Origin of the sequence: Halorubrum sp. Ea8, assembly GCF_002252925.1 — an archaeon.
Classification (GTDB): Archaea; Halobacteriota; Halobacteria; order Halobacteriales; family Haloferacaceae; genus Halorubrum.
Genome location: NZ_NHPF01000121.1, coordinates 1 through 114653 on the forward strand (window position 1 = coordinate 1; position 114653 = coordinate 114653).

At 69.6% G+C, this 114653-nt stretch carries 104 protein-coding genes, 2 tRNA genes and 1 pseudogene (1 of these 107 running past the window's edge); 68 read left to right on the plus strand and 39 right to left on the minus strand.

Translation table 11 applies throughout. The features are described 5' to 3' along the window. Positions 1-63: 63 nt before the first annotated feature. On the minus strand, positions 64-237 hold the full coding sequence (locus tag DJ74_RS19290) for a hypothetical protein (RefSeq protein ID WP_170938283.1): 174 nt from the start codon (positions 235-237) through the stop codon (positions 64-66). 185 nt (positions 238-422) lie between these two features. On the opposite strand from DJ74_RS19290, the gene DJ74_RS14410 reads away from it, so the two are divergent. The 4 genes from DJ74_RS14410 (at position 423) to DJ74_RS19450 (ending at position 3871) form a co-directional block, all read left to right on the plus strand. Continuing rightward, entirely contained in the window at positions 423-794 is a 372-nt protein-coding gene (locus DJ74_RS14410; protein WP_094527690.1) for a hypothetical protein, read from the plus strand. A gap of 131 nt (positions 795-925) precedes the next feature. Then, entirely contained in the window at positions 926-2656 is a 1731-nt protein-coding gene (locus tag DJ74_RS14415) for a formate--tetrahydrofolate ligase (RefSeq protein WP_094523127.1), read from the plus strand. 28 nt (positions 2657-2684) lie between these two features. Then, positions 2685-3287 carry an FAD-binding oxidoreductase gene (locus DJ74_RS19445; protein WP_212589837.1) on the plus strand — a complete coding sequence of 201 codons (603 nt, stop codon included), beginning with the start codon at positions 2685-2687 and terminating at the stop codon, positions 3285-3287. Beyond that, entirely contained in the window at positions 3269-3871 is a 603-nt protein-coding gene (locus DJ74_RS19450; protein ID WP_212589836.1) for a BBE domain-containing protein, read from the plus strand. The genes DJ74_RS19445 and DJ74_RS19450 overlap by 19 nt, the downstream gene beginning before the upstream one ends. Positions 3872-3934: 63 nt before the next feature. Here DJ74_RS19450 and fdhF read toward each other — a convergent pair whose 3' ends face one another. Beyond that, a complete protein-coding gene (gene fdhF / locus DJ74_RS14425) occupies positions 3935-7219 on the minus strand; it encodes a formate dehydrogenase subunit alpha (RefSeq protein WP_094523121.1) in 3285 nt (1094 codons plus the stop codon). Continuing rightward, positions 7216-8727 carry an NADH-ubiquinone oxidoreductase-F iron-sulfur binding region domain-containing protein gene (locus DJ74_RS14430; protein ID WP_094527691.1) on the minus strand — a complete coding sequence of 504 codons (1512 nt, stop codon included), beginning with the start codon at positions 8725-8727 and terminating at the stop codon, positions 7216-7218. The genes fdhF and DJ74_RS14430 overlap by 4 nt, the downstream gene beginning before the upstream one ends. Before the next feature lie 143 nt (positions 8728-8870). Between DJ74_RS14430 and DJ74_RS14435 the strand changes: the two genes are divergently transcribed. Next, on the plus strand, positions 8871-9146 hold the full coding sequence (locus DJ74_RS14435) for a hypothetical protein (RefSeq protein WP_170938286.1): 276 nt from the start codon (positions 8871-8873) through the stop codon (positions 9144-9146). A gap of 211 nt (positions 9147-9357) precedes the next feature. Here the strand turns inward: DJ74_RS14435 and DJ74_RS14440 are convergent, their stop codons facing one another. Then, positions 9358-9738 (minus strand): Rid family detoxifying hydrolase, encoded by a 381-nt coding sequence (locus DJ74_RS14440; RefSeq protein WP_094523115.1) that lies wholly within the window; start codon positions 9736-9738, stop codon positions 9358-9360. Positions 9739-9946: 208 nt separating this feature from the next. Between DJ74_RS14440 and DJ74_RS14445 the strand changes: the two genes are divergently transcribed. Then, positions 9947-11182, plus strand: coding sequence for an NAD-binding protein (locus DJ74_RS14445; protein WP_094523113.1), 1236 nt, complete (start codon positions 9947-9949; stop codon positions 11180-11182). Between the two features lie 71 nt (positions 11183-11253). Then, entirely contained in the window at positions 11254-13104 is a 1851-nt protein-coding gene (locus tag DJ74_RS14450; protein WP_094523111.1) for a BCCT family transporter, read from the plus strand. Between the two features lie 16 nt (positions 13105-13120). Here the strand turns inward: DJ74_RS14450 and DJ74_RS14455 are convergent, their stop codons facing one another. Beyond that, positions 13121-13756 (minus strand): aminodeoxychorismate/anthranilate synthase component II, encoded by a 636-nt coding sequence (locus tag DJ74_RS14455; protein WP_094523109.1) that lies wholly within the window; start codon positions 13754-13756, stop codon positions 13121-13123. After that, entirely contained in the window at positions 13753-15264 is a 1512-nt protein-coding gene (locus DJ74_RS14460; RefSeq protein WP_094523107.1) for an anthranilate synthase component I family protein, read from the minus strand. The genes DJ74_RS14455 and DJ74_RS14460 overlap by 4 nt, the downstream gene beginning before the upstream one ends. Before the next feature lie 429 nt (positions 15265-15693). Here DJ74_RS14460 and DJ74_RS14465 point away from each other — a divergent pair, with 429 nt between their 5' ends. Beyond that, the gene (locus tag DJ74_RS14465; RefSeq protein WP_094527692.1) at positions 15694-16359 is read left to right on the plus strand and encodes a tetrahydrofolate dehydrogenase/cyclohydrolase catalytic domain-containing protein; all 666 of its coding nucleotides are present in this window, start codon (positions 15694-15696) and stop codon (positions 16357-16359) included. 115 nt (positions 16360-16474) lie between these two features. On the opposite strand, the gene DJ74_RS14470 is transcribed toward DJ74_RS14465, so the two are convergent. Next, positions 16475-16909 carry an ester cyclase gene (locus tag DJ74_RS14470; protein ID WP_094527693.1) on the minus strand — a complete coding sequence of 145 codons (435 nt, stop codon included), beginning with the start codon at positions 16907-16909 and terminating at the stop codon, positions 16475-16477. Between the two features lie 570 nt (positions 16910-17479). Here DJ74_RS14470 and folP point away from each other — a divergent pair. From folP to DJ74_RS14500, 6 genes are all read left to right on the plus strand, one after another. Next, on the plus strand, positions 17480-19924 hold the full coding sequence (folP, locus tag DJ74_RS14475; RefSeq protein WP_094523101.1) for a dihydropteroate synthase: 2445 nt from the start codon (positions 17480-17482) through the stop codon (positions 19922-19924). 241 nt (positions 19925-20165) lie between these two features. After that, positions 20166-21578, plus strand: coding sequence for an aspartate aminotransferase family protein (locus DJ74_RS14480; protein WP_094527694.1), 1413 nt, complete (start codon positions 20166-20168; stop codon positions 21576-21578). A gap of 734 nt (positions 21579-22312) precedes the next feature. Beyond that, positions 22313-23701, plus strand: coding sequence for a heme o synthase (locus DJ74_RS14485; protein ID WP_094527695.1), 1389 nt, complete (start codon positions 22313-22315; stop codon positions 23699-23701). A 233-nt stretch (positions 23702-23934) separates the two neighbouring features. Continuing rightward, positions 23935-24477, plus strand: a complete 543-nt coding sequence (locus DJ74_RS14490; RefSeq protein WP_094527763.1) for a cytochrome C oxidase subunit II — start codon at positions 23935-23937, stop codon at positions 24475-24477. A gap of 1 nt (position 24478) precedes the next feature. Beyond that, positions 24479-26203 carry a cbb3-type cytochrome c oxidase subunit I gene (locus DJ74_RS14495; protein WP_094527696.1) on the plus strand — a complete coding sequence of 575 codons (1725 nt, stop codon included), beginning with the start codon at positions 24479-24481 and terminating at the stop codon, positions 26201-26203. A gap of 140 nt (positions 26204-26343) precedes the next feature. After that, on the plus strand, positions 26344-27003 hold the full coding sequence (locus tag DJ74_RS14500; protein WP_212589835.1) for a hypothetical protein: 660 nt from the start codon (positions 26344-26346) through the stop codon (positions 27001-27003). 11 nt (positions 27004-27014) lie between these two features. On the opposite strand, the gene DJ74_RS14505 is transcribed toward DJ74_RS14500, so the two are convergent. After that, a complete protein-coding gene (locus DJ74_RS14505; protein WP_094527764.1) occupies positions 27015-29528 on the minus strand; it encodes a cation-translocating P-type ATPase in 2514 nt (837 codons plus the stop codon). Between the two features lie 417 nt (positions 29529-29945). On the opposite strand from DJ74_RS14505, the gene DJ74_RS14510 reads away from it, so the two are divergent. From DJ74_RS14510 to DJ74_RS14520, 3 genes are all read left to right on the plus strand, one after another. Then, positions 29946-30608: a helix-turn-helix domain-containing protein gene (locus tag DJ74_RS14510; protein WP_094527698.1), complete on the plus strand. Its 663-nt coding sequence runs from the start codon at positions 29946-29948 to the stop codon at positions 30606-30608. Between the two features lie 252 nt (positions 30609-30860). After that, positions 30861-31970 carry a copper-containing nitrite reductase gene (gene nirK, locus DJ74_RS14515; RefSeq protein ID WP_094527699.1) on the plus strand — a complete coding sequence of 370 codons (1110 nt, stop codon included), beginning with the start codon at positions 30861-30863 and terminating at the stop codon, positions 31968-31970. 98 nt (positions 31971-32068) lie between these two features. Next, entirely contained in the window at positions 32069-32500 is a 432-nt protein-coding gene (locus DJ74_RS14520; RefSeq protein ID WP_094527700.1) for a universal stress protein, read from the plus strand. 9 nt (positions 32501-32509) lie between these two features. Here DJ74_RS14520 and DJ74_RS14525 read toward each other — a convergent pair whose 3' ends face one another. The 4 genes from DJ74_RS14525 to DJ74_RS14540 form a co-directional block, all read right to left on the minus strand. After that, positions 32510-33715: an inorganic phosphate transporter gene (locus DJ74_RS14525; RefSeq protein ID WP_094527701.1), complete on the minus strand. Its 1206-nt coding sequence runs from the start codon at positions 33713-33715 to the stop codon at positions 32510-32512. A gap of 490 nt (positions 33716-34205) precedes the next feature. Next, a tRNA-Trp gene (locus DJ74_RS14530) sits at positions 34206-34380 on the minus strand. A 188-nt stretch (positions 34381-34568) separates the two neighbouring features. After that, positions 34569-34790 (minus strand): DUF5795 family protein, encoded by a 222-nt coding sequence (locus DJ74_RS14535; protein WP_094523093.1) that lies wholly within the window; start codon positions 34788-34790, stop codon positions 34569-34571. Between the two features lie 75 nt (positions 34791-34865). Then, positions 34866-35900, minus strand: a complete 1035-nt coding sequence (locus DJ74_RS14540) for a DUF5794 domain-containing protein (RefSeq protein WP_094527702.1) — start codon at positions 35898-35900, stop codon at positions 34866-34868. A gap of 672 nt (positions 35901-36572) precedes the next feature. On the opposite strand from DJ74_RS14540, the gene guaB reads away from it, so the two are divergent. The 4 genes from guaB to DJ74_RS14565 all read left to right on the plus strand — a co-directional run bounded on the left by guaB (position 36573) and on the right by DJ74_RS14565 (position 41331). Further along, positions 36573-38060 (plus strand): IMP dehydrogenase, encoded by a 1488-nt coding sequence (gene guaB / locus DJ74_RS14550; RefSeq protein WP_094523087.1) that lies wholly within the window; start codon positions 36573-36575, stop codon positions 38058-38060. A gap of 138 nt (positions 38061-38198) precedes the next feature. After that, positions 38199-38786 carry a HalX domain-containing protein gene (locus DJ74_RS14555; RefSeq protein ID WP_094523085.1) on the plus strand — a complete coding sequence of 196 codons (588 nt, stop codon included), beginning with the start codon at positions 38199-38201 and terminating at the stop codon, positions 38784-38786. Positions 38787-38895: 109 nt separating this feature from the next. Then, the gene (locus DJ74_RS14560; RefSeq protein ID WP_094527703.1) at positions 38896-40845 is read left to right on the plus strand and encodes a DEAD/DEAH box helicase; all 1950 of its coding nucleotides are present in this window, start codon (positions 38896-38898) and stop codon (positions 40843-40845) included. Between the two features lie 249 nt (positions 40846-41094). Then, the gene (locus tag DJ74_RS14565; protein ID WP_141212720.1) at positions 41095-41331 is read left to right on the plus strand and encodes a hypothetical protein; all 237 of its coding nucleotides are present in this window, start codon (positions 41095-41097) and stop codon (positions 41329-41331) included. 164 nt (positions 41332-41495) lie between these two features. Here DJ74_RS14565 and DJ74_RS14570 read toward each other — a convergent pair whose 3' ends face one another. Continuing rightward, on the minus strand, positions 41496-42563 hold the full coding sequence (locus DJ74_RS14570; protein WP_094527705.1) for a phytoene/squalene synthase family protein: 1068 nt from the start codon (positions 42561-42563) through the stop codon (positions 41496-41498). 198 nt (positions 42564-42761) lie between these two features. Between DJ74_RS14570 and DJ74_RS14575 the strand changes: the two genes are divergently transcribed. After that, complete coding sequence (locus DJ74_RS14575; protein WP_094527706.1) at positions 42762-43907, plus strand: acyl-CoA dehydrogenase family protein; 1146 nt, start codon at positions 42762-42764, stop codon at positions 43905-43907. A gap of 18 nt (positions 43908-43925) precedes the next feature. On the opposite strand, the gene DJ74_RS14580 is transcribed toward DJ74_RS14575, so the two are convergent. Together DJ74_RS14580 and DJ74_RS14585 are read right to left on the minus strand one after the other, a co-directional pair. Next, a complete protein-coding gene (locus DJ74_RS14580) occupies positions 43926-46025 on the minus strand; it encodes a PH domain-containing protein (protein WP_094527707.1) in 2100 nt (699 codons plus the stop codon). Continuing rightward, positions 46022-46486: a PH domain-containing protein gene (locus DJ74_RS14585; protein ID WP_094527708.1), complete on the minus strand. Its 465-nt coding sequence runs from the start codon at positions 46484-46486 to the stop codon at positions 46022-46024. The genes DJ74_RS14580 and DJ74_RS14585 overlap by 4 nt, the downstream gene beginning before the upstream one ends. A 209-nt stretch (positions 46487-46695) precedes the next feature. On the opposite strand from DJ74_RS14585, the gene DJ74_RS14590 reads away from it, so the two are divergent. Then, positions 46696-48006 carry a Glu/Leu/Phe/Val dehydrogenase gene (locus DJ74_RS14590; protein ID WP_094523073.1) on the plus strand — a complete coding sequence of 437 codons (1311 nt, stop codon included), beginning with the start codon at positions 46696-46698 and terminating at the stop codon, positions 48004-48006. Positions 48007-48111: 105 nt separating this feature from the next. Here DJ74_RS14590 and DJ74_RS14595 read toward each other — a convergent pair whose 3' ends face one another. Together DJ74_RS14595 and DJ74_RS14600 are read right to left on the minus strand one after the other, a co-directional pair. Then, a complete protein-coding gene (locus DJ74_RS14595) occupies positions 48112-48798 on the minus strand; it encodes a YqjF family protein (RefSeq protein WP_094523071.1) in 687 nt (228 codons plus the stop codon). Between the two features lie 295 nt (positions 48799-49093). Continuing rightward, positions 49094-50026: a cation diffusion facilitator family transporter gene (locus tag DJ74_RS14600; RefSeq protein WP_094527709.1), complete on the minus strand. Its 933-nt coding sequence runs from the start codon at positions 50024-50026 to the stop codon at positions 49094-49096. Between the two features lie 246 nt (positions 50027-50272). Here DJ74_RS14600 and DJ74_RS14605 point away from each other — a divergent pair, with 246 nt between their 5' ends. After that, positions 50273-50974 (plus strand): HD domain-containing protein, encoded by a 702-nt coding sequence (locus DJ74_RS14605; RefSeq protein ID WP_094523067.1) that lies wholly within the window; start codon positions 50273-50275, stop codon positions 50972-50974. A 75-nt stretch (positions 50975-51049) separates the two neighbouring features. On the opposite strand, the gene DJ74_RS14610 is transcribed toward DJ74_RS14605, so the two are convergent. Beyond that, positions 51050-51736 carry a TetR/AcrR family transcriptional regulator gene (locus DJ74_RS14610; protein WP_094523065.1) on the minus strand — a complete coding sequence of 229 codons (687 nt, stop codon included), beginning with the start codon at positions 51734-51736 and terminating at the stop codon, positions 51050-51052. A gap of 169 nt (positions 51737-51905) precedes the next feature. Here DJ74_RS14610 and DJ74_RS14615 point away from each other — a divergent pair, with 169 nt between their 5' ends. Together DJ74_RS14615 and DJ74_RS14620 are read left to right on the plus strand one after the other, a co-directional pair. Beyond that, positions 51906-53612, plus strand: a complete 1707-nt coding sequence (locus DJ74_RS14615; RefSeq protein WP_094527710.1) for a COG1361 S-layer family protein — start codon at positions 51906-51908, stop codon at positions 53610-53612. Positions 53613-53681: 69 nt separating this feature from the next. After that, a complete protein-coding gene (locus DJ74_RS14620) occupies positions 53682-56180 on the plus strand; it encodes an RND family transporter (protein WP_094527711.1) in 2499 nt (832 codons plus the stop codon). Here the strand turns inward: DJ74_RS14620 and DJ74_RS14625 are convergent. The 3 genes from DJ74_RS14625 to DJ74_RS14635 are packed head-to-tail and all read right to left on the minus strand — an operon-like array spanning position 56177 to position 59060. Next, the gene (locus tag DJ74_RS14625; protein WP_094527712.1) at positions 56177-57250 is read right to left on the minus strand and encodes a metal ABC transporter permease; all 1074 of its coding nucleotides are present in this window, start codon (positions 57248-57250) and stop codon (positions 56177-56179) included. The two genes, DJ74_RS14620 and DJ74_RS14625, sit on opposite strands and share 4 nt — an antisense overlap. Next, on the minus strand, positions 57247-58002 hold the full coding sequence (locus tag DJ74_RS14630; RefSeq protein WP_094523057.1) for a metal ABC transporter ATP-binding protein: 756 nt from the start codon (positions 58000-58002) through the stop codon (positions 57247-57249). The genes DJ74_RS14625 and DJ74_RS14630 overlap by 4 nt, the downstream gene beginning before the upstream one ends. After that, the gene (locus DJ74_RS14635) at positions 57999-59060 is read right to left on the minus strand and encodes a metal ABC transporter substrate-binding protein (protein WP_094527713.1); all 1062 of its coding nucleotides are present in this window, start codon (positions 59058-59060) and stop codon (positions 57999-58001) included. Before DJ74_RS14635 ends, DJ74_RS14630 begins: the two co-directional genes overlap by 4 nt. 151 nt (positions 59061-59211) lie before the next feature. Here DJ74_RS14635 and DJ74_RS14640 point away from each other — a divergent pair, with 151 nt between their 5' ends. From DJ74_RS14640 to DJ74_RS14690, 11 genes and pseudogenes are all read left to right on the plus strand, one after another. Then, positions 59212-59640, plus strand: coding sequence for an SHOCT domain-containing protein (locus DJ74_RS14640; RefSeq protein ID WP_094527714.1), 429 nt, complete (start codon positions 59212-59214; stop codon positions 59638-59640). A gap of 101 nt (positions 59641-59741) precedes the next feature. Then, positions 59742-59987 carry a YhbY family RNA-binding protein gene (locus tag DJ74_RS14645; protein ID WP_094527715.1) on the plus strand — a complete coding sequence of 82 codons (246 nt, stop codon included), beginning with the start codon at positions 59742-59744 and terminating at the stop codon, positions 59985-59987. After that, positions 59987-60904, plus strand: a complete 918-nt coding sequence (locus DJ74_RS14650; RefSeq protein ID WP_094527716.1) for a mechanosensitive ion channel family protein — start codon at positions 59987-59989, stop codon at positions 60902-60904. Before DJ74_RS14645 ends, DJ74_RS14650 begins: the two co-directional genes overlap by 1 nt. Positions 60905-60974: 70 nt before the next feature. Further along, on the plus strand, positions 60975-62312 hold the full coding sequence (gene trkA / locus DJ74_RS14655) for a Trk system potassium transporter TrkA (protein ID WP_094527717.1): 1338 nt from the start codon (positions 60975-60977) through the stop codon (positions 62310-62312). Positions 62313-62319: 7 nt separating this feature from the next. Continuing rightward, a complete protein-coding gene (locus DJ74_RS14660; protein ID WP_094527718.1) occupies positions 62320-63822 on the plus strand; it encodes a TrkH family potassium uptake protein in 1503 nt (500 codons plus the stop codon). Between the two features lie 106 nt (positions 63823-63928). After that, entirely contained in the window at positions 63929-65497 is a 1569-nt protein-coding gene (locus DJ74_RS14665; RefSeq protein WP_094527719.1) for a TrkH family potassium uptake protein, read from the plus strand. A 118-nt stretch (positions 65498-65615) separates the two neighbouring features. Then, positions 65616-66056, plus strand: coding sequence for a universal stress protein (locus tag DJ74_RS14670; RefSeq protein ID WP_094527720.1), 441 nt, complete (start codon positions 65616-65618; stop codon positions 66054-66056). Then, entirely contained in the window at positions 66053-68428 is a 2376-nt protein-coding gene (locus tag DJ74_RS14675; protein WP_094527721.1) for an amino acid permease, read from the plus strand. Before DJ74_RS14670 ends, DJ74_RS14675 begins: the two co-directional genes overlap by 4 nt. 89 nt (positions 68429-68517) lie before the next feature. Beyond that, positions 68518-69357 (plus strand): annotated as a pseudogene (locus tag DJ74_RS14680) (universal stress protein); the annotation flags it as partial. A 68-nt stretch (positions 69358-69425) separates the two neighbouring features. Beyond that, positions 69426-70109: a TrkA family potassium uptake protein gene (locus tag DJ74_RS14685; RefSeq protein WP_094523037.1), complete on the plus strand. Its 684-nt coding sequence runs from the start codon at positions 69426-69428 to the stop codon at positions 70107-70109. A 1-nt stretch (position 70110) separates the two neighbouring features. After that, positions 70111-71805: a potassium transporter TrkG gene (locus tag DJ74_RS14690; RefSeq protein ID WP_094527722.1), complete on the plus strand. Its 1695-nt coding sequence runs from the start codon at positions 70111-70113 to the stop codon at positions 71803-71805. Between the two features lie 58 nt (positions 71806-71863). On the opposite strand, the gene DJ74_RS14695 is transcribed toward DJ74_RS14690, so the two are convergent. Beyond that, positions 71864-72220 (minus strand): hypothetical protein, encoded by a 357-nt coding sequence (locus DJ74_RS14695; RefSeq protein WP_094523033.1) that lies wholly within the window; start codon positions 72218-72220, stop codon positions 71864-71866. Positions 72221-72342: 122 nt separating this feature from the next. On the opposite strand from DJ74_RS14695, the gene DJ74_RS14700 reads away from it, so the two are divergent. Continuing rightward, positions 72343-74043, plus strand: coding sequence for a methylmalonyl-CoA mutase (locus DJ74_RS14700; protein WP_094527723.1), 1701 nt, complete (start codon positions 72343-72345; stop codon positions 74041-74043). A gap of 68 nt (positions 74044-74111) precedes the next feature. Here the strand turns inward: DJ74_RS14700 and DJ74_RS14705 are convergent, their stop codons facing one another. Continuing rightward, positions 74112-74348: a hypothetical protein gene (locus tag DJ74_RS14705; protein WP_094523029.1), complete on the minus strand. Its 237-nt coding sequence runs from the start codon at positions 74346-74348 to the stop codon at positions 74112-74114. Positions 74349-74458: 110 nt separating this feature from the next. On the opposite strand from DJ74_RS14705, the gene DJ74_RS14710 reads away from it, so the two are divergent. The 4 genes from DJ74_RS14710 (at position 74459) to DJ74_RS14725 (ending at position 78922) form a co-directional block, all read left to right on the plus strand. Beyond that, complete coding sequence (locus DJ74_RS14710) at positions 74459-75223, plus strand: phosphopantothenate/pantothenate synthetase (protein ID WP_094527724.1); 765 nt, start codon at positions 74459-74461, stop codon at positions 75221-75223. 150 nt (positions 75224-75373) lie between these two features. After that, on the plus strand, positions 75374-75823 hold the full coding sequence (locus DJ74_RS14715) for an Lrp/AsnC family transcriptional regulator (protein WP_094523025.1): 450 nt from the start codon (positions 75374-75376) through the stop codon (positions 75821-75823). 103 nt (positions 75824-75926) lie between these two features. Continuing rightward, a complete protein-coding gene (locus DJ74_RS14720; protein ID WP_094523023.1) occupies positions 75927-77081 on the plus strand; it encodes a DUF63 family protein in 1155 nt (384 codons plus the stop codon). 164 nt (positions 77082-77245) lie between these two features. Then, entirely contained in the window at positions 77246-78922 is a 1677-nt protein-coding gene (locus tag DJ74_RS14725) for a methylmalonyl-CoA mutase (protein ID WP_094523021.1), read from the plus strand. Between the two features lie 9 nt (positions 78923-78931). Here the strand turns inward: DJ74_RS14725 and DJ74_RS14730 are convergent, their stop codons facing one another. Together DJ74_RS14730 and DJ74_RS14735 are read right to left on the minus strand one after the other, a co-directional pair. Then, positions 78932-79246, minus strand: coding sequence for a YbjQ family protein (locus DJ74_RS14730; protein ID WP_094527725.1), 315 nt, complete (start codon positions 79244-79246; stop codon positions 78932-78934). Positions 79247-79323: 77 nt separating this feature from the next. Beyond that, on the minus strand, positions 79324-80127 hold the full coding sequence (locus DJ74_RS14735; RefSeq protein ID WP_094527726.1) for a formate/nitrite transporter family protein: 804 nt from the start codon (positions 80125-80127) through the stop codon (positions 79324-79326). A gap of 120 nt (positions 80128-80247) precedes the next feature. Here DJ74_RS14735 and mce point away from each other — a divergent pair, with 120 nt between their 5' ends. Beyond that, the gene (gene mce, locus DJ74_RS14740; protein ID WP_094527727.1) at positions 80248-80634 is read left to right on the plus strand and encodes a methylmalonyl-CoA epimerase; all 387 of its coding nucleotides are present in this window, start codon (positions 80248-80250) and stop codon (positions 80632-80634) included. 36 nt (positions 80635-80670) lie between these two features. Here the strand turns inward: mce and DJ74_RS14745 are convergent, their stop codons facing one another. Next, the gene (locus tag DJ74_RS14745; RefSeq protein ID WP_094523014.1) at positions 80671-82842 is read right to left on the minus strand and encodes a S9 family peptidase; all 2172 of its coding nucleotides are present in this window, start codon (positions 82840-82842) and stop codon (positions 80671-80673) included. Between the two features lie 203 nt (positions 82843-83045). Between DJ74_RS14745 and DJ74_RS14750 the strand changes: the two genes are divergently transcribed. The 9 genes from DJ74_RS14750 (at position 83046) to DJ74_RS14790 (ending at position 90722) form a co-directional block, all read left to right on the plus strand. After that, on the plus strand, positions 83046-83741 hold the full coding sequence (locus tag DJ74_RS14750; protein ID WP_094527728.1) for a cyclase family protein: 696 nt from the start codon (positions 83046-83048) through the stop codon (positions 83739-83741). Between the two features lie 115 nt (positions 83742-83856). Next, positions 83857-84138, plus strand: a complete 282-nt coding sequence (locus DJ74_RS14755; RefSeq protein WP_053771189.1) for a 50S ribosomal protein L44e — start codon at positions 83857-83859, stop codon at positions 84136-84138. Between the two features lie 2 nt (positions 84139-84140). Then, positions 84141-84314, plus strand: a complete 174-nt coding sequence (locus DJ74_RS14760) for a 30S ribosomal protein S27e (RefSeq protein WP_008004084.1) — start codon at positions 84141-84143, stop codon at positions 84312-84314. 18 nt (positions 84315-84332) lie between these two features. Next, positions 84333-85133, plus strand: a complete 801-nt coding sequence (locus tag DJ74_RS14765) for a translation initiation factor IF-2 subunit alpha (RefSeq protein WP_094527729.1) — start codon at positions 84333-84335, stop codon at positions 85131-85133. Between the two features lie 25 nt (positions 85134-85158). After that, positions 85159-85341, plus strand: coding sequence for an RNA-protein complex protein Nop10 (locus tag DJ74_RS14770; protein ID WP_094523008.1), 183 nt, complete (start codon positions 85159-85161; stop codon positions 85339-85341). A 76-nt stretch (positions 85342-85417) separates the two neighbouring features. Continuing rightward, positions 85418-86170, plus strand: a complete 753-nt coding sequence (locus DJ74_RS14775; protein ID WP_094527730.1) for a proteasome assembly chaperone family protein — start codon at positions 85418-85420, stop codon at positions 86168-86170. 80 nt (positions 86171-86250) lie between these two features. After that, positions 86251-87417 (plus strand): thiolase domain-containing protein, encoded by a 1167-nt coding sequence (locus tag DJ74_RS14780; RefSeq protein WP_094527731.1) that lies wholly within the window; start codon positions 86251-86253, stop codon positions 87415-87417. Beyond that, positions 87414-87887 carry a Zn-ribbon domain-containing OB-fold protein gene (locus DJ74_RS14785; RefSeq protein WP_094527732.1) on the plus strand — a complete coding sequence of 158 codons (474 nt, stop codon included), beginning with the start codon at positions 87414-87416 and terminating at the stop codon, positions 87885-87887. Before DJ74_RS14780 ends, DJ74_RS14785 begins: the two co-directional genes overlap by 4 nt. 87 nt (positions 87888-87974) lie before the next feature. After that, positions 87975-90722 carry a PAS domain S-box protein gene (locus DJ74_RS14790; protein ID WP_094527733.1) on the plus strand — a complete coding sequence of 916 codons (2748 nt, stop codon included), beginning with the start codon at positions 87975-87977 and terminating at the stop codon, positions 90720-90722. Positions 90723-90725: 3 nt separating this feature from the next. Here DJ74_RS14790 and DJ74_RS14795 read toward each other — a convergent pair whose 3' ends face one another. After that, complete coding sequence (locus DJ74_RS14795) at positions 90726-91496, minus strand: VOC family protein (protein ID WP_094522998.1); 771 nt, start codon at positions 91494-91496, stop codon at positions 90726-90728. Between the two features lie 229 nt (positions 91497-91725). On the opposite strand from DJ74_RS14795, the gene DJ74_RS14800 reads away from it, so the two are divergent. The 8 genes from DJ74_RS14800 (at position 91726) to DJ74_RS14835 (ending at position 99315) form a co-directional block, all read left to right on the plus strand. After that, a complete protein-coding gene (locus DJ74_RS14800) occupies positions 91726-92844 on the plus strand; it encodes a UbiA family prenyltransferase (RefSeq protein WP_094527734.1) in 1119 nt (372 codons plus the stop codon). Positions 92845-92930: 86 nt separating this feature from the next. After that, positions 92931-94679 carry a histidine kinase N-terminal 7TM domain-containing protein gene (locus tag DJ74_RS14805; protein WP_094527735.1) on the plus strand — a complete coding sequence of 583 codons (1749 nt, stop codon included), beginning with the start codon at positions 92931-92933 and terminating at the stop codon, positions 94677-94679. 114 nt (positions 94680-94793) lie between these two features. Then, the gene (locus DJ74_RS14810; protein ID WP_094522992.1) at positions 94794-95225 is read left to right on the plus strand and encodes an EamA family transporter; all 432 of its coding nucleotides are present in this window, start codon (positions 94794-94796) and stop codon (positions 95223-95225) included. 104 nt (positions 95226-95329) lie between these two features. Continuing rightward, a complete protein-coding gene (locus DJ74_RS14815; RefSeq protein ID WP_094522990.1) occupies positions 95330-96832 on the plus strand; it encodes an MATE family efflux transporter in 1503 nt (500 codons plus the stop codon). Positions 96833-96925: 93 nt separating this feature from the next. Further along, positions 96926-97915, plus strand: a complete 990-nt coding sequence (locus DJ74_RS14820; protein WP_094527736.1) for a class I SAM-dependent methyltransferase family protein — start codon at positions 96926-96928, stop codon at positions 97913-97915. Positions 97916-98046: 131 nt separating this feature from the next. Then, positions 98047-98268 carry a hypothetical protein gene (locus DJ74_RS14825; RefSeq protein WP_094522986.1) on the plus strand — a complete coding sequence of 74 codons (222 nt, stop codon included), beginning with the start codon at positions 98047-98049 and terminating at the stop codon, positions 98266-98268. Further along, complete coding sequence (locus DJ74_RS14830; RefSeq protein ID WP_094522984.1) at positions 98255-98644, plus strand: peptide ABC transporter ATP-binding protein; 390 nt, start codon at positions 98255-98257, stop codon at positions 98642-98644. Before DJ74_RS14825 ends, DJ74_RS14830 begins: the two co-directional genes overlap by 14 nt. A gap of 598 nt (positions 98645-99242) precedes the next feature. Beyond that, a tRNA-Thr gene (locus DJ74_RS14835) sits at positions 99243-99315 on the plus strand. 83 nt (positions 99316-99398) lie between these two features. Here DJ74_RS14835 and DJ74_RS14840 read toward each other — a convergent pair. Then, positions 99399-99602, minus strand: coding sequence for a hypothetical protein (locus DJ74_RS14840; protein WP_094522978.1), 204 nt, complete (start codon positions 99600-99602; stop codon positions 99399-99401). Positions 99603-99827: 225 nt separating this feature from the next. Here DJ74_RS14840 and DJ74_RS18830 point away from each other — a divergent pair, with 225 nt between their 5' ends. After that, positions 99828-99959, plus strand: a complete 132-nt coding sequence (locus DJ74_RS18830) for a rubrerythrin-like domain-containing protein (protein WP_141211975.1) — start codon at positions 99828-99830, stop codon at positions 99957-99959. A gap of 74 nt (positions 99960-100033) precedes the next feature. Here DJ74_RS18830 and DJ74_RS14845 read toward each other — a convergent pair whose 3' ends face one another. The 3 genes from DJ74_RS14845 to proS all read right to left on the minus strand — a co-directional run bounded on the left by DJ74_RS14845 (position 100034) and on the right by proS (position 104131). Beyond that, positions 100034-101230, minus strand: a complete 1197-nt coding sequence (locus DJ74_RS14845; protein WP_094527737.1) for a hypothetical protein — start codon at positions 101228-101230, stop codon at positions 100034-100036. 143 nt (positions 101231-101373) lie between these two features. Beyond that, positions 101374-102498: a hypothetical protein gene (locus DJ74_RS14850; protein ID WP_094527738.1), complete on the minus strand. Its 1125-nt coding sequence runs from the start codon at positions 102496-102498 to the stop codon at positions 101374-101376. Positions 102499-102655: 157 nt separating this feature from the next. After that, entirely contained in the window at positions 102656-104131 is a 1476-nt protein-coding gene (gene proS, locus DJ74_RS14855; RefSeq protein WP_094527739.1) for a proline--tRNA ligase, read from the minus strand. A 173-nt stretch (positions 104132-104304) separates the two neighbouring features. On the opposite strand from proS, the gene DJ74_RS14860 reads away from it, so the two are divergent. Together DJ74_RS14860 and DJ74_RS14865 are read left to right on the plus strand one after the other, a co-directional pair. After that, complete coding sequence (locus DJ74_RS14860; RefSeq protein WP_094524065.1) at positions 104305-104907, plus strand: CoA pyrophosphatase; 603 nt, start codon at positions 104305-104307, stop codon at positions 104905-104907. Between the two features lie 50 nt (positions 104908-104957). Beyond that, complete coding sequence (locus DJ74_RS14865) at positions 104958-105305, plus strand: hypothetical protein (RefSeq protein ID WP_094524064.1); 348 nt, start codon at positions 104958-104960, stop codon at positions 105303-105305. A 102-nt stretch (positions 105306-105407) separates the two neighbouring features. Here DJ74_RS14865 and DJ74_RS14870 read toward each other — a convergent pair whose 3' ends face one another. Continuing rightward, positions 105408-105923 carry a DUF371 domain-containing protein gene (locus DJ74_RS14870; RefSeq protein ID WP_094524063.1) on the minus strand — a complete coding sequence of 172 codons (516 nt, stop codon included), beginning with the start codon at positions 105921-105923 and terminating at the stop codon, positions 105408-105410. Between the two features lie 40 nt (positions 105924-105963). Beyond that, on the minus strand, positions 105964-106794 hold the full coding sequence (locus DJ74_RS14875; RefSeq protein WP_094527740.1) for an amidohydrolase family protein: 831 nt from the start codon (positions 106792-106794) through the stop codon (positions 105964-105966). A 150-nt stretch (positions 106795-106944) separates the two neighbouring features. Between DJ74_RS14875 and DJ74_RS14880 the strand changes: the two genes are divergently transcribed. Next, complete coding sequence (locus tag DJ74_RS14880; protein WP_094527741.1) at positions 106945-107412, plus strand: N-acetyltransferase; 468 nt, start codon at positions 106945-106947, stop codon at positions 107410-107412. 24 nt (positions 107413-107436) lie between these two features. Here the strand turns inward: DJ74_RS14880 and DJ74_RS14885 are convergent, their stop codons facing one another. Next, positions 107437-108618 (minus strand): redox-regulated ATPase YchF, encoded by a 1182-nt coding sequence (locus tag DJ74_RS14885; RefSeq protein WP_094524060.1) that lies wholly within the window; start codon positions 108616-108618, stop codon positions 107437-107439. Positions 108619-108704: 86 nt separating this feature from the next. Beyond that, entirely contained in the window at positions 108705-109295 is a 591-nt protein-coding gene (locus DJ74_RS14890) for a hypothetical protein (protein WP_094527742.1), read from the minus strand. Positions 109296-109443: 148 nt separating this feature from the next. On the opposite strand from DJ74_RS14890, the gene DJ74_RS14895 reads away from it, so the two are divergent. Then, positions 109444-109971: a halocyanin domain-containing protein gene (locus DJ74_RS14895; RefSeq protein WP_094527743.1), complete on the plus strand. Its 528-nt coding sequence runs from the start codon at positions 109444-109446 to the stop codon at positions 109969-109971. A gap of 113 nt (positions 109972-110084) precedes the next feature. Here the strand turns inward: DJ74_RS14895 and DJ74_RS14900 are convergent, their stop codons facing one another. Continuing rightward, the gene (locus DJ74_RS14900) at positions 110085-110603 is read right to left on the minus strand and encodes a hypothetical protein (protein ID WP_094527744.1); all 519 of its coding nucleotides are present in this window, start codon (positions 110601-110603) and stop codon (positions 110085-110087) included. Between the two features lie 140 nt (positions 110604-110743). Between DJ74_RS14900 and DJ74_RS14905 the strand changes: the two genes are divergently transcribed. Together DJ74_RS14905 and DJ74_RS14910 are read left to right on the plus strand one after the other, a co-directional pair. Next, on the plus strand, positions 110744-111019 hold the full coding sequence (locus tag DJ74_RS14905) for a cytochrome C oxidase subunit IV family protein (RefSeq protein WP_094524056.1): 276 nt from the start codon (positions 110744-110746) through the stop codon (positions 111017-111019). Between the two features lie 159 nt (positions 111020-111178). Next, entirely contained in the window at positions 111179-111928 is a 750-nt protein-coding gene (locus DJ74_RS14910) for a GNAT family N-acetyltransferase (RefSeq protein ID WP_094527745.1), read from the plus strand. A gap of 46 nt (positions 111929-111974) precedes the next feature. On the opposite strand, the gene DJ74_RS14915 is transcribed toward DJ74_RS14910, so the two are convergent. Both DJ74_RS14915 and DJ74_RS19295 read right to left on the minus strand, forming a co-directional pair. After that, the gene (locus tag DJ74_RS14915) at positions 111975-112967 is read right to left on the minus strand and encodes an NAD-dependent epimerase/dehydratase family protein (RefSeq protein WP_094524054.1); all 993 of its coding nucleotides are present in this window, start codon (positions 112965-112967) and stop codon (positions 111975-111977) included. A gap of 73 nt (positions 112968-113040) precedes the next feature. Continuing rightward, a complete protein-coding gene (locus tag DJ74_RS19295; protein ID WP_170938263.1) occupies positions 113041-113187 on the minus strand; it encodes a hypothetical protein in 147 nt (48 codons plus the stop codon). A gap of 79 nt (positions 113188-113266) precedes the next feature. Between DJ74_RS19295 and DJ74_RS14920 the strand changes: the two genes are divergently transcribed. After that, a complete protein-coding gene (locus DJ74_RS14920; RefSeq protein WP_094527746.1) occupies positions 113267-113752 on the plus strand; it encodes a zinc ribbon domain-containing protein in 486 nt (161 codons plus the stop codon). Between the two features lie 90 nt (positions 113753-113842). On the opposite strand, the gene DJ74_RS14925 is transcribed toward DJ74_RS14920, so the two are convergent. Further along, positions 113843-114653: the final stretch of a cbb3-type cytochrome c oxidase subunit I gene (locus DJ74_RS14925; protein ID WP_094527747.1), read on the minus strand. Its footprint extends 1688 nt past the window's final position; the window shows 811 of its 2499 coding nt (coding positions 1689-2499); the start codon falls outside the window, past its right edge; it ends in the stop codon at positions 113843-113845.

The window sequence follows — 114653 nt, forward strand, 5'->3', positions numbered from 1 at the left end:
TGCTTAAGTTAACACGACGGACGGGACCGGCGATTCTGTTCTGCGGGCGAGGCGACGGCGGTTCTACTCGTCCCGGTCGCGGAACACGGCGCGAAGCGGGCCACGACGGCGGAACAGACGGGTCACGAACCGTTCGATCCGACCCGGCTCGCTCGACAGCTTCGGCATGCCCGGCATGTAGTTCACGAACTCGTCTTCGGCACCGTTCTTTTGACGTTTGCTTGTTGGCTCCGTCATACTACTATATATGAACCGAGGGGTCTTGAGGATTTTGAAAATATCTTTTCGAAACACGGTAGTATTGTTCTGTTTGTTAATATCAGACACGGGTATGTCACACGTTTACGATGGGTCGTCCGAACGGCACGTCCCACTCGTTGCATGGACAACCTTTTCGCCGCTCTGGGTCTGACCACGACGTAATGGTCGACGTTCCGGGGTCGTCCGACGGATCGGACGCGATGCACGACGACGCACCCGACTCGAACCCACTCGTCTCCTGTGGGTTCCAAGACGGGACGCTACACGTCTACGACGAGCGGATCCACATCGAGCGCCCGGGCCGCTCGAAGTTCGCCGACAAGCAGATCCGGATCGGTGACGTTCGCGACATCACCTACGAGGGGCGACTCGTCATCAGCTACCTCCAGATCGAACAGGCCGGCGTCGAGAACGACGAGGGTGGGTTCCTCTCGACGCCGGTCGACGAGAACACCGTGCACTTCGGGCGCGGCAAGCGGGACTGTGCGAAGCGGGCGCGGGACGCGATCCGTGACGCCGCCGAACTCTGGTGAGCGCCGATTTTCCGGGCAAATCTCATCCCGTCAACGAGGCGTCACTCATTGCGGGACACACCGCGGGGCGTCGCAAACACATCCTATCCGAGTGTTAGCAGATATGCTAACCTTCATACGGCGATGCTGGGATGTACGAAAACGTGACAGATACTAACGAACCGATACCGACGGATTACGACATCGCACAGTCGACCGAGATGGAGCCGATCTGGGAGCTGGTCGAACCGTGGGGCCTCGGCCTCGACGACCTCCAGTACTTCGGCGAGTACACGGCGAAAGTCAAACACCACGCCCTCGATCGGCTTCGGGACGAGGCCGCGGACCGGGAGAACAACCTCGTACTCGTGACCGGGATGACGCCGACCCCCAAGGGAGAGGGGAAGACGGTCACGACCGTCGGACTGGGACAGACGCTGAACCACCTCGGCGAGGAGGCGATGATCGCGATCCGCGAACCGTCGCTCGGGCCAGTGTTCGGTGTCAAGGGCGGCGCCGCCGGCGGGGGCCGCTCGCAGGTGCTTCCGATGGAGGACATCAACCTGCACTTCACCGGCGACCTGCACGCGCTCACCTCGGCGCACAACCTCATCTCGGCGATGTTGGACGCCAAACTGACGGGGGACGAGGACTTCGACGTCGACGTCACCGACGTCCGGTGGCCCCGGGCCATCGACATGAACGATCGGGCGCTCCGGAGCATGGTGATCGGCCTCGGCGGCAAGACCGGCGGAACGCCTCGCGAGGACAGCTTCCTCCTGACCGCCGCCTCGGAGCTCATGGCCGCCCTCTGTATGGCGGACGGGATGGGCGACCTCAAGGAGCGGGTCGGTCGCATCATCCTCGCCTACGACGAGGACGGCGACCCGGTCACGGTCGAGGACATCGAGGCGACCGGTCCGGCCGCGATGCTGCTCCGGGACGCGATCAAACCGAACGTCGTCCAGACCATCGAGGGGACGCCCGCGTTCATCCACGGCGGCCCGTTCGCCAACATCGCGCACGGAACGAACTCGCTCATCGCGGACAAAGCCGCGTACGGGATGGGCGACTACCTCGTCACTGAGGCCGGCTTCGGCTCCGACCTGGGCGCCGAGAAGTTCATGAACATCGTCTGCCGGCTCGGCGACATGACGCCCAACGCGGTCGTCATCGTGTCGTCGGTCCGGGCGCTGAAGTACCACGGCGAGAACATGTGGCCGGCCGACTTCGACGCCATCGACGACGCCGGCACCGAGGCCATCGAGCGCGGGTTCGAAAACCTGGACAAGCACGTCTCGAACCTCCAGCAGTTCGGCGTTCCCGTCGTCGTCGCGGTCAACCGGTTCCCGGACGACACCGACGAGGAGGTCCAGACGGTGGTGGACCACTGCGAGGAGGACCTCGGCGTCCGGGTCGCCGAGTCCGAGGTGTTCGAGAAGGGCAGTGAGGGCGGCGAGGACCTCGGCGAGCACGTCATCGAGGCCGTCGACGAGAGCGACGAGGACGAGTTCGAGTTCCTCTACGACGAGGAAGCGCCGATCAAGGAGAAAATCGACACCGTCGCCACGGAGATCTACGGCGCCGACGGCGTCAAGTTCACCGGCGACGCGCTCGAGGACATCGAGCGCATGGAAGACCTCGGCTTCGGCGACGTGCCGGTCTGTATGTCGAAGACCTTCCACTCGCTCAGCGACGACGCGAGCAGGAAGGGCGCCCCGAGCGGCTGGGAACTCGAGATCAGCGAAGTCTACCCGTCCGCGGGTGCCGGCTTCATCGTCGCGCTCACCGCCGACGCGCTCACGATGCCCGGCCTGCCGGAGCGGCCGGCCGCCGCCGACATGGACATCGACGACGACGGCAACATATCCGGGCTGTTCTAGCACTCTCGGCCGCCCTCCCGCTTCCCGCGTGACCGACCCGGCACACGACCCAGCGGCGACCCTCCGCGAGCGAGCGCGCGGCGACGTCCTCGAGCCGGGTGACGCCGGCTACGAGGACGCCCGCGAGTACGACCTGCAGTTGGGCGTCCGGAGCGGCGGCCACCACGTCTCCGGCTGTGCATTGCCCGACGGGGGGGTACTGCTGGACTGCCGGCCGATGGACGCCGTCCGGGTCGACCCCGGCGAGCGGACCGCGCGAGTCGGCCCCGGCGCGACCTGGGGCGACGTCGACCACGAGACGGAGGCGTTCGGGCCGGCGGTCCTCGGCGGCCAGGACCCGAACATCGGCGTCGCCGGGCTGACGCTCGGCGGCGTCGGCTGGCTCAGCCGCAAGCACGGCCTCACCTGCGACAACCTCCTCGCCGCGGACGTGGTAACCGCCGGCGGCGACCTCGTCCGCGCCAGCGAGGAGGAAAACGAGGACCTCTTCTGGGCGCTCCGGGGCGGCGGCAACGTCGGCGTCGTCACGTCCTTCCAGTTCCGCTGCATGAGCTCGCCCCGGAGATACTCGGCGGGCCGCTCGTCTACCCCGCCGACATCCTCCCGGAGGATGTGCACGGCACGCGCGTGACGATGTGCATCGCGTGCTACGCCGGGCCGCCCACAGAGGGCGAGGACGCGCTGGCGCCGCTCCGGACGGCCGGCGACCCCATCGCCGACAGCATCCGCCCGCGGTCGTACGCGTCGTTCCAGGCCGCCGGCGAGAGCCGGGGCTCGATACGGACGTCCCTGCGGAGCCAGTACCTCGCGTCGCTCTCCGATTCGGCCATCGAGACGATCGGGGAGCACGCGGCCCGGGCGCCGTCGTCGGGCGCGACGGTGTTCGTCTCCCCGCGGAGCGGCGCCGAGACCGCACCGCCGACCGACGCCACCGCCTACCCCCACCGGGACGCGACCCATCACCTGCTCGCGGAGGCCCGCTGGGAGGAGCCGGCCCGCGACGACGACCACGTCGCCTGGGTCCGCGAGTTCCACGACGCCGTCCGGCCGTACACGACCGGCGCGGCGGCGATGAACGTCCTCACCGCCGACGAGGGACGCGACCGCGTCCGTGCGGCCTACGGCGATAACTACGGGCGGCTCGTCGACGTGAAGCGGCGCTGGGACCCACAGAACCGCTTCCGGTCGAACCGGAACGTCCCGCCGGACGGCTGAGTGTCGGAGCGTCCGATCACGCCGCGATTGGCGGCGTCGACGGCGGTCCGAAGACGGTCCGCGTCAGTCGTCGCCGGCGCGACCCCGGCCGGCGCCGGGCGCGCGCAGCACGGTCTCGTCGGTCTCCGGGCCGAGCGGATCGACGCGGACGCTGGAGATCTTGTACTCCGGGATACCGGCCGTCGGGTCGAACGTCTCGCCGGTCAGCTTGTTGACGGCGCCGGCGGCGAAGTGCATCGGGATGAATAGCGTCCCGGGACCGACGCGGGTGGTGACCTGCGTCTCGACGACGATGGAGCCGCGACGGGACTCGACGCGGACGTACTCCGCGTCGCCGATGCCGAGTTGGTCGGCCGTCTCGGGGTTGACCTCGACGAAGCTCTCGCCGACGTGGCTCATCAGCCCCTCGACGCGGCGGGTGATCTGGCCGGTGTGCCAGTGGTAAAGCACGCGGCCCGAGGTGAGCGTGAGCGGGTACTCCTCGTCGGGTATCTCGCCCGGATGGCCGCCGTCGGCGGGCACGAACCGGGCTTTCCCGTCCTCGAAGTTGAAGTTCCCCTCCTCGTGGTCGTAGAGGTACGGCGTGCCGGGGTCGTCGGCGTCGGTGCAGGGCCACTGCAGGCCGTGCACGTCGCCGCCCTCGAGCCGCTCGTAGGAGACGCCGCCGTAGATGGGCGTCAGGTCGCTTATCTCGTCCATCACCTCCCGCGGGTGGTCGTAGTCCCAGTCGTAGCCGAGCCGGCGGGCCAGCGCCTGGGTTATCTCCCAGTCCTGCCGCGCCTCCCCCGGCGGGTCGGCCGTCGGCCGGACCCGCTGGATGCGCCGCTCGGTGTTGGTGAAGGTGCCGTGCTTCTCCGGCGAGGTCGCCGCCGGCAGCACCACGTCGGCGTGGTCGGCCGTCTCGGTCATGAAGATGTCCTGGACGACGAGGAACCCGAGGTCGTCCAGCGCCGCTTCGGCGTGCTGGATGTCCGGCTCCGAGAGGGCCGGGTTCTCGCCGACCACATACATCGCTTTCAGGTTGCCCTCGTGGGCCTCAGCGAGCATCTCGGGCACCTTGAGGCCGGGCTCCTCGGGCGGGCGTTCGCCCCACGCGTCTGCGAACTTCTCGCCGACCTCGTCGTCGACGGGGTCCTGATAGCCCGGCAGGCTGCCCGGTAGCGTCCCCATGTCGCCGCCGCCGCCCTGAACGTTGTTCTGGCCGCGGAAGGGAGAGAGACCGGCACCGGGCTTGCCGAGCTGACCGAGCAGGAGCGCCAGGTCCGCCATCGCCAGCAGGTTCTCGGTGCCGTGGGACTGCTGTGTCATCCCCATCGCCCAGCCGAAAACGACGGTGTCGGCCGCCGCGAGCGTCTCGGCGGCCGAGGCCAGCTCCTCCGGCGGGACGCCCGCCAGCTCCTCGACCTTCTCGGGGGTGAACGCCTGGACCTTCTCTTTCAGCGCATCGAAATTCTTCGTGTTGCGCTCGACGAACGCCTCGTCGTGGAGGCCGTTCTCGACGATGTACCGCATCATCCCGTTGAGCCAAGCGACGTCGTAGCCGGGGTTGGTGCGGGTGTACTGGTCGGCGTGCTCGGCGATGCCGATCCTCCGCGGGTCGAAGACGACCAAGTCGGCGCCGTCCCGGACGTTCTGCTTGATTCGGGTCGCCAGCACCGGGTGGGACTCGGTCGTGTTCGAGCCGCTGATGAGGTAGGCGTCGGCCTCGCCGACGTCCTCGTTGATCCGGTTCGTCATCGCGCCGTAGCCGACGGTCTGCTGGAGCGCCGCCACCGTCGAGGAGTGACAGAGCCGCGCGCAGTTGTCGATGTTCTTCGTCCCGAGCACCTGGCGGGCGAACTTCTGGACGAGGTAGGCCTCCTCGTTGGACCCCTTCGAGGAGGCTAGACAGCCGACCGAGTCGACGCCAGCCTCCGCCTGGATGCTCGACAGCCGGTCGGCGACGTGATCGAGAGCCTCCGCCCAAGAGACGGCCTCGAACTCGCCGTCGTCGTCGCGGACGAGCGGCTCCGTCAGCCGCTTTTCGCTGTTGGCGAACTCGTGGCCGAACTTCCCCTTCACACAGGTCGAGAAGTTGTTCGCCGGCGCGTCGTCGGGGTCGTCCACCGGGACGACGCCCAGCGAGTCGCCGTCCTTGCCCCACATCTCGAACCGGCAGCCGACCGCACAGAAGCCGCAGGTCGTCTCTTGCTTGTCGATTTTGCCGATCCGGTAGTCGCTGACCACGCCGGCGATGTCGAACAACCGGCCCTCCGGGAGGGTGTTTGCGGCGATGCTCTCGGCAGTGTGCTCGCCGGCCAGGAACGCCTTGTGACCGTACTCCGTGGCCACGTCGCCGGCGCGGCGCTTGGCCGCGGACACGAACCCCTCCAGCCCATCGGCCTCGACCTCGGCGGTCCCGCCGAACGTCCGGTTCGGCGCGTCCGTCTCGTCGATTGTCTCGACGTCTTCGTGTTCGATGACCTTGCCGATGGAGTTGCGCTGGGTGAACCCCGGCAGCGGCAGGGTCGCGACGCCGCCGATGCCCTTCTCGGTCAGCGCGCCCGTCGGGCACACCGTCGCACAGTGGCCACAGGAGACGCAGTCGGAGTCGTGCATCGTCTCGGCGTCCGACTGGAAGCCGATGCGGGTGTCCTCACCGTGGCCCTCGATACGGAGGACGCCCTCGACCTGGACGTCGCTACACCCCTCGACGCACCGGTTACAGAGGATGCACTTGTTGCGGTCGATCTGGATGAACGACGAGGTGTCGTCGATGGGCTCGTACGCGTCCCGCTCGTCGAAGACGCCGTACCGGGGGTGGTCGACGCCCTCGCTGATGGCGGCGTCCTGCAGTTCGCAGCGTCCGTTGCCGTTGCAGGTCGTACACCGGAGATTGTGGTTCGACAGCACCAGGTCGAGGTTGACGCTGCGGGCCTCCGCGGCGTCGGGCGTGTCGGTCCGGACCTCGAGGCCGTCCTCGGCCGGGAACGAACACGACGGCACGAGGCCGTGCTCGTCGGTCTCGACCATACAGGTCCGGCACTCGCTACGCGGACCGATCTCCCCGCTGCAGTCCCCGTCGCGGTCGTAGTAGCAGAGTGCGGGCACGTCGGCGTCCTCGGAGACGCCGTCGGCACCGGGGTCGACGCTGACGACGTCGTCGTCCAGCGCCTCCATCGCATCGATGAGCGTCGATCCGCCGGGCAGCGTCACCGGCTCGCCGTCGACGGTCACGGTCGTCGGTCCCTCGTCGGTCCCGACCTCCGGATCGTTGGCGGTGCCGGTGTCGAACTCGGCGGTGACCGGCGTCGAGGGTTGGGGGTCCTCGAAGTCAGGCACGCCGGGGAGCGCGTCGTCGGTGCTCACAGTTCCCCCGTGCAACTCCCGGCCGGACAGCGGCCGTCAGCGTGGGCGCGCACCTCCGGCCCGAAGCTCTCGATGACGGTCGTCACGGGCCGGGGCGCGTGCGCGCCGGTCCGGCAGTTACTCGACCGGCGCATCACCCGCCCCAGCTCGCGTATCTTCTCGTCCTCGAGGTCGCCGTCGTAGACGTCCCGCAGCAGTTCGGCCAGCTGCTTGGTTCCCTCGCGACCGGGGACGCAGCGCCCGCTGTTCTCGCTGGCGGCGAACGTCGCGCGGTCGCCGGCGTCGGCCAGGGCACACCGGCTCTCGTCCAGCAACTCGACGACCCCCCCGGTCCCGAGGTCCGCCGCCCGGAGCGACCCCGCCGTCGCCCTCACATCGAGGTCACGGGTGTAGCCGCCGAGCACGTCGCCGACGCAGGCCATCTTGAACGCCCCCTCGAGGTCGACGGCCTCGCGGACCGCCGCGAGCGAACTCGCGGAGGGCAGTTCGACCGTCGCCGGGGCCGCGACGTCGCCCGTCACGGTGAACAGCCGGGTCCCGGGGTCCGCGGCCCCGGGGTCGAAGGCGTCCGGATCGGCCATCGCGTGCCGAACCTGCGCGTATGTCCGTGGCGTGTGGACGACCGTCGGCCGGCCGTAGAGGCCGTGCTCGGCGGGTGAGGGCGGCTGGAGCCGTGGCTCGATGCGGTCGGCGCCCTCCATCGCCTCCAGCGCCGCCGTCGGCGCCCCCGCGCGGTGCTCGTCCGGTCCCGCGACCAGTTGCACGTCGAGGTCGAGGTGCTCGCTAGCGGCGTCGACGGCCTCGCGGAGGTGTCGCACGAGGGCGACGTCGGACTCGTTCAGGTAGAGGACGGCGTCGTCGGCGCCGACGCGGTCGGCGACCGCGGCCATCCCGTCGAGGACGCACATCGGCACCCCCCACAGGAGCGTCCGGTCGGCGCGCTGCTCGGCATAAGCCTCGTTCGCGTTTGCGACCACGACCGGGTCGCCGTCCGCCTCCCGGGCCGTCGTCCACTCCGTTGCGACCGGGTCGTCGGCCGCCGCGTCACCGCGTCCGCGGCCGAGCAGTCCGGCGTCGGCGGGCGCCTCGGCGGACCGTTCGGCCGAGAGAAACGGCCGGTCGGTCGGGTCCAGCGGGTCGACCCAGCCGCACGGCCCGAGCACCGCCCGCCGGCCGACGGAGAGCGACCCGGCATCCGGAACCGGGAGCGTCTCCGTTCCGGGCTCGTGTTCGATGACGGTGTCCGCTCCGTCGGTCGGCAGTTCGCCGCCGGCCACCGTCGAGACGACGTCCTCGACGCCCGCGTCCGTGGGACCGGCGAAGAACGCCGTCCTGCCGTCGACGGTCGCCATGACCAGCGGGTCGCTCTCGCCGATTCCAGTCGGTCCCGTCCGGACGACCGCGACCGACTCCGACGCCGCACGAGCCGCGGCCACCGCGTCCTCGCCGTCGCTCGTCGCCATGCGGACGACCGGCGACCGACCGACTGCGCCTGTCTGTCGTGACATGTCTTCGCTCGTGGTCGTGAACGGAAAAAACCCGCAACCGCCGCGGCCCCGACGCCCGATACCACAACCGACCAGTCGGCCGACACGTCCGGGGTGCGGCGCCGGCGCGGCGAAGGGGTTAGGTGCCAGCGCCCGCCCCTTCCATCGTGACGAATCCACGCTTCGAGGAGGTCCGGACGGAGGCGGCCGACGCCATCACCGACGGCGAACTGCGCTCGGTGTACGGCGGCCTCGTCCACGACGACGGCCGCCACGAGTACTACTTCGGCAACGACACCGGCGACGCGACCGAACTCCGCGAGACCGCGGCGATACAGCTCGGCATGCTGCTCCGGGTGCTCGCGGACCGCTCCGAGGACGACCTCGAGGCTGTCGCCGAACTGGCCGTCGAGCGGGCCGAGGAGATGCAGCTCCGGTAGCGCTCCGTCGGTCGTCTCCAGCGTCGACGGGTCGGGCCGGCAGCCGAGCGATCGGCGTGTCGTCGTCGACGACGCCGCCCTGGTCGAGCCGCTCTGCGAGCGCCCGGGTCGGAGGCCCCTGGGGCTCCGGCCCTTGACGGCGTAGTAGCGGTGTAGCGGCCGTCGAACCCCCTGGGATCGATGGCCCGCCCGGCGGCCACCGTCCCCGTCGTCACTCGGTGGTCGCTATCGCCTCTATCTCGACCGCCGCGCCTTTCGGCACGGCGCCGGCGCCGACGGCGCTCCTGGCCGGCGGGTCCTCGTCGAAGAACTCGCCGTAGGCCTCGTTGAAAGCGTCGAAATCGTCGATGTCGTCGAGGAAGACCGTCGTCTTGAGCACGTCGTTGAGCGAGAGCCCCTCCGACTCGAGTATCGCCGCGACGTTCTCGAGACACTGCCGGGTCTGCTCCGCGACCGATTCGTCGTCGAGCAGCTCGCCGTCGACGGTGAGCGGGAGCTGGCCCGCGGTGATGAGGAGACTGCCGTTCGTCGTCGCCTGGCTGTACGCCCCGACCGCCGCCGGCGCATCGTCCGTGCTGATAGTGCGCTTCATGGGCGGAGTTACCCGCGGACCCCGTATAAATCCGGCCGTGGCCGCCACCGACGACACGACCTATCGGATTCCGGATCGGTCGTGGAACGGTTCGCTCGACGCGGCGAGGCGGCGGTACCGACTGCGGTCGATCTCCGCCCGCTCAGTTCCGCGGTCCGCCCCTCTGACGGCGAGCGTTTTTTATATGGAGTCTGAGAATTGACCCCCGGTGTCCGACTCATCAGGCGGTCCGGTTCAGCGGGCCATCGAGGAGATCTTCTATCCCGCCGATAGGATACCGCTCGTCGAGTGGCGGGAGTTCTCGGGCGCGCGATCGACCGTGTCACTGACCGCCGCCCTCACGCTGTTGTCGTTTGTGACGGGACTGTCGAACCTCAGTCAGCCGTCGGTGACGCTGGCGGGACCGCTGGCCGGCCTGTTGCCGACGTCGCTCGCGGTGCCGCTGGCGCGGTTCGGGGGCGTCCTGTTCGCGTTCGTCCTCGGCATCCTCGCGGTCGGCCTCCAGCGCCGGAAACGCATCGCCTGGCTCGCCGCCGCCGTCGTCGTCCCGGCGCTGGCCGTGTTACCCTTGACGACGCTCCGGCCGACCGACATCCCGGTGTTGGTGCTCATCGCGATCACCTTCCCGCTCCACGTCCGGAACCGCGACCAGTTCCGCCAGTCGCTCGACCTCTCGTCGCTGCAGATCGCGTCGTTGTCCGCCATCCTCGGCGTGGTTCTCTACGGGACGGTCGGCTCCTACGGGTTACGGGACCAGTTCGGCGGCATCTCCACGTGGGGGGACGCCTTCTACTACGTCATCGTCACGATCGCGACCGTCGGCTACGGCGACATCACCCCGACGACGGGGATCTCGAAGTGGTTCTCGCTGTCCATCATCCTGTTCGGTACCGGCGCCTTCACCGTCGCGGTGGGTGCGCTCATCGGTCCGGCGATCGAATCGCGAATGGCCGCGGCGTTCGGAAACATGACCGCATCTGAACTCACACTCTTAGAGGACCACGTCGTGGTCCTCGGGTACGGCGACGTGACGGAATCGCTCCTGGAGGAACTCGGTGCGGAGACGGAACTGGTGGTGGTGACGCCCGACCAGGAGACCGCCTCCCAGCTCAACACGGAGGGAGTGAACGTCCTCACCGACGACCCGACCGACGAGTCGGTGTTGCGCGACGCTAGGACCGACGCCGCCCGCGGGGTCGTCGTCGGCAGCGACGACGACGCACGGGACGTGCTCGCGGTGCTCGCGACGCGGAACGTCGACCCGGACGTGCGGATCGTCGCGGCCGCCAACGAGGCGCGGAACGTCGAGAAGCTCGAGTCGGTCGGGGCCGACGACGTCATTAACCCCCTCGAGATCGGCGGGCGGCTCCTCGGCCGATCGGTGCTCGGTGGCGACTCCCGATCGCTGTTGAGCGAGATCAGCGGCAACGCCGACGACGAGTAGGCTCCAACCGACGCGCGATCGCTCCCTGCACGGTACACATTTATCAGTGTGATTCGCTAACATGGGTCCGTATGAGTACCGGGAGCCAGCGCGGTGGAGTCGCCGGAAGCGTCCTCGTGCCGCTGTGTGCCGTCTCAGGGGCCATCGTGCTCGCCGGGTTCTTTTTTCCCGGTTTTATCGGTGAAACCGTCTCCGGCGAAGCGTGGCTGACGATCGCCTTGGTGTTCTTCAGCTCCGGCCTCGGCTACCTCGCCGTTCTCCCTCACTCGTCGGACGAGGAGGGGGCGTTGCCGGAGTCGTATCTGTTGCGGGTCCGTCGTCGGGGCGTCCGAGAGATGCTGCGCGGGTTCCTCGCCCGACAGGAGCTGGCGACGCTGGCGCCGGCCGTCGTCCTGTTCGCGCTGTTCTTCCTCCTGCAGGTCGCCCTTCCCGACGCCGTCTCCGGCGTCGTCGGCGGCGTGACCGACGCGATACTCAGCGTCGGCGGTCCGGTGTTCCTCGCCGCCGTCTTCGTGTCCGTGTGTTACTGTCTGTTCCTGCTCCTCGGTCCCTGGGGTGGGATCAAGCTCGGTGGCCCCGACGTCGAGCCGTCGTACACCCTGCCGACGCTCTTTACGCTCGTGTTCACCGCCGGCATCGCGGCGGGAGTGGTGTTCTGGGGACCGGCGGAAGCGCTGTTCCACTACCAGACACCGCCGCCGTACGTCGACGCCGCGCCGGAGTCGAGCGCCGCCATCGGCGGTGCGTTGACGTACGCCCTGTTCCACTGGGGACTGTCGGCGTGGAGCGCCTACGCCGTCATCGGAGTCCCAATCGCGTACTTCGTCTTCAACAGGGGCGCCCCGCTCCGCGTCTCGACGATCCTGGCGCCGTTCCTCGGCGTCGACGGGTTGGATTCCCGGTGGAGCACGCTCGTGGACACGCTCGCAGTGTTCGCGATCATCGGCGGCATCGCGACGTCCGTCGCGCTGGTGAGCGAGCAGTTCCTCACGGGCACGAGCTTCCAGTGGGGCGTCACGGCGGGGCGGCTCGGCCCGGTGCTGTTCGTGGGCGGGCTCACGCTGATATTCTGCCTGTCGGCGGTGAGCGGCGTCCACCGCGGCATCCGGCGCATCTCGGGCGTGACGATGCTGCTCTTCGGTCTCTTTGCCGCGCTCATCGTCGCCGTCGGCCCCCGAACCTTCGTCTTCGAGCGGGGGACGCAGGCGCTGGGGAGCTACGCAGTCAACTTCGTCCCGCTGAGCGTCTACCTCGACGGCCAGTGGGTCGCCGACTGGACCGTCTGGAACTGGTCGTGGTGGTTCTCGTGGGCGCCGTTCGCCGGCCTGTTCATCGCCGCCCTCTCCCGCGGACGCCGCATCAGGACGGTGGTGTTCGTCAGCGTGATCGCCACCTCGGCCGCGACGATGGCCTGGTTCCTGATCTTGGGCGGTACGTCGCTGTTCGTCCAGCATACCGGACGGGCGGACGTGCTCGCGGCCATGTCGTCGTACGGGAGTGCCGAGGCCGTCGCCGGCTTCCCGCTGTTCGAGGCGCTCCCGCTCAGCCAACTGCTGATGTTCCTCTTTCTGGCGCTCATCATCACATTCATGGCCACGTCGGCGGACACGTCGACGCTCGTCGTCGCGACGCTCGCGGCCAAGCGGGGGTTGGCGCCCTCGAGCGCGAGCATCGTCTTCTGGGGAGTCCTACAGGGAAGCGTCGCCGTCGCCGTGCTGCTCGTCGGCGGCGCCGGGACGCTGCAGGCGCTGGCCGTCCTGACCGGCGGGCCGTTCGCCGTCCTGTCGCTCGTGGCGTTGATCGGGCTCACGGGCACGTTCTATCGGCACGAAAGAGGCCACACCTCAGTCATCGGCCACGTCCGGAACCGGCTCCCCGAGATCCAGACCCACCCGGATCTCGATCCACCGGACAACGACTGACCCCGCGGCGGGCGTCTCACCCGCCCGCGATGCTCGTACAGAAGTTCTCGATGATGCGCTTCCCCGGGCTCGTGAGGATGCTCTCCGGGTGGAACTGCATGCCGATGTGCGGCCGTTCTCGATGGCGAACGCCCATCACGATGCCGTCGTCGCCGTCCGTCCCGTCCGCCTCGTTCGACCCGTCGACGCCGTCTGCCCCGTCCGCCCGCCCCTCCGCGATGGTGTGAGCGGTCTCCTCGAGCTCGCCGGGGATGTCGTCGCGCTCGACGGCCAGCGAGTGGTACCGACCCACCTCGAAGGGGTCATCGACGCCGTCGTAGAGCCCCGCCCCGTCGTGGCGGACCAGCGAGGGCTTCCCGTGCACGACCTCGGGGGCGTGGCCGACCGTGGCCCCGTTGGCCGCACACAGCGCCTGGTGACCCAGACAGACGCCGAGCGTCGGGTAGGAGAGTTCCTCGAAGATCGGGATCGAGACGCCGGCCGCCTCGGGCGTGCCGGGCCCGGGCGAGACGACGATCCCGTCGGGATCGAGGGCACGGACGTCCGCGACGTCGACTGCGTCGTTCCGCCTCACGACGACGTCGTCGAACTCGCCGACGTACTGGACCAGGTTGTACGCGAATGAGTCGTAGTTGTCGATAACGAGTATCATCGGCCGCCCTCCAGCGGGTCGCTCGCGGCGTCCACGGCGAGGGCCCCCTGCTCTCCGAGCGCCTCGTCGACGGCCGTCACCAGCGCGCGGGCCTTGTCGAGCGTCTCCCGGTACTCGAGTTCGGGAACGGAGTCGTGGACGATGCCGGCGCCGACTCGCAACCGGTACTCGTCGTCGTACCGGACGAGAGTGCGGATGACGATGTTGAGCGTCGCGCGGTCATCGAAGCCGAACACGCCGATCGAGCCGGTGTAGGGGCCTCGTCGGGTCGTCTCCATCTCGTCGATGATCTCCATCGTCCGGGGTTTCGGCGCGCCGGTGATGGTGCCGCCGGGGAACACCGCGGCGACCGTGTCGGCGATCGAGCAGTCGTCGCGGCGCCGGCCCTCGACGAGGCTGACGAGGTGCATCACCTCCGAGTACCGGTCCACCCGGCGGTACTCCCGCACGTCGACGGTGCCGTACTCGCTGACCTTGCCGAGGTCGTTGCGTTCGAGGTCGACCAGCATCGCGTGTTCGGCACGCTCCTTCTCGTCGGACAGCAGGTCCGCTTCGAGGTCGGCGTCGGTCGTCGCGGTCTCGCCGCGCGGCCGTGTGCCGGCGATCGGCTCGGTCAGCAGACGGTCACCCTCCACGTCGATCAGGAGTTCGGGGCTCGCGCTCACCAGGTCGACCCCGGGGAACTCGACGAGCGCGGAGTAGGGAGCCGGGTTGACCCGCCGCAGCGCCGCGTACGCGTCGACCGGATCGACCGTCACCGGGGCGACCAGCCGGTGGGAGACGTTCGCCTGGAAGGTGTCGCCGTCCCGGACGTGCTCTTTGATCGCCCGCACCCGGTCGGCGAACGCCTCCTGACCGCACTCGCTCTCGAAGGTCGCCCGCCTCTCAGGCGTCGGAGGCGAGGCGGTCCGGCCGTCGCCGTGGAGCGCCGCCTCGACGAGCGCGAGCGCCCGCTCTCGGCCGGCCTTATATGCGTCAGCCGGCGACCCGTCGACGACCGGGCACGCGGTCACGCGAAGCCGGGTCGCGTCGTCGTCGCGGGGCTCCTCCCAGGCGGCGACCCGGTCGAACACGCCGAGCTGGAGCCGGGGCAGTCCGTCCGACGCCGTCGTCGTCGGCAGGTCCTCGAGCTCCCGGGCGACGTCGTACGAGAGCCAGCCGAACGCGCCGCACGGATACGGCACGTCGCAGTCGCCGCGGACGAGGTGCTGGCGGTCGAGCAGCGCGTCGATGGCCTCGACGCTCGGGCTGGCTCCGTCGGCCGATGGCGCCTCCGCGTCCACCTGCACCCGTTCGACCGGATCGGTCGCGAAGTACCCCCAACCCGGCTGTCCCCCCGTGGTTTCCAGGTAGACGCCGTCGCCGTTCGCGTTCCGCGCCCGTCGATACGACTCGAACGGGTCCGAGACGGTGACGCGGACCTCGACCGGGACCCGCGAACCGTCCGGGGCGGCGGCGGCAATCTCGATGAACGATTCCCTCTCCGTGACGACGAGTGGATCTGTCATTTGATACAGTCATCTCCGAACGACCGTCACAGATCGTTCGGAACTGATACCACGGATAACGGACGTTCGGTCAAAAACGTTCTGCGGAGTGACGATCCATCCGACGCAAACTCGAATTGTCACACGAGCGGAACGAAAATCGGTAGGTATTTTAATACCCGTACTATTCCCCGCCCGCGACTTTACGCCCCGACCGAACAGTAGCATGCGAACTGATAACGCTGCATCGGCCGTCGCGTTCCGTCGGCGCGTTCCGGCCGTCGGCGACGGCGAGGAAACCACCATCACCATGACAACGACATCACCACCATGACAACGACATCACCACTATGACGACGACATCATCACCATGACAACGACATCATCACCATGACAACGACATCATCACCATGACAACGACATCATCACCATGACAACGACATCACCACCATGACGACGATAATCGACGGTAACGAGATCGGCGATCGGATCCGAGCCGACGTCGGCGACTGCGTGGGGACGCTCGCGGACGCGGGCGTCACTCCGGGGCTAGCGACGGTACTGATGAGCGACGACGGGGCGAGCGAGACGTACGTCTCGATGAAACGACGGGCCTGCGAGGAGATCGGCATCGAGAGTTACCACCACGAGATCGACGCCGACGCGCCCGCCGATCGGCTCTTCGACCGAGTCGAGGAGCTAAACGAGGACCCCTCGGTGCACGGGATCTTAGTGCAGATGCCGGTTCCCGACCACGTCGACGCCCGGCGGATCCTCCGGAGCATCGACCCGATGAAGGACGTCGACGGCTTCCACCCCGAGAACGTCGGCCGCATGGTCGCCGGAGACGCGCGATACAAGCCGTGTACGCCGCACGGCATCCAGAAGCTCCTCGCGGCCGCCGACGNNGTCGACGTCGGCGTGAATCGGGTCGACGCCGACACGGAGAAGGGGTACGAACTCGTCGGCGACGTCGACTTCGAGAGCGCGAAACAGAAGGCGTCGGCCATCACGCCGGTCCCCGGCGGCGTCGGCCCGCTCACGATCGCGATGCTCATGTACAACACGACGAAGGCCGCCGGCCTCCAGTCGGGCGTCGACGTCGAGTTACCGTAGCCCGATCGGCGGCGGCCGATCCGGGCCGTTCGTCACCTTCCGAGATAAGACGAAATACTTGGAGGGAGAGCGTGGCGGTTCGAGCGGGATGGCGTCACGGGGCGGAGCGGCCGTCTCAGATGCGCAGGTGGGCCGGCGGGTCGACGACCTCGAGTTGTTCGAGCAGGCCGAGCCGGTCCTCTTCGATCCAGATCTCGGCGATCTCGTCGCCTTCGATGCGGTACATCGCGATGCCGGTCCACTCGACGGTGTGGCCGGTCGGTTCGATGTCGCGGTACTGGCCGGTGTGGGTCCCGGCGACGGTGTATCGAACGGTGACGAGGTCGTCCTCCGCCGTCATCGCCTCCGTGGTTCCGCCGTAGTCGGGGAACGTCTCGAAGTGCGCGTCGAGGAAGCCGAGTATCTCCTCGATCCCGTGCAGCTCCTCGACGATCCCGTGCTCGACGACATCCTCGGCGAGCAGCTCGGTCATCCGGTCCCGGTCCTGTTCGTTGAACGCCTTCAGGTAGTCGCGTACCAGTTCTCGGTTTGGGGATTGCGTCTCTGACATAGGTACACCTCGGTCGATTCCGCTCGGATCAGGGCCGCCCGGTCGCTGTGGGCGCCGTTCGAACGATCGGCCGTATTCGTGTTAGATGTTATCATTAATCGTCGCATTCGACGTTCGGAGCGTTGCGGAGGTGCCTCAGTCGGTCGGGTTCTCGTTTCGGCGACCGGTCGGTTCGTCGTCGTCTCCCGATCCCGATCCGAGCCCGGACCCGGGAACCGACCGCCTTCCGGACGCGGTAAACCCGAACTTCCCAGTGAACTGGGACGTAGAGATTCGGATCCACGACCGACCAGTCGGACGACAGGACTCGGGGCGGAGGCGTATCCGGGTGTCCGTCGCTCCCGACGAACGCAACCGGTCAAGACCCCGGAAACTGCCACGACTCGGTCCCCGGCGCCGTCGCTCGCCGTGAGATCTGCCTTCCACCGGCTACCGGCCGACGATCGCTTTCCCGTCTTCCGGACGGAACGGCCCTGAACGCCCGTAATACGCGTCCGCGAACCTCCTCGCCGAGGCGGCTCCGTGCCGGCGGGGAAAAACGGATAAACCGTTCGCCCTACTCCCTTTGATATGGAATACCACGAGGCGGCGAACTTCCTCTTCGACCTCCGCCGGTACCCACCGGCCGAGGGCGTCGAGTCGACGCGACGCCTGCTCGACCACCTCGACGGCCCCGGCGAGGAATTGCAGGTCGTTCAGGTGGCGGGGTCGAACGGGAAGGGGAGCACCGCTCGCATGGTCGAGAGCGTGCTGCGGCAGGCCGGATACGACGTCGGCATCTACACCTCGCCCCACTTGAACGACGTCAGAGAGCGGATACGCCTCGACGGGCGAACGGTCTCGAAGCAGGCCGTCACCGAATTCGTCGAGCGGGTGGAACCCTACGTGAACGATCGGACGGCCGAGGGCGACCCGCCGACGTTCTTCGAGGCGCTCACGGCGCTCGCCGTCTGGTCGTTCGCCCGCGCGAACGTGGACGTCGCCGTATTAGAGGTCGGCATCGGCGGCCGGTACGACGCGACGAGCGCGCTGGATACCGATGCGGCGGCAGTCACGAGCGTCTCGCTCGAGCACACGGACATGCTCGGTGACACCGTCGAGGAGATCGCCCGGGACTTGGCCGCCGTCGCCCCCGCCGACGCGCCCCTCGTGACCGCCGCGACCGGCGCGGCGCTGTCGGCCGTCGAGTCGGTCGCCGACGTCTACCGTGTCGGAACCGCCGCCGACGCCGACCTCCGGGTGACCGACGGCGGCCGCGAGGGCTTAGAACAGGCCGTCGGGATCGAAACCGACGACTGGTCGGCGAGGACGTCCCTCCCGTTGCTGGGCGCGTACCAGGTCCGCAACGCCGGCGTCGCCGCGGCGCTGGCCCGGCAGTTCGACGGCGTCTCCCCGGCCGCCGTCGAGCGCGGGCTCCGGAACGCGCACTGGGCTGGCCGCTTCGAGGTGATGGAACGGAATCCGCTCGTCGTGCTGGACGGCGCGCACAACCCGGCCAGCTGCGAGGGGGTGGCCGAGACGCTCTCGACGTTCGAGTGCGACTCGCTCCACATCGTCTTCGGCGCGATGTGCGATAAGGACATTGCGGAGATGGCGGCGGCGCTGCCGGACGCCGACCGCGTCTACGCCTGCCGGCCGGACCTCGAACGAGCGGAGACGCCAGCGATACTCGCGTCGGCGTTCGACGACGCCGTCGACGCGGGCACACGGGGTTCCGTCGCCGACGCCGTCGACGCCGCGCTGTCGGCCGCCGACGCGGGCGACGCCGTGCTGATCTGCGGATCGTTACGGGTCGTCGCGGAGGCCCGCCGGCGCTGGACGCGGCTGCACGTGCCTCGGCGGGTCGACGACCTCGAAACCGCCGCCGCGGTCATGGAGGCCGCCGACGTGAGCGCCGGCGACGTCCAGCGGGCGCGTGCGGACGGCGTGCACCGAGTCGTTACCACCCGACTCTCCCCCCGCCAGGCCGATCACGTGAGGCGGGAGTTGCTGTCGATCGGCGGCCGGTGCGTCGTCTCCGGGCTCTCGACGCGCGGCCGCGAACCCGTCGACATCGCATTGATGGGGACGGTCGCGCAGTTCCGACGGCTCCTCGACGCGCTCGACGGCGAGCCTCACGGCCTCGAGGTCGTGGGCGACGACCTCCGGGAGACGCTGGACCTCGAAGCGGCGTCCGAAACGGACACGGACGCTGCGGTCTATCCGTGGGACTCCGGGACCGCGGTCATGGGCGTGTTGAACGTCACGCCGGACTCGTTCCACGACGGCGGGCGCTTCGAGGCCCGGGACGACGCCGTCGCCCGCGCCGAGGCGATGGTCGAAGCCGGCGCCGATATCGTCGACGTCGGCGGGGAGTCGACCCGACCGGGCGCCGATCCCGTGCCGGTCGACGAGGAGATCGACCGCGTGCGCCCGGTCGTCGAGGCGCTGGCCGATCTCGACGTGTTCGTCTCGATCGACACCCGGAAGGCCGCGGTGGCGAGGGCGGCGCTCGCGGCAGGCGCGGACGTTCTCAACGACGTCTCGGGGCTCGAAGACCCGGAGATGCGGCTGGTCGCCGCCGAACACCAAGTGCCGGTGGTCGTGATGCACTCGATAGAGACGCCGGTCGATCCCGACGTCGACGTCGAGTACGACGACGTGGTCGACGACACGCTGGCTGCGCTCTCCGAGCGGGTGCTCTTGGCGGAGAAGGCCGGGCTTGACCGGTCGCAGATCATCGTCGATCCGGGACTCGGATTCGGCAAGTCGGCCGTCGAGAGCTTCGAGCTCTTGGGCCGCCTCGACGAGTTCCGGGCGCTCGGCTGCCCGGTGCTCGTCGGCCACTCGCGGAAGTCGATGTTCGGGCTCGTCGGACGCGAGGCGTCCGGAGACCGCCTTCCCGCGACCCTCGCGGCGACGTCGCTGGCGGCCGACCGCGGCGCCGACATCGTCCGGGTCCACGACGTGGCGGAGAACGTCGCGGCGGTGCGGACCGCCGAGATGGCCGCGGACCCGGGCGTCGACGACCGGTGACCGCGGTCGACGCGGTCGCCGTGTCGCCGACGCTCTTCATCAGCATCCGCCGATCATTGTGTTTGAGTGTCAGAACCACTTCGGCTAGATTCTGATTCAAATGATAAGTGGTAGGTCCTGAGAGAATTACATTTATTGAACAATGTTCAAATAAGACTTTTTAGCTAGTACACAGACTCCCTGAAATAGATATTATTGCACAATCACTAATTATATACATCCTCGCGCAAATTCCTGTCACATGGTAGCAAGCCCGCCGATCGACGAGCTCCACTTCGCGATGGAGCCTGACGTGGAGCCGGTACCCGGGCCGCAAACGGAGCGGCTGCTGGAACGGCAACGGGAGGTCGACAGCAACGCGGTCGCGTACCCGCGCCGCATACCGGTGGCGCTCGAGGAGGCCAAGGGCGCGACCATCAGGGACGTCGACGGAAACACGTTCCTCGACTTCTTCGCCGGCATCGGCGTGTTGAACGTCGGCCATTCCAACCCGTACGTGCTGGAGGGGGTCCACGAGCAGCTCGATAAGCTCACCCATACGGTGGACTTCCCCACCGAGGCGCGGATCGAGTTCATCGAACGGCTCAACGACATCGCGCCCGACGGTCTCTCCGGAAACAGCAAGGTCATCTTCGGCGGACCGAGCGGCAGCGACGCGATCGAGGGGTCGATCAAGCTCGCCAAACACAACACCGGCCGCCACGGAACCCTCGCCTTCGAGGGGTCGTACCACGGGACGACCGCCGGGGCGCTCAGCCTCACCGCCGGCAAGGCGTACAAGGAGGGATACGGCCCGCTGTTGGCCGACGCCGTCCACGTCCCGTTCCCCAACCCCAGCGAGCCGGGGCCGAGCGGTGACGTCGAGTCGTTCTGTCCCGCCGAGAACTGCTGTCAGGCGGGTACCTGTGCCCGTGCGCTGGACGCGGTTCAACGGAAGTTCGAGGGCCCGTACGGGGGCCACGAGTCGCCCGCGGGGATCTGGGTCGAGCCGATCCAGGGCGAGGGCGGCGTCGTCGTCCCGCCGGAGGGGTTCCTCGAGGGGCTCCGCGACATCGCGGACGACAACGACGCGATGCTGATCTTCGACGAGATCCAGACCGGGTTCGGGCGTACCGGCGAGTGGTTCGCGGCCGAGCACTGGGACGTGACGCCGGACGCGATGACGATGGCGAAGGGGATCGGCGGCTCGGGGCTCCCCATCGGCGCGATGATGTATCACGAGGAGTACGACACGTGGGGGCCGGGCGGTCACGTCGGCACGTTCCGCGGGAACGTCCCCGCGTTCGTCGGCGGGACGCGCGCGATCGAGTACGTCGAAGAGCACGACCTCCTCGACCACGCGACGGAGGTCGGGGGGTACATCCGGTCGCGGTTCCGCGAGCTCGCCGAGGACGTCCCCGAGATCGTCGATATCCGCGGAAAGGGGCAGTTCACGGGCGTCGAGTTCGAGGTGGACGGCGGACCCTCGAAGTCGCTCGTCGAATCGATCCAGCGCGAGTGCTACCACAGGGGCGTGCTCGTGTGGTACGCCGGACGCCACAAGAGCGTCCTTCGCCTGCTCCCGCCGCTCGTGTTGACGCAGCGCCAGGCGGAGGTCGGCATGGACATCATCACCGATTCGATCCGCGACGTCCTCGCGGACCACGGCGAGTGAACCCGGAGGGCTGCTCACCGTCGAGCGCCGACGGATACCGGCCCGTTCCGGGCGCATTCGGCGGTCGATCCGTCTGAACGCCCGCGACCGAAGCGCCGTCCCGGCGGTCGCGGTGACTCACGTATCGGTCCCGGGAGACGACGGCGGACCGGGACGGTACCGAGTCGTCTCCTACCAGCCGTCAATAATATATAAATACCGTCATAAATGTTATTTCACCGAGAAAAGTATGTTTAGCGGAGTGCGGATCCCCACGGCGAGCGATTCGAGTTCGGAGCGAATTCGCTGAGAAAGACCGCTAAGTGACTTCGGCGAAAACCGCCTGTTTGGGACTTGAGAGCCTCATAAAACGGAGACCGACTGTACCGGGATCTTCAAAAGGGCGGCGTCCGATCAATCTCCGTCAGAAACGGTGTGAAACGTTTTCTCGTGCGTGGAAACGTGTTTTTCGCCTGCATCGCCTGTCGGCGGCAGATCGGCCCTTCGGATCCGATCGCGAATCGTGTCTTGGCCCGAGTGGCGACGAATCATAAGTATGCTGTCTTATATTTTAAACAGATATATCTGGATCGATGACGGACGCACGGGGCAACGACCTCGCGGGGTGTCCGCGTGTGCCCTCGACGGCGAGGCCGGCGACAGCGTCGGAGGAGAACGCTCGTGTGCGAATGTCGCCAGACGCCTCCGAATATGTTCGGGGCAAGAGACGCGGGGGTCGGACGCGGACTGGCCGTATGGATCCGCCGCGGCTCACGAGGCTGTTGATCTGGTCGGTCGTGGGGACGTATCTGCTCGTCGCGCTGGGTGCGACCGCCGCCGCGGACGTCGGTGCGGCGGTCGCCGCGATCCATCACGCCACGGCGGTGGCCGTCGGCGTCCTGCTCGGCGTCACGGCGCTCGTCGCCCACCGAACGGCGGCCTCTCGCGGCGTCCGCGTCGGAACGATCGCGGTCCTGCTCGCGTACGCGGGACAGGCGGCCGTCGGGCTCGCGGGGCGAACCGGCGTCCTCCCGTTCGAGGGCGGACTCCACCTGTTGGGCGGGATCGGGGTGTTCGCCGTCCTCCTCGCGACGCTCGTGACCCGGGTGGAGGCGACGGCGAGGGATCCGACCACCGCCGGCTCTCGGGGGAACTCGGGCGACCGACAGCCACCGGGCGTCTCCGAGGGCGGCGCGCCCACAGAACCGCCCGAGCTCGACGCGCCCCCCGCGACGGCAGAGCGCGACGCGCCCTCCGTCGGCGACCGACTTCGGGCGTATCTCGAGTTGACCAAGCCGCGGCTGATGTGGCTGCTGTGCCTGCTCGCGCTGGCGGGGATGGGACTGGCCGTCGCGGCCGGCGCCGAGCTCGACGGCGTTACCGTCGTCGCGACGCTCGCGGGCGGCGTCCTCGCGACCGGGGCGTCGGGAACGTTCAACCACGTGTACGAGCGCGACCGCGATCGCAAGATGCGCCGGACCGCCGACCGGCCGATCGCGACCGATCGGGTCGGCGTCCGACGGGCGATCGCATTCGCCGCCGCGCTCGTCGTCGCCTCGATGGCGATCCTGTTCGCGTTCGTCAACGCGCTCGCGGCCGCGCTCACGGCCGCGGCGGTCGTCTACTACGCGTACGTCTACACGGTCCTGTTGAAGCCGACCACGCGGTGGAACACCGTTATCGGCGGGGGATCCGGCGCCCTGCCGGCCCTGATCGGGTACGCCGCGGTGACGGGGACCGTCGGCCTCCCTGCGGTCCTGCTCGCGGTCGTCGTCTGCTGTTGGACCCCCGCGCACTTCTACAACCTCGCGATCGCCCACCGCGAGGACTACGCGCGGGCAGACTACCCGATGTTACCGGTCGTCGCGGGGATCGAGACCGCGCGGCGACGCATACTCGCGTGGCTCGGCGTCACGCTGATCGCCGCGGTCCTGTTGGGAGCCGTCAGCGACTTCGGCGTCCTCTACGCGGTCACGACGACGGCGCTCGGAGCCCTCTTCGTGCGGAGCGTCGTCCGACAGTACGACGCCGGCCGAGGGGATTCCGACGACGCGGCGGCCGCCGCCTACAGGAGCTTCCACGCCTCGAACGCCTACCTCGGGGCCGTCCTCGCGGCCATCCTCGCGGAAACGCTCGCGATGTGAAACCGCCGCGGGCGAACATGTGCGCGACAACGCTCACCATGAGTATCCGTGTATCTAACCTGTGAGCGATCGATGAGCAACCGGACAACACGCGATGACGGAGAAGTTCCAGCGATGCAACGTCTCTATAACCGTATCTGGCTGTTGGCCGCGGCGGCGATACTGTTCTTTCTCGTGGCCTACGTCGGATGGGGCTTGCTCGACATCCTGTCGCTGCCGGTGAGGTGATCCCCGTGAGCAACCCGCTCGAAGACCCCGAAGACGACTGGTGGAACTCACCGGTGAATCGCCGCGAGAGCATCTGGCTCGGGCTTGCGGGCGCGTGGTCGCTCGGCATCTTCACCTGGATGGCCGGGTTCACGCAGTTCGGTGACCAGAACCCCATCGGGACGACGTACGACGTCGATCCCGACCAGTACCAGGAGCGCGTCGGCGAGTACAAGGAGTCCGCCGAGGAGACCGAGGACGGACTGGTTCCGCCCGACGACGACGTGTACGTCGGCGCGATGCGGTTCAACTGGGACGGCCTCCCGGTCGTGCTCGAAGCGGGCCGCGAGTACGACATCCACCTCGGCGCCTACGACGTCCAGCACGGCTTCTCGGTCAGGCCCGAGGAGAACCTGAACAAACAGATCAACCTCCAGGTGTTCCCGGGCTCCGAGTGGGTGATCCCGATGACGTTCGACGAGCCGGGCACCTACCACGTCGTCTGTAACGAGTTCTGCGGACAGGGCCACCGGACGATGCACGGCCGCTTCACGGTGGTGGAGGGGTAACATGTCGGCGATCGCCTCGCTGTTTCGGAACGACTACGGCGCGGACGGGTTCCGCGCGTGTTCGGTGACCGGACTCGACGTCCACCGGAGCGTGGAGAACTACGTGAAGCTGTTCGGACTGACCGCGGTGATCGCGCTCGCGGTCGGCGGGAGCTTCGCCTTCTCCGTCGCGATGACTCGGTGGGAGTTCGTCGGCCTGCTCGACGCGAGCAGCTACTACACCCACCTGAGCATGCACGCGTGGAACCTGCTCATCTTCTGGATGGTGTTCATGGAGATCGCCGTCCTCTACGTCGGCGGTCCGATGGTGCTCGGCCGGAAGCTCCCGCTGCGCCCGCTCGCGACCCTCGGCTGGGTCACGATGGTGGTCGGCGCGATCGGTGTGAACGCGTCCATCTGGCTGTCCGAGGCGCCGAACGAGGCGCCGCTGCTGACGGCGTACGTCCCGCTTCCCGTCTCGCCGTGGTTCTACGGCACGGCGATCCTCTTCCTGCTCGGGGCGACGATCGCGGCGCTCCCGTTCTTCGCGACGATCTGGACGGAGACCCGCGACAGCAGCCGGACGCTCCCGCTGGTCGCCTTCGGCGCGTTCATCACCGGGATCATCGCCGTGGAGGCGATCCTCGGCGGCATCGCCGCGTTCGCGTACGCGCTCGCCTGGCGGGTCGATCTCATCGCCACCGTGGACCCGGCGATCTACCGCCAGCTCTACTGGATCGTCGGCCACGGGACCCAGCAGATCAACCTGCTCGCGATGATCACGGTGTGGTACTTCCTCACTCACGTCGTGGGGGGCGCCGTCGTGATCTCCGAGAAGGTCTCGCGGACCGCGTTCATCCTCTACCTCTTCTTCATCAATCTCGGGGCGGCTCACCACCTCCTCGTCGACCCCGGCATGTCCGCCGGCTGGCGCATCTGGAACACCTCCTACGCCTTCTACGGCGCGGCCTTCGCGAGCATGATCCACGCGTTCGCGATCCCGGCCGGGATCGAGGCCGGGCGCCGGCGCCGAGGACAGGGCGGCGGGCTCTTCGGGTGGCTCACGTCCGCGCCGTGGCGGAACCCCGTCTTCGCCTCGACGATCTTCAGCATCATCCTCTTCGGCTTCCTCGGCGGGATCACCGGCGTCGTGATGGGCCAGATTCAGGTGAACATGACCTGGCACAACACCCTCGCGACGGTGGGGCACTTCCACGCCACCGTCGCTCTCGGGACGACGCTCGCGTTCTTCGGACTCGTCCTCTTCGTCATCAAGACGATGTTCCGCCGGGACTTCGTCTCGGACACCCTCGCGAGCGCGATCCCGTACGCCTACGGGGCCGCGATGAGCGTCGCCACGCTGATGCTGATGTACGCGGGGATCCTCTACGGCGTCCCGCGCCGGACCGCAGAGGTGGTCCGGAACATCCCCGGCTCGGAGTTCAGCTTCTCGGCGGCGATCCCGATATTCATGATCTTCGGGCTGTTCGCGCTGTTGGCGATCCTCTCCGGCGTCCTGTTCGTCGGCGTCTCGGTCGGCTCGCTGCTGTTCGGCGACCGGCTCGCCGCCGGCGACGACGGCGGCATGCTCCCCGAGGGGGGACTCCACGCCGACGGCGGTGAGGCGATCCACGCGGTCGAGCTCCGCGGGACGTTCACGCTCTGTCTGATCTTCCTCGGCGTCTTCGCCGCGGTCTACGTGCTGAACTGGTACCTGCTGACCCAGCTGTGGGCGATCGGCGCGTAGGCGCCGGCCGACGTCCAACCGGCCCGCGGAGCGCTCATCGCTCCGGTTTTCCGACCCGCGGCGGGCGACTACCCGAACCGACGACCGACCACTGATACGAAACTAAACGAATGACTGACGCTTCGAAGACAAATTCACGAATGCGGCTCGGCGGTATCGTTCGTCAAGCATGGCGTGACCTCCTGAGCGTCTACTACGCGAACACGCCCGTCTGGCGCTGGCTCAAGAGCGGCGCGCTCGTCTTCCTCGGGCTCTTCCTGTGGATGGGTGGGAACGTCCTGACGGCGTACTGGATAGACGCGACCGCGCTTCGGTACGCGATCGCCTACGGCTTCGTCCTGATCGCGTGGGGACCGCTCACCCACGTGCTCGTCGTTCCGGCCGTGATCCGCCTGCGGCGCACCGCCGAGAACCCGACCGTGCGACGGATCGTCCGCCACGGGTCGAAGATCAACTTCGCGACGTTCCTCGTGATCGTCGCGGTCGTGGGAACCCTCGGGCCGGGCGTGATGCTGCTCGACTTCTCGTCCGGTTTCGGAGCCGACGGGGGTGACGTGACCGCGGAGCTGGTCTGTGAGACCGACGGCGACCCGATCACCTGCGAGCTCGAGGCGTCCGATGGCGTCGACCACGTCGTGCTCCTCGCCGGCGGCGAAGAGATCGACCGCAGCGACGAGCCGCCGTACGCGGTTTCGGCGCCCCGCGCCGCGCTTTCCGACGGGCCCTCAGGGGCGCAGTTCGTGATCGAACTCCGCGACTCGAACGGCGAGACCCTCCGCCGGTTCATCCGGACGGTCTGACGGGGGCGTCGTCACTCCCGCAGCACCGACCGCGTCGAGTTCGTCACGACGATCCCGCTGCTGGCGGCCATCGCGAGGGCGGCGAAGAAGGGGTTGAGCACCCCCGCGATCGCGAGCGGGACGGCCACCGCGTTGTAACACAGCGCCCACGCCACGTTCTCCCGGATCCGTCGGCGGGTCCCGGCCGCGAGGGCGAAGACGGTCTCGACCGCGCGCAGGTCCTCGCCGGTTATCACGGCGTCCGCGGCCTCGACGGCGCGGGCCGTCCCGTCGCCCATCGCGATACCGAGATCGGCCGCCGCGAGCGCCGGCGCGTCGTTCGTCCCGTCGCCGACCATCACGGTAGTGCCGGCGGCGGTGAACCCGCGGACGGCCTCGAGTTTCCCGTCCGGCGGGACGCCGGCGAAGACCTCGTCCACCGCGTGGTGGTTTCGGAACCGGTCGGCCCGCGGACCGTCGTCGCCGGTCAGGACGACCACCTCCCTGTCTGCGAACGCCGCGAGCGCCTCGTCCCAGCCCTCCCGGTCGCGGTCCTCGACGGCGATCACCCCGCGAGCCGCGCCGTTCCATCCCACGGCGACCGGCAGCGCGCCCCGATCCGCGACGACATCGACGCGGTCCCGCAGGTCGTCGGAGGCGGGACCGCACTCGCGCTCGACCAGATCGAGGGTCCCGGCGACGACTCGCGTGCCGGTCGTTCGGCGGTCGGACGCGCGGCCGTCGCCGGCGACGACTTCGCCCGAGATCCCCGCACCGGGGTGGCGGGCGAACGACTCGACCGTCGTCCCCTCGAGGCCGCCGTCGGTCAGCGGTCCGTCCTCGATCGGGAGCCGATCATCGGTCGCCGCATCGCGGATCGCGTCCGCGACGGGGTGGTCGGCGCGGCGCTCGAGCGCGGCGGCGAGCCGAAGCGTCCGGTCGTCGCCGTACGTGGCGGCGACGCGCATCTCCCCCGCGGTGAGGGTCCCGGTCTTGTCGAACACGATCGTCTCGGCCTCTCGGGCGACTTCGAACACCGACGAATCGGTGACGACCACGCCGCGAGCGAGCGCGTCGCGGAGCCCGCCGGAGACCGCGAGCGGGGTCGCGAGCCCCATGGCGCACGGACAGGAGACGACGAGGACGGTCAGGCCGGCGAGCATCGCGGCCGCGACCGTCTCGCCGGTCGCGAGCCCCCAGCCGGCGACGAGCAGCCCGAGCGTTAACACGGTCGGAACGAATATCGTCGCGAGCGCGTCGACGAACCGCTGGACGCCCGGCGCGTCGGTCTGAACCTCCCAGAGGGCGGCGGCGAGGCGGTCCGCGGTGCTCTCCGCGTCCTCGCCGACTCGCATCACGACCGCGCCGTCGGGACCGCGCCCGTCGCCGACGTCACCGAGGAGAGTCGCGCCGCCGATCACGGGATCCCCGGGCTCCTTCCGCACCGGGAGCGACTCCCCGGTGATCACGGACTCGTCGACGTCGACGGTCCCCTCGGTCACGGTGCCGTCGATCGGCACGCGCTCGCCTGGCGCGACCCGGACTCGGTCGCCCGGTTCCAGGTCTGCGATCGGGACGGTCTCCGATCCCGCGTCGGTCAGCCGCGTCGCCGACTCGACGCGGGCGGCCGTGACGGTCTCGAGCAGGTCGTTCGCCCGCGATCGGACCCGCCGCTCGTAGTACCGGCCGACCGAGACGACCATCACGACGGCGACCGTGACGTCGTAGTAGAGGTGCGTGCCGCCGGTCGCGAGCGTCAGCGTGCTGTACGCGTACGCGGACAGCGCGGCGACCGCGACGAGGAGGTCCATGTTGGGTCGCCGCGCCCGGACGCTCACGTACGCGCCCCGCAGGAGCGGCGCGCCCGTGGACGCCAACAGGACGGTCGTCAGGACCGCGATGAACGCCAGCGGGAGGTACCGGCCCACCGACGTGGTCGTGTCGATGGCGAGGACGTTCGTCTCCACGCCGAGGTAGCTCGGGTACAGCGACAGGACGTACCACGGCATGATCAGCATCGTGAGGAACCCGCCGACCGCGAGCCGCTCGACCGTCCGGTCGTCCGGACGGCCCCCCGCCGGACCGTCGGCGGCGTGCGTCTCGTCCCCGGTCCCCGTCGGCGTCCCCTCGCGGAACCGGAGCGCGTACCCGTACCCCGAGAGCGCCGCCGGGAGCTCTTCCCGGTCGATCGCCTCCGGATCGTAGACGACCCGGGCGGTCTCGGTGCCGTAGTTGGCCTCCACCGCGTGGACCCCCCGGCGGTCGTCGCCGCGGAGTCCGAGGAACGTCTCGCAGGTCGTACAGTGCATCCCGTCGACCGCCAGATACGCCTCGCTCGCCCCCGACGGGTACGTCCCCTCGGTCGTCGCTCGGTCTCGCTCCGTCGGTGCGTCCCCGATCTCGTCCGTCTCCGTCTCGGCGTCGTCGACGTCGTCGAGCCGGCGGGCCACCTCCAGACAGCCGCGGCAGCAGAACTCGCCGTCGACGCCGGCCGCGCTGACGGGCGGGTCCGAGGTCGGGAGGTCACAGAGCCGACAGCGTCTCATCACCGGAACTCGCTCGCCGACGCGGGAGTCAGTGTCCGCGAACGTGTTCGGGTCGAAGCCGGCGAAGCGGACGAACGCGATACCGTTCCGATCGTCGTCCGGTCCGACGAGGGGGCCGCGGGGACGAGGTCGGGCCGCGCCGATGCGGGGGATAAAGAGACGGCCGAACAATTCGGTCGACGGTACCACGCCTCAAGAACGCCCGATATCCCCTTTTCACCCGAGTCGTACGTACAGTCGTCCGACGACGGCCGATGCGGGATCGACTGACGACGCGTCACACTCGCGTCGCGGCGGTCGGAGGGGAACCGGTCGCTTCCGCGTCCGTGACGCGATCCGACCCCCCGGAAGTCGCGTCCGGTTGTCTTCGGCCGGACCGCCTCACCACCGACCCGGAATCACCCACCGAGAAGACCAATGGCACAAGCACGCCTCGTCGTCGAACTGCCCGATGGACCGTGGGCCGCAGACGTCTCCCGCGCGTTCCCGGAAGCGACGCTGCGGGTGATCGCCGCGCTCCCGGGCGAGGGTCCGGGGTTCGCGCTCGTGTGGATAACCGCCCCTGACGTCGAGGCGGTCCTCGACGCCATGGAGTCGCACCCGTCGATCACCGAAGCGACGGTGATGAACCAAGCCGACAACGAGGCGACGGTGCAGTTCGAGACCTCGGCGCCGTTGCTGCTTCTCGCGGCGAAGCGGTCCGGAATCCCCATCGAGATGCCGGTCGAGATCAGCGACGGCGACGCGGTCGTCGACATCACCGGAGCCACCGACCGGATCTCGGAGCTGGGCCGGCAGTTCGGCGAACTCGGGCTCGACTTCCGCGTCAAGCACGTCAGGGAGCGGCCACAGGCGAGTCGGCTGCTGACCGAGACCCAGCAGGAGCTGCTCCTCCGCGCGATGGAGGAGGGGTACTACGACACGCCGCGGACCTGCTCGCTCACCGAGCTGGCCGACCGCGTCGGGCTCGCGACGTCCACCTGCAGCGAGGCGCTCCACCGCGCCGAGGAGGTCGCGGTCAGGCGGCTCATCGAGGACCTACCCCCGCAGATCGACGACGACGAAGCGGCGACGCGGTGAGTGCGACTGCCGTTTCGCCGCGGTCCGGTTCGCGTCGCGGTCCGCTTCGCGCCGCGGTCCGCTTCGCGTCGGGGTCGCGACGCGTCGTCCGCTCGCCGTCACACGCGGATCCGGCGGCGTCGGATACTCGTCGGGAGCCGCGACGCCCTTTAAGTGAAAACCAGCGATGATGTTCAGCTATTCGCCCGCGAGATGAGAACATCTCTGCACTTATACGGTCGTTCTTCACCAAACACCAACCGGAGAGACCTAATGTCCCGACATTCACATATCGAACGGCGTGCGTTTCTGAAGACGGCGGGTATCGGCGCCGCGGCCGTGTTCGCGGGCTGCCTCGGTGGCGGCGATACCGACGCCATCGCGCCACCCACGAAGGACGCGGCCGACGGGGACCCATCGGGCGAGTCGGCCTCGCTCGATCCGGCCGCAGAGGTCGACGCGGACCGCATCGCCGCGGATCCGACCGACGTTCCCGACCCCGTCGACTGGGACGAGCCGCGCACGCACGACGTGACGATGGAGACGCAGGAGGTGACCGCCGAGATCGAGCCCGGCGTCACCTTCGACTACATGACCTTCGACGGGCGGGTGCCCGGCCCGATGGTCCGCGTCCGCCGCGGCGACACGGTAAATTTCACCCTGAAGAACCCCGAGGACAGCGGGCTGCCGCACAACATGGACTTCCACGCGGTGTACGGGCCCGGCGGCGGCGCGGACCACACCACCATCGCGCCCGGCGAGGAGGCCAGCATCCGGTACAAAGCCACCTACCCCGGCGTCCACATCTACCACTGTGCGGTCCCGAACATGGACCACCACATCAGCGCCGGCATGTTCGGCGCCATCCTCGTCGAGCCGAAAGACGGGCTGCCGGAAGTCGACCGCGAGCTCTACTTCGGCCAGCACGAGCTGTACACGAACGGGGAGACCGGTCAAGAAGGCCACCACGAGTGGAGCGTAGACGCCGCCAAGGAGGAGGACCCGACCTACATGGCGTTCAACGGCGAGGCGTACGCGTTCACGAAGGACGGATACGGCCGGGTCCAGGTCGAGCAGGACGAGCGCGTCCGGCTCTTCCTGTCCAACGGTGGGCCGAACCTGAGCAGCTCGTGGCACGCCATCGGCAACGTCTGGGACAAGCTCTACCGCGACGGAGACCTCGTCTCGGACCCCGCGCGCTACGTCGAGACGACGCCGGTCGCGCCCGGCACTGTCACCGCCGCGGAGATCAGGACCCCCGTCCCCGGTCCGATCAAGATCGTCGACCACTCGCTGACCCGCGTGGCCCGCAAGGGACTCCTCGGCGTGCTCGAGGTGCAGGGCGAGCAGGACCCCGATATCTACGACCCCGACGGGGGGTGACGGGCGCGGGTCGCTCCCGTCATCGGCTCGCGGCGGGCGGCCGGGGACGCGCGTAGAACGACCACCGTTACTATGTGCGGGCGGGTCCGACACGACGTATGCCGCCGTCTCACGTCCTCGTCCCGCTGGACGGGTCGCCGCTGGCCGACGAGGCGCTCACGCGGGCGCTCGACCTCTTCGACTGCCGGGTGACCGTCCTGAACGTGGTGACCCCGATCGACGCGGCGATGAGCGAGGGCGGCGTCCTCGAGCCCGGCGAGGAGCGTCATGAGGCCGCGCGCGAACGGGCCGATCGCATCGTCGAACGGGCGAGAGCCCGGGCCGCGGAGGTCGATCGAGAGATCGACTCGGCGGTAGAGAGCGGCGACCCGGCCGGGGTCATTCTCGAATACGTCGACGCTCACGACGTCGACCACGTGGTGATGGGCGGGCACGCCGACGAGCGGGGAAGTATCGCACGCCGGGTGCTCGGAACCGTGGCCACCAGCGTCGTCGCCGAGGCCCCCGTCACCGTGACCGTCGTTCGCTGATTCGGGCCGTCACCCGCCGAGAACCGCGGCGAAGGCCTTGTAGAGCCCGAATCCGATCGCGATGGAGGCGACGAGCGTAATGAGCCAAAACGCGAGGGTCACGCCGATCTTCCGACGGGAGACGCCCGCCGAGCCGCCGGCGAGCCCCCCGCCGATGACGCCGGAGATGATGATGTTGTTGAACGAGATCGGTATTCCCAGCGCGATGGCCAGCTGCGCGATGATGAAACCCGGAACCAGCGCGGCGATCGAGCGCCGGACCCCCAGCTGCGCGTACTCGCGGGAGGTCGCTTGGAGCAGCTTTGGCGCCCCCATCCAAGCGCCCGCGAGGATGCCGGTCGCGCCGAGGGCGAGCAGGACGATACCGGGGAGCCCGAGTTCGACCCCGTAGAGGTTCTCGAGCGGTCCGGTCGCCAGCCCGACCTGACTGCCGCCGCTGGAGAAGGCGACGACGCTCCCGAGGACGATGAGGAACGTCCGGATGCCGCCCTCGACCGACGCCTGAGTCCGCCGCCGTATGGCCAGGAACCACGCCGCGGCGGCCGCCAGCGTGACGAGCACCACCACGGGGTCGACGTCGGCGACCGTCGGCGTCTCGACCCGCCGCGCGATGAATCCCGCGACGGAGCTCTGGCTCGCGTCGGGCGGCGACGGGATGACGCCCAACTGCACGTTGGCGACGATGCCGCCGACGACCGCCGCGAGCAACGGGACGCCGACCGTCTCCGGGATGTCGTCGCGGCGGAGAACGGTGGCGGTGAGATAGGCGAGCCCGCCCGAAACGGGAGGGACGAGCAACCAGAAGATGCCGATGCGGCGGTAGGTGTCTATGGCGGGGTCGCCGCCGAGCGAGAGCCCGACGCCGACCATCGCTCCCGTCGTCGCGAACGCCGCCGGGACCGGGTAGCCGGTGTAGACGCCGAAGGCCATGAACCCGGTCGCGGTCAGCAGTCCCGCCGTCGCCGCCAGCGACGTTATCTGGACGCCGTTGATGAGCCCCGCCCCGACCGTCTCGGAGATCGCCCCGCCCTGCGTGAGCGCGCCGAGCGCGGCGAGGATACCGATGAGGAAGGCCGCCCGCATCGTCGAGATGGCGTTGGCGCCGATCGCCGGGGCGAACGGCGGCGAGTTGCTGTTGGCGCCGAGCGCCCACGCCGTGGCGAGGCTGGTGAGCGTCGCCAGCACAACGAGCGCCCAGAAGACGGTTCCCGCCACGGTCAACGGCCTCCACTGACGGGGGTTCGGACCATACCACCCACTTCGACAGAGCCCGTGGTTAAACGTTCCCCCGACGGGGCGAGGATCACGGCGAACAGCCGACCGATCTCCGGTCCCGCTGTTCGCTCGCAACCGTCGTCGAGACGTGGTACGCCGGGAGGTCCGCGAGGAGGGACACTTCGAGGCGTGCGAGCCCTTCGATTCCGGGATTCAGACCGGCCTGTGAGCCAAGTCGATGCCACCGAATGAACCCCTTTCTTTCGTGTGCATCATGGAGACTGTCTCTACTTCGTGAACGTAGCTCGCGGCCGCGACGGTGACGCGGTAGGCGTTGGTGCGGTGGATTCCCCTCGTCTCTATCGGGTCATCGACTTCGAGGTCGATCAGAGTGGGTACGGGCGCCCGTGAGCGACCGGGCCGGAGTACCGATCTTGGAGGAGGTGCAATAGTTGCTACTAGAGGTGATACGGTAGCGTGAAGACCGTTATGGGGCCGGAGGGATTTGAACCCCCGATCGACTGATATCTCCGGTGCGCCTCGGAACTCCAGAGGGTCGTCAACGCGAGCGATGATCAGTCGCCCGCTCGGTATATCAGTCTGGAGTGTCGTCCCGGGCGCGAACCTCTGGAGTCAGTCGCCATGCCTGGCTTGGCCACAGCCCCACGCGGTATCGCGTTAGGTGGTTGCCGAAACGCGGATAAAGGGGTTTCGATCGCGAGCGATCGGGTGACGACAGGGCGACGCGAGCGATCGAGTGACGACAGGGCGACGCGAGCGATCGAGTGACGACAGGGCGACGCGAGCGGCGCCGTTACCGAGCGAGGTCCGACAGTTGTTCCCGGCGATAGCCTCAGCGGTCGTCGTCGCTCCAGTCGCACTCCTGGCATTTGAACCCGGTGACGAACTCGGTGACGCTCGGCATGTAGCCGACGGTGATGACGTCGCCGCCGCACTCGGGGCAGTCCCGCTCGGCGTCCGCGATGGACTCGGCTTCGAGCACCGACTCGCCTTCGACCAGCTCCGCGAGCTTCTCGGGCGTCACCATTCGGCCCTGCACGACGCGATTGGACATACGTCGCGTAGACGGCGGAGCACCTAAACCCCGGCGACACGCCGGTGTGGGGAGCCGCCGATCGCGACGCGACGCCTACAGCCAGGGCGCCCGGGAGTCGTCGTCGGTGAACGGGTCCGACTCGTCGTCGCCCGCGTCGCGGTCGCCGCCGTTGGCCAGCACCGCCACGTCGTCGTCCACGATCGGTCCGGGCGCGTCCGGCGGGGCGTCGAGCGGCGGGTCGGTCGGCGCGGGATCTCCGTCCGCGGGCGCCTCGTCGGAGCCTCCCTCCTCGTCGGCGTCTTCGTCGTCGCCGTCGCGGGGACCGTCGCCCGGCCCGTCCTCGTCGCCCGGCGAGTCGTCCCCGGAGTCCGCGACGGGACCGGCGTTCGGGTCGTACGCGAACAGCGTGGTGACGGCGAGGACGGCCAGCGCGATGGGCGCCTCGGTCTGCATCAGGTCGAACGGACCGAGCAGGATCGGGAGCGCGAGCACGCCGAGCGCGACCGCCGAGCCGAACCGGAAGCGGTCGATGTCGACGCGGCCCCGGAGGTGCGGCGACAGCAGCGCGACCGCGAGGGCGAACGAGACGCCGACGCCCGCCGCGGCGGCGCCGTTAACGACGTACTCCGGCGAGGTCATCTCGCCCGGGCGCACGGCGAAGCCGGCAGGGTCGAAGCTCGCGACGAACCCGAGCGCGATGATGACGCCCGGGCTCGGGAGGTACTCGCCGATCTCCGAGCTCGCGGTCTTGGCGGCGATCGTGAGGATCACCAGCCCCGCGAACCGCTCGAAGACGTGGAGGTCGAGGAACGCCTTGAACGTCGGCGCGAACGCCGCCTCGATCGCCGCGATGGGAACGACCACCGCGCCGATCAACAGCACGGAGGTCGCCATCTCCCGGCGGCTCCCGTCCATTTCGGCGAGGATCACGGCCGCGGTGGCCGACCCGCCGAAGATGAGGATCCCGGTCTCGACGACGCCGGTGGCGGTGCCCAACACGCCGGCGATGACTAACGCCGGGAAGATGCCGTCGATCAGCGGCAGCACCATGACGGTCGCGAGCAGCTTCGTCGCGCTGCCCACCTGCCGCTCTAAGCGGAGCGCTATCGGGTGGCGTGAAACGCTCATTCAGGGGCGATGTCCCTGACCGACGGGTACACGGTGGGAAGCAGACGACCCGCGATAGCCGAGGGCCCGGCGTGCGGAGTCGAAGCCGCGAGCGGCCCGACCAGCCCATGTAAAGAGTTTGCGCGGATTGCCGGCTGTAAAGGAGGCGCCGAGGGTGCGGATCGGCTGGCCGGCGGTGCGCGCGTTCACGGGACTGTCGGAGTCCATACTCTATATACGCGTTTCGGTTGCGTTAAAGGTTGTGTGAGACCTGTCCGCACGACACGGACGATCGCTGTATCTCATTTAAAAAGGCGGGTACGAACCGGTGACGAATCCCGGATTTCGCCGGCGATCCGTCGACGGCGCCGGCGTTAGAGCGCCGATCCGTGGGAGACGGCTCGCGGACGTGCCTGTCGAACTGTGACACGCGAGAGCCGAGGGCGGGTGATCGAAGGCGAGAGCCGAGTGCGGGTGATCGAAGGGAGGTCGCAGGCGCCTCGTCCGTGTCGAGCGCGAGGCTGGCACTCGCGCCGAACGCCTGACGAGCACCCGTGCCGGTCAGGTTCGATATCGGCTCCGCCGCGCGCGATATGATCCACGCCCGTGCATATATATAGAACTCGAATGAGAATGAGGTGCACGTCCGTGCGGACTCGCAACGTTTTTGATGCGGCACTCACGACGGTTTATATGGAGACCAACTCCGGTCGATTCTCTGCGAAGCTCGACGTGCCGGAAGCGCTGACGTTCGACGACGTGCTCCTCCGCCCCAAGGAGAGCCGGGTAGAGCCCGACGACGCCGACCTCTCCGCGCGCGTCTCGAAGAACGTCGAACTCACCGTGCCGGTCCTCTCGGCGGCGATGGACACCGTCACCGAGAGCGACCTGGCGATCGCGATGGCCCGGGAGGGCGGCCTCGGCGTCCTGCACCGCAACATGACCGTCGAGGAGACGGCCGCCGAGGTCGAGCGCGTCAAGCGCGCCCACGAGCTCGTCATCCGCCGCGAGAACGTCGTGACGGTCTCGCCCGACGACACCGTCCGCGAGGCCGACGCCGTGATGGAGCGACAGGGCGTCTCCGGCGCCCCGGTCGTCGACGCGGAGGACGCCGTCCTCGGCATCATCTCCGGGACGGACATCCGCCCCTACCTGGAGGTCGGCGAGGACGACGCCGTCAGCGAGGCGATGACGGACGAGGTCATCACCGCGTCGGAGGACGTCGACGCGCGCGAGGCGCTCGAACTGATGTACGACCACAAGATCGAGCGCGTCCCGATCGTCGACGGCGAAGACCGCCTCGTCGGGCTCATCACCATGCAGGGCATCCTCCAGCGCCGCGAGCACGAGGAGGCCGCCCGCGACGACAGGGGCCGCCTGTTGGCCGGCGTCGCCGTCGGCCCCTTCGAGGAGGAACGCGCGATCGCGGCCGACGAGGCCGACGTCGACGTGATCTTCATCGACTGCGCGCACGCCCACAACCTCAACGTGCTCGACTCCGCCCGCGCGATCAAAGAGACCGTCGACGCCGACGTCGTCGTCGGCAACGTCGGGACTCGCGAGGCCGCCGAGGCCGCCGTCGACTTCGCCGACGGGCTGAAGGTGGGGATCGGGCCGGGGTCGATCTGCACCACGCGCGTCGTGAGCGGCGCCGGGATGCCGCAGATGACCGCGGTCTCGGAGGTCGCGGACGTGGCGTCCCAGCAAGGCGTCCCGGTGATCGCTGACGGCGGGATCCGCTACTCCGGCGACGCGATCAAGGCGCTGGCCGCGGGCGCGAACGCCGTGATGCTCGGCTCGTACTTCGCCGGCACCGACGAGGCGCCCGGGCGCGTCATCACGATGCAGGGGAAGAAGTACAAGCAGTACCGCGGGATGGGCTCCGTCGGCGCGATGAAGTCCGGCGGCGGCGACCGCTATCTCAAGGAGGAGGACGAAGACGAGGAGTTCGTGCCCGAGGGCGTCGAGGCCGCGACGCCGTACAAGGGGAGCCTCGCCTCGGAGCTCCACCAGCTCACCGGGGGGATCTGCTCCGGCATGGGGTACGTCGGCGCCGCGACCGTCCCCGAGCTGCACGAGCGAGCCGAGTTCGTCCGCGTCTCCAGCGCCGGGCAGACCGAGGGCCACCCGCACGACGTGATGATCACCGACGAGGCGCCGAACTACAGCCCGAACGAGTGATCGCTCGCCGGATCGGCCGACGGTCGGCCCACGGTCCGACGGCGTTCGATAGCGGCGGCGTGGTCCCGAAGAGGTATTTTAATATAGTCCGCGAAGAGACCAAACGTGTGAGCGAACACGTCGTCGCTCCGAGAATCCATGAGTGAGCAACCGCCGCTGGTCCTCGTGGTCGAGGACGAACCAGATCTGGCCGACCTGTACGCCGCGTGGCTCGGCGACGAGTATCGCGTTCGAACCGCGTACGGCGGCCAGGAAGCGCTGGAGAACCTCGACGAAGTCGACGACGATGTCGATACGATCCTGTTGGACAGGCGGATGCCGGGGCTCTCGGGCGACGAGGTGCTGTCTGCCGTCCGCGAGCGCGGCATCGACTGCCGGGTCGCGATGGTCACCGCCGTCGAGCCCGACTTCGACATCCTGAAGATGGGGTTCGACGACTACCTCGTGAAACCCGTCACCAGCGACACCCTCAGGGAGACGGTCGCGGGGCTGTTGCGACGGGGAGAGTACGACACGGAGATGCAGGAGCTGTTCTCGCTGACCTCCAAGAAGGCGATGTTGGAGACGGAGAAGAGCGCCACGGAACTCGCCGACAACGACGAGTATCAGCGACTCACCGACCGCATCAACGAGCTCCGGTCGCGGGCCGACGAGTCGCTGGAGGCGGTCACCGAGGACGAAGACGACTTCGAGAAGCTGTTTCAGGACTTCGACGACGGGAACTGACGGCCCGAGGCGGCTCGGAACGCGACGCGACCGGCGTCCGGAACCGAAACGCGGCTCCGCTTCCGCCCCGCCGACTGTTTAAATACGGTCCGGCCGAACCGACGACCGAATGCGCGTCAGCGACCTCCCGCTCGCCGAGCCGTACGTCGACCACTTCGCCGAGCGGGGGATCCGCGAGCTGTACCCGCCGCAGGCGGCCGCCGTCGACGCCGGCGTCTGCGACGGCGCGAACGTCGTCGCCGCGATCCCCACGGCCTCCGGGAAGACGTTCGTCGCCGAACTCGGGCTGTTGACCGCGGACGGCCCGGGGCTGTACGTCTGTCCGCTCCGCGCGCTCGCCCGCGAGAAGTACGAGGCGTTCGCGTCGCTCCCCGGCGTCGACGTCGGCATCTCCACGGGCGAGGCGCTCGCCGGCAACGACGTCGTCGTCGCGACCAGCGAGAAGGTCGACTCGGCGATCCGGAACGGCGCCGGCTGGGTCGACGAGCTCGCCTGCGTCGTCGTCGACGAGGTCCACCTCCTCGGCGCCGAGCGACGCGGCCCGACCCTCGAAGTGACGCTCGCGACGCTCCGCCGCCGGAACCCCGACGTGCAGGTCGTCGCGCTCTCGGCCACCGTCGACAACCCGGAGGCGATCGCCGGGTGGCTGGACGCGACGCTCGTCGAGTCCGACTGGCGCCCCGTCGACCTCCGGACCGGCGTCGCCGTCGGCGGGCACGTCGACTTCGACGACGGGACGGCGATCGACGTCGCTGTCGCGGACGAGTCGGACCCCGAGACCGACGGTGACGACGACGACGGCCTCGACGACACCGAGGTCACGGCCGCCCTCGTCGCCGACACCGTCGCCGACGGCGGGCAGTGCCTCGCCTTCGTCCGGTCGCGGACCGAGGCGGTCGCGCTGGCGGAGCGGCTCGCCGAGGACGGCCTCGCGGGCGAGATGGGGATCGGGTCGGCCGCCGAGACCGCCGCCGACGAGGTCGAGGCCGTCGACGGCACGGTCACCGGCCGACAGCTCGCCGACTGCCTCCGGTCGGGCGTGGCCTTCCACCACGCCGGGCTCCGCTCCGGGCACCGGTCCGTCGTGGAGGCGGCGTTCCGCGACCGCGACGCCGCCTGCATCTGCGCGACGCCGACGCTCGCGGCCGGAGTCAACGTCCCCGCGCGGCGCGTCGTGGTCCGCGACCAGAAGCGCTACGCCGGCTCGGCGATGGAGTGGCTCCCGACGCTGGAGGTCCACCAGATGTGCGGCCGCGCGGGCCGCCCCGGGCTCGACCCGCACGGCGAGGCGGTGCTCGTCGGCGACGAGGACACCGAGGCCGAGCTCGTCGAGCGCTACGTGGAGGGCGAGCCCGAGGCCGTCGAGTCGAAGCTCGCCGACCCCGCGTCGCTCCGGACGCACGTCCTCTCCGCGATCGCGACCGGCTTCGCCGAGACGGAAGAGGAGATACTCGGCGTCTTCGAGGGCACCTTCTACGCGCGGGAGGCGGGCGCCGGCGGCCTCGCGGACGCCGTCGCGGTCGCCGTCGACGACCTCGTCGCGGCCGGGATGGTCCGCCGGGAGACCGGCGGCGTCGACGCCTACCGGCTGGTCGCGACGCCCGTCGGCGAGACCACCTCGAAGCAGTACGTCAGACCGGAGACCGGCGAGCGGATCGTCGCCGGCCTCCGGACGGCCGCCGAGATGGCGAGCGCGACGACGCTCACCGTCTTCGAGGTGATCTGCGACACGCCCGACATGCAGGACACCTACCTCGGCAACGAGGAGCGCGCCGAGATATACCGCTTCGCCCGGGCGAACGCGGGTCAGCTGACCACGGCGATGGGCGAGACCGACGACTTCGAGGAGTGGCTGGAGTCGGTGAAGACCGCGCGGATCCTCGACGAGTGGATCGGCGGCGCCGCCGTCGAGGAGCTCGTGGACGCGTACCGGATCGGCCCGGGCGACCTCGACTCGCGGATCGAGCGCGCCGAGTGGCTGCTGAGCGCGGCGGAGGCGCTGGCGGAGACGACCGGCCTCAGCGTGCCGGCGGTCTCGCGGGCGAGAGCGCGGCTGTGAAATAATCGAGACCGCGACGAAAAAAGCCCATGTCGAGATCCCTCGTGGGTGAGGGGTCACAGGAACTGTGCGAGAGACACGGCGCGTCTCCTAGACGGAACCGCTCTACAGGCGATCAGGCGTGATCCGTCGAGACAGGTCCGTCGTTTCTCAACTCTCGCGGCATTCCGAGAGTAGTGAAGCCTCAGATGATGCCCTGCAATTATAGAAGTTTCTTTGAGTATGCTCACTGATTGTATACGATGGGAAATGTCAAAGGTATTCGCCGGGTCAGACGGCTCGTTCATCTCCGCTTGGCAAATGTGGAAACGCCGGAACAAGGAGTACGACTCGTTTGTCCTCGCGCAGAGAGAGACGATCGTCTTCAGAACGATAGCCGAAGACGGAAGTCGAGCGTACGTCTGGTACGTCGGGATCGAACAGGAAGACCTCCCTGAAGGTGTGGAAATTGACGGACTTACCGTCCGAGACGAACGAGAAGAGTAGGGAGACACGGGATAACACGGTCTCAGAACACCGCTCCGGATCGGTCGATGCCGCCTATCGGGTAGCGTGGCGCCGGGTCGATCCGCTGTACTCGGCGTGCGACCCCTATCAGCTACCGGGATTTCAACGAGGCCGAAAAGATATGAATCGGACGACCGAACCCGTCAGTCCGCGGGCTCGACGGCCCGATGGAACGGGGTCCGGGCGATCGTCCGCCGGAGGTCGGCCAGCGAGTCGCGGCCGACCTCGCCGGCGACGGACATCACCGCGAACACCTCCTGTCTGGAGACCTTCACGCCGGTCTCGGTGAGCGCGTCCTCGGGCCGGGAGTTGAGCTCGCGGAGGGTGCCGACCGCGAGCAGGTACGGGACGGTCCACGCCTCCATCGTGTTCCCGTTCGAGAGGGGCATCGTCTCCAGGTACGCCTGCGCGTCGTCGAGGAACGACCGGGCGTACTCGGCGGTGCGTCCGACGACGCGGGCCGACGACTCGCGGTTCTCTGGGTGGACGACGCGCTCCTGCTCGACCCCCTCGTCGGCCAGCCACTCGGCGGGGAGGTAGACGTTGTTCTCCTCCGTGTAGTCGTCGTACACGTCCTTCGAGACGTTGACGAGCTGGAGGAGGAGCCCGAACTCCTCGGCGGTGTCGCGGAGGCGCCGCGCCCGCTCCTCGCCGACGTCGCCGCGGGTGAGGAGGTTCGTGATGAGGTTGCCGACGGTGCCGGCGGCGTAGTAGCAGTACTGCTCTAACTCGTCGCGGTCGTCGATGCGAAGCCCGCCCTCGGTGGCGTGGCGGTCGACGAACATCGCCATCCCGTCGACCATCTCCAGCACGGGCGGGACGATGGCCTCGCGGGCCTCGGGATCGAGGTCCTCGAACGTCGCCACGATCGTCGGGGCCTCGGCGACGACCTCCCAGTCCTCGTCGCGCTCGGCGGGCGCCGGGAGCCACTCGTCGACGGCGTCGCGGAACTCGGCGATGTCGACGTCCGAACCCGGGTCGACGGCGTCGCGGTAGGTGCGCAGTACGTCGCTTTGCGCCTCGGGAGGGATGTGACCCGCGTCCTCGACGGTGTCGGCGACTCGACAGAGGAGGTACCCGACGCAGATCTGCGAGGCCATCGGCTCCTCTAACACGTCGACCGTCAGCGCGAAGGTCCGAGAAACGCCCTGAACCGCCTCGTGACACCACGGAAGGTCGGGCTCGGCGGGACCGTGTGCTCGTCCGCTCATTCGGTTACCGACACTTACGGCACAACGCATAAAAAGCCTCGTGGAACGAGCCGGGCTCTGCACCCCCGACGGGCGTCGATTCCGACGGGGTTCGAGGGACGGGATCGACCGACTGCGCTCCGAAGGGCGGCGAGAAACCTCGCCCCCGTGTAGGATCGTGTAGAAACCGATAAGTCGCCGTGCGCGGGAGTGTACGGCATGGACTTCGCGCTCTCCGAGGAACAGCGTCAGATCCGCGACACGGTCGCGGAATTCGTCGACGAGGAGGTCGTCCCACGGGCCGCCGAGATCGACGAGACCGACGAGTTCCCGGCCGACCTGATCGACGAGATGGCCGAACTCGGGCTCATGGGAATGCCGTTCCCCGTCGAGTACGAGGGCGCCGGGCTCGACTACCACAGCTACGCGATCGGCCTCGCCGAGATCTCGCGCGGCTCGGGCGGGCTCGGGACCGTCGTCGCCGCCCACACGTCGCTCGCGGGGAACATGCTGTACGAGTTCGGCGACGAGCGACAGAGGGAGGAGTACCTCACCGCCTTGAACACGGGCGAGGACGTCGGGGCGTTCGCGCTCTCTGAGGCCGAGGCCGGCTCGGACGTGCCAGCCATGATGACCACGGCCGAGCCCGACGGCGACGGCTACGTCGTCGACGGGGGGAAGCTCTGGATCTCGAACGGCTCCGTCGCCGACACGATCACCCTGTTCGCGAAGACCGACCCCGACGCCGGCCGGAAGGGGATTTCCTCGTTCGTCGTGCGCCCCGAGGAGGACGACGGGTTCATGGTGGAGGGGACGGAGGACAAGCTCGGCGATAAGGGGTGTCCGACCGCCGAGCTCCGCTTCGACGACATGTGGATCCCCGAGGACCGGCGGCTCGGCGAGGAGGGGGAGGGGTTCGTGCAGGCGCTGAAGACGCTGAACGGCGGCCGGATCACGATCGCGGCGCGGTCCGTCGGCATCGCGCGGGCCGCGCTCGACGAGGCGAAGTCGTACGCGCAGGAGCGGGAGCAGTTCGACCACGCCATCGCCGACTTCCAGGCGATCCAGCACAAGCTCGCCGACATGGACACGAAGGCCCGCGCCGCGGAGCTGTTGATGCACGAGGCCGCGGACCTGAAGATGCGCGACGAGGACTACATCAAAGAGGCCGCGCAGGCGAAGCTGTACGCCTCGGAGATCTCCCGCGAGGTCGCGAACGAGGGAATCCAGATCCACGGCGGCTACGGCTACACGAAGGACTTCCCCGCCGAGCGCTTCTACCGAGACGCGAAGCTCTCGGAGATATACGAAGGGACGAGCGAGGTCCTGCGGAACACCATCGCTCAGCAGTTGCTCGACGAGTAGGCGGCCGCGGACGCCTCGCTACTTTTCGTCGCCCGCGGATCCGCCGTCGCTCTCGGCCGGATCCTCCGCGCTCTCCTGGTTCGACGTCCCTCCATCCGACGTCCTCTCCTCGCCGGTCTCCTCGTCCGACGTCCTCTCCTCGCCGGTCTCCTCGTCCGACGTCCTCTCCTCGCCGGTCTCCTCGTCCGGCGTCCCCTCGTCGGCCTCTCCGTTCCGTCCGCCCCGCTGATGGGCCACGTCGGCGTCCGAAGGGAACCGGTCGACGGCGTACTCGCCGGTGTCGATCCGCTCCGCGGGCTCGGAGTAGTCGCGGTCGGTCGTGGAGAAGTCCGGCCGGACCACCCCGTCGTCGGGGATCTCGGGTTCGTCCTCGGCGTCGACGGGGTCGGAGTCGGCATCGGAGCCGGAGTCGGAGGAATCCCCGCTCTGGGTGTCGCCGCGTTCGGCATCTCGGTCGGCGTCGGGGATCCCGGCGTCTCCCGCGGTCGCGGCGTCGTCGTCTCCGGTGTCGGCGTCGTTGCCAGCCCCGGCCCGTCCGGCACCGGCGGCCTCTTCGGCGTCTGCGACGTCCACCCCGTCGGCGTCGTCGTCGGGACCCGCCTCGACCGCCTCGTCGACGTCGCCCTCGAACCACTCGAAGCGGTCGCGGCGGTCCCGCTGGGTGGTGAGCGCCGACTGGAGCCGCTCCTGTAACGCCTCTCTGAGCTCGATCGCCTCGTCGAGCTCGAAGTCGACGGCGGCCGCCGACGTGCCGCTGAACGAGCTGCTCCCGGCGGTGTCGGCGACGATCGTCGCCACGTTCCACCGGCGCTGGAATATCGTCCGGCTGTCGATGACGGTCTGGATCCGGTAGTAGGGGACGACGGTCACCGTTCGGCTCCAGAACCCGTTGCGCGTGAGCAGGTGGTCGTCGCCGAGCCAGTAGCCGCGGTGCTTCCACTTCAGGTGCGCCGCCGGCGGCACCGCAAGCAGGAGGACGGCGGGGCCGTACCACGGGAGGTCCGGAGTCACGAACCAGTCGACGGCGAAGGCGACCCCGACGAGGACCGCGACGGCGATGACGTACCGGAAGACGTAGCGCCACCGGATCCGCTTCGGCGGCCGGGAGAACGTCGGCGTCCCGAACGACTCCACCTCGTGGGCGAGCCGGTAGACGCGGTCCGTCGTCGCGATGGGGACCGCCGCCTGACTCCCCCCGTCGCCGGACTGGCCGGGGGCGTAGCCGGCGGTCTCGATCGAGAGGCTCGCGTACCCGAGCACCCGCTTCGCCGGGTTGTCGGAGACCGTCAGCGTCTGGACCTTCTCGGTCGGGATCGAGCCGCTGTATCGCCGGAACAGGCCGCGCTCGTACCTGAGCTCGTCGCCGGCGCGCGAGAGGCGGAAACCGTAGTAGTTCGAGAACGCGACCCCCGCGCCGAGGATCCACGACACGAGGAACAGCCCGCCGACTGCGACGATGGCGGTCGCGGTGAGCGCGGTGGCGGACGCCTCGGGGATGAAGCCCGAGAGCACCGGGACCGATCCCGAGCTCAGAAAGACGAGCAGACCGATGAGCCGGCCGTCGAACGACAGTGCGCCGACCAGGGCGAGTTCTCCCGGCGAGATGGCGAACAGCTCCTCTTCCGCCGGACCGACGGCGTCGCGGTCGGCGCCGTCGGCGCTGCCCTCAGTCGCGCTCGCCTCGCCGGCCGACGAGCCGGACTTGCGGCGCTGGACCTCGCGGCGGAGCCGGGTCGCTTCCGCCGGCTTGACGAAGCGGATCGACCCCTCAGTGGAGGAGCCGCCGGCGGTCTCCAAGTCGACCGCGGCGATCCCGATCGCCCGCTGGATCACGCTCTGGCTCACGTCGACGTTCTGGATCCGGCGGTAGGGGATCTCCCGCTCGCGCCGCGAGATGACCCCGGAGGAAATGTCGAGGGTGTCCGCCGTGAGCTCGTAGTCGAAGCGCCGGTAGTAGGCGGTCTCGTACGCGAGCGCCGCGATGAGGATCGCGCCGCCGGCCGCCGCCGCCGCCGGGAGCCCCCAGTCGTTGCTGTTCGCGACGAAGAAGGCGACCACGACGAATCCCGACACCTTCTGGAGCGCGCGGTACGGGACCGACTGGGGCGCGAGCTTCACACCGCGTCCTCCCCGTCCGCGCGGATCGCCAGTCGCTTCAGCTCCTCGCGGAGGTCGCTCGCGCCGTCCGGCGTCAGTCCCGGAATCCGGACGTCCGCGCCGCGGGAGCCGGCCGTGTAGACGACGCAGGAGGCGAGCCCGACGCCGCGCTCGACCGGGCCGCGCCGGGAGTCTACGTGTTGGATCCGCACCAGCGGCACCGTCGTCCGGACCTGCGTAACCACGCCGCGGTCGAGGTACAGCGCGTCCTCGCGGATCTCGTAGCTCCACCGTCGGTACTTGAGCACGGCGTGGACCACGCCGAGCGCGAGGACGACGCCGCCGGCGGCGAAGGGCGCCCACATCGGGAGGCGGCCGATGTAGAACCCGCCGGCGAAGGGGAGAGAGAAGACCGCCGCGACGATCACCGCGCGGAGGATCCACACGATCCGAATCCGGGGATGCAGCAACTGTGCCGTCATCGAGGCTCCCCCGCCGCGTGTCCGCGTATCATACGCCGTCGTTGTCGGCGCCGACGTATAAGTCCGGGCGAAACGGGTCGCCATCAGGCCCCGGAGACGCCCGTGATAGTCCTCGCACTGAGGGCGCTCTCGACGCATTTGAGAGGTACTCTCTACCGGGGTCAAGTATTGCCGAAACCGATATCACCCGGGCCCGAGTCGGGCCGAATATGGCGGACGATCCGTTCGAGAACATGCTGGCACAGATGGACCGCGCGGAGGAGTACGCCGACGTGGATCACGGCGTCTTCGAGCGGCTCAAACACCCCGAGCGGACGCTCAAAGTCACCCTCCCGGTCGAACTCGACTCGGGGGAGGTCGAGGTGTTCGAGGGGTACCGCTGCCAGTTCGACAGCGCGCGCGGGCCGTTCAAGGGCGGCGTCCGGTTCCATCCGACCGTCAGCCAGCGCGAGGTCGAGGCGCTCGCGGGGTGGATGACCTGGAAGACCGCGCTCGTCGACCTCCCGTACGGCGGCGCCAAGGGCGGCGTGATCTGCGAGCCGAAGGACCTCACCCAGAACGACTTGGAGAGCCTCACCCGTCGGTACACGGAGGGCATCCGGCGGATGATCGGCCCCGAGACCGACGTGCCCGCGCCGGACATGAACACGAACCCGCAGACGATGGCGTGGATGATGGACACCTACTCGATGTACGAGGGCCACTCCGTCCCGCAGGTCGTCACCGGCAAGCCGCTGGAGGTCGGCGGGACGCCCGGACGGGTCGAGGCCACGGGACGCGGCGTCTCCATCGTCACCGAGCGGCTCTTCGAGTACCTCGACCGCGACCTCTCGGAGGCGACCGTCGCGATCCAGGGGTTCGGCAACGTCGGGTCGAACGCGGCCCGGCTCCTCGACGAGGCCGGCGCCCGGATCGTCGCCACCTCCGACGTGACCGGCGCCGCCTACGACCCCGACGGGCTCGACGTGAGCGCGCTCGCCGCGCACGTGAGCGCCGGCGGGCTGATCGAGGAGTACGTGGCCGGCGATCTGCGGGCGACGCCGGACAGCGGGCGAGCGACCGACGGCGGCGAGCGCTGGGACGACCCCGACGCGATCGGCAACGACGAGCTGCTGAGGCTCGACGTCGACGTCCTGATCCCGGCCGCCGTCGAGGGCGTGATCACCGCCGACAACGTCGATTCCCTGCGCGCGTCATCCATCGTCGAGGCCGCGAACGGGCCCACGACCGTCGCCGCCGACGAGGCGCTGACCGAGCGCGACGTGCAAGTGGTGCCGGACATCCTCGCGAACGCCGGCGGCGTCATCGTCTCGTACTTGGAGTGGGTCCAGAACGCTCAGGAGTTCTCGTGGCCGCTTGAGACGGTAAACGCGGAGCTCGAACGCCGCATCGGGACGGCGTTCGACCAGACGATCGACCAGTACGACGAGAAGGGGCTCCCGGACCTCCGGACCGCGGCGTACACCCTCGCGCTCGAACGCACGGCGAGCGCCCACGAGTACCGCGGTCTCTTCCCGTAGAGGGCCGGCGCCGCGGTCAGCGTCGTCGCGGTCGGCGCCGCCGTCGGTGGCCTCCCGGTCAGCGCCCCGGTCGGCGGCCTCTCGGGTGGCGCCGAGACTCCGAGTTCAGGCCCGCCGGAGCCGGTCCGCGCTCACGTCGACCGGCTCCGCGTAGTGGACGAGCGGCTCGCCCGCGGGGCGCTCGAAGCCGTTCGCCCCGAAGAGCGTGTTCTCTCGGAGATCGGCGGTTCCCTCTCGCAGCGTCCACGGCTCGTGGGCGATCTCGCCGCGGTAGAGGCGATTTCCGTCCGCGTAGAAGCGGTAGTTCTCGAGGAGGAACGCCGCGAGCGACCCCGGCTCGGCCGCGAACGGCTCGCCCGCCGGACCGTAGGTGGCGTCGAAGCGGGCGTCCGGGACCCCCCGGTGCGTCCGACGGCTCCGGAACCGGACGGCCCCGTCGTCTCGACGGGTCGCGCTCATCTCGGCGCGGTAGTACGGCAGGGCGAACAGCCGCCGGGCGACCGCGACGCCGAGGCGGTCGTCGGCGTCGAGGTTGTAGAAATATACGCCGGGGCCGCTCGGCCCCTCGACGTACGTCCTGAGGTTGAGCTCCGGGAACGAGAGCCCGAAGGGGACGCCTCGCGGGCGGATGTCATCCATCACGAAGGCGACGACGCCGAGGTACGCGTCTCCGTCGTGCGTGGCGACCGTGAGCCGCTCGGGGAGCGTCTCGTCGACGACGGCCGGATCGACCGGCCAGTGGCAGAACAGCCCGTCGCGCCACGTCATCTCCAGCCAGCGGCGTCCGAACATGCGATCGGTAGAGCCGCGAGGGGCAAAACCCGCACGACGGTCGAGTCGCGTTCCGGTTTCGGACGGGCGGTCCGAAGCGCGGTCGGATGCGTCCCCTCGCCGATCAGTCGCGCCGGTTCCCCGGATCGAGAGTGCGTCTGCTCCGTCGGGAGTCGCGTCGGTTCCGTCGGGAGTCGCGTCGGTTCCGTCGGGAGTCGCGTCGGTTCCGTCGGGAGTCGCGTCGGTTCCGTCGGGAATCGCGCCGGCTCCGTCTCCGACGGCGCCGCACACGGTCGTCGTCCCCGCCTGCGGGGGCTCAGGTACCGAGGTCGATCCCGTCGGGGGCGTCCTCGGCGTCCTTCCACTCGCCGAGTCCGGAGGGGTCGAGGTGAACGTGGACATCGCCGACGTCGTCCAGGTCGCGGAGGCCGGTGACGAGCGCCGTCTCGACCTCGTGGGCCTCGCGGAGCGTCATCCCGCCGTCGACCTCGACGTGGACCTCGACCTCCAGGTCGGTCCCGTCGTAATACACCGTCAAGTCGTGGACGCCTTCGACGGCCGGGTGCTCGCGGAGCGCCTCGGTCACCCGCTCGCGGTCCCCGGCCGGGGGCGCCGCGCCGACGAGGTAGGTGACGTTCTCGCGGCCGATCTCGACGCCCTGGTAGACGACGAGGACGCTGACCAGCGCGCCGGCGACCGGGTCGAGGACGGGGAACCCGAGCAGGGCGCCGAACACGCCGAACAGCGCCGCGACGGTGGTGTAGATGTCGTTGAGACAGTCGGCCGCGAGCGCGGTCAGCGCCGTCGACCCGAGGGTCGCGTTGACGCGCTCCGTGTACCGGTAGAGGAGGTACATGTCGATCAGCGCGAACAGCAGCGCCGCGACGAGGATCGGGCTGGCCGTGATATCCGGCGATCCGAGGAACTCCGAGACGGACTCCCGCAGCAGCAGCACGCCGAGCAGGACGATGACCGCACCGACGAACAGCGCCGTCAGCGGCTCGATCCGCTGGTGGCCGTGCGGGTGCGTCTCGTCGGCGGCGTCGTACCGGGAGCCCCCCCAAACGAACACGACCGCGCTGGCGACGAGGTCGGCGACCGAGTGCGCGGCGTCGGCGAGGAGCGCGACGCTGCCGAAGGCCAGTCCGGTCGCGCCGACGACCGCGATCTTCAGCGCGTTGCCGAAGATGTTCACCCCTGCGGCCCGCTGGAAGCGGGCCTTCTCGCCGTCACCCCAGGGGCGCCACATACGTTCGGGTCGTCGCCGGCCGTTCTTAAGAGCCTCGCCGCGTCGCCCGGCGGGTCACTTCCTCCGGGGGCACGGACGGAGTGCGGGGGTGCCGCGAGCGCGCCGCGAGTCCGCGGACGGCCAGAGCGCCGAGACCGCCGGCGGCCGACGCGTCGGGCCCGAGCGGAGCCGATCGCCCCCCGTCGTAACGACTAAGAACGAAACGCTCCTCGGTACCGGTAATGAATCACGAGTTTTTCGCCCGGGGTGGTCTCCGTGGGCGTCGAGATTAAGGAAACGGAGGTGAGCGACGAGGACTTCGAGGAGATGATGGGGTTTGTGAGGGATTACCTCGCGGCCAGCGTCGAGAGCGAGGAGGACGGCGGGCGGATGCGCTGGTACCCCTGGCACTCCGCGGAGTACCGGTTCAACCACATCGTCAACGTCGTCGACCTCGCGACCGAGATAGCCGAGGCGGAGGGCGCCGACGTCGACGTGGTCCGCGTGGCCGCGGTGTTCCACGACGTCGCGAAGCTTGAGGCGGAACAGGACGTGCACGCCGAGGCCGGCGCGCGGGTCGCCCGAGAGTATCTCCAGAGCCGCGGCAACTACCCCGAGTCGTTCATCGAGGAGGTGTGCGGGGCGGTCGTCGACCACTCGTACACGGGCGATCTGGCGGACGTGCCGCTGGAGAGTCGGTGTCTGATCGAGGCCGACGTGCTGGACAAGGTCGGCGCCAACGGCGCCGTGCTGATGCTGCTGCGGATGGGGTACGAGTCCCGCACGCACATGGACGCCGCGAAGATGGTCGACCGGGTCCTCCAGCGCGCCCACGACCACACCGAGCGCGTTGTCTCCGACAGCGCCGAGAGCATCGCCCACCAGCGCATCAAGCGCGTGAAGTGGCTGAAAGAGTGGCTCGAAGAGGAGGTCACGCGGATGGACGTCGAAGGCGTCACCGAACGCTGACCGCCGGACCCCTCGTTCCCGGGCCACCTATCCCCCGAGAGGTCGTTCCCGGTCAGCCCCGGCTTCGCTCCAGGCTCACCCCTCGACGTCGACCCGCGGGAGCATCGCCTCCAGATATCGACGGGCGCCGCGACGGGTGTCGTCGGTCCAGTCCCGGTCGGCGGTCGTCGCCCAGCGGAGCATTCCCCCGGTCGCGAGCGTCTGAAGCGTCGAGGCCACCTCGATGGGGGGTATCGCGGACGCGTCGCCGCGCGGATCGGTCGAATCGTCCCCGTCGCGGTCGGCGTCGACGTCGGTGCCGCCGTCGATCTCCGCCGCCGCCTCGCGGACGGTCCGTTCGAGGAACGCCTCGAACACGCGGTCGCTGCGGTCGAAGTGGTCGCGGTAGGCGCCGTCGCTGGCGGCCTGCGCTCGGAGCTCGACGATGACGGTCAGGAACTGCGCGTCCGGCGCGTGCTCGTCGTCGACGGAGCCGGGGTCGGTCGTCGCCGAGAGGTAGATGTCGAGCCGTTCGTGGGGCGTCAAGTCGAACTCGCCCGCCGACACCGACGCCTCGAACCCGTCGAGCAGGAACCCGAGGAGATCGACGAGCAGCTCGTCTTTCCCGTCGTAGTGGTGATAGACGAGCGACGGGCTCTTGTCGAACTCCTCGCCGATCCGGCTGATCGTGAGGTCGGCGTACCCGTGCTCGCAGAGCGCGCGGAACGCCGCCCCCAAGATGGCCTGGCGAGTGTCGGCGGGCTCCGCGAACGGGTCGTGCATGGTGAGTCCACCGCGGCCACGCACAAAACGCTCTTGATTGAACGTTCATTCAACACGCTTAACACGGGAGCGACCCACACGACCGTATGACTCGACGCGACGCGTCCGGCGGTCGGTCCCCGATTCGGCGCCCCCACGCGGTCGATGGGAGAAACGGCGGAGGCGAGAGATGAGCCGGCCAGCGCGGGCGGGCGCGCTCGCTCTCGCGGTCGTCGCCGTCACGGCCCTCGTCGGCGCCGCCGCGTTCGCCGGGGCCGCGGCGCCGGTCGGACAGGCCTCCACGGCCGGGCAGGACGTCGACGGCGCGCGGACCGCCGCGGTCGGTCCGACGGCGGACGGCGGTATCGCCGCGCAGACGACGGAGCGCCAGATCCGCGGCTCGCCCGCGCTCGATCTGTTCGCCTCCCAGCGGACGGTGCCGAGCGGCGCGGAATCGACGGTGACGCTGGACGTCCTCAACACCGGCGAGATGGAGTTCGGCAACCAGCTCGACCCGCGGGTGACGACGGCGCGCGGACTCACGCTCTCGGTCGACGACGGCGACGTGCCGATCGAGGTCGGCGACGGCCGGACGGTCGTCGGCGACGTGCGGACCGACGCGAGCCCCGTGCAGGTCCCGCTCGAGGTGACGGTCCCCGACGACGTGCCGGACGGCTCCTACGAGGTCGAGGTGACGGCCCGCTACCGGTACACCTTCGAGATCATCCCCGAGTTCAACGACCACAAGGACCGGCGCGGTACCGACCGGTTCGACGTCACGATCGTCGTCGACGACGGCGCGCGCTTCGCGATCGTCGAGACCGGCACCGAGGCGCAGGTCGGCGGGGGCGGCGAGGTCACCGCAACCATGCGGAACGTCGGCGACGAGGTCGCTCGCGACGCGGTCGTCACCGGAACGACGACCGGGAGCGAGGCCGTCATCGGAAGCGACGGGAGCGCCGAGTCGTTCGTCGGCGACTGGGCGCCCGGCGAGAACCGAACGGTGACGTTCGAGTCGACGGTCTCGCCCGACTTCGGCGGCGGGGCGTACGCGCTCGTCTCCACCGTCGACTACCGCGACGCGGACGGGATCGACGAGACCTCTCCCGCGTCCCGGGCCGGCGTGGTGCCGATCTCCGAGCAGTCGTTCTCGATCGACGGCGTGGAGGGGAGCCTGGAGGTCGGCTACTCCGGGAGCGTCAGCGGGACGCTCACCAACGAGGGGCCGCTCGACGTCGACGACGCGGTGCTCGTCGCCGACCCGCAGAGCGACCGGGTGACGGTCGGCGAGCGGCGGTACGCCCTCCCGGAGATCCCGGCGGGCGAGTCCGTCGACTTCTCGTTCGACGCCCAGGTGAGCGGGAGCGCCGACCCCGGCCCCCGGCAGTTCCGGTTCACCACCGAGTACACGAACGGCGACTCGGCCATCGCGGTCGAGGAGACCCGGCGGATCGAGGTCGCGCCGCGGCAGCCCGAGTTCGAGCTCGCCGCCGACAACGCGACCGTCCCGGCGGGCGAGACCCGGCGGATCACCTTCGAGATCACGAATCAGCGCCCGGAGACGCTCTCGTCGATCAACGCCGGGCTGTACGCCGACAGCCCGCTGTCGGCCCCCGACGACGAGGCGTTCGTCGACGAGCTGGCGCCCGGCGAGTCGACCGAGATTGCCTTCGACGTGGCGGCCGCGCCCGGGGCGACCGTCGAGACCCACCCGATCGAGCTGGACTTCCGCTACGACGACGAGCGCGGTAACGACCGGATATCGGACGTCGCCCAGTACCCCGTCGAGGTGACCGAACCGACCGACGACGGCGGGCTCCCACTCCTACCGCTCGCCGTCGGCCTCCTCGTCGTGGTCGCCGGCGCGGGAGCGCTCGTCCGGTACCGGCGGCGGTGACCTGATGGGCGACACCAATGCCCGCGCGTCTCCGAGCGACCGGGGGGCCCTGAGTCGACGGAGGCGACGGTGACCGCGGCCGACCGGCTCGTCGAGCGGGTCGACGAGCTCGTCACGGAGCGACCGGTGGCGGTGATCGCCGTCTTCCTCCTGATCAGCGTCGTCGCCGTCGGCGGGGTGGGGGGGATCACCACCTCGGCCGGCGCCGACCAGTTCACGCAGGACATCCCCGCCCAGCGCGCGCTCGACGACATCGACGAGGAGTTCGAGACGTCGATCGGCGGGTCGGCGACGTCGGCGCAGGTGATCGTCACCGGCGACAACGTGCTCTCGCGATCGGCGCTGATACGGGTCCTAGAGACTCAGGAGCGGCTGGAGTCGCGGTCGACCCTGAGAGTGAGCTCGACGACGAGCCACGCCGACGCGGTCGCCCGACGGTTGGACCCGACCGCGGAGACGCCGGGCGAGCGCCGCGACGCGGTCGCGGAGGCGACGCCGAGCGAGCTGCGGACTGCCATCGCCGACGCCGACGCGTCCGGCGCCGTCGCGGCGCAGGTGTCTGTCGACTACAACCCGACAGCCCAGCGAGCCGGGGCCGCCATCGTCGGTGTCACCTACGACCTGCCCGAGGCGGCCACGACGGCCCGAGTGACAGAGCTACAGACGCGGAGCGTCGACGTGGTCGACTCGGTGCCGGGCAACGAGGCCGGCGAGAACGCGGTCCTCTTCGGCGACGGGATCCTCCAGTCGGAGGTCACGGCGCTGCTGACCGACACCGCGGTCATCGTGTTCCCCGCGGCGCTGCTCCTGATATTGGGCTTCCTCGTGTTCGCCTACCGCGACCCGATCGACATGGGGATCGGCCTCGCCGCCCTGCTCATGTCGCTCCTGTGGACCTTCGGGTTCATGGGATACGCGGGGATCCCCTTCTCCGACTCCCTTATTACCGTCTTCCCGCTGCTGCTCGCGGTCGGGATCGATTTCGGGATCCACATCGTCAACCGCTACCGGGAGGAGCGCGGCGAGGGGCTCTCGATCGCGGCGGCGATGCGGACCACGACCGATCAGCTGTTGATCGCCTTCCTGCTGGTCACGATCACCACGGTGTTCGGGCTCGCCTCGAACCTCGTGAGTCCCTTCGAGCCTAACCGGGACTTCGGGCTCGTCGCCGCGGCGGGGATCACGTTCACGCTCACGGTGTTCGGCGTCTTTCTCCCGGCGACGAAGGTGGTGGTCAACCGCTGGCGCGAGCGGCTGCCGATCCCGGCGTTCGGCACGACGCCGCTCGGGTCGGGCGGCTCGCGGCTCGGGCGCGTGCTCCGCGTCGGGGTCGACCTCTCGAAGGTCGCGCCCGTGGCGGTCGTCGCCGTCCTGCTCGTCGGCGGCGCGGTCGGGGGCGCGTACGGGACCGGCGTGAACACCGAGTTCTCGGAGGAGGCGTTCTTCCCAGACGAGGACCGGCTGGAGGCGTACTCGAACCTGCCGGAGCCGCTCGCGCCGACCGACTACACCTTCCTCCGGGTGCTCACGCTGTTCGAGGAGGAGTTCGAGCAGAGCTTCGTCGGGAGCGTGACCCTGTACGTCGACCAGTCCGTGCGCGACGACGACGCCCTGGAGCTGATCGACCGGACAACGCGCGATCCGCCGGACGCCTTCGAGACGACCGACGAGCGCCGGGCCGCCTCCACGAGCGTCGTGACCGTCATCGAGGACCGGGCGGCGCGCGATCCAGAGTTCGGCGCGCTCGTGGACCGCAACGACCGGCTCGGGACGGGCGTCCCCGACCGCAACGTCGACGAGGTGTACGACGCGCTGCTCGACTCGCCCGACCGGGACCGGGCGCGCGGGTACCTCGCCGCCGACCGCGGGAGCGCGCGGATAGATTACACGATCCGCCCCGGCGCCGACGACTCGGAAGCGGTGGCCGGCGTCCGGGCGCTCGCGGAGCGCACTCCCTTGCAGGCGGTTCCGACGGGCGACCTCGTCGTCAACGAGGCCGTGATCGACCGGCTGACCGAGTCCGCGATCCGGAGCCTGATCGCCGCGTTCGTGCTCACGGCCGTGTTCCTCGCGCTCTCTTACGCCTACTTGGAGGGGAAGGCCGTGTACGGCCTGCTCAACCTCGTGCCCGTCCTCGTCACGGTCGGCCTGCTCGTGGGTTCGATGCGGCTGTTCGACATCCCCTTGACGCCGATCAACGCGCCGATCCTCTCGGTCTCGATCGGACTCGGCGTGGACTACACCGTCCACTTCGTTCACCGGTTCGTCGACGAGTTCAAGGCCGGAAACGCGGTCGAGGACGCGCTCGACATCACAATCGCGGGCACGGGCGGCGCGCTCACCGGGAGCATGCTCACGACCGTCTGCGGGCTCGGCGTCCTGTGGCTCGCCGTGATCCCGCTCCTGCGGGACTTCGGCGTGCTGCTCGCGCTCGGCGTGCTGTACGCGTACCTCTGTTCGATCCTGCTCGTCCCGTCGCTGGTGGTCGTCTGGAGCCGGTACGGCGACCGCGTCGGTCTCGGGCTCGACGGGACCCTCCGCGACGAGCCGACGGAGCGGGCCGACTAGTCGGTCGACTCTGCTCCGGCGACGTCGTCGCCGCCGACGTCGGTGCCCTCGCCCGTCGCCCGCTCGGCGCCGTCGACGCGCTCGGGGGCCTCGTCCCCCGCCCGCCGCGACTGGACCTTCCCGGCGAGCACCGCGACGATGTAGACGCCGACGGCGACGAGGACGATCGTCCCCCCGGCGGTGGTGTTGTAGTTGAACGACAGCGTGATCCCGGCAACCACCGCGATCTGCGCCAAGACGACCGACGCGAGGAGCGCCTCGCGGAAGCCGCGGGCGAGCTGGGCGGCGGCCGCGACGGGGACGACGAGCATCGCCGCGACGAGGATGACGCCCATGATCTGCATCGCCCCCACGACGACGAGGGCGGTCAGCGTCGTCATCAGACGGTTGTACCACGGGACGTTGATCCCGGCGACGCGAGCCGCCGTCTCGTCGAACGTGACGTACAGCAGCTGTTTGTACGTGACCGTGACGACGAGCGCGACGATCGCGAAGAGGACGACCAGCAGGACGGCGTTCTCCCGCGAGACCGTCGAGAGGTTGCCGAACAGGTACTGGTTGATCCCGACCGCGAGCCCGCCGGTGTTCAGGCTGATGAGGACCGCGCCGAGCGCGAACCCGGTCGAGAGCACGATCGCCATCGACACGTCGTTGTACGCGTCGGTGGTCTCGGCGATCAGCTCGATCGCCAGGGCGGCGATCACGGCGACGACGATCGCGGTGACGTACGGCGAGATCCCGGTCCCGAGCAGCGAGTTGACGAACAGCCCGACGGCGACGCCCGCGAACGCGGTGTGGGCGAGCGCGTCGCCGATGAGCGCGAGCTGCCGGTGGACGAGGAAGGTGCCGATCAGCGGCGCCATCACGGCGATGAGCGCGCCGACGAGGAACGCGTGGTGCATGAAGACGTACTCCAGCATCGCGATCCCGAGCCGGTCGCCGACCCAGCCGAGCCCGTCGCTCCACAGGCCGACGAGCCGCGAGAGGAGGTCGTACGGCGCGGAGAGGAGCGGGACGACGGCGGCGGGCGACGCCGCCGACGCGACGGCCGCGGAACCGGCGGGGGTCACGTGACGATCCCCCCTTCCTCGCGGCGGACGTTCGTCCCGTACGCGCGGTCGAGCGCGTCGCTCTCGGCGAACGCGGCCGGCTCGCCGTCGAAGTACACCTCGCGGTTGAGACAGACGACCCGCGAGGCGTGCTCGATGACGGCGCCGATGTCGTGTTCGACGAGGAGGACGGTGATCCCGTCGTCGACGAGCTCGTCGAGCAGGTCGAAGAAGGCGTCGACCGACTCGGCGTCGACGCCGACGGTGGGCTCGTCCAGGACGAGCAGTTCGGCCTCGCCGGCGAGCGCCCGCGCGATGTACGTCCGCTGGCGCTGCCCGCCCGAGAGCGCGGTGATCTTCCGGTCGGCGAGGTGTTCGATGCCGACCGTCGCCAGGGCGTCGCGGACGCGGTCGCGGTCGGCGGCGGTCACCCGGCCGAAGCCGGCGTGCGGGAACCGCCCCATGAGGACGACTTCGCTCACGGTGATCGGCATGCGCTTCTCGTCTTCGGTCACGTCCTGCGCGACGTAGCCGACGCGCTCGCGCTCCGCGAACGCCCGGGCGGGGTGACCGAGCAGCTCGGCCGACCCCGCGTCGGGCTCGTGGAGGCCAAGAAGGAGGCGGAGCAGGGTGCTCTTCCCGGAGCCGTTCGGCCCGACGATCCCGACGTACTCGCCGCGGTCGACCCGCAGGTCCACGTCCTCGACGACCGGCGTCGCGGCGTAGCCGAACGTCAGCCCGCGGACGTCGACGAGGGGGGTGTCACCGCTCATGGCTCGAAGTTCCGGCCGTAGTCGGCGAACGTCACGTCCTCGGGGTCGTCGAGACCGAGGAGGATCCGGAAGGTGGGCAGGTTCACCTGACGGGCGATCTCGAAGTACCCCCACCCCCGCTCGACCCAGGACTCGGCGGTGCCGGCGTACGGCGTCACCGGGAAGTACGCCTCGACGTCGGTCTGCTCCAAGAGCTGTCTCGCCGGCCGGATCGGCTCGAACACGGCCGCGCCGATGTGTCGGATGTCGTTGGCGGCGATCGTGTCCTGCGCCCGCTGCATGTCGGCCGGCCGGACGTCGTTGCTGGCCGCGAGGTTCACCACCAGCGGCTCGATCGTCGCGCCGTAGCGCTCCGAGACGTAGGCGAAGGCGTTGTGTGCGGCGAGGAACGCCACGTCGCGCTCGGCGGCGTCGAAGACGGCCGTCCACTCCTCGTCGAGCGCGTCGAGCTCCGCGTCGATCGCGTCGGCGTTCTCGCGGATCGTCGCCTCGTCGTCGGGAGCGAGCGCCGCGAGCCCGTCCGCGACGTTCTCGACCGCGACCTTCGCGCGCTGGGGGTCGAGCCAGAAGTGCGGGTCCTTCGCGTCCTCGACCGCCTCGTCCTCGGTGAGCGAGTCGGCGAGGTCGAGCAGCTCGACGCCGGCCCGGGCGTTGATCAGCGCCGTCTCGGTCGACTCCGCCTCCAGCGTCTCGATCGCGCGGTCGACCCACGGCTGGAAGTCGGGGCCGACGTGGACCAGCGCGTCGGCGTCGGTGATCCGGCGCTGGATCGACGGGTCCGGCTCCCAGCCGTGACCGTGGAGGCCCGTCGGCACGAGGTTCTCGACGCTCAGTGCCGTCCCCTCGGCGAGCGTGTCGGCGAAGTCGTAGAACGTGAAGAAAGAGGCCACGACCGTGTACTCTCCGTCGTCGGCTCCCTCACCGTCGCTTCCGCCGCCGGTTCCCGGATCGGCGGCGTTCCCCGTGCAGCCGGCGAGACCCCCCGCGAGGACGCCGGCGCCGATGCCGGCGAACCGCCGTCGAGAGACGCCCGCGGCCTCGTTCGTGTCGGTGCGCATTACCGACCGTTTGACGGTAGGAACATAATACGCTTTGGGTCTAAGAAAAAAATTAGATGGATCTAACTCTGGCCGCGGCCGGGAGAAACGGCGACGGAGCGCCCCGAGGCCGCCGATACGATTTAGTCGCCACACCGAGAGGACCGGCACGATGGCGGAGTCCTCCCTGCGCGAGCGGTTCGAGCGAAACGCGAGCGAGATCGCGGGCACGGTCGTGACGGGAGCGTGGCTCGCGGCCCTGTTCCTCGGCGTGGAGTGGTGGCTCCCGCTGATGCTGTTCGGCTACATCGTCGTCGTGCCGGTGGTCGGGATGCTGTTCGACGGGGACGAGGAGGCGGGGCGGGCCGAGGGACCCGCGGTCGACCGGACGTCGGAGAGCGACGCGGTCGACGAGGAGCCGGCGGGCACGCGGGACGCGCTCGACCGACTCCGGAGCCGGTACGCCGAGGGCGACCTCACCGACGAACAGTTCGAGCGGAAGCTCGACCGGCTCCTGGAGACGGAAACGCCGGAAGACGCCGCCGAGTACGTGCGGCGAGAGCGCTCCCGGGAACCGACGCGCGACGTCGAACGCGAGTAGATGACCGCGGCCGATCCGGGCGCGAGCGTCGCCCGCAGGGCCCGAACGGCCCGTCGCCCGCGAACCTCAAGCTTCAACTGCCGCGACCGAGTGATCGACGTATGAGCGACCAACAGCTCCGCAAGGAAGCGCACGACCTCGACGTCACCGTCTGGGTCGGGAAGAAGGGCGTCGACGCCGTCGTCGACGAGACGGCCGACCAGCTCGACGACGCCAAGCTCGTGAAGGTGAAGTTCCTCCGGGCGGCCCGAGGCGGGACCACGACCGACGAGCTCGCCGCGGAGCTGGCCGACGCCGTCGACGCCCAACTCGTGGAGACGCGAGGGAACACGGCGGTGCTCCACTGATGGGCGCCGCGGGCGGGACGAGCGACGTCGTCGCCGTCGCGGGGACGCTGGAACCGTTTCTGGGGCCGCTGACCGGGTTCGTCATCGACGCAGCGATATTCTTCGCCGTCGTTTTCGCGACGTACCTGCTGTATAAGACGGTCATCGCGCCGCTCGTGCTGCGGCTCTTCGACAGGCGCGGCCTCGACGAGCACGCGCGGCGGCCGCTCGGGAAGATCGTCGCGTTCCTCGTGCTGTTCGCCGGCGTCACGGTCGCGTTCGGCGCGGCGGGGTATCAGGGGTTCCTGCGGTCGCTGGCGACGATCGCCGCCGCGGCGACGCTCGCGATCGGCTTCGCGCTCCAGGACGTGATCAAGAACTTCGTCGCGGGCGTGTTCATCTACACCGACAAGCCGTTCCGCATCGGCGACTGGATCGAGTGGAAGGATCACTCGGGAGTCGTCGAGGACATCTCCTTCCGGGTCACCCGCGTGCGCACGTTCGACAACGAGCTTCTCACGGTGCCGAACCACGCCCTGACGAGCGACGTGGTGAAGAACCCGGTCGCGAAGGGGACGCTGCGCCTGAAGTTCGTCTTCGGGATCGACTACGAGGACGACGTCGAGAAGGCGACGGACATCATCGTCGAGGAGGCGGAGCAGAGCGACGCCATCCTCGACGACCCCGCGCCGTCGGTCCGGCTCAACGAACTGGCCGACTCGTACGTCGGCCTGCAGTCGCGGATCTGGATCGACGACCCGTCGCGGGCCGACTTCGTGAAGGCGCGGGCCGACTACGTGAAGGCGGTGAAAAAGCGGTTCGACGAGGAGGACATCTCGATCCCGTTCCCGCAGCGCACCGTCTCCGGGCGGAACGAGTGGACGGACCCCTCGTCGTTCGGCGGGGCGGCGGAGGCCGGGATCGGCGGGGACTCGTAGCCCGCTCCTCCCGGCGACCGCGGCGACACCGATAGTAACGAACTTGAGGGTCGGGTAACTCGTTGTGTCCATGCATGTGGTCGTTATCGGGGCCGGCGAGGTCGGCACGAGCATCGCTGGGAGCCTCTCGTCGGACCACGAGGTCGTCGTCGTGGACGTCGACGAGGACCGCGCGGAACAGCTCAAGTACGAGATCGACGTGCTCACCATCGCCGGCGACGGGACGACCTCCGATATCCAGACGGCGGCGGAGGTCGGCCGCGCGGACATGGTCATCGCCTGCACCGACAACGACCAGACGAACCTCGTCGCCTGCGGCACCGCGAAGACGCTGGGCGACGGGTTCACCATCGCCCGCGTGAAGAGCACGGACTTCCTCCGGACGTGGGAGGGGAGCGAGGGCGCCTTCGGCGTCGACTTCATGGTGTGTACGGACCTGCTGACCGCGGAGAATATCGTCCGGGTCATCGGGCTCCCGGCCGCGATCGACGTCGACCCGTTCGCGAGCGGGATGGTCCAGATGGCCGAGTTCGAGATCGCGGAGGAGAGCCCCATGGCCGGGCAGACCGTCGCCGAGGCGGACCGCTTCGAGTCGCTCACGTTCGTCGGGCTGTTCCGCAACGGGGAACTGACGATCCCGCGCGGCGACACCGGGATCAAGGCCGGCGACCGCGCGGTGGTAATCGGGAGCCCGGAGAGCGTCCAAGCGTTCGCGACCGACGTCGACCCGCGCACGACGCCGGACGACGCGGACGACATCGTGATCGTCGGCGGAAGCGAGATCGGGTATCAGACCGCCCGTCTCCTCGGGGAGCGAGAACTGCAACCCCGGATAATCGAGCAGGACCCCGACCGCGCGCGGTGGCTCGCCGAGCAGCTTCCGAAGGCGGTCGTCATGGAACACGACGCGACCGACACGGAGTTCCTCTCCCGCGAACACGTCGACGAGGCCGACATCGTCGTCACCGCGCTCCGCTCCGACGAGAAGAACCTCCTCGTGTCGGTGCTCGCCAAACGGCTCGGCGTCGACCGCGTGATCGCGGTCGTCGACAGCCCGGACTACGTCACCGTCTTCGAGGAGATCGGGATCGACATCGCGATCAACCCGCGGACCGTGACCGCCGAGGAGATCACGCGGTTCACCTACGAGAGCGTCGCGGAGAACATCGCCGTGTTGGAGAACGACCAGGCGGAGGTCCTCGAGCTGGAGCTCACCGAGGGATGCGGGCTCGTGGGGCGACCGATCTCGGAGCTCGTCGCCGACACCGACGCCCGGTTCGTCATCGGCGCGATCACCCGCGATCACCAGCTCGTGACGCCGCGCGGGGACACGGTCCTCCGGCCGGGCGACCACGTGATCCTGCTCGTGGACTCCGACTCCGTGGGCGAGATCGCGTCGATGGCGTGAGCGGTCCGTGACCACCGGGATCCGGGTCGGTTGGCGGGCGAGCTTGGGTCTCACCGGCGACGTCCTTGCCGCCCTCCCGGTTCCGCTCGCGTTCCCGCTGCTGACCGCGTTTTATTACGGCGAGTCGCCGCTCCCGTTCGTGGCGGCTATCGCGGTCTCGCTCGCGCTCGGCGCTTCGTTCCGGTCGGTGCAAGACCCGGCGGAGGACCTCGGGCCGCGCGAGGCGTTCCTCGCGGTGGCGCTGATCTGGTTCCTCGTCGCCGCGGTCGGCGCGATCCCGTTCGTCGTCGCGGGCGTCGGGACGGTCGCGCACCCGGTGAACGCGATGTTCGAGGCGATGAGCGGGCTGACGACGACCGGCGCGACCGTCCTCGTCGACTTCTCGCTCCACTCGCGCTCGGTCATGATGTGGCGACAGGTGATCCAGTGGCTCGGCGGGCTCGGAATCCTGATCCTAGCGACCGCGGTGCTGTCCGAGATCGGGGTGGGCGGGGCGCAGCTGATGGAGACGGAGTCGCAGACCCAGGACGTCAACAAGCTCACGCCGAAGATCTCCCGGACCGCGCAGCTCATCTGGGGGATCTACGTCGGGCTGACGGGGGTCGCGGTAGTCGTCTACTTCCTGCTCGGGCTCGCGTTCGACCCGCAGATGGACCTGTACAACGCGGTGGCGCACGCGTTCACGTCGGTCGCGACCGCAGGGTTCTCCCCGGAGCCGCAGAGCGTCGGCGCGTTTCACCCGGTCATCCAGTGGGCGGTGGTCCCGTTCATGGTGATCGGCTCGACGAGCTTCGTTCTCATCTACTTCGCCATCAACGGAGAGCCGATGCGCCTGTTGAAAAACGAGGAGTTCCACTTCTACCTCGGCGCGATGGGGACGCTCGCGTCGATCGTCGCCTTCGCGTTGTTCCTCGATCCCAGCGTCACGTTCGGCACGGAGGGAACGGTACGCCACGCCGTGTTCAACGTCGCGTCGATCGTGACGACGACGGGGTACGCCAGCACCGACTACGTGGCGTGGGCGCCCGCGGCGAAGCACATGCTGTTCATGGGGATGTTCATCGGCGGGATGGTCGGTTCGACGACCTGTTCGATCAAGTCGCTGCGGTGGCTCGTCGCGCTGAAGACGTTCCGCCGGAACCTCTACACCGCCATCCACCCGGAGGCGGTTCGGCCGGTTCGAGTCTCGGGGAAACCGGTCGACGAGGGGGCGATCCGCGACATCTACGCGTACCTCCTCTTGAGCATCGTGATCTTCTTCCTGCTCACCGTCGTGATCGTCGTCGACGCGGAACGGGCGGGTCTCCGGGTGACCGAGTTCGAGGCGCTCGGCGCGGCGGCGACGACGTTCCTCAACATCGGTCCCGCCTTCGGCGAGGCGGGCCCGTACGGGACGTTCGCGTCGTTCCCGATGAGCACGCGCGCCGTGATGATCGTCCTGATGTGGATCGGGCGGATCGAGATAATCCCGGTACTCGTGCTGTTCACGAAGGCGTTCTGGACGTCGTGAGAGCCGGCAGGCGGACGAATCGACAGTCCCGCGACGCCACCGTGATCGGCTTTCCTTCGACAGTTTAATACAGCGAACGGGCCTCTCCAATAGCGATCCAACACACATGTCCTGGGGCGTCAACTGGAAGGCGAGCGTGGGGCTTCTCGGGGTCGGGATCAAGTACCTCGCCGTCACGATGCTGGTGCCGCTGGTCGTGGCGCTCGTGTACGGAGAGGACATCTGGGTGTTCCTCGTCTCGATGGCGCTCGTCGCCGCGATCGGGTTCGCGGTAGAGCGGGTCGACCCGGACCCGGACCTCGGGCCCCGGGAGGCGCTGCTTTTCGTCTCGCTCGCGTGGATCGCGGCCGCGGCGATCGGCACCGTTCCGTACCTGCTCGCCGGCTACGGGACGGAGTCGACGATCGGGCTCCAGGTCGGGTCGGTCGGCGCGTTCACGGAGTCGGTGATCAACGCCCTGTTCGAGTCGATGAGCGGGTTCACGACCACGGGCGCGACCGTCCTCGGCGAGATCAGCACCGACCGCCACTCCCACGCCGTGCTGATGTGGCGACAGCTCACGCAGTGGCTCGGCGGCATGGGGATCATCGTCCTGATGATCGCCATCCTGCCGGAGGTCGCCGTCAACGGCGCCCAACTGATGGAGTCGGAGGCGCCCGGCCCCGAACTCCAGAAGCTCACGCCGAAGATCGCGGAGACCGCGCGCGCGCTCTGGCTGATCTACTTCGGCTTCACCGTGGTGTACATCGCCATCCTGTACGGGCTCCACCTCGCCGGGATGGCGCCGAACATGAACCTGTTCAACGCGATCGCCCACGGGTTCACCACCCTCCCGACCGGCGGGTTCTCGCCGCAGGCCGACAGCATCGCGGCGTTCTCGGCGATCGTGCAGTGGGTCGTCATCCCGTTCATGCTCATCGCCGGCGTCAACTTCGCGCTGTTCTGGCACGTGCTGCGCGGGGAGGCGGAGGTCATGCTGGAGAACGCGGAATTCCGTGCGTACGCCGGCGCCGTCGCGGTCGTGACGGCCGTTCTCGCGGTGATGCTGTTCCGCGGCGCGGCGCCGCCGATCGAACTGGGCGGTGCGACGCAGGGGGTGACCGAGAACTCGCTCCGGCAGGCGGCGTTCCAGATCGGGTCGCTGTTGAACTCCACCGGGTACGCGACTGCCGACTTCGTGCAGTGGGACACCGACGCGCAGATCCTCCTGATGTTCGCGATGTTTATCGGCGGTTCCGCCGGCTCGACCGGCGGGGGCGTCAAGATCGTCCGGTGGCTCATCGTCGGGAAGGCGATCCGCCGCGAGCTGTTCACCACGGCCCACCCCGACGTCGTGCAGCCGGTTCGCCTGAGCGGAAGCGTCGTCGACGAGGACGCCATCCGCGGCATCATGGCGTTCACGCTGCTGTACCTCGTCCTGTTCGGCGTCTCGGCGGTGTTCCTTTCGCTGGACACCACCCGGGTCGGTATCCAGCTGACGATGCTGGAGTCGACGAGCGCCTCGCTCGCGACGATCGGGAATATCGGGCCGGGGTTCGGTCGGCTCGGCCCGTTCGGGAGCTACCTCTTTTTCCCCGACACGTCGAAGCTGCTGATGGTGTTCCTGATGTGGATCGGCCGGCTGGAGATCGTCCCGGTGCTCGCGGTGTTCATCTCGGCGATGGACGGCCGGTGACAGGAGGTCAAAAACTACAAGCGGTGCGTTTTCAGCGCCGAAAACAGCTTCTAACCGCGTTTAATTGCTCGGTTGTGCAGAGCGTATCTTCTTAACTGACGAGAGTATGAATGTGGGTATGACGAGCACCGACCAACCGGAGGGAGGAGGCCTACTCGATCACGTTCTCCTGCCAGTGGCTCACGAGGAGGACGCGATGTCGACGGCGCTGGCGCTGGAACCGTATCGACCGGAGCGGGTCACGGCGCTGCACGTCGTCGAGAAGGGCGACGGCGTCCCCGACAAGACGCCCGTCGAACAGTCCGAGGAACTGGCCGCAGAGTCGTACGATGCGGTCCGATCGGTGTTCCCCGACGCCGGCGAGCACACCGCCTACTCGCGGGACATCGTGGGCGCTATCTTCGACGCGGTCGACGAGGTCGATGCGAGCGCTATCGCCTATCAGTCTCGGGGCGGGAACCGGCTCGTCCAGTTCCTCTCCGGCGACCTCTCAGTGAAGCTCGTGACGGAGTCGCACGTGCCCGTGGTCGCGCTCCCGCGCGAGGGATCCACCGAATGAGCGACGAGGAGCTGGCCAAGGACCTCGGTCCCCTCGCCGCGCTCACGATCGGGATCGGGACGATGATCGGGGCCGGCATCTTCGTGCTCCCCGGGACCGCGGTCGCGCGGGCCGGTCCGCTCGCGGCGTTCACGTTCGTCCTCGGTGGCGTCATCGCCCTGTTCACGGCGCTTTCAGCCTCCGAGCTCGGGACGGCGATGCCGAAGTCCGGCGGCGCGTACTTCTACGTCAACCGGGCGCTCGGGCCCATGTTCGGCTCCGTCGCCGGGTGGGCGAACTGGCTCGGGCTCGCGTTCGCCTCCGCGTTCTACATGTACGGCTTCGGCGAGTACGTCAACGCGCTCCTCGGGCTCGGCCCGGTCGGGCTCGGCCCTGTGACGCTGGAGGCCGCCCAAGTGATCGGGCTCGCCGGCGCGCTGCTGTTCATCGCCGTCAACTACTTCGGCGCGAAGGAGACGGGCGGGCTCCAGATCGTCATCGTCATGTCGCTTTTGGGCATCCTCGCCGTCTTCACCGTCGTCGGGCTGCTGAACGCCGACATGGAGTCGCTGCGGCCGATCGCGCCGCCGGGGACGACGAGCCAGGTGCTCCCGGTGACGGGGATCATCTTCGTCTCGTACCTCGGCTTCGTCCAGATCACCTCGGTCGCCGAGGAGATCAAGAACCCCGGGCGGAACCTCCCGCTCGCGGTCCTCGGCTCGGTCGTGATCGTCACGGTCGTGTACGCGCTGTTCCTCGTCGTGCTGCTCGCGGCGGTCCCGAACGAGCTCGTCGCGAACAACGAGACCGCGGTGGTCGACGCCGCCCGCCTCCTCTTCGGCAACTACCAGGTGTTCGGCTTCTCGCTGGGCGCCGTCGGCGCCGGGATGCTCCTGATCGGCGGCCTGCTCGCGACCGCCTCCTCGGCGAACGCCTCGATCCTCTCGTCGTCGCGGATCAACTTCGCGATGGGCCGCGAGAAGATCGTCACCCCGAAGCTCAACGAGATCCACGACCGCTTCGGCACCCCGTACAAGTCGATCGCGCTCACAGGCGCGCTCATCCTCGTGTTCCTCGTCGCCGGCGGCGTCGAGTCGCTGTCGACGATGGGATCCGTGCTCCACCTCATCGTCTACGGCCTGCTCAACATCGCGCTCATCGTGATGCGCGAGTCGGGGGTCGAGGGGTACGACCCCGACTTCGAGGTCCCCTTCTATCCGTTCGTTCCGATAATCGGGACCCTCTCGTCGTTCGCGCTGATCATCTACATCGAGCCGACGATCATCCTGATCTCGTTCGGCCTCGTCGCCTTCGCCCTGCTCTGGTACCTGCTGTACGCCCGCCGGAAGGTGGAGGCGCGCGGCGTGCTGGGGGCGTGGATCCTCGACCGCTCCGACGAGCTGCCCAAGGCCGCCGTGTCGGCGGCCACGTCGGTCCAGCCGAGCGGCGACGACTACCGCGTGATGGTGCCGCTCGCGAACCCCGCGACCGAGGAGCACCTGATCACGCTCGCGTCGGCCATCGCCAAGCAGCGAAACGGGACGGTCGTCGCGGTCAACATCGCGAACGTCCCGGACCAGACGTCGCTGGAGGCCGCCCGCGACCGCGGCGCCCACGATGCGGCGCACAGTCTCCTCGATAAGGCCCGTGAAGACGCCGAGACGTTCGGCGTCGACGTGGAGACGCACGTCGTCCTCTCGCACCGCGTGTTCGAGGAGGTGTTCGACGCGGCCCGGACCTACGGCGCCGACATGACCGTGATGGGCTGGGGCGAGGACTCGCACGGGTCGCCCGGGCGCGCGGAGACGGCGGTCGACGAGCTCGCGCACTCGCTCCCGTCGGACTTCCTCGTGTTCCGCGACCGCGGGTTCGACCCCTCGCGGATCCTCGTGCCGACCGCCGGCGGACCGGCCTCGGACCTCTCCGGCGCGGTCGCCAAGATGCTCCAGACGGAGTTCGACGGCGAGGTCACGCTGCTGCACGTCGCCGACGACGAGAGCGCCGGACGGCGCTTCCTCATGGGGTGGGCCGCCGAGCACGACCTCGCCGACGCGACGCTCCGCGTCGAGAGCGGCGACATCGAGGAGTCGATCGAACGGGCCGCGCGCGACGCGACGATGGTTATCATCGGCGCGACTCAGAAAGGGCTGCTCTCGCGGCTGGTGAGCGGCTCGCTCGTGTTGGAGGTGCTCGAAGACGTGGAGTGTTCCGTGCTGCTCGCGGAGAAGCGCGACGACCGCGGCGTCTGGGCTCGGCTGTTCGGGAGCGGGGCACGGGAGAACGCCCCTGACGATGTCACGGCCGACGCCGCTGAGGCGGGCGACGCGACCGCCGAGGCGCGAGGCGACGGCGGGGTCGGACGGGCGGAAGCGGACGAGCAAACGGAGGAGTAGCCGAACGGAGAAATGAGCGAACCGGACGAACGAGCGACCGGGCGGCCACCGAGGGCGTCGTGACCGCGTTCGGGGCGGCGAACGGGGTCGGAACCGACGGGCCGACGGTGATGGTCGCCGTGTCGAACCCGCGCACGGAGAGCGCGCTCGTCACGCTGGCCGGCGCGGTCGCGAGTCACGAGGGGGGTCGCGTGCTCGCGACGCACATCGTCACCGTTCCGGACCAGACGTCGCTGGAGAAGGCGGCCGAGAACCGGACCGACCTCGACGACTCGTCCGAGGAGCTGTTGGCCGCCGCGGCCGCCGACGCCGAGGCGTTCGACGTGCCGATCGAGACGAAGACGATCCTCTCGCACCGCGGGATCGAGGAGGTGTTCGACGCCGCGCGGACGAACGACGCCGACACCGTCGTGATGGGCTACGGCGGGACGCGGTTCGTGGGCGGGCGCGTCGAGGGCTCGCTGGACGAACTCGCCCGCGATCTCCCGTGCGACTTCCTCGTCTTAGACGGCCAGCGGCTGGACCTCTCGAAGGTGCTCGTGCCGACCGCCGGCGGCCCCTCCTCCGACCTCTCCGCCGAGGTCGCGAGGGCGCTCCGAGACGAGATCGACGTGGACGTCTCGCTGCTGTACGTCGTCGACCCGGGAGACGAGGCGGCCGGCCGGGAATTCCTCACCGACTGGGCGGCGGGCCACGGCCTCGGCGACGCCGACCTGCGCATCGAGGCGGGCGGCGTCGAGGAGACGATCGGTCGCGTCGGCGAGGAGTACGACCTCGTTATCGTCGGTGCGACCGAGCGCGGACTGCTCTCGCGGATCGTCCGCGGGTCGCTGGCGTTCGAGACGATAGAGACGCTCGACACCCCGGTGCTGCTCGCGGAGCGGCCGTCCTCGCGGTCGCTGTGGGAGCGGCTGTTCGGCGGGCGCTGAGGGCGGGGTCCCGCGCCTCTCGGCGGATTGCGGTAGGCTTTCGGTGGTCGCTCCTGAACCGCTGACACATGTATCTGATCGTCGTGGGCGCGGGCGATATCGGGACGCCGCTCGTCAAGCTCGCGACCGAGAGCGGCAACGAGGTCGTCGTGATCGAGCGCGACGAGGAACGGGCGGAGCGGGCGTCCCGGGGGTACGACTGCCTCGTCATCAACGACGACGCGACTTCGAAGGAGACGCTGCTCGACGCCGGGGCCGATCGCGCGGACGCGCTCATTTCGACGACGGATCAGGACGCGACGAACATCATGGTCTGTCTGCTGGCGCAAGAGCTGTCGGTGCCGAACATCGTCTCGGTCGTCCACAACCCCGAGCACATGAACGTGTTCGAACAGATCGGCATCAACACGATGCAGAACCCGCAGAGTCTGATCGCGGAGTACCTCTACCGAGCGGTGAGCCGACCGTCGGTCGTCGACTTCATGCACATCGGCGAGGAGGCGGAGGTGTTCGAGATCACCGTCGGTCCGGACGCGCCGATCGCCGGGAAGACGCTGCGCGAGGCCGACGAGGCGGATCTCATCGGCGGCGAGACCCTCATCATCGCCGTCGAGCGCGACGGGGAGGGGACGCCCATAACCCCCCGGGGCAACACGCGTATCGAGGCCGGCGACCTGCTCACGGTGTACTCGGGAGAGGGCGCGACGCCAGAGGTGACGGACGTGTTCGGCCACCAGGAGGACCACGACTGAGATGTCCGAGCGGAACGGCGGCCGGCTCCCGACCGACCTGGGAGTCATCGCCCGCGACGTCGGCTCGCTCCTCCTGATGGAGGCCGGGCTGATGACGGTCACCGTTGTCGTCGCCCTCGCGTTCCGGGAGTTTCACGCCGCGCTCGGCTTCCTCGTCGCGGGCGGCGCGACGGCCCTCGTCGGCGGGCTCGCGAATCGGCGGTTCGCCGACGCCCCAGACCCGAAGATGAAACACGGCATGGTGATCGCCGCCGGCGGGTGGCTCATGGTCGCCGTCTTCGGGGCGCTCCCGCTGTTCCTCACGGCGTGGCTGACGCCGTCCGCCGTCATGGACGCGTTCGTCCCCGCCGCCGCGGACACGGCCTCGTGGGAGCCGATCGCCGTCGGAGGGACCACGACGGTCTCCAGTCTCGCCTACTTCCGCGACCCCCTGCATGCCCTCTTCGAGAGCATGAGCGGCTGGACCGGGAGCGGGCTGACGATGGCCGTCCACGAGCCGTCATTGCCGCGGGCAGTGCAGTGGTGGCGGTCGTTCATCCAGTGGGTCGGCGGCGTCGGCGTCATCGTCCTCACCGTCTCCATCCTCTCGCGTCCGGGAAGCGGGAGCTACGCGCTCTACAGGAGCGAGGCCCGGGAGCAGAAGATCCACCCGAGCGTCGTCTCGACGGTCCGGACGGTCTGGAAGCTCGTGGTCGGCTACACCCTGCTGGCGTTCGCGATGCTGTTCGTCGCGATCCGAGCGAGCGAGAGCGACTACGCCGAGTCGCTCTCGCTCGGCGAAATCGCCTGGCAGGCGCTCAACCACGCCATGACCGGCCTGACGACGGGCGGGTTCTCCGTCACCGACAACTCGATCGCGACGTACGGCTCCCCCCTGGTCGAGGTCGTGCTGTTGCCGATCATGGTCCTCGGCGCGATCGCGTTCCCGGTCCACTACGTCGTGCTCAGGGACCGGAGCGTACGCGAACTGGTCGCAGACCTCCAGACCAGGTGGCTGTTCGCGCTGCTCGGGGCCGGCGTCGCCGTGCTCGCGATACAGAACGTCGCGTCCGTTCCGGTCGCCGCCGGCGCGTTCGCGACGGAGTCGTTCCTCTCGTTCCCGGTTCCGCTCCTCGACGGCGCGGGGCTCGACGCGGTCCGGGACTCGGCGTTCCAGTGGATCAGCGCGCTGACCGCCACCGGCTTCCAGTCGGCGCCGATCGGGAGCTGGGTCGCGGGCGCGAAGGTGTTGGTCGTCGTCGCGATGGTGCTCGGCGGCGCCGCCGGGTCCACGGTCGGCGGCATCAAGATCATTCGTGCGTACACGGCCGCTCGCGGAATCATCTGGCAGTTCTCCCGCGTGTTCCTCCCGGGCAACGCCGTCGTCACCGCGCGCATCGGCGACCGCACGCTGGACCGCGAGACGATGGAGCGGGAGTTCAGCGAGGCCGCCATCGTCACGCTGCTGTGGGTCGTCGCGCTCGTCGTCGGGAGCCTCGTGCTGGTCAACGTCGCCGGCTCGGAGTTCGGCTACGCCGACGCGCTGTTCGAGGTCGCGAGCGCACAGGGGAACGTCGGGCTCTCGTCCGGGATCACCGGCCCGTCGATGTCGCCGGCGGCGGAGGCGATGTTCCTCTTCCACATGTGGATCGGCCGCCTGGAGATCATTCCGGTGCTCGTGTTCCTCCGAGCCGGTATCTGGGGGCTGAACCCGTGACCGGCTCGACGCCGACGGTCACCGCCGGACGGCGATCGAACCCACGGCGCGGTCGGGGTCACTCCCCGTCGGCGTTCACGCGACCGATGAACGACCAGTGGGTCTCGTGAGTTCCGTTCGGAAGGGTCTCTTCGGTGACGTGGTAGAGGTACGGCCCGTGCGGACAGTCGTCACAGCCCTCCTGACAGGAGTACTGTTTCACGACTTCGGTGTATCCCTCGTGTTCGGTGACGCGCAGGATGTCCTCGCCGGCCTCCGCGTCGACCGGGAGCTCCGTCTCCTCGTGGTAGTGCAGCAGCTCCTGCGCGTGGACGATCGCCTTACGGAGCTCCTCCGGTGTGCAGTTTTTCAGCTGCTTGACGAGCTTCGGCGGTAATCCTTCGGGCGGCGTCGGGGACTCCGATGGGTCGGTCATGGGTGGGGATTGACTCCGAGCCCTCATAACGGTCGGTGGCGATTCGGACCGCCGGCGAATCCGGCCGGCCGCGCGGCAAATTGTAATGAATATTTATATGAGTCCGGCGGGTAGCGGGCGGCATGTACGACGACGAGGAGCTCTCCGAAATCCGCGAGGCCAAGGAGTCGTGGGAGGCGGAGACGCTCGACCCGACCCTCGACCGGCACGGCGAGCGGAACGAGCGGTTCGCGACGGTGTCGAACCACGAGGTCGACCGGCTGTACACCCCCGCGGACGTGGCCGACCTCGACTACGGCGAGGACCTCGGCTTCCCCGGCGAGGAGCCGTACACCCGGGGCGTCTACCCGACGATGCACCGCGGACGGACGTGGACGATGCGGCAGTTCGCGGGGTTCGGCACCGCCGAGGAGACGAACGAGCGCTTCCGCTACCTCATCGACGAGGGCCAGACCGGGCTCTCGACCGCCTTCGACATGCCGTCGCTGATGGGGCTCGACTCCGACGACCCGATGTCGCTCGGCGAGGTCGGCAAGGAGGGCGTCGCCGTCGACACGCTCCGAGATATGGAGGTCCTCTTCGACGGGATCGACGTCGGCGAGGTGTCCACCTCCTTCACCATCAATCCCAGCGCGCCGGTGATCTACGCGATGTACGTCGCGATCGCGGACCAGCAAGGGGTCCCGCGCGAGGAGCTTCGGGGCACCCTCCAGAACGACATGCTGAAGGAGTTCATCGCGCAGAAGGAGTGGGTGATCCCGCCGGAGCCCTCCCTCGACCTGGTGACGGACACGATCGAGTTCGCCGTCGACGAGACCCCTTCGTTCAAACCGATCTCGGTGTCGGGGTACCACATCCGCGAGGCGGGCTCGACCGCGGTCCAGGAGCTCGCCTTCACCCTCGCCGACGGGTTCGCGTACGTCGAGGCGTGTCTCGACCGTGGGCTCGACGTCGACGAGTTCGCCCCGCAGCTCTCCTTCTTTTTCAACTCGCACAACTCGATCTTCGAGGAGGTCGCGAAGTTCCGCGCCGCCCGTCGGATCTACGCGCGGATCATGGACGAGTGGTACGGCGCCGAGGCCGACGCCTCGAAGCAGTTGAAGTTCCACACCCAGACCGCGGGCCAGTCGCTGACGGCCCAGCAACCCCTGAACAACGTCGTCCGCGTCACGCTACAGGCGCTGGCGGGCGTCTTGGGGGGAACCCAGAGCCTCCACACCAACTCCTTCGACGAGGCGCTGGCGCTCCCCTCCGAGCGGGCCGTGCGGGTCGCGCTCCGCACCCAGCAGATCATCGCGGAGGAGTCGGGCGCGGCCGACATCGTCGACCCGCTGGGCGGCTCCTTCGCGGTGGAGGCGCTCACGGACGAGGTGGAGGCGGAGGCGACCGCGTATATCGAAGAGATCCGAGAGATGGGCGACGGGTCGGTCCGCGACGGGGTGCTCGCCGGGATCGAGCAGGGGTACTTCCACCGCGAGATCCAGCAGGCCTCCTACGAGTACCAAGAGCGGGTCGACGAGGGCGAGGAGACCGTCGTCGGCGTCAACGCCTATCAGGTCGAAGAGGACACGGAGCCGGACCTGCTCCGGGTCGACGAGACGACCCGGGAGCGCCAGCTCGACCGGCTCGAGTCGGTGAAGGCGGAGCGCGACGACGACGCGGTCGACGCCGCCTTGGACGACCTCCGCGACGCGGTCGACGCCGGCGGGAACGTGATGCCCGCGATCGTCGCGGCGGTGAAGGCGTACGCGACGATGGGCGAGATCATGGCGGTGTTCGAGGCGGAGTACGGGACGTACCGCGAGCGTATCGGGGTGGCCTGAGCGGGGAAAAAGCGGGGACGTCGAAGCGGACGGACCGACCGCGCGCGAAGCCGCATCGATCCGCCGCGTTACGCCGGATCGACCGGCCGCGCGGACTCCGCGCACCACGCGTTGCCCCGGCGACCAGCGCGCCGCAGGTCGAGCTCGACGACCGTGCCGGCGTCGAGCGACGACAGCTCGGCCTCCACGTCGGGATCGTCGTACTCGACGACGTACAGCGTCCCGTTCCGGGGGTATTCACGGAGCGTGATCGCCCCGTGGTCGTTGCACGCGTCCACGATCGTGTACTTGCCAGTGCGATCCATCCCGTGTGGCGCTACGAAGTAACCCATGTTAACGTTTGTGCGTACGGGTACCGGAGCCACACGGTGGCCGCGAACGGTCCACTTTAATCGGCGCGCCGCCTCGCTCCGGTATGACGGAGACGGAGGTCCCGGAGGACCACCCGCGGTACGCCTCGCTCGTGACGCGCCACCGGATCGAGGAGGGGGTGAAGAAGGGGATCACATCGAAGCAGGGACTCATCGCCCAGGGACGCGCGGAGGCCTTCGACTACCTCCTCGGCGAGCGGACCCTCCCGAGCGCCGACCGCGCCGCGCGCGCCGCCGCGGCGACCCTGCTGGCGGCCGACCGTCCGGTGATCTCGGTGAACGGCAACGTCGCGGCCCTCGCCCCCGCGGAGACGGTCGCGCTCGCCGAGGCGGTCGACGCCGACCTGGAGGTGAACCTCTTCAATCACACCGACGAGCGCGTCCGGCGCATCGCCGACCACCTCCGCGAGCACGGCGCCGACCGGGTCAAGGGCATGGCCGGCGACGGGGAGATCCCCGGCCTGTCGCACGCTCGCGGCGTCGTCGACGCCGACGGGATCGAGGCGGCCGACGTCGTGGTCGTCCCGCTGGAGGACGGCGACCGCGCGGCGGCGCTCGACGCGATGGGGAAGACGGAGATCGTGATCGACCTGAATCCCGGGAGTCGGTCGCCGCGGACCGCGGACGTTCCGATCGTCGACAACCTGATCCGGGCGGTGCCGAACGTCGCGTCGCACGCGCGAGACCTCGCGGACGCGTCTCACGAGGAGCTGCGGGAGATCGTCGACGCGTTCGACGCCGACGAGGCGCTCGCGGCGGCGGAAGCGGCCATCCGAGAGGGGTCGTTCGAGACTCCGGCCGAGGCGTAATCGGACGGAATCCCGCCCGAGACGTACTCAGACGAATCGCCTCGGGCGGAGATCGGCCGCCCGGCGCGTGGCCGGAGGTGTTGAGAATACAACCCGTAGCGACGTCGAAACGCCGGAACTGCAAAGTCCGCTCCCGACGTAGGCCCGGCCATGGAACTCGACGAGACGGACCGCGCCATCCTCAGGATCCTCCAAGAGGACGCTCGGACGCCGTTCTCGGAGATCGCGCGGCGGATCGACATGTCGAGCGCGACCGTCCACGACCGAGTGGGGCGGATGGAGGAGGCCGGCGTCATCGAGGGGTACCACGCGGAGGTCGACCCCAAGGCCGTCGGTTACGGCGTCAGCGCGTTCGTCGGACTCCGCATCGAGCAGGGACGCGAGGAGGACGCGCTCGACCGGCTCCGCGACATCGACGGCGTCAGCGAGATCCACCTGACGACCGGCAAGTGGGACGTCATCCTGCGCGTCGTCGCCGCCGACACCGACAGCCTCCGCGATCTGATGTTCGACGAGATAGCGGAGATGGACGGGTTCTCGCGGTCGCAGACCATGATCATCCTCGGCACCGACTTCGAGGCCGACGGCCCGCCGATCTGAGCGGGACGCCGCGCCGCGTCGCGCTCTTCGGGACCCGTCGCGGACGACGACGAGGCGAGCCGGGACCGGAACGCTCAACTCGGGAACACTCCGAACGGGAGTCATGAGCACACCGGTCGCCGGACGGATCAGGCAGTCTCCGGAGCGGGCGTGGGCGGCGGTCGTCGGCGGGGTCGCGCTCCTGCTCGCGGTCGGATCGGTCGTCTTCCCGCGAGCCGTGTACGATCGGTTCGTCTGGCGGTACTTCTGGGGACCGGTCGTCGCCGACGGGCAGGGGGCGCAGTGCGCCGTCCGGGACGCTGGCGGCACGGAGTTGCTCGGGGGCTCGGGCGCGTGTCAGGCCGCCGTCGACGCTGGGGAAGTCGTCGCGTTCCCGGGGTACACCACCGTCTCGACGGTGAGCTACGTGGTCGTTCTGCTCGGGATGCTGATCGGCGTCGTCTTCCTGCTCCGCCGGTTGGATATCGGCGACGAGCTGCGGTTCTTCTACGCGCTGTTCCCGTTCATGCTGCTCGGCGGCGCGCTCCGCACCGTCGAGGACTCGGGGGTCGCCGCGGTCCGCGCCGGCACGGAGCCGCTGATCCCCTTCCCCGCGAGCGCGGTGCTGATCAGCCCGTTCATCTACTTCACCGCGTTCGGGGTCACCCTCGCCTGCGTCATCGCGGCGTACGCGCTGGCGGACCGCGGGGTCGTCGACGACTACGCCCGACCGCTGTTCGCGATGGGGACGCTCGCCCTCGCGGCCTCGCTCGGCTACCTCTCGTACCTCGCCGCCGCGACCGACTACGTCGAGTTCTACCCGCAGGTGCTCGCGCTCACGCTGCTCCTCGCGACCGTCTCGACGGCGGCCACCTGGAAGCTCGCGACGGCGTACGAACCGACGGTCCGGCAGGGGACGGGGGCCGCGGGGATCGTCATCATCTGGGGCCACGCGATCGACGGCGTCGCCAACGTGATCGGGCTCAACTGGATGCCGGCGCTGACCGGGACCGCGAACCTCGTGCCGAAACACGTCGTCAACGCGCTGATCGTGAACTGGACCGGGCGGCTCCTCCCGGACTCGGTCCTCGCCGTCACCGGCGACGCGTGGCCGTTCCTCCTCGTCAAGCTCGCGGCCGCGACGTTCGTCGTCTGGGTGTTCAACGGCGAGATGTTCGAGGAGTCGCCGCGCTACACGCTGATGCTGCTCATCACCGTGCTGGCCGTCGGGCTCGGACCCGGGACGCGGGACATGCTCCGAGCCACCTTCGGGGTCTGAGTACCGGAGGCCGACCCGTCTGACCCCGCCGGTCGCGTCGTCGCCGGCGGTCCGCCCCGGTCGCAGGCGGAGGGGTTCTCCCTCGCCCCGTCGCCGTCGTCGAACTGTCGGCGTTACGCCATTCCCGAAAAGGGTTAAGTCGCGTTCGGACGACTGGTTCACTAATGTACGATCCTGAGGAACTGGCCGAGATTCGGGAGGCCAAGGAGTCGTGGGAGTCCGGGACCTACGGCGAGACGGTCGACCGGTTCGGGGAGCGCAAGGAGACGTTCACCACCGACACGGGCGGCCAGGAGGTCGACCCGCTGTACACCCCCGCCGACGTCCCCGACCACGACTACCGCGAGGACGTCGGGAACCCGGGCGAGGAGCCGTACACGCGCGGCGTCTACTCGACGATGCACCGCGGCCGGCTCTGGACGATGCGCCAGTACGCGGGGATGGGCACCGCCGCGGAGACGAACGAGCGGTTCAACTACCTCATCGACGAGGGCTCCTCCGGGCTCTCGATGGCGTTCGACCTCCCGACGCAGATGGGGTACGACTCCGACGCCGCGATGGCCGAGGGCGAGGTGGGGCGCTCGGGCGTCGCCATCGACACCCTCGACGACTTCGAGACGGTCTTCGACGGGATCCCCTTGGACGAGGTGTCGACGTCGATGACGATCAACGCCCCCGCGGCCGTCCTCCTCGCGATGTACGTCGCGATGGGCGACGAGCAAGGGGTCCCGCGCGAGGAGCTCCGGGGCACCATCCAGAACGACATCATGAAGGAGTACATCGCGCGGAACCTCTACATCTACCCGCCGAAGCAGTCGATGCGGCTGATCACGGACATCTTCGACTTCTGCGCCGCGGAGACCCCTAGTTTCAACACGATCTCCATCTCGGGGTACCACATCCGCGAGGCGGGCTCGACCGCGGCCCAGGAGGTCGCGTTCACCCTCGGCGACGGCATCGAGTACGTGCAGGCCGCGATCGACGCCGGCCTCGACGTCGACGAGTTCGCCCCGCAGCTCTCCTTCTTCTTCAACGCCCACAACAACGTCTTCGAGGAGGCCGCGAAGTTCCGCGCCGCCCGGCGCATGTGGGCGAAGATCATGGAGGAGCGGTTCGACGCGGAGAACCCCAAGTCGAAACAGCTCAAGTTCCACACCCAGACCGGCGGCTCCACCCTCACCGCCCAGCAGATCGAGAACAACGTCGTCCGCGTCGCGTATCAGGCGCTCGCGGCCGTGTTGGGCGGAACGCAGAGCCTCCACACGAACGGGAAAGACGAGGCGCTCGCGCTCCCCACCGAGAAGTCGGTCCGGACCGCGCTTCGCACCCAGCAGATCCTCGCGCACGAGTCCGGCGCGGCCGACACGATCGACCCGCTGGCCGGGTCGTACTACGTGGAGAGCCTCACCGACGGGATCGAGGAGGAGGCGTTCGAGATCCTCGACGAGGTCGACCGCCGCGGCGGAATGTTAGAGGCGGTCGAGAGCCAGTGGGTCCAGCGGCAGATACAGGACGTCGCCTTCGAGCGCCAGCGGGAGGTCGAGGAGGGAGAGCGGATCATCGTCGGGGTCAACGAGTACGCGGTCGACGAGGAGCCGGAGATGGACCTCGAAGAGGTGGACCCCGAGCAGGAGCAGAACCAGCGCGAGCGCCTGCAGGAGGTGAAGGCCGACCGCGACGACGACGCGGTGGCGGACGCGCTCGGGTCGCTTCGCGAGGCCGCGCGGGGCACCGAGAACGTGATGCCGCACGTCGTCGACGCCGTGAAGGCGTACGCGACGGTCCAGGAGATATCGGACGTGTTCCGCGACGAGTTCGGCGAGTACAAGCCGGGGCGGTAGGGCGGCGACCTACCGAAGCCGCACCGCGGTCCCGTACGCGAGGATCTCCGCGCCGCTGTCGGCGATCGAGGAGGTCGTGTACCGGACGTTGATCACGCCGTCGGCGCCGAGCGCCTCCGCCTCCTCGATCATGCGGTCCTGCGCCTGATCCCGGGCGTCAGTCATCAGCTCGGTGTACCCCTTCAGCTCGCCGCCCGCGAGGTTGCGGAGGCCCTGCGTGATGTCGCGGCCGACGTTGCGAGCGCGGACCGTGTTCCCGCGGACGAGCCCGAGCGTCTCGATCACTTCCTTGCCGGCGATCGATTCGGTGTTGGAGAGCTCCATACAGGGCCGATTCGTCGACCACCGATATAAATCTCGACGACGGTCGACCGCTCCGGCCACCGCCGCGCCGCCGGTCCTCAGTCCGCGCCGCGGACGACGTGACCGTACTTCAGCAACGCGACGAACACCGCGCCGCCGAAGGCGTTGCCGACCGTCGACAGCACGAGGAACCCGACGTAGTCGGACAGCGAGATCGCGTCCGAGACGATCAGCCCGAACAGCACCTCGACGTTGCCCGCGATCGAGTGCGGGAGGTGAAGCAGTCCGATCGTCCCGGTGACGATCAGCACGAGGAGGATTCGGGCGGTCGTCTCCTGCGCCGCCGTCACGAGCCACGCCAGCAGGCCCATTAGCCAGCCGGCGAAGACCCCGCCGACGAACAGCCACGGGAGGTCGTGGTCGACGAGCTTCAGGGCGATGGTCTCGAACGACTCGGGATCGACGACGCCGAGCTCCGGCATCAACAGGGTCACGAGCAGGGTGAACAGCAGACCGCCGACGAGGTTCCCGACGTACACCCACCCCCAGAGCCGGCCCAACTGCCTGACCGACGCCTGCCGATCGAGCACCGGGATCACGGCCAGCGTCGTGTGCTCGGTGAACAGCTCCGAGCGGCCGAGGATGACGAACATGAACCCGATGGAGTAGACGCTCGCCAACAGCAGTTCGGTCCCGAGGTCGCCGAAGCTCCCCGGCGAGAGCGTCAGGATCACCGCCATCATCAGCGGGCCGAACCCGATGTCGAGCCCCGCCGACAGCCCGGAGAGCAGCAGCCCCGAGCGCTCCCGATTCATCTCGTGGAGCGCGCTCTCGAGCAGCGAGCCGAGGATGTTCCGCGACGTCATCTGCTCCGTCGCCGCGTCGGTCTGTGAGTCGCTCACTGGTAGAGTCGATCTTCGATTCCCGCGGGGCCTACCCAAACCTTTTGATTCCGGTGAGCGGAGCGAGGGACCCGACCGTCGCTCGGTTCTTATAAGTCGGCGGCGCCGGATCCGAGTCGTATGCGATTCGATCACGTCGGCGTCGCGACGCGCGACGCCGCCGACCTCGCGCACCTGTTCGAGGGCCTGCTCCACGCGCCGATCGCGCACGAGGAGACGTTCGACGGGATGGACGTCGTCTTCCTCGAACTCGACGGCGGCGGCTACTTCGAACTCCTCGAGCCCGACGACGGCGGCGCGATCGCCGACTACCTCGACCGGGAGGGGCCGGGGATCCACCACGTCGCGCTCGCGACCGACGACCTCCGCGGGGCGCTGGACCGCGCCCGCGACCTCGGCGTCGACCTCGTCGACGAGGAGCCGCGTCAGGGAGCGTGGGGCCACGAGGTCGCGTTCCTCCATCCGCGGTCGACGGACGGGGTACTCGTGGAGTTCGTCGAGCACTGAGCCCGAAGGCCCCTCTGCGGCGACGCCGACCGCGGTTCAGTCGCCGCCGTCCGCCGCCGAGTCGTGCGTCTCGTACCAGTCGAGGATCTTCTCCAGCCGGTGGATCGCCCGGTCCGGGTCGCCGATGTTGTGGTGCTCGTCCGGGTAGACGACCAGCTCGGCGTCGACCCCCTGCTTCCGGGCCGCGACGTACAGCTGCTCGGACTGGGAGGGCGGGCACCGCCAGTCCTCGCCGCCGGCCATCACGAGCAGCGGCGTCTCGATGCTCCCGGCGTCGAGGATCGCGGTCGACGCGTCGTACGCCTCCGGGTTCTCCCACGGGAGCCCGTACTCGGCCTCGAACCACGTGTGGGTGTCGTCGGTGCCGAACGCCGACCGGAGGTCGTAGATGCCGTGCTCCGGCGCGGCGGCGGCGAAGAGGTCGGGCTCTCGGGTGACGAGGAACCCCTGCGCGATCCCGCCGTACGAGAAGCCGTGACCGAACACGCGGTCGGGGTCGACCCAGCCCCGGTCCGCGAGCGACGCGACGCCCGCAGCGATGTCGTCGACCTCGGCGGTTCCCCAGGCGCCGGTCAGCTCCGCGGTGAACTCCCGGCCGCGGGAGGTGCCCCCGCGGTAGTTCGGTCGGAACACGAGGTACCCCCGGCTGGTCAGCGCGGCGTGCGCGAAGCTGAACACGGGCTCGTCGTACGACATCGGTCCGCCGTGGATCGCGACCACGAGCGGGTGGTCGCCCCCGGTCGGCTCGATCTCGGGGTCGTGATACACGACGCCGTCGAGCGTCCAGCCGTCCGACTCCCACCCGACGCGCGTGGCCTCCGGCATCGCGAACTCGTCGATCAGCGACTCGTTGACCGCGGTGAGCCGCAGGAACGAGTTCGGTTCCGTCTCCGAATCGAGGTCGTCGACGTCGACCGCGTACAGGTCGGATCCGTCGATCGGGTCCGAGAGGATCATCACCGACGTCGACCCGTCGGCCGAGACGTCGAAGCCGGCCAGCGCGCGGTCGCGGCCCTGCGCCGCGAAGACGCGTTCGACGGAGCCGTCGGTCTCCACGCGGACCAGCCGCGTGTGGCTCTCGTCGGCGATCGGGACGTATATCGCGCCGTCGACCCAGCGCGGCGCGCCGCCGCGGGCGACCGTCCGGTCGAGGTCGACGGTGAGAGAGGCGACGCTCTCGGCGTCCCCCTCGCCGTCCGCGTCGCCGTCGACGAGGTACACCTCGGCCGGCGCGGGCGGGTCGTCGGGGTCGCCCGCGACCGTCACCAGCTCGCCGGCGCCGGGGCGCCACGTCGGGACGCCGTGAGAGCGGTCGCCGCCGGTGAGCCGCTCGGCGTCGCCGCCCTCGGGCGACACCGCGTAGACGTCGCGGACCGTGGTGTCGTCGGGGCGGTCGAGCCGGCAGGAGGTGAACGCGATCCGGCCGTCGTCGCCCCAGTGAGGGTCCATCCCGGTCACGTCCTGGAAGGCGCCGCCGCCGTACGCGTCGTCGAGCCGGCGCGGGTCGCTCTCGGGATCGTCGAGGTCGACGACGAACAGGTACGGCGTCACCTCGTCGGTCCAGCCGACGCCGTTCAGCTTGTGCTGGAGGCGGGTCGTCTCGATCGGCCCGCCCTCCTCGCGCACTTGGTCGAGGTAGTCGGTCTCCTCGTCGGTCGGGTCGCGCGACTCGATCGCTAGCCGGTCGCCCGACGGCGACCAGTCGAAGTCGGCGACGCCCTCGTCGCGCTCCGTGACCTGCCGCGCGTCGCCGCCGAGCGCGAGGTCGAACAGCCACACCTGCGGCTTGGGCTCGTCGTCGCCGGGCGCGCCCTCGCCCTCGTCGTCGCCCGCCTCGTCGTCCTCGCCGGACGCGTCGTCGCCGGACGCGCCGTTCTCGTCGTCCGCCGTTTCGGCCTCGTCTCCGTCGCTCTCCTCCTCCCGGTCCCGCCAGCCGACGCGCCGCTCGGCGTCGCGGTCGCGGGCGGCCACGAACGCGAGGCGGTCGCCCTCGGGGCCCCACGCCGGCGCGGAGGCGCCGGACGCGCTCGTCAGGCGGTGCGGCTCGCGGGAGCCGTCGGTCGGGACGACGAACAGCGAGGCCACGGCCTCGTCCTCGCGCTGGTCGTACTCGGTGGCGGTGAAGGCGACGCGGTCCCCGGAGGGAGAGACGGCGACCTCGCCGATCTGCGTCAGGTCGTAGTAGGCGTCGAGCGGCAGTTTCGACATGGACGCACCGAACGGCGGCCGGAGGAAATACGTTCTGGCCGCGGAAGTCGGGGGAGGCGCCGGCGGTCGGAGAACGGCGCCACCGGCCGGAAAACGGCGTCGGCGCGATCGAGAAACGAAGCCCGCGGTCGACGGACGGTGCCGCCGGGGCCGGGCGCCCGTTCGCCCGCCCTTTTAAGCGTCGCCGCGTCCCACCCCGACCCGTGTTCCGCGACCTCTCGCGACCGATCGAGACGGGGATGCCGACCTACCCCGGCGACCCCGAGGTGACGCTCGCGCCCGACGCGACCCACGAGGCCGACGGCTACGCGACGAGCGAGCTCCGGACCGGCACCCACGCCGGGACCCACCTCGACGCGCCGCGCCACACGCTCTCGGAGGGAGCGACCGTCGAGGAGATCGACCCGGGTCGGTTCGCGTTCGACGCCCGCCTCGTCGACCTCCGGCCGCTGAGGGCGCGGGAGGCGATCACGGCCGATGCGCTCGAGAACGAGGCGAGGTTCCTCGGGGACGGAGGGGACGCGGTCGATCTCGGAGTCGACCTCCTCGTCCTGCGGACCGGTTGGGCCGCCCACTGGGGAAGCGACCGGTACCGCGACCACCCGTACCTGACCGAGGCGGCCGCGGCGCGGTGCCGAGACCGGGGCGTCGGCGTCGGCGTCGACGCGTTCGGGCCGGATCCGACGCCGACCGCGGCGAGGACGAACGTCGCGCCCGCGAGCGACGAGCCCGACGGCACGCCCGCTCACGACGTCCTCTTAAAAGAGAGCCTCCCGATCGTCGAGAACCTGTGCGGGCTCGACGGGCTGCCGGCGCGGTTCCGGCTGTACGCGTTCCCGCTCCGCCTGCGCGGCGGGGACGGGTCGCCGGTGCGGGCGGTCGCGGAGTGGGAGGGATAACTGGCCGGGCGGCGCGCGGGTATCTCGACCGCTCCGCGGGCCCGATCGCCGGCCGGGAGCCAGACCAAACCCGTTTTAAGCGTCGGCGACGAACCGCGACTCAAGGTCGATATCCATGGAGATGCCACGTCGTTTCAACACGTACTGTCCACACTGTGACTCCCACCAGGAGCACGAAGTGGAGAAGGTTCGATCGGGTCGGGCGACCGGAATGAAGCGAGACGCGCGCCAGCGACGCCGCGCGCTCGCGACGATCGGCAACGCCGGCGGGTACTCGAAGGTCCCCGGTGGCGACAAGCCGACCAAGAAGACCCACCTGAAGTACCGCTGCGGCGACTGCGGCAAGGCCCACATGCGCGAGGGATGGCGCGCCGGCCGGCTCACGTTCCAGGAGTAAGCATGGCGGGAAGCTTCCACCGCGTCGCCTGCGGCGACTGCGAGAACGAACAGGTCGTCTTCGGCAAGGCCTCCTCCGTGGTGTCGTGTGCGGTCTGCGGCACGACGCTCGCGACCCCGACCGGCGGGGAGGCGGAGCTCCACGGCGAGATCGTCGAAACCGTTGAGGCGCGGTAACCGCCTCACCCACCCCGTATGAAGTACAGCGGCTGGCCCGAACCCGGCGAGCTGGTGGTCGGCGACGTCGACGAGATCGCCGACTTCGGCGTGTTCGTCGACCTCGACGAGTACGAGGAGAAGCGCGGCCTCTGTCACATCAGCGAGGTCGCCTCCGGTTGGATCAAGAACGTCCGCGACCACGTCCGCGAGGGACAGACGGTCGTCGCGAAGGTACTCGAGGTCGACGAGTCCGCGAACCAGATCGATCTGTCGATCAAAGACGTCAACGAACACCAGCGGAAGGACAAGATACAGGCCTGGAAGAACTCGCAGAAGGCCGACAACTGGATGCTGATCGCGCTGGGCGAGGACGTCGACGACGACCGCTACACCACGGTCGCCAACGCGCTCCTCGTCGAGTACGACTCGCTGTACGACGCCTTCGAGGCGGCGGCGATAAGCGGGAGCGAGGCGCTCGAAGGCGTCGACCTCGACGACGACGCCCGCGAGGCGATCGTCGAGGCGGCCCGCGACAACGTCTCGGTGCCGTACGTCGACGTGACCGGCTACGTGGACCTCGAGTCCGCGGCCCCCGACGGCGTCGACGACGTGAAGGCCGCGCTGGAGGCCGCCGAGGGCAACGGCGAGGTCCCGGACGGCGTCGACCTGGAGGTCGGCTACGTCGGCTCGCCCGAGTACCGGATCAAGGTCCGCGCGCCCGACTACAAGACGGCCGAGGACCAGTTGGAGGCGGCCGCGGCCCGCGCCCGCGAGGCGATCGAGGGCCGCGGCGGCGCCGGCGACTTCCACCGCGAGCGCCGCGAGGACGACGAGTAACCCCTCCGCGGACACCTTTCTACCCGTGAAATCCGACATTCGCGTCTGCGCGAACTGGGAGGCGACCCACGATCGGCCGGTGTACACGCTCGGCGACTGCTGTCCCGAGTGCGACGGCCCGACCGCCAACAGCGCGCCCGCGCCGTTCAGCCCGGAGGACCCCTACGGGGAGTACCGGCGGCGGGCGCGGCGGCGGGACTCGGAGTAGGCCGTCGGACGGTCGTCCGGCTCTCGCGCCGCCGGAATAGCCACCCTCTTGTGACCGCCGCCCCGACCAGTCCGGTATGGACGACATCGAGATCGACGAGGTAGCGACGCCGGAGCTCGACGACCCGGTGCTCATCGAGGGCCTCCCGGGCGTCGGCCACGTGGGGAAGCTGGCGGCGGAGCACCTGTTAGAGGAGTTCGACGGGGAGCTGGTCCGCCGCGTGTACACCACGGAGTTCCCGCCGCAGGTGAGCGTCGACGGCGACGGGGTCGCGGAGCTTACCTGCGCCGAGTTCCACGCCGTCGAGACCGACGGCGCCGACCTGCTCGTGTTGACCGGCGACCACCAGGCCGGCTCGAACGCGGGCCACTACACGCTCACGACGACGTTCCTCGACATCGCCGAGGAGTTCGGGGCGACGCGGGCGTACGCGCTCGGCGGCGTGCCGACCGGCGAGCTCGTCGAGGAGTACACCGTGCTCGGCGCGGTCTCCGACGCCGACCTCGTCGAGGGGCTGAAAGACGCCGGCGTCGAGTTCCGGCCCGACGAGCCGGCCGGCGGGATCGTCGGCGTCTCCGGGCTCGTGCTCGGGCTCGGCGGCCGCCGGGGCTTCGACGCCGCCTGCCTCATGGGCGAGACGAGCGGCTACCTCGTCGACCCCAAGAGCGCCCGCGCGGTGCTCGAGACACTCGAGGCGGTCCTCGACTTCTCGGTCGACTACGAGAGCTTAGAGGACCGCGCCGAGGAGATGGAGGAGGTGGTCGGGAAGATCCGCGAGATGCAGGACGGTCCCGCGGTGCCCGACGACGACCTGCGGTACATCGGGTAGGACGCGGTCCGACCGGCTTTTTATACAGAGCGACCACGCCTTCCGGCAGCGATAAACCGGACCCCGATTATCGTTCAGGTATGACCGACGCACGCGTCGCCGGAGTCGGGCTCACGCGCTTCGGGAGCCACGCGGACCGCGCGGGACGCGACCTCTTCGCGACGGCCGCGGAGCGCGCGTTCGAGGACGCCGGCGTCCCGCGAGAGGACGTCGAGGAACTGAACTACGGGAACTTCATGGGCGCGCTCGCCGAGCATCAAGGCCACCAGGCGCCGCTGATGGCCGAGGCCGCCGGCGTGCGCTGTCCCGCGACCCGGTACGAGTCGGCGTGCGCCTCCGCGGGCGTCGCCGTCCGCGAGGCCGTCCGGACCGTCGCCGCGGGCGACGCCGACGTGGTCCTGGCCGGGGGGATGGAGCGCATGACGAACCTGCCGACCGCCGAGGTGACGGAGGGGCTCGCGATGGCCGCCGACGACCTCTTCGAGGTCCGGTCGGGCGTCACGTTCCCCGGCGCGTACGCCCTGATGGCGACCGCCTACTTCGAGGCGTACGGCGGGGAGCGACGGGACCTGGCCCACGTCGCCTCGAAGAACCACGCGAACGCGCTCCCGAACGAGTACGCACAGTACCGCCGAGAGGTGTCGGTCGACGAGGCGATGGACGCACCGCCGGTCGCCGAGCCGCTCCACCTCTACGACGCCTGCCCGATCACCGACGGGGCGAGCGCGCTGGTGGTCGTCTCCGCGGAGTACGCCGCGGAACACGACGTGGACGCCCCCGTCGCGGTGACGGGGACCGGACAGGGGACCGACCGGATGGCGCTCGGCGACCGCGAACACCTCGCTCGAACGCCGGCCGCCGACGACGCCGCCGAGGCCGCCTACGCGGCCGCCGGCGTGGGCCCGGACGATGTCGACGTCGCCGAGGTCCACGACTGCTTCACCATCGCCGAGGTGCTCGCCACGGAGTCGCTCGGGCTCTTCGAGGTCGGCGAGGGGGTTTCGGCGGCCCGCGAGGGGATCACGACCGCCGACGGCGACCTCCCGGTGAACCTCTCCGGCGGCCTGAAGGCGAAGGGGCACCCGGTCGGCGCGACCGGCGGGTCCCAGATCGCCGAACTGACGCGGCTGCTGCGGGGCGACCACCCGAACAGCGAACACGTCCCAGACGCCGAGGTCGGCGTCGCGCACAACGCGGGCGGAACCGTTGCCAGCGCGGTCGTCCACGTGCTGGAGGTGGCGGAATGAGCGACGACGGTGCCGGCGACGACGGCGACGCGGGGAGCGACGGCGGCGACGCCGACGGGACCGGCCCCACGCCGACGCCGGTCAGCGACGCCGACTACGACGAGTGGCTCGACGCGCTCGCGGCGGGCGAGGGGTACGCGCTGGTCTGCCCCGACGGCCACGGGTCGCTCCCGCCGCGCCGGATCTGTCCGGACTGCGGGTCGGACGCGCTCTCGCGGGAATCGCTCGCGGAGACCGGACGCGTCGAGACGTTCAGCGTCGTCCACGTGCCCTCGCCGCGGTTCGCCGACGACGCCCCGTACGTCACCGCGGTCGTCGACCTCGGGCCGGTCCGAGCGACGGGGGTCCTGCGCGGCGTCGAGCCCGAGGGCGACGCGGTCGAGGTCGGACTGTCGGTGACGGCCGGCGTCGAGGAGCGAGCGACGGACGGGGAGCCGCTGGTCGCGTTCCGGCCGGATGACGGCGAGTAGGAGCCGCGGATCCGCCCGCCCTAGGGTGGTCGATGTTTCCGCTGGCCGACCAAATGGTTATACCGTCGTCACCAGTACTCGGGATCAATGAGAGACCGGATCCGCGTCCTCCTCGTCGACGACGACCCGGACCTCGCGGAGGTGACGGGATCGTTCCTCGAACGCGAGGACGAGCGGATCGCCGTCGAGGCCGCCCCGAACGCGACGGTCGGGCTGGAGCGGCTCGACGAGGGCGGGATCGACTGCGTCGTCTCCGACCACGACATGCCCGGACCGAACGGGATCGAGTTCTTAGAGCGCGTCCGGGAGCGCGATCCCGACCTCCCCTTCGTCCTGTACACCGGAAAGGGGTCGGAGACCGTCGCCAGCGAGGCGATCTCCGCCGGGGTGACGGACTACCTCCAGAAGGGCGGGGGTACCGAGAAGTACGAGATCCTCGCGAACCGGATCGCCGACGCCGTCATGAAGCGCCGCGCCGAGCGCGAGGCCGAACGGACCCGGACGCACCTGCGCGCGATCACCGACAACTCGATGGACGCGATCGTCACCATCGACGCCGACAGCGAGATCCGGTTCGCGAACCCCGCCGTCGAACGGCTGTTCGGCTACGCGCCGAGCGAGCTGGAGGGAGAACCGCTGACGAAGCTGATGCCGGACCGGAAGGCCGCGGATCACACCGCTGGGGTCGAACGGTACGTCTCCGGCGGTGACCCGAAGATGGACTGGTCGGCCGTCGAGTTCCCGGGCCAGCACCGCGAGGGCCACGAGGTGCCGCTGTCGATCTCCTTCGGCGAGTTCGAGGAAGACGGTGAGCGCCGGTTCGTCGGGATCATCCGAGACGTGACCGAGCGCGAGCGGCATCGCGCGTTCCTCGAGCGCTCCAACGACATCGTCTCGGCGCTCGACGCGGACGGGACGTTCCAGTACGCGAGCCCGTCCGTCGAGTCGCTCCTCGGCTACGAGCCGGCGGACCTCCTCGGTGAGGACGCGTTCGAGTACGTGCACCCGGACGACCGCCAACGCGTCCTCGAAGGGTTCAGGGAGTCGATCGCCGGCGACGCGGAGAATCCGACGATAGAGCACCGGCTGGAGCGCGCCGACGGCGACTACCTGTGGGTGGAGTCTGTCGGCAGCAACAGGCTCGACGACAGCGGGATCGACGGGTACGTGATCAACACGCGGGACGTCTCCGACCGGAAGGGGCGCGAGGAGAAGCTGGCCCGTCTCCGCGAGTGGACGCGGGACCTCAACTACACCCGCACGGTCGAGGAGACGACGCAGCTGGCGGTGGACGCCGCGTCGGCGATCATCGGCGCGGAGCTGAGCGGGATCCACCTAGAGAACGACGCCGGAGATGCGCTGGAGCCGATCGCGCTCGCGGAGTCGGTCCCCATGTTCTTCGACGAGCAGCCGTCGTACGACCGAGGCGGGCCGCCGGGGTCGCGCGCGGCCCTCGCGTGGGAGGCGTACCGCGGCGACGAGCCGCTCGCGATCGACGAGCTCTCCGAGTCTGACCGCCTCGACGAGGAGACGCCAGCGGAGAGTCTCGTGCTCCACCCGATCGAGGGGCACGGGCTGTTCGTCATCTCCGCGTCGGCGGCGAACGCGTTCACCGACACGGACGTCCTCATCGCCGTGATCCTGGCGAACCACCTGGAGGCCGCCCTCGACCGCGTCGACCGCGAGACGCGCTTAGAGCGGCTTCACGACGCGACGCGGAACCTGATCCGCGCGGATTCTCGAGAGGCGATCGCCGAGCGCGTCGTCGACGCCGCGGCCGAAGTGCTCGGCTTCTCCGTGACGACCGTCCGGATCCACGACGAGGACGCCGGCGGGCTGGTCCCGGTCGCCGTGTCGGAGGCCGTCGAGGCGACGCTCCCCGAGCGCGAGGTGTTCACGCCCGACGGCGGGAGCCTCAACTGGGCGGCCTACGAGGCGAACGAGGTCCGGGTGTACGACGACATCGAGACTCTCGACGCCGTCGACAACGGGACGGGGCTCCGGAGCCTGATGATCCTCCCGGCGGGCGAGTACGGGACGGTATCGATCGGCGAAACCGACCCCGGCGTCTTCGACGGGACCGACGTGTTCCTCGCGAAGATCCTCGCGACCGCCGCGGAGACGGCGTTCCAGTCGGAGGCCCGTACCGAGCGGCTCCACCGGCGGAGCGCAGAGCTAGAACGGCAGAACGACCGGCTGGAGGAGTTCGCAAGCGTGGTCTCCCACGACCTCCGAAACCCGCTCAACGTGGCGCAGGGCCGGGTAGAGCTGGCTCGAGACGACTGCGACTCGCCGCACCTGGACGCCGCGGCCGGCGCCCATGAACGGATGGACGGACTGATCAGCGACCTGCTCACTCTCGCCCGCGAGGGGGAGCGCGTGAGCGACACGGAGCTCGTTGACTTCGCGGCGGTCGTCGAGTCCTGCTGGCTGAACGTCGACACCGCGGACGCGACGCTCGCCGTCGAGACCGACCTGACGCTGCACGCCGACGAGAGCCGGCTGCAACAGCTGATCGAGAACCTGATGCGCAACAGCGTCGAGCACGGCGGCGATCGCGTCGCCGTCACGGTGGGCGGCCTGACCGACGGCGACGGGTTCTTTGTCGCAGACAACGGGCCCGGAATCCCGCCCGACGACCGGGAGGACGTGTTCGACGTCGGCTACTCGACCTCGCGGGAGGGGACTGGGTTCGGCCTCCGGATCGTCGAGCAGGTGGCGACCGCTCACGGCTGGGACGTGCGGGTCACGGACGACCCCGAGCTGGGCGGCGCCCGGTTCGAGGTGCACGGCGTCGACGTCGCGGAGCGAGCGGCGAGAAACGAGGGGCGCTGACGCCTACTCCCGGACGAGCAGTTCGATCTCGTGGCCGTCTTGATCCTTCGTGAACGCGTAGTTGTGGTCGCAGGAGGCGGGGTCGCGGTAGTCCGGCGCCTCGCGGGTCATCAGCGTCTCCCACGCCTCGTCGAGGTCGTCGACGCGGACGCAGAGGTGGCCCCAGCCGTCGCCCATCGTGTACTCGCGGCCGTCGTAGTTGTACGTGAGCTCCAGCTTCATCGCCTCCTTCGGGGCGTCCTCGGGAGCCATGAAGTAGTTCGAGAAGGTGTCCGCCTCCCAGCGGCCACCCGGCTGCTCCGTGTACTCGAACTTGCGGGTCCAGTAGCCGAGCGCCTCGTCGGCGTCCTCGACGCGGATCATCGTGTGGTCGATGCTCCACTTCTCGCCGTAGTCGCGCTTGACGATCTCGATCTCGTGACCGTCCGGGTCCTTCACGAACGCGTAGCGGTTGCCGCACGACTCGGGGTCTCGGTAGTCCTCGACGCCCTCCGCCATCAGCTGGTCGTACGACTCCTGGAGAGCGTCCTCGGGGACGCGCACGGCGATGTGACCCCACGCGTCGCCGATCTCGTAGGTGCGGTCGCCGTGGTTGTAGGTGAGCTCTAAGAGCGCGCCGTCCTCGTGGACGTCCTCGGGGCCGAGGTAGACGTTGGTGAACGTGTCCGCCTCCCAGCGTCCCTTCTCCTCGTAGTTCAGGTGCGTCTGGTACCAGTCGAGGCTCTCCTCTAAGTCCTCGACGCGGATCATCGTGTGGTCGAAGGTTCCGTCCATAGGGGACGGATCGGCCGCTCTCCTCAAAAGCGTACTGAAGGGGGCACGGAGGACTCGGGACGCCGCCGATCCGCCGGTGGGCGACGCACGCGAGATCGAATCGGCTCAGTCGGAGATAAAACGCCCACTATTATCAGTTTGTTTATTCATTTTATTATGTATAAATAGGTTCGGTGGTTTGAGTATAGCTGGCGGGTGCCACCGACAGTCGGGGTGCCGGCCGCAAACAATGTCAAACAGGACAGATCCGCCGTCGGAGTTCATCGACGGCACCGACTCGGAGAATCACACCGAACAGTTCCCGTCCGAGACGCCGCCGCGCGCCTCGACGGAGTCGACGCCACCGCGTCGAGAGTCAGCGGCGCCGAAGGGCACGTCTCCGGCCGCGGTCGGGACGACTACCGACCCCGCGCGCCTCCTCGGCGCGTTCGCGTCGGGGGCCCCGTTCATCGCGCTCGTCGCGGCCGTCGAGACGCTCATCGCGACCGTTCTGCTGGGCGTCCGGCCGACAGCCGCCCCGGTGGTCGTCGCACTGGTCACCTTCGCGGTGTACACCGTCGACCACGTCGCCGACGCCGACGCCGACGCGGCCTCGACCCCGCAGCGGGCGCTGCTCGCCCGGCGCTACGGAGACCAGCTGATGGTCGCCGCCACGCTCGCGTACGGCACCGCGGTCGCGCTCGCGGTCATCGGCGGACCGGTCGCGCTCGCGGTCACGCTGCTCCCCGGTGCGTTCTGGGTGGTGTACGCCTCCGACTGGTTGCCCGACCTCGGCCGGGCCGTCGGCGGCGTCCTCGCGAGCGTCGCGCCCGACGACCAGCCCGTCGGGCGAGTCGGTGCGGGGGTCACCGACGGCGGGCACAGCTACGTCCCACGCCTGAAGGACGTGCTCGTCGTCAACTCGATCGTCGTCGCCGTGGGGTGGGCGACCGCCCTCACGTTCCTCCCGATCGCGTTCGCCGAGGCGGCGGTGGGGCCGGCCGTCCCGGTCGTCTTCGCGTACTTCCTCCTCCGGTCGTTCGTCGACGCCGAACTCCCGAACGTCCGGGACGTGGAGGCGGACGCGGCGGTCGGCGTCGAGACGCTCCCCGTCGTGCTCGGCGTCGCCCGGACCCGGCGGGTGCTGTACGGCGTCGACCTGATCGTCGCGGGCGCCGTGACGGCCGCCGCCGTCGCCGGGCTGCTCGCGTGGCCGCTCGTCGGGGCGCTCGGCGTCGGCATCGCCGCGTCGGTCTGCGTCACCGCCCTCGCCGGCCGCGTCGACGACGCCGCGGTCCTCGGCGTCGCCCCGGACTGCACTTACCTCGTCGTCGGCGCCGCGATCGCGGGGGTGTCGCTGGTCGGCTGACCGACTCCCGCCGTCCGCCCGATCGCGGCGCGGATGTCGAATCAGGGAAACAAAATGATTTATATTACCTTTACATGTAATTAAGTGTGATCGGGCTGAGTCCGCTCTCCATCGCGCTTCTCGCCGCGGTCGTGACCGGGACGTCCGCGGCGATCCTCGCGTGGCGGGAGCGGCCGGAGGCGGGGGCGACGTGGCTCGCGCTGCTCCTCGTCGGGCAGGTGTGGTGGACGACGTTCCTCGTCTTCGAGTTAGAGGCGTCGACGCTCGCCGCGAAGGCGCTCTGGTACGACGTGCAGTGGGTCGGCGTGGTAGTGGTCCCGGTCGGGTGGCTGCTGTTCGCGCTGGAGTACACGGGCCGCGACCGGTACGTGCGGCCGAGCGTCGTGGCGGCGGCCTGCGTCGCACCGGCGATAACCGTCCTCGTGGTCGCGACGGGCGACCCGTTGGGGCTCATCACCACCGACCGCGCGGTCGCCGACACCGCGGTCGGGTCGTTCCTCCGCGTCGACGTCGGTCCCTGGTACTACGTCATCGCCGGCTACACCTACCTGATGGGGCTGATCGGGTCGGTCCCGATCCTCCAGCTCGTCCGCGACGACGCCCGCCCGTTCCGGGGGCAGAGCGCGGCGCTGCTCGTGGGGACGGCGGTGCCGTGGGTGAGCAGCGTCCTCTATCTCACCGGGGCGATCCCCATCCCCGGACTCGACCCGACCCCCGTCGCGTTCGCGGCCTCCGGGGTCGCGTACCTCCTCGCGCTGTCGCGGTTCCGGCTGCTCACGCTCACGCCCGCGCCGCGCCGCCGGGCGCGCCAGCTCGTCTTCGAGCAGCTCCACGACCCCGTGTTCGTCGTCGGCACCGAGGGCCACGTGCTCGACCTGAACCGCAGCGCCGCCGACGTGTTCGAGGTCGACCGCCGAACGGCGGTCGGCGAGGCGGCCGGCGCGGTCGTGCCCCGCTACGACACGCTCGACGGTGAACGGGGCGACGTCGGGCCCCTCTCGATCGTGGGACGGAACGGGCGCCGACCGTACGAGGTCACGGTGCGACGCGTGACCGACAACCACGGTCGGGCGGTCGGGCGGCTCATGGTCTTCCACGACGTTGGCGAGTACCTCGGCCAGCAGCAGCGGTTGAACGTGCTCAACAGGGTGTTCCGACACGACGTCCGGACCGAGACGAACCTGATCCACGGGTACGCCGACCGACTGACGGCCGACTCCGGAGACGAGCGCGCGCTGTCGGTCGTCAAGGAGAGCGCATCGCGGATCCTCGATCTCAGCGAGCGGACCCGGACCGCGAGCGAACTGTTCGACCCGGTCTCGGAGCCGGAGCCGCCGGTCGCGCTGTCCGCGGTCGTCGAGGAGGCGGCGGCTGACCTCCGCGAGGAGTTCCCAGACGCTCGGGTGTCGATCGACGGGGACGTGCCGGACGTGCCGGTTCCGTCGACCCTCCGCGTCGTCGCGGCGAACCTCTGTTCGAACGCGGTCGAGCACAACGACGCGGACGCGCCGTCCGTGTGGATCGAGGCGACCGTCGCGAACGGCTGGGTCGAGGTCTCCGTCGCCGACGACGGCCCGGGGATCGACCCGGCCGAGTACGAGGTCTTGGCGCAGGGCACGGAGACGCCGCTGGAACACGGCAGCGGGATCGGCCTCTGGATCGTGAAGTGGGGGATCGACGAGGTCGGCGGGAGCGTCTCCTTCGCGGAGCGGGAGCCCCGCGGGACGGTCGTCACGGTCTCCGTCCCCACCGGCGACGCGGCGCCGGCGGGCGGGGAGGAGTCGGCCGGCGCCGAGACCCACGCGTCCGCCGGCTCCGCGGGCACGGGTCGGTAGCCGCCGGCCGACGGTCGCAGGTCGGTAAACTCCGTCCGGCGGTCGCGAGTCGGTAGCCGCCGGCCGACGGCCGCGGGTCGGTAGGCACTAGTTCGCCCCGGTCGACCCGCCGGTATGGACGCTACGTATCTCCCCTACGCGCTCCTCGCGATGGGCGCGTACGCGCTCGTCTCGCCGCTGATGCGCGTCGCGACCACGGGACCGGACGCGGTCCCGAGCGACGTCGCCGTCGTGGTCTCTAACACCCTGCTCATCTGCATGGCCGTCGGCGTGCTCGCGTACACCGGCCAGGGGTTCGCCGTCCACCTCGGGTCGCCGAAGATCCTCCACGTGCTCGCGGCCGGAGTGTTCCTCGGGATCGGCATCCTGGCGCTGTACCGGTCGCTCGCGTTGGGGCCGGTGAGCGTCGTGACGCCCATCTTCGCGATGTTCCTCGTCTTCTCGTCGGTGATCGGCTTCCTCTTCCTCGGCGAGTCGTTCACCGCCCGCAAGGCGGTCGGGATCGTCTTCGCCGCCGCGGCCGTGTACCTCGTGTCGGGCGCCTGATATCTGTCTCCGCCTCAACGTCGCGGTCGAGTCCCCCCGATCCGGAAACGACCGCCGCGTGACGAAATCCCTTTAGCGCCCACCGGGAAAGAGGCGTACTCGCAGTGGTCCGCCTCCCGAACCCCTTCCGCGCGCTCATCTTGTACATCGGCTTCGCCCTCGCGAGGGCGGGACTGATCGACCGCCACCGGGTGGTCCGGACGACGGACCTCGCGTGGCCGCGGATCGTCACGGGGATCGCTCGAATGTCGAAGAACGCAGTCGACGTCGCGATGGTTGGCGTCGCGGTCGGCACCAGCGCGGTCGCCGGCGTCGGGTTCGCCGGGCCGTACTGGGGGCTCTCGTTCGCGATCGGCGGCGGCGTCGCCGGCGGTACCATCGCCCTGGTCTCCCAGCGGTACGGCGCGGCGGCGTACGGCGAGCTCGGCGACGCCGTGCGGTCGAGCGTCCTCCTCGTCGTGCTCGTCACGCTTCCCGTCAGCTCGGCGTTCTGGCTGTACGCGCCGGCGTTCATCGACGTCCTGAGCAGCAACGAGGCCGCGATCGCGCTCGGGGCCGACTACCTCCGCGTCGTCGGGCTCGGGGTGCCGTTCGCCGCTCTCAACCTCGTCGGGAGCCGCGTCTTGGTCGGCTGCGACGACGCGTACACCGCGATGCAGGTGCGGGCGGGCGGCGCGCTCGCGAACATCGTCCTCAGCGCGCTGTTCATCTTCGGGTTCGGGTGGGGGGTCGAGGGCGCCGCGGTCGGCACCGTCCTCTCGAACGTCCTCGCCGTCGCCGGCTTCACCGCGGGGCTCGTGCGCGGCAGTGCACCCCTGATCGGCGAGTTCCCGGTCGCCGTCGACCCCTTCGGCTCCTACCTGAACCCGGACATGCTCCGCGACCTCGTCGAGATCGGGCTCCCGGTCGGCGCGCGCAACCTCGTGTGGACCGCCGCGGAGTTCCCGATGCTCGCCATCCTCGACGTGTTCGGCGAGAACACGGTGGCCGCGTTCGTCATCGCACGGCGCATCTGGGGGCTCATGAACACGCCCGGCTGGGGGTTCGGGCTCGCCTCCTCAAGCCTCGTCGGACAGGAACTCGGCGGCGAGGACCCCGGAGAAGCGGAGGCGTACGCCCGCGACATCATCCGCTTCTCCGTGGCGACGTACGTCGTCTCCGCGGCGCTGATCGCCGCGTTCGCGACCGACATCGTGGTGCTGTTCGCGGAGAGCCCACAGAGCCCGGAGGTCCCGATCGCCGTGAACCTCGTGTACGCCGCCTGCGTCGCCGTCGTGTTCCAGGGCGTCTCCGGCGGGGCGGCGGGACCGCTCGACGCGGCCGGCGACACGAAGATCCCCTTCGCGAGCCAGTTTCTGGGAATGTTCTGCGTCTCGATCCCGCTCGCGTACGTCGGCGCTAACGACGTGACCCCCGCGCTCGACGTGCCCCTGACCGGGCTCACGCTTCCGGAGGTCGCGCTCCCCGCGATCGGGCTGTGGGGCCTCTACACGGCGTTCCTCGCGGAGACGACGATCCCCGCCGCGATCAACTACTGGCGGTTCCGGTCGGGGAAGTGGAAGGGGATAAGCGAGGCGTATCGACCCGAGGCGACCGCGGACGACTGACTCCGGCGCCGCGGTCGCACCGGATCGTCGGCCCGGCCGTCCCGGACGGCCGAAAGCGTCAGCGTTTATGGCTCGCTCCGCCTCTCCGCGACAATGAGCGTTCCCTGCGTCGCCGTCGACCGCGAGCGCGGAGAGGCCGTCCGCGAGCGCCTCGCCGAGGCGGGCGTCCTCGACGGCGACCACGAGATCGCGGTCGAGGGCGACGCCATCTACATCCCCGTCACGGACCCGGAAGCGGTGCCTGCCGACCTCGACGTGTCCGTCGTCGAGCGCGACGCCGCCGAGCGCGACCGTCCGCGGACGCCGGCCGACGTCCTCGGATACGAGCCCTCGCTGGAGCGGCTCGGCGACATCGTCATCGTCGACGAGGACGACGACGAGCGCGCCCGCGAGATCGCCGACGCGGTGATGGCCTCCGACGTGCCCTGCGAGACGGTGCTCAACCGCGCGTCGCCGATCGAGGGCGAGCTCCGCGTCCGGCGGTGGGACGTGCTGGCCGGGAACGGCACGGAGACGGTCCACCGCGAGTACGGCCACGAGTTCCTGCTCGACGTCGCCGAGGTGTACTTCTCGCCGCGGCTCGCCACGGAGCGCCACCGCGTGATCGAGCGGGCCGAGGCGGGCGAGACCGCCGTCGACATGTTCGCGGGCGTCGGCCCCTACGCGGTGCCGTTGGCGTCCCGCGGCGCCGACGTGATCGCCTGTGACCTCAACGAGCGCGCCGTCGACTACCTCCGCGAGAACGCGGCCCGGAACGGGGTCGCCGACCGCGTGACCGCGATCGCCGGCGACGTGCGGGAGATCGCGGACGAGTACGCCGACGCGGCCGACCGGCTGGTGATGAACCTCCCGCACTCCGCCGACGCGTTCCTCGACACCGCCGTTCGGCTGGCCGGCGACGACTGCGCGGTCCACTACTACGACATTCAGCACGAGGACGACCCGTTCGGTCCCGGAGCGCGGGCGATCCGCGAGGCGGCCGGCGACGAGTACGCGGTCGACGTCGAGACGGAGCGCGTCGTCCGGTCGTACGCGCCCCACGAGTACAACGTCTGCCTCGACGTCCGGCTGACGCGGCTCTGAAGCGCGGTTCGGTCGGTCGCGCCTGCGACGCCGGCGTCATCACGTGTCGGTGACTCCCCGTCGCCAGCGCCGCCGGTGGTTTCGACAGAGTGACAATTTTATAGTACTGTGGTACGTGGTATCCGTCGACTATGAGCGACACAGTCGACCCGGAGGAGCGCATCGACGAGACGACCACGTGGCCCGACCTCGCAATCGGGCTCTACGACCGGCTGACCGGCCGCAACGCAGAGATCGTGTACGAGTTCGAGGACATGAGCGTCGACGTCCCCAGCGGAACCGGCGACGACGTCGAGCACGCCAACTGGCGGCTCGACGGCACCGTGCGGGTCACGACCCGTGAGCGGGACTGACGCGAGGGCGCCGCTCTCGGTCGTCACGGAGGACCTCACGCTCACCGTCGACGGCGTCGATCTCGACGTCCGCTCGACCGGCGAGCGGCTGTTCGTCGAGGTACCGACCGTCCGCGACGCGATCCGGGTCGTCCGGAGGCTACCGGAGAACGGCGACGCACGCGCCCCCGCCGCGCTGTTGACCGCGACGCGCCTCACGACCGAGGTCCGGGTCCGCGGTCGGACGGTCGCGGTGATCGGCGCGGACGCGCGCCCGGGGCGCCTCTCCCGCGAGCTCGGCGTCGCACCGGCGGAGGTGCGGGTCGCGGGCGCTCTCGGGGCCGGCGCGAGCGGTCTCTCGGCGATCGCGAGCGAGCCGCGGCGGCTCTTCGCTTAGGGGCGCGGCGAGCGTCGGACGAGCGCCGCCCCTCGCCGAGTGGCTCTCACACCGATAACTACCGAGGAGACCGGATGGACTGACCGACAGCGCGGCAGTCGTCCCGCCCGGGAACGAGCGGGTCGGGACGACACGGCCCGTCACATGACAAGAGTTCGCGGCCGTCGGAGCGTCGAGGTCAGAGGCGATTTCGCGCTTGACACGTCGGAGACGTGGGTGGACGACGGCCGCGGTGGATCGCTGATAGTGGTGACCGCCACGTCGGGTCGCCGTGGGGGAAGCGACCGACGAGAGTATCGGCACCCGGCACGGGCTTCGACCGGGCACGCACCACCGACGGAGCCGATCTCCGCCGTCGCGGCACGACCACACTGTACTGAAGACCTGAACAAGTATTTATGTTTTTTCCTTATACACCTGTGATAGTATCGATAGAAAACGCCGTATCTAGGTAGAATTAGACTTTAACCGAGACGAACGACAACAATTTGAGGGCACGGGGATCGCGAGATGTCGAGGGCATCGAGCCCGCGCCCGGTCCCCGAGCCGTCGTCGTTTCGGAACCCTTATTTTGCCGTTCGGGAATTGTTAGACGCGTGCCGGGGTAGCTCAGCTGGCAGAGCGATTCCTTCGTAAGGAATAGGTCGGGGGTTCAAATCCCTCCTCCGGCTCTTCTAACGGAACGACGTGGAGCCGAGAAGCAACGCGTGACGTTCGGACTCGACGGGGCCGAGGGTGGCGAACGCGCCGTGACTCAGGTTCGCCGTTCGGTTATCCGCGCCGTCACGACGCCGGCGACGAGGAGCATGGCGCCGATGAGCGCGTTCAACGCGAGACCGAGCGATTCGCCGGCGGCCGCGTTCACAGCCCCGAGGTACAGGAAGAACGCGGCGACCGCGGCGTGGAGGGCGAAGACGCCGGTCGGGGCGTTCGATCCGAGAGTGAAGCCGAACTCCATACCTCAACTACGCCGATTCGAGTGAAAAAGGAACGGGTTCCGGCCGTTCGTCCCGTCTTCCCGGATCGTCTCGACGGCACGGAATCGGCCCACCGGCGGACCGTCGACGCCGAGCGCGCCCCGTACCGGGTCTGATCGTTCGTCCAACCACTCGCCGATATGATATCGTATTCTTTAAAGAATAATAGGGCCGAAGCTATGTTACTTGCTATCAAAAGAGTTGATATGCGACCAGAATACGAGAGTGACGGACAAGAACTGTACGAGTGTTTCGAATGCGGGGAACGGACGGACTCCGGCGGCACGTGCGAGTGCGGCGGCGAACTCAAGCACCTCGGTCGGTCGCGGGACCTCTGACGCGGGCGGAGAGCGAGTGAGGGGCCGGTCGTTACCGGCCGCCTGAGTCGGTCCGAGAGCGGCGCTCGGACGCGTCACTCCTCGCGTTCGTCCGTCGTACCGTCGGCCTCGCCGTCCGCGTCTCCCCCGCCGGCCGCGTCGTACTCGGGCAGCGAGAGCACGTTCTCGCGGCCGAGCCGGAACCCGTCGAGGTCCCCGTCGTCCCGGAGCCCAGTCACGACTTGGCTCGTCTTGGCGGCGGTCCAGTCCAGCTCCTCGGCGACCCGTTTCTGTTTGACCCGGCCGCCGTTCTCCTCGACGAGTCGGATCACCTGCTCCTCGTTGCTCAGCAGGTCCTCGTCGACCGGCGGCGCCGCGCCGTCCGCGTCCTCGTCCGCGTCCGTGCCCGACTCGTCCTCTCCGGCGGCCGAGTCGCTGGTCGCGTCGTCCTCGCCCGAAGCCGAATCGGGCGAGGCGCTCGCGCCGTCAGCCGCGGTCGAAGTGGTCGCCCCGGGCTCGGTCGACTCCGCCGACGCCACCGGTGTCTCGCCCGAAGCCGACGCTCCCCAGGGGCGGCGACGGTAGCCGACGACCGCAACAATCGCCACGAGCAGTCCGAGGGCGACGAACGGGAGCGCTCCGGCGGCGAATTCCTCCTGTTCGATCGTCACGCGCGGTTCCCCCTCGGTGAAGTCGACTGGCCCCTGCCAGACGACAGCGTCGTCACGGGTCTCCGTCGGGGTCGGGGACGCCTCGCCGAGTCGGTACCCGTCTTCCCACGAGACGATGAGCGACGTGCTCTCGTCGAGGAACAGCGCGTCGACGGCGTCCCCCACGAGGAGTCGATCGCTGTCGACGGCCGCGAAGTTGCTCCACTCGAACCGGTACGTCAGGACGCCGTACGACTGCGGGAGTTCGCGTCGCTCGGCGCTCACGCTGACGTTCGTGACGTTCATCTCGCGGCCCGTCGCGTTCTCGGCGGCCCCCGCAGTCGTGCGCATCCGCTCGCCGAACCGGCTCGTGTACGCGTCCGGGTCCGACTCCACGTCGGCGCGGAGCTCCTCGAAGGCCTGCTCCTCGTCGTCGTCCGCGAGGCGGATCCGGTACTGGGTCTCCCAGACCGCGTCGCCGTCGGGTTCGACTGTGACCGCTATCAGGACGTCGTCCGGGCTGACGTCCATCTGATCGAAGCCGCCGGACGGGAGCCCCGCCCCGGTCTGTGCGGCCCCGACCGACGCGAGGCCGGCGCTGGCGACGAGCGCGACGACGAGAAGGAGTACCGTTCGCTGCACGGGCGGACAGTTACGAGGCTCGGATAAATCGCTTCCTATCTTCAAAACGAGACCGCCCGCGATTCGGGCGGCTCGGCGGGCGCGCGACGGAGCCGCTCGGCTCCGTCTCGGTCGCCTCGGACCGCGGCCGGAGCCGCCGCGACTCAGCCATCGACACCGCCGACGACCCCTCGAAAGAAGTCGGTGCCGTCCGTCAGCGATCCGGCGAGACGGTCAGCGACGGCGTCGACGGCGCTCGCGGCGCTGGCACCGGGGACTGAGTCGTTACCGGCGCCGCGGTCGTCGCCGGCGCTGCGGTCGTCGCCGGCGGGCGCGGACCCCCCGTCGCCCTGAGCGGTCGCGTTCCCTCCGTCGCCCTGAGCGGTCGCGTTCCCTCCGTCCGCACCGTCACCGCGGTCGCCGCCGTCACCGCGACCGGCCCCCTCGTTCGCGTTCCCCGAACCGTCCGTCGGCGTCCCGACCGCGTTCGTCGAGTCGCCGGTCGCGTTCGTCGCGTTGCCGTCGGCGTCATTCCCGTCGCCGCGGTCGGGCGGACCCTCGCCGGCCGTCCCGTCACCGGTCCCGGGAACGCCGTCGCCGCCGTCGCCCCCCTCACCGGGACCCGGATCGCTCTCGGGACCCGCGTTCTCAGGCGGGCCGCGTCGCTCGGCCGCCAACGGCCCACCGACGTCGTTGCCGGCGACGCCGCGGGCGATCGCCGCGACCTCCGAGCCGCTCGCCTCATTGGCGCGCTCGCGAAGCTCGCCGAGTCGCTCCTCATCGAGGCCGCGGTCCGCCCGAACCGACTCGGGGAGATCGCGGGCGACGTCGGCGCTTCGGTTCGCCTCGCGCTTGACCGTCTCCGCTCGGGCGCCGAGCTCCGCCATCCGCGCGGCGAACTCGCCTTGAGTCAGTTCACCGGCGTCGCGGCGCTCGCGGAGCTCTCGCTGCCGCCGCTCGATATCGGTCAGTCGCCCCTCGGTCCGGTTCAACCGCTCCTCGACTAGGTCGGCCCGGTCCTCAGCGTTCTCCGTCCGGTTGAGTGCTACCTCGAACGCCCGCGAATCGACTTCGCCGGCTATCTCGGCCCGCTGGACCCCTATCACGCCTGAAAGGCGCTCACCGGGGCTGATGTCGGTCACGTTCGCCGTCTCGTTGCCCTCGGCCGTCTCGTTCGTCGCTCCCGGGTCCTCCTGCGCGACGGCCGTCCCGACCGTGCCGGCCGCGGCGATCCCGACGACGCCGACTACCGCGAACGCGACGACGAGGAGCGCGATACCTCGGTTCATCACCTGACGGTAGGCGACGTATCCGTATATAAACCGATCTCCGTTAACTCGGATCAACGCGGATTAAACGCGGGACGGCGGCGGGGTGTTCGCGAGCGGGCTCGCGGACCGTGCGGGTACCGGCGACGACGCCGGGGAGCGTCGTCGGCTCTACGCCTCAGTACGACTTCGCGAAGTAGGCGGTCCGTTCGGCGTCCTCGCCGCAGATCGCACACGTCTCGTCGCCCTCGCCGTCGACGAGCGGGTCGTCGTCCTCGAACGGGACCATCACGATCTCGGCGGCCATCGGCTCCTTGATCGGCTCCTCGCAGGCCTCGTCGCCGCACCACGGCGTCTTCACGTAGCCGCCGTGCTGGCCGAGCGTCCCGAGGATCTCGGCGCGGTCCTCGGCCTCGCGGACCTCGCCGTCGAGCGTCTCCTCCGCGGCCGCGTACAGCTTCGCGTACACCTCGTCGAGGTGGTCGCGGACCGTGTCGACGACGCCCTCGCGGTCCTCGACGACGCTCTCCCCGTCGGGGCGGTGAACGAGCGTGAGCTCGCCGTCCTCGACCTCGTGGGGGCCGATCTCAATCCGGAGCGGGATCCCGTTGAGCTCGTGTTCGTTGAACTTGAAGCCGGGGTTGCGCTCGTCGCGGTCGTCGAGCTCGACGCGGACGCCCGCCGCGTCGAGGTCGTCGGCGACGCCCTCGGCGTACTCCAGCACGTCGTCTTTCGTGTCCTCCTGCCAGATCGGGACGACGACGACCTGCTCGGGGGCGACGCCGGGCGGGAGCACGAGCCCCTGCTCGTCGGAGTGGGTCATGATCAGCGCGCCGAGCGCGCGCCACGAGAGCCCCCAGGAGGTGGTGTGCGCGAGCCGCTCCTCCTCGTCCTCGTCGGAGAAGGTGATGTCGAACGCCTCCGCGAACGACTGTCCGAGGTGGTGCGAGGTCCCGGCCTGTACCGTCTTGCCGTCGGGCATCAGCGCCTCGACGGTGGTCGTCGTGTCCGCGCCGGGGAACTTGTCGTGGTCGGGCTTCTGTCCCTTCAGGACGGGCATCGCCAGCAGGTCCTCGTAGACGGACTCGTACTGGTCGAGCCGCGTCATGGTCTCGTCCCACGCGTCCTCGCTCGTCGCGTGCGCGGTGTGGCCCTCCTGCCAGAGGAACTCCTTCGTGCGGAAGAACGGCTTCGTCTCCGTCGCCTCCCAGCGCACGACCGAGCACCACTGGTTCACGCGAAGCGGGAGGTCGCGGTGGCTCCGCACCCACTGGCTGATGTACGGCGTGATGATCGACTCGGAGGTGGGGCGGACGGCGAGCCGCTCTTCGAGCTCCTTCGTGCCCGCCTGGGTCACCCACGCGACCTCGGGGTCGAACCCCTCGACGATGTCCTTCTCCCGTTCGAGGTACGACTCGGGAATGAAGAGGGGGAAGTAGGCGTTCTGGACGCCGGTCTCCTTGAACTTCGCGTCGAGGAACCCCTGCAGGCGCTCCCAGACGGCGTACGCGCGCGGCCGGGTGACGATGAACCCGCTCATCCCGTCGGGGCCGTAGTCGGCCAGCCCGGCCTTCTGTACGACCTCGGCGTACCACTCGCCGGTGTTGTGTGACTTGGACTCGGTGATACCGAGCTCTTGGTCGTCGTCGCTCATTGTCGTGTGAAGGGTCGGTCGCGGGCTTAAAACGTCCGAAGCCGTGCGGGCCGTTGGGACGCGATGGGCCGGACGCGGCGGGCAGAACGCGGCGTCTCCCTCGCCGCCGCCGATCGTTTCAGACCGCAGGAACGCGGAGAAACGTTAACCCCTTCCCGGCGCCTACGGCCGGTATGGACCTGTCGGGGCTGCGTCGGTACACGCCCGAGAAAGTGACTCGGGCGCGCCGCGAGGCGGCGGTGCTGGCGCCCGTCGTCGAGCGCGGCGGCGAGGCCCACCTGCTGTTCACGAAGCGCGCCGCACACCTCGGGGAACACCCGGGGCAGATGAGCTTCCCCGGGGGCGGCCGCGAGCCGATCGACCGGACCCTGACCGACACCGCCCTCCGCGAGGCGAACGAGGAGGTCGGGATGCGGCCCGACGAGGTCGACGTCGTCGGGCGGCTCGACGACACGCGGACCTCCTCGGCCTACCGGATCCGGCCGTTCGTCGGCGTCGCGCCCGACCGGGAGTACGTCCCCGACGAGTCGGAGGTGGCCGAGGTCGCGGTCCTCCCCGTAAGCGGGCTGACCGACGCCGCGAACTACGAGTCGGAGCGTCGCATCGGCCACCCGGAGTACGGCGACCACCGAGTCCACTTCTTCCACGTCGACGGCTACACCGTCTGGGGCGTGACGGGTCGGATGGTCGTGCAGCTGCTGGAGCGCACGACCGACTGGCGCGCCCCCGAGGAGGTCGACCGAGTCGTCGGAGCGGACGCGGAGCTCCCGATCTGAGGCCGGTCCCGAACGTGCGATTTTAGTACGTACCAGCAAAATCCGCCGGTGTGTCCGAACTGGTGGAGACCCTCCGCGGCGTCGACGGCGCCGAGGCTCGCGTGATAGCCTCTCTCGACTCCCTCGATTTCACGCTCGAGTACATCCGAGCTGACTTGGAGTCGCGCTACTCCGACCGGGACCTCGAATCCGCGTATCGGCTGATCATGGCGAGTCAGGTCACCGGCGACGAGTTCAGGGAGCTCATCGACGAGGAGTTCGAGGCCCAGACGCTGTTCTTCGAGAACGTCGTCGTGCTCGTGTTGCCCGCGGCGCGCTACGAGGCCGTCTTCGCGTCGTTCGATCGCGAGGACCCGTTCCCGACCACCGACCTGATCGACGCCGCCGGCCGGCTCTGACCGGACCGGACGAGGGACTCGCGTTCACTGCTCAACTCGGCCTCGTTTCGTCTCAGTCCGTATCGCTTCGTCTCAGTCCGCATCGCTTCGCCTCGCACCGCCTCACTCCGCCGGTTCGACGGCCAGCCGCAGCGCGACCGGCGCGCCCTCGGCGAGCGCGGCGACGAGGTCGCGGTCGAGGTCGGCGGCCGCCCCGTCGCCGTCGACCAGGATCGTGCGCTCGTCGTCGGTGTAGTCGCTCGTCCGTCCGACCATCGAGCGGTCGTCGAGGAGCGTCAGGTCGGGGTCGCCGCGTCCGGCGATCCGGTCGACGTGCGCCGGGGCCGCGAGGTCGACCGCCTCGTCGCCCGGCTCCCCGACGGCGATCGTCGCAGAGACGGTCGCGTCCGCGTCTCGACACGCCTCTCGGAACGACGCCGAGAAGTCGCGGGGCGCGCGGTCGGCCGCGACGCCGACGATGCAGTCGCCGGCGGGCGTGAGCCAGTCGTCCGTCGTGAACTCGAACGTGCTCGCGTGCTCGGCGGTGACGTGCTCGTGGCCGGCCGCGCGAACGACCTCGACGAGGGGGTCGTCGTCGGCGTCGTCGCCGTCGTCGATTTCGCTCTCGGCGTCGCTCATGCTCGTCGGGTCGGCGGTGCCGCGACAAGTGACCGTCGGTTCAGACGTCCGCGCCCTCGGCGAGCGCGGGGATCAGCCGAGCCGGGTTCTTCGCGAACACGCGGCGCATCAGGTCCTCGGAGACGTCGAGCGTGAGCACCTCCATCACGCCGACGTTCGGGTGGACGTCCGGCGCGCCGGAGCCGAAGAGGACGCGGTCCGGGTGCTCCAAGACGCCGCGTTCGAGCACCTCTCGGTAGCGCACGGCGCTCGTGTCGACGTAGAGCCGGTCGTGATCGTCGAGCAGGTCGAGGGTCTCGTTCATCAGGTCGGCGTCGAGCGGGTAGCCGCCGAAGCTCGCGAGGACGACCGGGAGGTCGTAGTCGAGCAGCTCGCGCTCGACCGCCTCGGGCGGGAACTCCCTGCCGGCGTGGACGATGAGCGGGAGGTCGGCCGCCTCAAGCCGCCGCAACACGTCCTCGTTCGGGAGCCCGTCGACGTTGGGGACGAGCGTGAACCCGTGGAACCGGTCGTCGTAGGAGTACTGCTCGACGTCGTCCGGGCGGGCGTGGTGGTCGTCGCGCTCGGCGTAGAGGTTCCGGATCGCCGGAAGGGGGCCGGTCCCCGGATCGCGCGGGCCGTTGAGCCGGGCGAACGCGACGAACGGCCGGTCGATCGAGAGCCGCGCGACCGCGTTGTTCGCGCGGAGGTAGCTCCGGCCGGGCGAACGGCGACCGGGGCTCGCGACCGCGCGCACGACGCCCGCTTGGAGCATCTCGCGCTCCAACCGCTCGGGGGAGATGTCCCGGCCGTGCGTGGCGACCGAGGACTCGTCGGGGTCCAGCGTCGCGCGGGTGTCGACGATCCGGAAGTCGTGTTCCAGCCCGAGCATCTATCGGCCCGTCTCGGGGGATCCGCATGTGCCTGTCGGTCTCACGCCGGATCGATCCGCGAATCCGGACCGGACCGCGGCGCGGGCGCCGGACGCGACGGCGACGCGCGCCGGACCAATACTGAAGGGCCGTCGCCGCGGTGGGCCGGCATGGAACTCGTCGAAGCCACCGAGGGCGACCTCGACGCGCTCGTCGAGCGGTGGTACGACCTCGCGACGTCGACGGTATCGTACTCGGAGCTGAACGAACTCGCCTACGCCGACGCGAGCGAGGTCCCGGACGAGGGGTTTCGCGAGCACCTCGAGGACCCGTCGACGACCGATTACCTCGTCTCCGTCGACGGCGACACCGTCGGGTTCGTGACGCTCGAAACGGGTCACCGTCCCTCCCGAGCGCGGTCCCGGTACCTGAAGATCGTGAACCTCGCCGTCGACGAGGAGCACCGAAACCGGGGCTACGGCGCGGCGGTCGTGGAGCGCGTGCGGGCGATGGCTGGCGACCGCGACTGCGACTACCTCACCGTCTCCTGCGAGTGGGACAACGACGGCGCGCGACGGTTCTATCGCGACGCGGGGTTCGAGCCGAAGCAGGTGACGTACGCGCAGCGGGTGGAGTGAGACCGACGGCGGCCCCCGGCGGTCTCAGTTCGTGCTGACGATCCGTATCACGTCGCCCTCGCTCAGCTCGTGGCTCTCGCCGATCCGCCGCGAGGAGCGCGCGTCGACCGCGTGGAGGTACCCCTCACCGATATCGGTGTGGACCGCGTACGCCAAGTCCGGCGGCGTCGCCCCCGACGGGAGGAGGAACGCGTCGGGGAGGACGTTCCCCGTCCCGTCCGTCCACTTCGAGGCGTCCTGCACCGGGTAGACGGTGATGCGATCGAGCAGGTCGTAGACGGCGGCGTTCAGCGCGGTCTGGACCCCGGTGCCGCCGTGTTCGTCCATCACGCCGCGGATCGCGTCGAGTCCCTCCCGCTGCCCGTCTGAGAGCTCGTCGAGGATCTCGAACTCCTCGTCGCCCGGGTCGTAGTCGACGACGCCCGCCTCGGCCGCGCGTCGGAGGCCCAGCTCGCCGTCCGCCGTCGCCGGAACGACGGGCTTGTCCGTTCCCTCGCGGATCCGGTCGAGCGCGCCGTCGGGCGCGGCGTCGATCTTATTCGCGACGACGACGATCGGCTTGGTTCGCCGGCGGGTCGCCCGCGCGAGCGCCTCGCGGTCCTCGCCGGTCCACGCCTTCGGGTCGTCCGGGTACTCCAGCCCGCGGAGGACCGCCGTCACGTCGTGTTCGGTCGCGCCGAACCCGGTCAACAGGTCCGTGATCGACGCTTCCAAGTCGAAGTCGGGCGAGCGCGACTTGCGCTCGACGCCCTCCCAGTTGCGGTCGACGATGCCCGCGAGCCACAGGTCCATCTCCTCCTCGACGAAGTCCACGTCGTCGAGGGGGTCGTGCGAGCCGACCGCCACCGGTTCGCCCTCCGCGTTCGTCGCGCCCGAGGCGTCGACGACGTTCAACACGACGTCCGCGTTCGTCAGTTCGTCGAGGAACTGATTTCCGAGCCCCTTCCCCTCGTGGGCGCCGGGGACGAGCCCGGCCACGTCGAGGAGCTCGACGGGGACGTACCGCTTCCCGTCGCGGCAGTTCTCGTTGCCGCACCGCTCCTCGCGGTCGAGACACGGGCACTCGGTCCGGACGTGCGTGACCCCGCGGTTCGCGTCGATCGTCGTGAACGGGTAGTTCGCGACGTCGACGTCGGCCATCGTCGCGGCCGTGTAGAACGTGGACTTCCCGGCGTTCGGCTTCCCCGCCAACGCGACCGTGATCATGGTCGAGGGTCGCGGCGCGGCGAAAAGCGCCTTTCGGTCGCACGCGCCGCGGTCGGCGTTCCTCCGCCGTCACCACCGCGCGGGGGTCACGGGGACTCGACGAGGTCGTCGTCGACGCCCCGGAGGCTCTCCGCGAGCCGCGAGTCCCGCGGCACGGCGTCGAGGAACGCCGCGGAGCCGAACGGGACGTCGCCGTTGACCGACACCATCCCGAGGTCGGCGGGATCGCCGTCGAGTCCGGTGAGGAACGCGACCGTGCGGACCGCCGGGACGTCGTCGACGCGGGCCGCGACGTCGACCGACCCGTACAGCGACCGGTGCGTGGCGACGTGGTGAACGCAGGTCGGCGTGGGCGCGAAACAGAGGAGATAGCGCGCGCCCGGCTCGGTGCGGCCCAGCTTCGGTCGGATCGCGTGCCGTTCGTCGGCGTGGAAGTACCGCTCCATGCGCCGGTACTGCCGCAGGACCTCGTTCGCGCCGGTCGCTCGGCGCACGGCGGCGTCGCCCTTGAGTTCGATCACGTGGTCGACGCGCTCGGGCGTCCGCAGCCGGACGTACGCGTCGACCACGCCGCGTCGCCCCTCGGCGTCGTACGGCTCCTCCAGCCGGACCTCGGGGTCGTCGTGGGCGGCCGCGTAGTGGTCGACCACGGCGGTCGCCAGCTCGTCTTCCCGCATACGTCCCGTTCAGGGCGCCGGCGGGGAATAAATCCGCCGACGGCGCGGTCCCGGCCGACCGGCAGAGGGGCTACTTAACCCCTGCGGCCGTTCCGGCGATCCGGTGTGTATCAAGAGGTTTGTAAGGCTCGACGGCGTATCTAAACTGATGTCTGATAAGCTGAGTAGACGGCGGTACGTCGCCGGAACCGGAGCCGCGCTCGCCCTCGGAACGATCGCCGGCTGTTCCGGCGGTGGAGGGGACGGCTCTGACGGCTCTGACGGCTCTGACGGCGGCGACTCGGGCGGTTCCGGGGAGCCGCGCGACGACGTCCCGAGCGAGATCGACGACTACCTCGCGGACGCCCGGATGTACGACGGTACCATCGCGGACTACACCGGACAGGACCAGGTCACCGTCTCCGTCGGCGCCGGCGACGTCGGCTTCGCGTTCGACCCCGCCGCGATCCGGATCGACGCCGGCACGGCCGTCGTCTGGGAGTGGACCGGCGAGGGCGGCGCCCACAACGTCGCCTCCGTGGAGGGCTCGGCGACCGAGTTCGACAGCGGCGAGGCGGTCGCCGAGGAGGGAGAGACCTTCGAGCAGTCGTTCGACAGCGCCGGCATCCAGCTGTACCAGTGCACGCCGCATCAGGCGAACGGGATGCTCGGCGCCATCGAAGTCGTCGAGAGCTAACGCCGGACTGCGCGTTCTTCAGTAGGCGTTCAATTTTTCCGAGACCCGGCGGCGACGATACCCGTAGCGGAAGCACCGGTCACGTCGGATCGCCGGCGTCGCGAACGTCGAACTCACGGGAGAAACGACCAGCGCACGTCGACGATGCGGTCGTGCTCACTGGTCACGGTCGGGCGGGCGAGGTGGTCGTTCGCATTGACCCCGACGTCGGCGAGTCCAGAGAGCGCCGCCTCCAGGGATCGGTCCGAGCGCTCGACCGCGGAGTCGCGCTCGTAGGGGGCGTCGATCGGTTCGTCGGGCGCGTTCGCGACGTCGACCTCGTCGGCGAGGTCGCCGCCGATGGCGCGCGGCGGCTGGTGGAAGCGCCAGTCGCCGACCGCGAGGAACAGCCAGACGTCGCCGTTGATCGCGTGGTACTCGCCGGTGACGTGCGCGTCCTCGTGGGCGACGATACGTGAGAGGACCGCCGTCTTCGTCCGGTAGAGGGCGTCTTTCCGGGCGGAGCGGACGTTGCTCTCGGTGACGTCGCCGCGGTCGTAGGCGGCCGTCGCCTCGTCGGCGAACTGTTTCGCGACCTTGTTGACCACGTACAGCGATTCGAGCAGGTCGTCCGTCGGTTCGAGCGGGTCCACGGTGATGCCTCGGGGAGTGATCGCCGTGAGGTCGGCGCGTCGAGGCCAAAGGCGTTTCGGGGTCGTGCGGGCCTCGAACGCGCCGCCGCCCGGTCGGATGGTTAATTCTTTAAGCACGCGGCCGAACGCTCATTCAAGCAATGTCGGACGACTCGCTCAAACTGTACACAGCGATCTACGTCGCGCTCCTGGTCGCGGCGACGCTGAACTTCGTTCTCTTCGAGGCCGAGTTCCTCAACTTCACGTACGCCCAGGCGCTCGGCGGGACGCTGGTGATCGCGACCGTCAAGACGCTCCTCATCGTCGCCTACTTCCAGCACCTCCGGTGGGAGAACCGCTCGCTCAGCTACGTGATGGCGCTCGCGCTCGCGCTCACGATGCTGCTGATGGCCGCGGCGACCTACTCCATCTCTTAACCCCGACGTCTCTTCGGTCCCCGGCACGCTCGCTTCTGCTCCGCTCCGTCCCGTCGAGCCGCCGCGCTCGTTCTCTCCGCTCCGAGTCACGACCGTACCGACCCGGCAGTTCTGACACGTTCGGCCGTGTTTTTTGTAGTCGTATGCGAACGGTACAGTATGGAACTCCGCGACGCCACCGCAGCCGACGTCGACGCGATCCGGGAAGTCGCCCGCGAATCACTGCTCGCCTCCTACGGGCACGCGGTCGACGAGGCGCTGCTCGCCGAGGCGGTCGACGAGTGGTACGACCCCGACGACCTCGTCGCGGACATCGGCGACGAGGGGACCGTGTGTCCCGTCGCCGTCGTTGACGAGAACGTGGTCGGGTTCGCCGAGAGCTACGTCGTCGGCCGCCGCGAGCGGGTCGGGGAGATCGACTGGCTCCACGTCCACCCCGACCACCGCGGCTCCGGCTTCGGCTCCGCGCTCCTCGAACGCGTCGAGGCGGAGCTCCAGGAGGCGGACGTCGACCGCATCGAGGCGCGCGTGCTCGTCGCCAACGAGGCCGGCACCGCGTTCTACGAGGCCGAGGGGTACGAGCTCGTCGGGGAGCGCCGGGTGGAGATCGGCGAGGAGACGTTCGACGAGCGCGAGTACCGCAAACAGGTCAGTCGCCTGACCGGCATCTCCGAGGGCGTCGTGGAGACGGGCACCGGCGACACCGTTTACGTCGCCTTCGACGAGAGCGAGCGCGGCTCCGAGGGCCCCTTCTACGTCGCGTACTCCGACCCCGAGCGGGAGCGGCGCTACGGCTACTTCTGCGGGAACTGCGAGGGAACGGACGTCGCCATCGACACGATGGACCGCATGGAGTGCGGCGACTGCGGGAACCGGCGGAAGCCGTCGCGCTGGGACGCCGCCTACTGAGCCGCGCGCGGCGATCGACCGATCGGTACGCGACGAGCCGGCCGACCTACAGCGTCTCTTTCACGCCTAACACGCGCTCTTCAGCCTCGCGACCGGGGTCCCACTCGCTTCCGTCTCGGTCGGTCTCCCGGTGTTCGGCGACGGTCCGCGCCATCGCCTCGTCGACGGGCGTCGACTCCCAGCCGAGACCGGCGAGCGCGCACGTGTCGAGCAGGTGCGGGTACTCCCTGTAGAGCGTGAAGTCGTCCGGTTCGAGCCCGCCGGCCGCGAGCGCGTCCCCGCTCGCGGGTACGACCTCGCAGTCGGTCCCGGCGGCCTCGGCGATCGCCTCCAGCGTCTCTTCGAGGGTGAGCGCTCGCCGGTCGCCGACGTTGTAGGCCGAGCCCGGCTCGCCGCGCTCGGCGGCGATCCGGAGCGCGCTCGCGACGTCTTCGACGTACGCGCGGTGCCAGAGGTTCTGGCCGTCGCCCGGGACGACCACGCGGTCGTGCGAGAGGACGCGGTCGATCCAGTAGTCGAGCCGCTCCGTGTAGTCGTACGGGCCGTAGACGATACAAGGGCGGACCGCGGTCGCGTTGACTCCCGCCTCGGCGGCGTCGAACACGATCCGATCGCCTTCGGCCTTCCGGTTGCCGTACGTCTCCATGCTCTCGTCGGCCGCCTGTTCGGGGGAGCACGGGTGCAGCGGCGTCTCCCCCTCTCGCTTCGGGATCTCCTCGGCGGCGTAGCTCGAGCCCGACGAGACGTACACGTAGCCGTCGACGTCGGCGAACACGTCGACCGCGGTCTCCACGTCGCCGGGGTGGTAGGCGACGCAGTCGATCACGATTTCGGGCTCCGCGGAGAGCTTCGCCGTCCGGAGGTCGCGCTCGTTCGTCCGATCGCCCTCGACGTGCGTGACGCGGTCGTCGTCCGAGAACGGGTTCTCGTGGTTCCCGCGGTTCAGCATCGCCACCTCGTAGCCGTTCGCGAGCAGATCGGAGACGGTGTGCCGCCCGATGAACCGCGTGCCGCCGATGACGAGCGCCGTGTCGGTCATATCCTCTCTCGGTCCAGCGAGTTCAAAAGCGTGACCGAACCGGAACCCGGCGTGCGGAGGCGACGACCGGAGTTCAGTCGTCGCGGTTCGCGCGCGGCCCGTCGCCGCGCCAGCGCCGGTAGAGCAGGTACGCGATCCCGAGCCCGAGGAACCACGTGCCGACCCCGAACAGCGCGAACCCGATCCCGATCAGGAACTCTCCGGCCGGGAGTCCGAACATATCACGACTCGGCGTCTCGGCCACATAAACGCTCCGAGCGAGGGGCAGTTACACGGTCCCGGCGCGCGAACGTCGCCCCATGACAGACCGCAGTCGACGCCGACCGTGGCTCGCGGCCGTGCTCGCGCTCGTCGTCTCCGGCCTCGGACACGCGTACCTCCGCCGGTGGGGGCGCGCGCTCGGGTGGTACGTCGCGGTGACCGCGACGCTCGTCGTTATCGTGCCCGACGCGGCGGTGGAGGGACTCATCGCCGGCGACGCGCCGCCGGTCGCCGACGTCGCGCCGGCACTGCTCGTCGTCGCCGCCAGCGTGATCGACGCGTACGTCCTCGCGCTTCGGAACAACCGCGATCACGAACGCGAGCGACGCGCGGCGGCCGCGGAGCGGGCCCGGCCGGAAGCCTCCTCCGGGCGAACGGAAGCCGCGGCACCGCCCGACAGCTCCGGTCAGCCGACGGCCGACCGCGACGGAGAGCCCGACGCGATGTCGTGTCCGCACTGTGGCCGCGAGACCGACCCGTCGTTCGACTTCTGTCAGTGGTGTGCCGAGCCGGTCCCCGAGTGAGAGCCGCGCGGCGTACGGCGCGGGCTATCGGGCGCGGTCGAACGAGAAAAGCGAGAGCGACGGAAACGGAACGCGGCGGCGAACGCCGCCTCAGAAGAGGTAGAACAGCGGGAAGATGAACACCCAGACGATGTCGACGAAGTGCCAGTAGAGGCCGAAGTACTCGATCGGCCGCTCGTCCTCCAGGTAGTGTCCCTGGTAGGTCCGGACGAACAGGTAGCAGGCGATCAGGAGGCCGATGACTACGTGAAGCCCGTGGAGCCCCGTCGTGACGTAGTAGATCGACGCCTGGATCGGGTCGCCGTGGGCGTTCGACGCGATCATCACGCCGCGGTCGAAGATCTCGTGTTCCCACTCCCACAGCTTGATCGCCAGGAAGGTGAACCCGAGCAGGATCGTCGCGCCGAGCGAGGCCAGGATCCCCTGTCGGCTCTTCCGGTGAGCGGCGACGAGCGCGAGGATCACGGTGAACGAGGACGTGATCAGCACGAACGTGTTGATCAGGCCGGGGAGCGACTCCGTCAGCGGCTCCCACGTCATCCACCCGGCGTTGTACCGGACGAAGATGGCCGCCGAGAGGAACGCGCCGAAGACGATCACGTCGGATGCGAGGAAGAACCACATCCCCAGCTTCACCTTCTCGACGCCGTTGAACGGCCACCGTTCGGCGAATTCGCTCGGCGGCGCGTAGAAGTCTTCTAACCCCCACTTCACGCCGCTGGCGATCATCCCGACGAGGCCGACGACGATGAACACCGGGTACACCACGTTCGAGATTTCGACGCTCGTCGACGCGATCGACTCGCCGACGATGAACGTGACCGAGTCGGCGAACCCGGAGAGTCCGAACAGGAAGAACCCGGTCATCAGCGAGAGGGCGAACGGCCAGATGCTCGCGTGG

Bases quoted from the DNA above. Each gene is read 5' to 3' on its own strand.
- folP (WP_094523101.1), top strand. From the start codon at position 17,480: ATGGAATACCACGAGGCGGCGAACTTCCTCTTCGACCTCCGCCGGTAC.
- DJ74_RS14825 (WP_094522986.1), top strand. From the start codon at position 98,047: ATGAGCGACACAGTCGACCCGGAGGAGCGCATCGACGAGACGACCACG.
- DJ74_RS14870 (WP_094524063.1), bottom strand. From the start codon at position 105,923: ATGAGCGACGCCGAGAGCGAAATCGACGACGGCGACGACGCCGACGAC.
- DJ74_RS14715 (WP_094523025.1), top strand. From the start codon at position 75,374: ATGGAACTCGACGAGACGGACCGCGCCATCCTCAGGATCCTCCAAGAG.
- DJ74_RS14875 (WP_094527740.1), bottom strand. From the start codon at position 106,794: ATGCTCGGGCTGGAACACGACTTCCGGATCGTCGACACCCGCGCGACG.
- DJ74_RS14720 (WP_094523023.1), top strand. From the start codon at position 75,927: ATGAGCACACCGGTCGCCGGACGGATCAGGCAGTCTCCGGAGCGGGCG.
- DJ74_RS14585 (WP_094527708.1), bottom strand. From the start codon at position 46,486: ATGACGGCACAGTTGCTGCATCCCCGGATTCGGATCGTGTGGATCCTC.
- DJ74_RS14555 (WP_094523085.1), top strand. From the start codon at position 38,199: ATGAGTGAGCAACCGCCGCTGGTCCTCGTGGTCGAGGACGAACCAGAT.
- DJ74_RS14690 (WP_094527722.1), top strand. From the start codon at position 70,111: ATGTCCGAGCGGAACGGCGGCCGGCTCCCGACCGACCTGGGAGTCATC.
- DJ74_RS14910 (WP_094527745.1), top strand. From the start codon at position 111,179: ATGGAACTCCGCGACGCCACCGCAGCCGACGTCGACGCGATCCGGGAA.
- DJ74_RS14495 (WP_094527696.1), top strand. From the start codon at position 24,479: ATGTCGGCGATCGCCTCGCTGTTTCGGAACGACTACGGCGCGGACGGG.
- DJ74_RS14560 (WP_094527703.1), top strand. From the start codon at position 38,896: ATGCGCGTCAGCGACCTCCCGCTCGCCGAGCCGTACGTCGACCACTTC.
- DJ74_RS14785 (WP_094527732.1), top strand. From the start codon at position 87,414: ATGAGCGACGACGGTGCCGGCGACGACGGCGACGCGGGGAGCGACGGC.
- DJ74_RS14790 (WP_094527733.1), top strand. From the start codon at position 87,975: ATGAGAGACCGGATCCGCGTCCTCCTCGTCGACGACGACCCGGACCTC.
- DJ74_RS14730 (WP_094527725.1), bottom strand. From the start codon at position 79,246: ATGGAGCTCTCCAACACCGAATCGATCGCCGGCAAGGAAGTGATCGAG.
- DJ74_RS14650 (WP_094527716.1), top strand. From the start codon at position 59,987: ATGGGCGCCGCGGGCGGGACGAGCGACGTCGTCGCCGTCGCGGGGACG.
- DJ74_RS14860 (WP_094524065.1), top strand. From the start codon at position 104,305: ATGGACCTGTCGGGGCTGCGTCGGTACACGCCCGAGAAAGTGACTCGG.
- DJ74_RS14765 (WP_094527729.1), top strand. From the start codon at position 84,333: ATGAAGTACAGCGGCTGGCCCGAACCCGGCGAGCTGGTGGTCGGCGAC.
- DJ74_RS14850 (WP_094527738.1), bottom strand. From the start codon at position 102,498: ATGAACCGAGGTATCGCGCTCCTCGTCGTCGCGTTCGCGGTAGTCGGC.
- DJ74_RS14675 (WP_094527721.1), top strand. From the start codon at position 66,053: ATGAGCGACGAGGAGCTGGCCAAGGACCTCGGTCCCCTCGCCGCGCTC.
- DJ74_RS14505 (WP_094527764.1), bottom strand. From the start codon at position 29,528: ATGAGACGCTGTCGGCTCTGTGACCTCCCGACCTCGGACCCGCCCGTC.
- DJ74_RS14595 (WP_094523071.1), bottom strand. From the start codon at position 48,798: ATGTTCGGACGCCGCTGGCTGGAGATGACGTGGCGCGACGGGCTGTTC.
- DJ74_RS14535 (WP_094523093.1), bottom strand. From the start codon at position 34,790: ATGTCCAATCGCGTCGTGCAGGGCCGAATGGTGACGCCCGAGAAGCTC.
- DJ74_RS14670 (WP_094527720.1), top strand. From the start codon at position 65,616: ATGACGAGCACCGACCAACCGGAGGGAGGAGGCCTACTCGATCACGTT.
- DJ74_RS14880 (WP_094527741.1), top strand. From the start codon at position 106,945: ATGGAACTCGTCGAAGCCACCGAGGGCGACCTCGACGCGCTCGTCGAG.
- DJ74_RS18830 (WP_141211975.1), top strand. From the start codon at position 99,828: ATGCGACCAGAATACGAGAGTGACGGACAAGAACTGTACGAGTGTTTC.
- DJ74_RS14795 (WP_094522998.1), bottom strand. From the start codon at position 91,496: ATGGACGGAACCTTCGACCACACGATGATCCGCGTCGAGGACTTAGAG.
- guaB (WP_094523087.1), top strand. From the start codon at position 36,573: ATGGAGACCAACTCCGGTCGATTCTCTGCGAAGCTCGACGTGCCGGAA.
- DJ74_RS14565 (WP_141212720.1), top strand. From the start codon at position 41,095: ATGTCAAAGGTATTCGCCGGGTCAGACGGCTCGTTCATCTCCGCTTGG.
- DJ74_RS14635 (WP_094527713.1), bottom strand. From the start codon at position 59,060: ATGCGCACCGACACGAACGAGGCCGCGGGCGTCTCTCGACGGCGGTTC.
- DJ74_RS14820 (WP_094527736.1), top strand. From the start codon at position 96,926: ATGAGCGTTCCCTGCGTCGCCGTCGACCGCGAGCGCGGAGAGGCCGTC.
- DJ74_RS19290 (WP_170938283.1), bottom strand. From the start codon at position 237: ATGACGGAGCCAACAAGCAAACGTCAAAAGAACGGTGCCGAAGACGAG.
- DJ74_RS14615 (WP_094527710.1), top strand. From the start codon at position 51,906: ATGAGCCGGCCAGCGCGGGCGGGCGCGCTCGCTCTCGCGGTCGTCGCC.
- DJ74_RS14630 (WP_094523057.1), bottom strand. From the start codon at position 58,002: ATGAGCGGTGACACCCCCCTCGTCGACGTCCGCGGGCTGACGTTCGGC.
- DJ74_RS14480 (WP_094527694.1), top strand. From the start codon at position 20,166: ATGGTAGCAAGCCCGCCGATCGACGAGCTCCACTTCGCGATGGAGCCT.
- DJ74_RS14710 (WP_094527724.1), top strand. From the start codon at position 74,459: ATGACGGAGACGGAGGTCCCGGAGGACCACCCGCGGTACGCCTCGCTC.
- DJ74_RS14695 (WP_094523033.1), bottom strand. From the start codon at position 72,220: ATGACCGACCCATCGGAGTCCCCGACGCCGCCCGAAGGATTACCGCCG.
- DJ74_RS14520 (WP_094527700.1), top strand. From the start codon at position 32,069: ATGCCGCCGTCTCACGTCCTCGTCCCGCTGGACGGGTCGCCGCTGGCC.
- DJ74_RS14915 (WP_094524054.1), bottom strand. From the start codon at position 112,967: ATGACCGACACGGCGCTCGTCATCGGCGGCACGCGGTTCATCGGGCGG.
- DJ74_RS14700 (WP_094527723.1), top strand. From the start codon at position 72,343: ATGTACGACGACGAGGAGCTCTCCGAAATCCGCGAGGCCAAGGAGTCG.
- DJ74_RS14430 (WP_094527691.1), bottom strand. From the start codon at position 8,727: ATGTCACGACAGACAGGCGCAGTCGGTCGGTCGCCGGTCGTCCGCATG.
- proS (WP_094527739.1), bottom strand. From the start codon at position 104,131: ATGAGCGACGACGACCAAGAGCTCGGTATCACCGAGTCCAAGTCACAC.
- DJ74_RS14775 (WP_094527730.1), top strand. From the start codon at position 85,418: ATGGACGACATCGAGATCGACGAGGTAGCGACGCCGGAGCTCGACGAC.
- DJ74_RS14510 (WP_094527698.1), top strand. From the start codon at position 29,946: ATGGCACAAGCACGCCTCGTCGTCGAACTGCCCGATGGACCGTGGGCC.
- DJ74_RS14725 (WP_094523021.1), top strand. From the start codon at position 77,246: ATGTACGATCCTGAGGAACTGGCCGAGATTCGGGAGGCCAAGGAGTCG.
- nirK (WP_094527699.1), top strand. From the start codon at position 30,861: ATGTCCCGACATTCACATATCGAACGGCGTGCGTTTCTGAAGACGGCG.
- DJ74_RS14610 (WP_094523065.1), bottom strand. From the start codon at position 51,736: ATGCACGACCCGTTCGCGGAGCCCGCCGACACTCGCCAGGCCATCTTG.
- DJ74_RS14440 (WP_094523115.1), bottom strand. From the start codon at position 9,738: ATGAAGCGCACTATCAGCACGGACGATGCGCCGGCGGCGGTCGGGGCG.
- DJ74_RS14645 (WP_094527715.1), top strand. From the start codon at position 59,742: ATGAGCGACCAACAGCTCCGCAAGGAAGCGCACGACCTCGACGTCACC.
- DJ74_RS14745 (WP_094523014.1), bottom strand. From the start codon at position 82,842: ATGTCGAAACTGCCGCTCGACGCCTACTACGACCTGACGCAGATCGGC.
- DJ74_RS14570 (WP_094527705.1), bottom strand. From the start codon at position 42,563: ATGAGCGGACGAGCACACGGTCCCGCCGAGCCCGACCTTCCGTGGTGT.
- DJ74_RS14500 (WP_212589835.1), top strand. From the start codon at position 26,344: ATGCGGCTCGGCGGTATCGTTCGTCAAGCATGGCGTGACCTCCTGAGC.
- DJ74_RS14920 (WP_094527746.1), top strand. From the start codon at position 113,267: ATGACAGACCGCAGTCGACGCCGACCGTGGCTCGCGGCCGTGCTCGCG.
- DJ74_RS14600 (WP_094527709.1), bottom strand. From the start codon at position 50,026: ATGTGGCGCCCCTGGGGTGACGGCGAGAAGGCCCGCTTCCAGCGGGCC.
- DJ74_RS14640 (WP_094527714.1), top strand. From the start codon at position 59,212: ATGGCGGAGTCCTCCCTGCGCGAGCGGTTCGAGCGAAACGCGAGCGAG.
- DJ74_RS14590 (WP_094523073.1), top strand. From the start codon at position 46,696: ATGGCGGACGATCCGTTCGAGAACATGCTGGCACAGATGGACCGCGCG.
- DJ74_RS14760 (WP_008004084.1), top strand. From the start codon at position 84,141: ATGGCGGGAAGCTTCCACCGCGTCGCCTGCGGCGACTGCGAGAACGAA.
- DJ74_RS14575 (WP_094527706.1), top strand. From the start codon at position 42,762: ATGGACTTCGCGCTCTCCGAGGAACAGCGTCAGATCCGCGACACGGTC.
- DJ74_RS14410 (WP_094527690.1), top strand. From the start codon at position 423: ATGGTCGACGTTCCGGGGTCGTCCGACGGATCGGACGCGATGCACGAC.
- DJ74_RS14840 (WP_094522978.1), bottom strand. From the start codon at position 99,602: ATGGAGTTCGGCTTCACTCTCGGATCGAACGCCCCGACCGGCGTCTTC.
- DJ74_RS14905 (WP_094524056.1), top strand. From the start codon at position 110,744: ATGTCGGACGACTCGCTCAAACTGTACACAGCGATCTACGTCGCGCTC.
- DJ74_RS14885 (WP_094524060.1), bottom strand. From the start codon at position 108,618: ATGATCACGGTCGCGTTGGCGGGGAAGCCGAACGCCGGGAAGTCCACG.
- DJ74_RS14780 (WP_094527731.1), top strand. From the start codon at position 86,251: ATGACCGACGCACGCGTCGCCGGAGTCGGGCTCACGCGCTTCGGGAGC.
- DJ74_RS14755 (WP_053771189.1), top strand. From the start codon at position 83,857: ATGGAGATGCCACGTCGTTTCAACACGTACTGTCCACACTGTGACTCC.
- DJ74_RS14450 (WP_094523111.1), top strand. From the start codon at position 11,254: ATGAGTACCGGGAGCCAGCGCGGTGGAGTCGCCGGAAGCGTCCTCGTG.
- DJ74_RS14485 (WP_094527695.1), top strand. From the start codon at position 22,313: ATGGATCCGCCGCGGCTCACGAGGCTGTTGATCTGGTCGGTCGTGGGG.
- DJ74_RS14800 (WP_094527734.1), top strand. From the start codon at position 91,726: ATGTCAAACAGGACAGATCCGCCGTCGGAGTTCATCGACGGCACCGAC.
- DJ74_RS14470 (WP_094527693.1), bottom strand. From the start codon at position 16,909: ATGTCAGAGACGCAATCCCCAAACCGAGAACTGGTACGCGACTACCTG.
- mce (WP_094527727.1), top strand. From the start codon at position 80,248: ATGCGATTCGATCACGTCGGCGTCGCGACGCGCGACGCCGCCGACCTC.
- DJ74_RS14890 (WP_094527742.1), bottom strand. From the start codon at position 109,295: ATGCGGGAAGACGAGCTGGCGACCGCCGTGGTCGACCACTACGCGGCC.
- DJ74_RS14455 (WP_094523109.1), bottom strand. From the start codon at position 13,756: ATGATACTCGTTATCGACAACTACGACTCATTCGCGTACAACCTGGTC.
- DJ74_RS14460 (WP_094523107.1), bottom strand. From the start codon at position 15,264: ATGACAGATCCACTCGTCGTCACGGAGAGGGAATCGTTCATCGAGATT.
- DJ74_RS14540 (WP_094527702.1), bottom strand. From the start codon at position 35,900: ATGAGCGTTTCACGCCACCCGATAGCGCTCCGCTTAGAGCGGCAGGTG.
- DJ74_RS14665 (WP_094527719.1), top strand. From the start codon at position 63,929: ATGTCCTGGGGCGTCAACTGGAAGGCGAGCGTGGGGCTTCTCGGGGTC.
- DJ74_RS14810 (WP_094522992.1), top strand. From the start codon at position 94,794: ATGGACGCTACGTATCTCCCCTACGCGCTCCTCGCGATGGGCGCGTAC.
- DJ74_RS14685 (WP_094523037.1), top strand. From the start codon at position 69,426: ATGTATCTGATCGTCGTGGGCGCGGGCGATATCGGGACGCCGCTCGTC.
- DJ74_RS19295 (WP_170938263.1), bottom strand. From the start codon at position 113,187: ATGTTCGGACTCCCGGCCGGAGAGTTCCTGATCGGGATCGGGTTCGCG.
- DJ74_RS14705 (WP_094523029.1), bottom strand. From the start codon at position 74,348: ATGGATCGCACTGGCAAGTACACGATCGTGGACGCGTGCAACGACCAC.
- DJ74_RS14415 (WP_094523127.1), top strand. From the start codon at position 926: ATGTACGAAAACGTGACAGATACTAACGAACCGATACCGACGGATTAC.
- trkA (WP_094527717.1), top strand. From the start codon at position 60,975: ATGCATGTGGTCGTTATCGGGGCCGGCGAGGTCGGCACGAGCATCGCT.
- DJ74_RS14895 (WP_094527743.1), top strand. From the start codon at position 109,444: ATGTCTGATAAGCTGAGTAGACGGCGGTACGTCGCCGGAACCGGAGCC.